Genomic DNA, 115,343 nt, shown 5'->3' with positions numbered 1-115,343 from the left:
GTAAAGTCATTGCCACCGATCAGCACACGTTTATCTGTGAGGTTGCGAACAAATAAGGCAACTTCCAGCTGATCTGTGATGGCGTGGCTGATACGTGCATTCACTAAGGCAAAACTCCCTTGTGCACCAAGTTCAGTATTAAACACGTCATTATATGTTTTGCTGCGAAAACCCCAGTTAAGTCCAATCCTGACTGGGTGTCGCATCACACCCTGCCAGTGATACCTAAGTCCCAATGCCGCGGTCCAGCGCGGCGAGCGCATTACTGTGCTGTCCCTTGTTACTTGTGTGGCTGTACCAACGGAATCAAACTGTGCATCGGTGTAAGACAGATTACCTGACAAATGCCAGTCGTGTACAGGCAGCGCTTCAAAGCTGGCCTCAACTCCTCGAATGCTGGTTTCTCCAACATTGTCGATAAAAATCTCGAGGCCGGCTTCAGTCGACTGGCCACCGCGTAATTGCATAGCCTTATGCTGCATATCAAAGGCCGCTAAGCTAAGCTGAAGGGTGTCTGCCAGTAATTTGGTTTTGTAGCCCAGTTCATAGGCAGTCAGATACTCAGGGTCAAAAGGCTGTGCTGAGGTTGGTGAATTAGGTATGCCGTTAAAGCCGCCGGATTTAAAGCCCCGAGAGGCACTCAGATAGATAAAGTGCTTGTCACTAAAGTGGTACTCTATTCCGCCTTGCGGAGAGAAAACCCGCCAACTGCGTTCAATAGGTCCACCATTTTTTTGTCCCTGTGTATTGTGTGTTCTGTCGATCAAAATCACACCGGCATTGTCGGCATCACTTTGCACCTGTTGCATTTTGTTTTCGAATGTCAGTCGCCCACCCAGGTGAAATGCCCAATGGTGTGTTAGCGCGTATTTGACATGGGTGAACACGGCAGTGCTTTGAATGTCCACCTGGTTATCAAAGCCACTATCAATATCCAGTCCAATATTCAGGGGGTTACCGGGCCCACCCACACTTGTTGGATCATCCAGTTGCGAGCCATCAAGAGGACCTGGGACACTTTCCAGTGCCCGGAACAGTCCACCAATAAAGACCAGATCGGTTAGATGTTTAATGTGTTCATCAAAGTGGAATAAGCCGACCAACCAACTGAGTTGATCGTCCAGGGCACTGCCGCTGATATTAAGCTCCTGACTGAACTGGAACTGGCGTTGAAAGTCCTGAGTGTCGCCAATGACGGCCGGGTTATTATCAAAGTCGCGTCCATAAGTTGCGTCAAATTCCCGGTAGGCGCTCAGTGATTTAAACAGCCATTGTTGGGGCGTTTGCCATTCGACTGAGAGCAAAATGCCGGATTGATCCAGCGTGTTAAAGTTAGTACCCAGCGAAGCACTCTGATGCGTGTCACCAAAGAATTGGAGCGGCGGGTAAGGGTCTGCAATACCACTTTGCGTGACCAGGTCATTGTAGAGTACCAGCAGATCAGCCTGATCGTTCTTTGCGGCAAGAATAGACGGCGCGGACCCAGAGTTGATCCGACGCTGGTCCAATGACAATTGCGCGGTTAGTTGTGGGCTGACCTGATACCGGAATTTGGCACTTGCCGCCCACTCATCCTGGCCACCTTCAAACTCGCCGTTGGCACGCCTGACAAAGCCATCGCGGTTGAGGTGCGTGAAGGTAAAGCGGCTGCTGAGCGAATCGCTGAGCGCAACGTTCGCACGCAATCGGGCATCCCGGCGCTCAAAAGCGCCCAGCGTGATTTCTCCATCTGCAAAAGTGTCAGAGACGGGGTCGTGTGTGTACACCGTCACAGCGCCACCTATGGTATTTTTACCAAAAATAGCCCCTTGCGGGCCCCGTAGTATTTCAACCTGGCGTATATCGTATAAATCAAAAATCCCCCCCGCTGAGCGGGCGTAGTAAACCCCATCCAGGTAGAGGCCCACACTCGGGTCGACGGTGGGCAGCGGATCAACCTGGCCGATACCACGAATGGTGATGTTCGCGCAGTGTGTACAACCAGAATTTTCACCGACTGTGGTGACATCAATATTAGGAATAAAATATGCGGCCTCAAGCAAAGTAGTGACGCTGCGCTCGCGCAGAAACTGTTCAGACATTACTGAAATTGAAACGGGAATGGCGAGTGCATCTTCTTTGACCTTACGTGCCTCAACGGTGACTTCCATTAACTCGTCGAGGGATAAAGCGAATACATCATTGTCACCGTCTGGCGTTGTGTGGGCATCGGACCCTGCATTAAACAATACACAACTTGCACATAAGCAGGCGATACAAGGGAGTCTTTTTTTCATTGAGTACCCTAACGATGGCGATTATTCCAACTCCCTGGAGGAACAAGCAGCTCAGGTGACCCAAGATGAGGGCCACTGACATTGAGTATAGCAGCAATATGACAGCTCGCAGGCTGGTTGGTCAAACTCAGTTGAGTAAGAACTTCTAATAGAAGTGCTCAGCAAATATCAAAGGCGCGATAGGTGTGTCGGCAGCATTATCTTGTAACAGTTGAGTGCTTTTTGTACTTGTTGCGGGTGGCAGATTTGTGATTTTATGTTTATGAAACAGTAACCAAGAAGGAAGCGAAGTCATGAAACTAGCGTTAAAAACCACTAAGCTAAAGCACCTCAATAAACAACATCAACAATTGGACAAAGCAAACACCCCACGGGTAGGAGGCGGATATACGACCATGCCATGGACGGCTTGGTGTGAAGAGTTAAGTAAGGGACCGGATTGCCGAGCTTAAAGCTGACGAGTAGATAAGTGGTGCAGTGCACCACTTTTTTATTGATTGGTTTTGCGAAACTCAACAATGGCCTGCTGCAAATAAGGCCGGGCAAACTGGATCTCAAGCGGCACGGTGAGCAGGGGATAAGCCAATCCGCATACGAGTAACACGGGTAGCAATATCCAGCCTTCGATAAATGCCAGCGCCATGAATAGCGGAGTTAACAGCATTAGCTTGGCGATATTAAGCATAATTTTTTGTGATGCAGGCAGCTGCGCCAACGCCTGCGCTTTAATACGTTGTTTATCACGCAGTGCAAAGTCATCCAGTTCGGCGAGTTTACTCAGTCTGAAAACCATTTACGTCTCATCTTTTAACAATAAATACGGCGGCAAAGGCGATAAAGCAGACGCTGTAAAGTGCGAAAATCACTTCCATCCAGCCTGGCATCGACAGACCCGCAAAATACCAGTCAATATTACCACAATCGCCGGTCGCCGCGAAGAAAGCCGGCAGCCATTCGTGTAAAGGCATAAAGCCTGGGAAGTTAGGCACAAAGTCGCAGGTAAAGGCAAATGGATCTGTGGTAGTTTGCATCGCAATATGCTCTTTTGCCAGCAACCAGCCCCAAATGGCAGCGACACCCCAGCAACCCATGGCAATGAGTCTTACAGGCAAACTGGTGGGTGAGGCCAGGCCAATCAAGCCAGCGGCCACAATACCCAGCACCGCAGTACGCTGATAAATACACATAATGCAGGGCTCAAGACCCATTGCATACTGGAAATATAGGGCGATGGCTTCCAGTGCGAAAGCAGAAAAAAACAATAACCCCCAGGCAAGTCGGGTACGAGAAAATTCAGCGAGTTTGTTCAACATAAGTGTTCCTTTTTTTGCCCGCTATTATGGCGTTGTCACTGCATCCGGGCAACTGGTTTCAGACTAGTCGTGCGGTTTGACTGCTGAATGTAATATTAGTTTCCGGAACAGACTTATTTCAGGTGGTAAATGTGTTATCTTCTGGGCAATTTAACAGTAAAGGAAAAATCAGCAATGCAGTCAGTTGTGCGTGTGGGCGTGGCCGTGGTCATAAAACGCCAGGGGAAACTTTTACTTGGCGAGCGAATTGGCGCACACGGGGCACATACCTGGGCAACGCCTGGTGGTCATCTTGAAGTGGGCGAAAGCATCGAGCAGTGTGCACGCCGGGAAGTGCGCGAAGAAACCGGGCTAGAACTGACACAACTAACCCGGCTTGAGTATACCAATGACATATTTGAGTCTGAAGGTAAGCATTACATCACCTTGTTTATGCTGGGGGAGTGCGAAAAAGGTGAGCCGCAGTTGCTGGAACCCAATAAATGTGTGCAGTGGCGCTGGTTTTCACCCAATGCCCTGCCGGCGCCGTTGTTTTTGTCGTTGCGCAATTTATTGGCGCAAAACCCCGCTGGACTTGACTGAAAAGCAGAGAGTATAAGTGCCATTTCACGATCTGATCCTGGTTAGCAGTGCGACAACCTGCTTGCTGTTCGTATTTTTATTGCTGTCTTTGTCACAGCAACAGCGCAAGAACAATCGCTATTTGCTGGGCTACTTATTGTTGATTGGTGTGGTGCAGCTGGTGGACATTACCAGTGCGCCTGATGACTCCTTACACCGGCTTATCGGGCCACTGGCAATGATGCTGGGTCCACTCTTTTATCTATATGTGACGTCACAGGCTCCCAGTCCAAAAGTCAGCCTGCGTCTGCGAATTTTACTGTTCTCTCCGGCCGCCCTGGTGATGCTGCATGTATTGCTGTTCAAAGGGCTGGGGCTTGCCACGCCAGTGTTCAGTCATCATATGGTCTTGCATTTTATTGCACCCGTGGAGCTGATATATGTGCTGGCTGCTTTGTCGCAATTACGGCAAACCACTCGTATGCTCAACCAGACAGCAGGTGGTTCAGCGCCTGCAAAACTGAGCTGGCTGAACTACTTATGCTATCTCAATCTGATCATATTGTTGCTGGAAATCAGCTACTATATTGCTCGCCAATTCGATGTGTTACCACCAATGAATAGCAGAGCATTGCTCAATACGGTATTGCAGCTGTTTTTACTCCTGCTGGCCTGGCATGTGATCCGCTCTCCAAAGGTTGTCTATACTGAACAGCAGCGTCAGGCCGTGCGTCAGAAATATCAAAAATCAGGCTTGACCCCCGCGCTGTCAGACTACTACGGGCGCAAACTGGAAGCCCTGATCCATGCCGAGCAACCTTATCTGGATAGTGAGCTGACCTTGTCGACATTGGCAGAGCAAGTCGGGCTCAACTCACATAACCTGTCGCAGCTACTCAATGAATACCTTGGGACTGGCTATCATGATTACATCAACCACTGGCGAGTTAAACATGCGACTGAGCTGCTGAAGAGTACGAGCCGCTCTGTCGAAGAGATTGCCTTTGACTCAGGGTTTGGCACCCGGGCCGCATTTTATACGGCATTTAAAAAAGAACACTTGTGCACTCCCGCAAAATGGCGGGCTGAATATCAGCGCCCCGACAGTCTTCGCCAGAGTAATTCAACGGGTCCGGATGGGTAGTGCATCAGCCACCGTTTTGAGAAGCCCAGCTGTATCATCCAGACTATGATGATCGTTAAAATTGCTTCCGCTGCTCCGGTCCTGGCGTAAAATCCCAGCCCGTAAAACCACACCGTGCATAACAGGCTTTGTAGCAAATAGTTGCTCAGCGCCATGCGCCCAGCCAGGCTCAGGTAGCCCCGCCAGTGACTCAGCCAGCCTCGCAGACTAATGTATGCCAGCAAAGCCATGTAACCACAGGCGCTGAGGACAGATCCCCAGTAGTTCCACAGTGAATGCTTAAAGAAGTAGTCCGGAAACAGCCACTGTTGCTGATAATTAACCCATAACCCTGCCAGCGACAAAGTTATTCCAGCCGGGGCAGCAAAGAGCGCAAAATAGCCATAACAGCGCCGTGAAAGATGGCCACTGATGAAGCCGAACCGATACAGAGCCAGGCCAATCAGCATCAGACCGGACACCCTGAATATGCCCCAGGCAGGAAAGGTTGACAGGTGAAACTCTCTTGCCAGTTGGGCTCGCATCGACAGTTGTGCAAACCAGCTGCCAGAAAAGGCATCCAGCTCTGCCTGGCTGATGCGGGCGGTATGGGCAAAATGCTGTGTTATCACGTCAAAAAGTATGGGCTCGGGCAGCTGTTTCAGGGCTGCAAATGTTGTCAGACTGTTATTGGATCCAACAGCCAATATCCCCAGCCCGCAAAGCAGCGTCAGCCCAGCCGGGGCGCGGACAAACAATAAAGGGATGACGCCACACACGGCGTAATACACCAGAATATCCCCATGCCAGATCAGGTACGCATGAACGAGGCCAAAAGCGAGCAGAATGAGTAATCGCCTGAAGTAGTAACCATAGGGAGATTGACCTGCCTGTAATCGCTTATCGCAGATCAGCGCGGTACTGGCACCAAACAGCATCGAAAAAATTGCCATAAATTTCTGATCGGCAAACAGGTATTGAATCTGCCACCAGATATGCCCCAGCGACGATTGAGTCGACAGCATCTGCGGCGAAAAATAAGCCGCATAAGGCTCAGAAAAGAGGCGGACATTCATCAGCAAAATGCCCAGTACGGCAGCGCCTCTGATGACGTCCAGCAAAGTATGTCGGGTTTGGTTCATATCAGGTTCCGGTTAAATATAAGAGAAGCCAGACGCTAACATACTGAGCCGGAGTATCTGGTTAATCTGACCGGAATTGACATGACTACACGCTCACAAGGCAAAGCTATAACAATCAAGTGATTGATAATAATGATTATAAATATTATCAGACTAGACTTTATGCTTAAGTGGCTTGAGGCGTTTTCCGGCCAGCTTCATCAGGCGCTGAAAAGTCGGGCAGGCGAGATGGTTGGGGGCCGGGCAGTGGGCGGCATGATGCAGACCATCGCGGATAGCCTGCATAGAGGCAATCTGCTTATCCAGCTCAGCAGTTTTTGCTATCAGCAATGCACGATCAATATCGATGCCCTGAGGTAGCAGCATCCGGCCAATCTCATCCAGAGACAGACCAACGTGACGGCCCAGGTTGATCAATGCCAGTTTCTCCAGCACTGAAGGGTCATAATAGCGGCGCAGGCCATGGCGTCCGGCACTGCGGATCAGCCCTTTTTGTTCATAGTATCTGAGGGTGGAAGGCTTGAGCCCGGAGGCCTTGGCGACATCAGCAATATCCATGTGTTTCTCTTTTATGTAAAAGTGAAGGCAAAGTGTGCCTGTCAGGGCTTGACCTAAAGTCGACTTTAAGTTGTAGCATGCTTTATATCACCTGACGAGAGGAGACTGTGATGAATTTTGATCCTATGTGGGATGTACGCTTTGCTGGGCCAGATTACGCGTATGGCACTGAACCAAATGATTTTTTAAAGGCTCAGGTTAAACAGCTGAAAGGTAAACGTGTGCTGAGTCTGGCAGAAGGAGAAGGGCGCAATGCCGTGTACCTGGCAAAGCTGGGCTTTGAGGTGACAGCGGTAGATGGCTCTGTCAAAGGGATAGAGAAGGCGCAAAAGCTGGCTCAGGCAGTCGGTGTAGAGGTGCAATTTATTCATGCAGATCTGGGCGAGTTTGAACTCGGCAGTCTATGTTGGGATAACATTATCGCTATTTTTGCGCCATTTCCCCGGCCTTTACGCGAAAAATTGCATCAAGGTGTAATCCAGGCCCTTAAGCCCGGTGGCATTTTTTTAACGGAAGCCTATGCGCCGGAGCAAATTCATTTTGGCACCGGGGGCGGCAGCGATGTGAGTACCATGCTGAGTGCGACTCAACTCGCCGAAGAGTTAAGTCCGCTGGAATGGAAACACTTGCAACAGCTGGAGCGTCAGGTGGTCGAGGGCCAGTATCATACAGGGCTTGCCGCCGTGGTTCAGGGGGTTGCGATCAAACCGCTCATCAAACCGTAAAAAAGTGACGATTTACTCTGTGGACAGTCCCTTTAATGGGGCTTTTCACGGCCTTTGTAGAATGCTGTTATAAGGTGGAACAGATATGCCTTGTTAGTTGCAAATCATCTGGTACAATCAGTGGATTATTGAGTTGCAGAAGCCTGTTGGTGTGCTACGCACTGAAGCACAGGCTTGTCGACGTACCTTATGTTGTCAAAAGTGGTGCTAAATGAGAATCTTTAAAGCCAAGAGCCCAGCAGGTTTTGCTGAGGAGTATATTGTTGAGTCGATTTGGAATGGCGAATTTCCTCCCGGCTCCATTTTACCAGCTGAGCGCGAGCTGTCAGAGCTTATTGGTGTGACTCGCACCACTTTGCGAGAAGTACTGCAGCGTCTTGCGCGTGATGGCTGGCTGACTATCCAGCATGGCAAACCGACCCGGGTAAACAATTTCTGGGAAACATCCGGTCTGAATATTCTGGAGACACTGGCCCGTCTGGATGAGGATAAGGTACCTGAGCTGACCGATCAGCTGCTGTCGGCACGCACCAATATCAGTGCGATTTACACCCGGGCTGCGATTAAGTTTAATCCTCAATCCGTGATTGATATTCTGTCTAAGCATGCAGAAGTGGCTGACACAGCGGAAGCCTTTGCCGAGTACGACTACCGTGTGCACCATCAACTGGCCAGTGCCGGTAACAATAAAATCTATGTGTTGATCCTCAACGGTTTTAAAGGCCTGTACTCCAAGATTGGTTGTCATTACTTCTCCGATCCGCGTACCCGTGAGCTGGCTCGCGAGTTTTACGCCGATCTGACAGCGCTGGCAGAAAAAGGTGATCATGACGGTGCCATTACACTGATGCGTCGCTACGGTCATCGTTCTGGTGAGATTTGGCAGCAGTTGCGTGGCGATATGCCGGACGACATTATGGACTAATCTGGATGATCCAGTGATGAAAAGCACCTCAGGGTGCTTTTTTTGTGTCTGTAAACACCTGTGATATTGGTTATTCACTGCGCCATCAATTTATTAGATGGCTGCTATCGGATAATTCGATTGTATCCTTTTGAAGGAACAGCATACACTGAGCGCCAAATAATACCATCTGGTATAGGGGTTGTTTTTTTATAAAACGCCTCAATAATAAGTGACAATTCGCAGTGATACAGAAAAGCGTTGTCTGAAATGGCATGTTGCTCTGTGTGATTGTGAGACTTTGGAACTCAAACTAACTATTTGGAGATAACAATGGGTGTATTAGTAGGCCGCAAGGCACCTGACTTTACAGCAGCTGCAGTTTTAGGTAACGGTGAAATCGTAGATGGTTACAATCTACATGAGCGTATCAAAGGTAAGAAAGCGGTTATTTTCTTCTACCCACTAGACTTCACTTTCGTTTGTCCTTCTGAGCTAATCGCATTTGACAAGCGTTACGAAGAATTCCAAAAGCGTGGTGTTGAAGTGATCGGTGTGTCTATCGATTCTCAGTTCTCTCACAACGCATGGCGTAACACGCCTGTAAACGAAGGCGGTATCGGTCCGGTTAAATATGACCTGGTTGCAGACGTGAAGCACGAAATCTGTCAGGCGTATGACGTTGAGCACCCAGAAGCAGGTGTTGCTTTCCGTGGTTCTTTCCTGATTGACTCTGAAGGTAACGTACGTCACCAGGTAGTAAACGATCTACCTCTTGGCCGCAACATCGACGAAATGCTGCGCATGGTTGACGCGCTGGCGTTCCACGAAGAGCACGGTGAAGTATGTCCAGCTGGTTGGACTGAAGGCAAAAAAGGTATGGACGCAAGCCCTGAAGGCGTTGCTAAGTTCCTGTCAGAAAACGAAGGCGACCTGTAAGCTCGGCTGAGTTGTTCTGACAAAAACCCGCCCTGTGCGGGTTTTTTTATACCCCGGTTTTGCCCTGTCATGATGTACGTCCCATTGACCATTTCTGATTGAGAAGTTTAATCAATTCAATTGAGCCATATGCCAGCATCAGGCTGATAACGGGTGTGGCCAGTAAGCTCAACAGTGTCATTTCATTCAGCATGTTATTGTCCTTTGTCCTGCGGTTGCCGGGCTACTTTTTGTTCCGGTGTTAAAGATTGGGTAAGCGCGGCTTTAGTGCTTCTTTTCAGCTCAATGAGGTTTGCTTTGATGGTCTGGCTGACGTGAGACTTAATCTCGCTGAGCACTTCTTGCGTTACAGAGCTGCTGGCACTGCTGGTAATACTGCTGGCATTGACACTGGCTGCGACACTGGTATTGCCCGCGGCGAGTGCGCTGGTGCTCAGGCCAAGTGTCAGGATAAGGATGCTAAGTTGAGTTGCCGTTTTCATTGTCTGGTTCCTTTTGGGTTAGTCACGATGACGTTAATGTGTTAGTCGTTCTAACTATTACAAAGGTTGTGCCAGCTTAAAGAAAATTTATACTGTATTGAAATATATAGACTTTTGTTTTTATTTTTAGACTGGTCAAAATTCACCTTGATGATTTTGACCAGTCTGAATAGCGGTTTTAGCCAACTATTGGCTAGTTTTGTTCAAGCAGTTGGTAGATCAACTGTTTTACGACCTGGGGCTCGAATGGTTTGTCGCACAAAGCATTCACACCAGACTGCGCGATATTAGCCAGATGTGTTTCATTGGCCTCAGAGGACACCATCAGGATAGGGACATGATTGTGCTCGTTAGAGTTACGAATGGCTTCGGCCAGCTCCTGACCGTTCACTTCTGGCATGTTGTAGTCGGTGATGATCAAATCAAACATGGTGTCTTGCAAAATAGACAGCGCTTGTGCACCATGTTCGGCTTCGCTGATTCGGGATGCGCCCAGGTTGTTGAGTACCCGGCGGATATGATTACGTGCCAGGCGTGAATCGTCTACGACCAGGATCCTGAGTTCCTGAATATCATACAAGTCCAGCTCTAACTCTTCCGGGGACAAAATATCCAGGGTTGCATTGAGGGCTTTGCCCAGGTGGGTTTTGTTAAAGGGCTTGGGCAGAATGGCTACGACGCCAGACTGTTTAAAGGCTTCCAGTTGTGGTCGGCGGGTTTCACTGGAGATCAGCATAAAGGGCAGCTGATGGTCCGCTAATGCCGTATGGATATGCTGCAATAACGTGAGTGCGTCACCATCAGGCAGATAGAGTGCACTGATCACTAAGTCGGGTTTGCTGCTATTTAGGCTCTCTATGGCGGCCGCAAGTGTGTCCACACACTCGATATTCTGGATCCCTTCTTCCTGAAGTTCGTTACTGATGATCCGTCTTTGGGTCTGGGACGGCTCCAGGAGTAAGATGCTCAAGTCTGAGCTTAAAAGTTCATTCATGGTTTGAGAGTAAATGTTGCAATAAAAATAGTCAGATTGACTGGCAATATAACGTATTTGTTACCATGTCGCTAGCTTGGTGATCTGAGTGTTAAATCAAGCTCACGGAGCGAGGTAATCAGGGGGGAGAGACTGTGGTAAGTAAAAGAAAAATCCTATCAGATTGTGTTGTTGGAAAATGTAACAGGACGATGCGCTTGAGCAATGGCCCTGTAATAAAACTAACGGCGAAATTCCATGCTCTGTGGTAGGTCTACCAGGATCAGTACGGCGCCTTTGCCACCATACTCCAGCGGTGCCTGGTGGATCGCCAGTATATCGGGATGCTGTACCAGGTACTGAGGCACTTTGTGCTTTAACACGCGCTCGCCAATGCCATGGACTACGCAGGCACAGGCCACGTGTTGCTTTTTACAGGCGTGGATCAAGGCCGCAAGTTCGTCTTTCGCGGTTTCCTTGTTCATACCGTGCATGTCAAGAATAAGCTCAGGCGCGTAATCACCGCGGCGAAGTTGTTTGGCCAGATATTTATCGGCACCCGGGCGAACATAATTGACGGTGCCATATGTGTCTATATCTGGTACGTATTCGTCCGAAAAATAGAACTCAGCCTGATGCTGTTTCTTTTGCTCGGCGATGACCTCACCCTTAAAGCGCGTCTGGCGTCTTACCTGTTGCACTGTGTCTTGCTTGAACTGGGTGGTGCCAGAAATCGCCTCACGAAACAGGGAGAAATCATCGGCTGGCAGTTGTGAGTTTGGTTTATCTGTGTTCATAGCAGTATTTTAAAGAAAAAAAGCGTAAAAACCTAGCGTAAAAACCGTTACAATGCCGCCATACAATTAGTAGTGAGAGCAACTCATGAGCGACTCTGTTATTTCTCAGGCGATGGCTGAAGAAGCCTATCGGGATTTAATCACCATCCAGGATTGGTTACGCTGGACTGCCAGCCAGTTTGCGGGTAATGGCGTGTTTTTTGGACACGGTACCGACAATCCGTGGGATGAGGCTGTCAGCCTGGTTTTGCCATTGCTTAACCTGCCTGTTGATGCGCCGAAGGAGCTAATTAGCGCACGCCTGACACACAGCGAAAAAGTCAGGCTGGTAGAATACCTTAGACTGCGTATCGACGAGCGCATTCCGGTTGCCTATCTGACCAACCAGGCTTGGTTCGCGGGACTGCCTTTTTATGTGGATGAGCGCGTACTCGTGCCACGCTCGCCCTTTGCTGAGCTGATTGAAACCCAGTTCAAGCCCTGGTTAAAGTCGCCGGAAAAAGTGACCCGGATCCTGGATATGTGTACGGGCTCTGGTTGTATTGCCATTGCGCTGGCCAAAGCGTTTGAACAGGCTCAGGTGGATGCGGTTGATATTTCGTTTGATGCGCTGGCGGTGGCCGAGATGAACATCCATGATCATCAGGTCCAGGAGCAGGTTTTTGCTATTCAGTCGGATGTGTTCAGCGGGGTGCCCGGACAGCAATATGATCTGATCGTGGCCAATCCACCTTATGTGGATGCAGAAGATATGGCGGATCTCCCTGAGGAGTTCCATCATGAACCTGAGCTGGGTCTGGCGTCGGGAGAAGATGGACTGGATGTTACACGCACTTTGCTACAGGAAGCCGCAGCGCACCTCACAGAAGAGGGGCTGCTATTTGTCGAGGTGGGTAATTCTATGGTACATATGGAAGCGCTTTATCCCGGTGCGCCATTTACCTGGCTGGAATTTGCACGCGGCGGGCTGGGCGTCTTTGTGATCAGTAAAAAACAATTGCTGGATTACTTTAACGACTAAGCGTTTTCCTGTGGTCAGGGAAGCGCAAAAGTGTTTTTTTGGAATGAGGAAAATCAATGGCAGGCAATAGCATAGGCCAGTTATTCAGGGTATCGACCTTTGGCGAAAGTCACGGCGTTGCGCTGGGTGGTGTGGTGGATGGTGTCCCGGCGGGACTGGAACTGGACGAAGCGGATCTCCAGGTCGACCTGGACAGGCGTAAACCCGGGCAAAGCCGTTATACAACTCAGCGTCGCGAGGGGGATGAAATTAAAATACTCTCTGGCGTGTTCGAGGGCAAAACCACCGGCACCAGTATTGGCTTATTAATCGAGAATACCGATCAGCGTTCTAAAGACTACAGTAAAATCCAGGACGTATTCCGTCCCGGCCACGGTGATTACAGCTACTGGCATAAATACGGACACCGCGACTATCGCGGCGGCGGACGCTCGTCAGCACGGGAAACCGCCATTCGTGTTGCTGCCGGTGGCATAGCGAAAAAATATCTCAAGCAAGTACATGGCATTGAGATCCATGCCTGCCTGTCGCAGTTGGGGCCAATTAAAGCCGAGCAGTTCGACTGGCAACAGGTCGAGCAGAACCCCTTTTTCTTTCCCGATGCCACTAAACTGGATGCGCTGGATGAGTATATGCGCGACCTGAAAAAGCAGGGAGATTCAGTCGGTGCAAAGGTAAAAGTGGTGGCTAAAGGCGTGCCTGTTGGTCTGGGCGAACCGGTATTTGACAGGCTGGACGCAGAGCTGGCGCACTCTTTAATGAGCATTAATGCGGTTAAAGGTGTTGAGATCGGTGACGGCTTTGAGGTGGTGGAGCAAAAAGGCTCAGAACACCGGGATGAACTGACACCCGAAGGCTTTACCAGCAATCATGCGGGTGGCGTGCTGGCCGGGATTTCGACTGGTCAGGATATCATTGCCTCGATAGCGCTTAAACCGACGTCGAGCATTACTATCCCGGGACAGAGCATCAACACCCAGAATGAATCGGTAGAGATGATCACCAAAGGTCGTCATGACCCATGTGTGGGGATCCGGGCTATCCCGATTGCCGAAGCGATGATGGCCATTACCCTGATGGATCATTTGCTCAGACAGCGTGGGCAGAACCCACATGTTAACTTGCAACATGGCCCAATTGCGGCGCAAAGACCTTAACTGCGCCGCCGGGAAAAAAGCCAGCGTTTTTTCGCTGGCTTTTTTGTTTATGCGGTTTATACCAATTTGCTTAATTAAGTGTTCTATTTTGAGACGAGAAAATAGGGTCGATAACCGGGCAAAAATTTTGATGTTTAGTCGTTCTAAATAAGAAATTTTTAACACAGTTAGCGTCCTATTTGATCCGTCAAATGGAACAAGTATTAAGTGAAATTGGTATTAATCAATGGCGGCGATAAAACGGCGTTCCACTTCCTGCCAGTTAATCACCTTGTAAAAGGCTTCAATGTACTCAGGCCTGCGATTTTGGTATTTCAGATAATAGGCGTGCTCCCATACATCAAGGCCCAAAATGGGCGTCAGGCCGTCCATCAATGGGCTGTCCTGATTCAGCGAGCTGGTAACCTGCAGACATTTTTGAGCATCAATGACCAGCCAGGCCCAGCCACTGCCAAAGCGACTGACTGCTGCCTGGGTAAACTGTGCTTTAAATGTATCAAAGTCGCCAAAATGTTTATCAATGGCATCAGACAGTGCTCCGTGGTGCAGCAGTCCGCCTTGTGGTGACATGATCTCCCAAAATAGGGAGTGGTTGTTGTGACCGCCGACGTGGTCGCGCACCGCACCACGTAAAGCGTCGGGTAAATTATGAATATTGGTCAGCAATTCTATACTGGATTGGTTTGCAAATTCGCTGCCCTCAAGCGCGGCATTGGCCTTATTTACGTAGGTCTGGTGGTGCAGGGTGTGGTGGATCTCCATGGTTTTACTGTCAATATGCGGCTCTAACGCATCATAGGCGTAAGGTAATTCGGGCAGTGTAAATGCCATACTTCTCTCCTTTGGATTAATGGTAATGGTGTGCTGAACGTGGGGTGTTGAGTACCGAGGTCGCCCAGCTCACCAGGTTTTTGTGTGCCTGGTGGTTAGCAATAAAGTGCATTAACTCTGTACGCGTTCTCATACCGTGGCGCATTGCAATGAATCCGACCTGGGGGTTCGCATGATCACCGAGCTGGACCAGCTGCTGGTGTACTGTTATGAGCTGCTCACAGGCTTTGTGTGGCAATGCCATGGCAAGGTAGCAGTCGGCCAGGTTATGGGCAGCTATGACGAGTGCTGGGCAGCAGTGCATCAGTGCCTCTTCCTGAAGTGGCTGGTCATACTGATGGGTAAAGTGGGCGATTAAATTGCTCACCAGATACAGGGCACATTGATAGTGATCTCTGGCGCGATAGAACGACTGACTTTCAAATGCACAGTTGCCCTCGGTCATTGCTTTTTGCCAGGGGGCGAGTGCATGTTCGTATTGTTCGGCTGTGCAATTTGGCGCGGCTTCGTATTGCAGCATAAATAGCTCCTCCTTTGATGGGCTGTGGATCTAAACCACATAATGGTCAATATGATTATAAGAACACAAATGCTAATAATTGTCATTTATATTTGATTTTTATATCTTGCAACTAATCGCTGAGCACCTGAAGTGCAGAAGGGGAAAGAAATAGAGTGGCTAAGTGTCTCTGAGAGTGAGAAAGTCAGCGCGTGTGGGACACGCGCTGTGTACTTAGGCCTTTAATGCCAGTACGGCGTCAATATCGGCTGCGCTGTGGCGTTCGCGCAGCTGCTCCCAGGGCTCACCAAAGGTGCGGTTTACTACCCGGCCACGTTGTACCGCGGGACGTGCGCTAACTTGCTCAGCCCAGCGCACCACGTGCTCATACTCGTGCACCTGTAAAAACTCGCCGGCATCGTATAGTTTGCCCAGTGCCAGGTTGCCATACCAGGGCCAGATGGCGATATCGGCAATAGTGTATTGTTCGCCTGCAACATAGGTGTTGTCTGCCAGGTGCTTGTTCAGCACATCCAGCTGACGTTTGGCTTCCATGGCAAAGCGATTGATAGGGTATTCCTGCTTTTCATCCGCATAAGCATAGAAGTGACCAAAACCACCACCAACAAATGGCGCTGAACCTTGTGCCCAGAACAACCAGTTAAAGGTGTTTGTTCTTGGTGAGCCGGATGAAGGTAATAAGTGACCAAACTTTTCGGCTAAATAAACCAGGATAGAAGCAGATTCGAAGACTTTGACCTCTGTTTCACCCGATTTATCGACCAGAGCGGGAATTTTTGAGTTTGGATTAACGTCAACAAAGCCAGAAGAAAACTGCTCGCCCTCACCAATATTGATCAGGTAAGCATCGTATTCAGCCTCGGTGACCCCAAGTGCCAGCAGCTCTTCCAGCATAATGGTGACCTTTTGCCCGTTTGGTGTCCCAAGCGAGTAAAGCTGCAAAGGGTGTGTGCCGACAGGGAGTGCCTGTTCATACCTGGCACCGGATTCCGGGCTATTAATATTGGCCCATTTGTTATCGCTACTGGGCTGATGTGTCCACACTTTGGGCGGCGTGTAGGGGGTGTTACTCATGTGATCTCCTTGAATATTATTGGCGCTAACCGGGTAAACCTCACCTTAGCGTTAATTATGCCGATCTGCCAGAGGCAAAATACCAAGAACAAAAACAAGCACGGGAGGAGGGTAACGGGCAGGAGGCCATCGTTACCCTGTAATCAGGTGCTTATCGACCCTGATTCATTTCAGTGAGCTTATTACCAATGGGTACGGAAAAGTTGTAGCCATCGAATTTATCCCAGTTGATTGACCAGGTCATTACACCGCCAAAAGCCGGATAAGGCTGGCTGGGTGCAATGGTGCCGCATTGTGTGCCTTTAGTCAGACAGTCCAGCGCCGCTATGATATTGGCAATCGGTGCCTGACCGGAATTAGCGGATTGCGGGCCGGATGGCAGGCCAATGGCGACCTGATCATCTCTGAGCGGCATAAAGCGGCTGCCATCGGCTAAGTCGAACCCTTCAATCAGCATTTTGGCGTGTGCCACCATCATATTGACAGAGCCTTCCGGTGCGCTGCCCGGTTCGTATGGGTTAGGCAGTCCGCCATTGTTATAGAGCTGGACATGCAGTAAATCCAGGGTGTCCCTGAGCTCGTTGATAAGCGGTATATACGCGCCCCAGATCCCGGAGTAGGCTATCATACCGCCATGTACATAAGGGTGTTCCGGCGCCATAGTGAGTACCATATCACCGCCCATATTCTGTTCAATTTGTTTGATTGCTCTGGGCAGGCGGGCTTGTATCTGAGAGCCGTGCAACAGGTTTGAGCCACTTTCAAGGTCGATATCCAGACCGTCAAATCCCCACTCCCGAATAATAGTAGTGAGGCTGCTGACAAAATTGGCTTCATCGGCATCGGTATTTAAGGTAATGGTGCCTTCGGCGCCACCCAGGCTGAGTACAAAAATTTTCCCCTGGGCCTGTAGTGCCTGCATATCGGTTTTGAATTTAGCGGGGTCAATGGGTGGGCAGTTAGAGCGAATGTCTTTCTCAAACGGTTTAAAGTGCACCGTACCGTTAGACGAACGATCGTTCTCAGCAAAGGCGATGTCGATGATGTCCCAGGCATCGGAGATCTGATCCAGTGGAATAGGGCAGCCAGCCGGATTAACAAAGTTATGCCAGTAGCCTATGAGTTTATGGGTCTTGCCAACCGGTGGGGCAATCACAGTGACAGTGGCGGCTGGGCTGTTTTCCGTATCTCCCGATGTGCTGGTCGCAGCTGCATAGATGCTGAGCTGCCCAACTGTTGCGGGTGCGTAATTAAACTCATAAGGCGCTTGTGTATCGCTAGCAACTTTTACCCCATTGGCATAAAAATCGACCATCGAGATCTGACCGCTGAGCGCCTGAGCATTGGCTTTGATAGTGATCGCACTACCCAGTACATATTGGGTACCCGAAGTTGGGGCGGTTAAATCAACCACCAAAGGCTGATCTGTCACTGTAACCTGGATTGATTGCTGGCTCTGGTTACTCTCGTTGTCAGTTGCAACGGCACTGAGTGTAACTGGCCCGGTGTTCGCCGGGATCCACTCAACAGTCAGTGCAGTTTGCGCGGTGCTGCCAAGTAAGGTTTGATCAGCATACAAGTCTAACTGCGAAATAGTCCCGTCAGCATCGGAAGCGCTGACCGCGATTTGTGTCGGCTGGTTAAGCAGCAAAGTGGCATTGTCGTTAGGCTGACTAAAGCTAACTTCGGGCGCGATCGCACAGATCCCTAAATCGCTCCAGGCGTCCTGCCAGTGCTGACCCTCACCGGGCTCATAGGCCCACGCAGCACTGGAGCTACACCAGCCCGCAATGTCGCAGCGGTATTTGCGATTATTATGCGCTACCAGTTCACCATTTTGATAGCTTTGCCCCGCGCGATAAGTGTTCAGGCCTGCACAGCCGCCTGAACTTGCAGCGTTTACCTGAATGATCACACTGGCTTCAGCGGTTGCGCCTTTGTCGTCTTGTGCAATGACTCTGAGCTGTTTACTGCCCGGGCTCACGGTGACAAAATCATGGCGAAAAGGCGGGGTGCTGAGCGTTGCCAGGCGTTGGGCATCACGCCATATTTCGACCTGCACAACCTGGCCATCAGTGTCAGTGGCCTGCACAGCAAGGCTAACGGTATCGCCAACTTTAAATGCCTGGTTGTTGGTTGGTGTATCTATGGTGAGAGCCGGGGGGACATTACCGCTGTCATCGCGCACTGTGATACTTGCCGTTGCGGGTGTACTCAGGTTCCCTTTGGCGTCTTTTGCAACTGCGCTCACCGTGTGCATGCCCAGCTGTGCGGACCAGGTAAGTTGATAGGGCGCCTGGCTGAGTATACCGACACTGATGTCATCGACAAAAAACTCAACCTGGGCAAGGTCGCCATCCTGATCGCTGGCGCTTGCCGAAAAAACAGCGTTGTCATTTTTGTTTACAATAGCGCCATCTGAGGGGCTTACCAAAGTAACCACAGGGGCATTGCCACTGGTGCATTGGCCAAGCTCTTGCCATACCTCATAGGTGCCCGAATTATTCGCAGGCAGGTCATTTTGACTATACCATTTGGCTTCATAGGCCACTGCCTGGGCGCGTACCTGATCCCCTTTGCGATAGACCGCAGAGCCAGACCACTCGGGCAGGGCGTGACAGTCATAACTGGACGAGCTGATTTGCGCCCAGCTGTGTGCTGCAGTGAGTTGCAGGCCGACGGCACAGCATAACTGCATTAATCTTCTTGTGTTCATAGATCACTCCGTTTTACATGTTGTATGTTTTGTAGACAAAACATTGACAGCATAGAGTGAAAAACGAACAGGATCAATCTGCTGAGGGTGGCTTCTCTTTGATAGTGATAACCCGTTGTGGAAACGGAATTTCAATGTTGGCTGTCTGGATAGCGGCATAAATAGCCCCGTTGATGGCCAGTTTATGTTCGATGATCTGAGTTGTAGGCACCCAGTATCGGTAGCTGATCACGACGGCGCTATCTGCAAAGGACTCTATCCCAACCTGTGCCTGTGGCGTGTCGGCCACTGCGTCATGGCGTGACAGGATATCATTAATAATTGCAATGGCCTGCTCGGCACTGGCACTATAGGCAATACCTATTTCGCCTTTAACCAGAGAGTGTGCAAAGGAGTTTTGCATAATTTCACCAATGATATGCTTGTTGGGAATGGTGATTTCGACTTTTTCTTCGTTAATCAAAATGGTGTGGCCCAGTTCAATACTCTTTACCTGACCGCAGACTCCTTTGACGGCTATGGTGTCGCCCACCACAAAAGGGCGAGTGGCAATAATGGCCAGCCCCGAGCCATAGTTAGATAACATGCCCTGAACCGCCAGGCCTGCACCCAGTGAGGCCGCACCAATTGCTGCCACAAAGGGGGTCACACTGATCCCTATTTTGCCGAGCGCTATGATGGTAAACATAATGATGATCAGGACTTTGACCACATTACTGATGAAGTTTGTCAGCGTGACGTCAATGTTGTGCTTGAGCATTAAGGTTTCGGTGGCTTTCGCGAGCCTTTTCGCCAGCCATAAGCCGAGGATCAGGATCACCAGCGCACCCAATAATTGCATGCTGTAAGTGACCAGGTAGTCCCGGATCAGCACGTAGTAATGCTCGATTTGTGCGATTTCTTGTTCTATCACAGTGTGCTCCTGCGTGGCTGTCACGGCAATTCGTGACAGCTTATCGGTTGATGATAAAGTGATTTCTCTCAGTCTAGCTGATTATGCCCTGTAACAGAGTAAAAAGCACCGGCACCCAGCTTGCGGTGATCACGGCACTGATTATCATCGCAGCGGAGGCAAAAGCACCCGCAGCAGGGTGATATTCCATGGCGGCGGCTGTGCCAATTGCATGACAGGCTACGCCCAGCGCAATCCCTTTGGCCTGGGGTTGAGTCACTCCGGCTAGACTGAGCAGTGACAAGCCAAAGACGCCGCCCAGCACGCCAATTAAAATCACCATGATGGCAGCGACCCCGGGCAAGCCATTTAGTGAATCAGTTACAATCAATGTGATCGGTGTGGTGACGGACAAAGCCATGAGTGATGCACTGAGTGCCGTAGATGCGCTAAACAGCTGACAGAGCAGAAAGGCCACCAGGGTTGCACTGGAGATCCCGACAAAGCTGCAGGCACAGATCAAGACAAGATAAGGTCTGATTGCATGGAGCTGCTGGTACAGCGGCAGGGCAAGGGCCACCACGGCAATCTCAAGGAAAAAGCTGACTGGTGTCGTTGCATTGCGATAGTCAATATAATCTATGCCACTTACTAGCAAAGTGGCGCTGATTATCACAATGCATAGCAATACGGGATTCAGCACAGGTGAGCGCCAGCGCTGATTCAGTCTTCTCATAACAAAAAATAACACCAGGGTGATTGAGCAGCCCAGCAACATATTAATCATAGTATCTGCCCTTGCTTGCCAGTTTTCCCGTGAGGAGCAGACCCAGTGCCGGTACCAGGATGAGCACACTCACCAGCAGCCAGGCGTTTTGACCAAGTATTTCCAGATAGCTAATCAACCCAACGCCGGCAGGGATAAAAAACACGGCCATATACTTTAAAATTGGCTTGCATGAGGGGAGTAAGTACTCGCTTTTTATGGTGCCGGTCTGGAGTAATATAAACAGCAGTACGAGTCCCAGTAACGGGGCTGGCAGACTCAGGGCAAAGGCAGCAGTGAACAACCTGGCCGCCCAGAGGCAGCCAATCAGAATCGCAAGAGATGCGATAAATCGCAGAGCAATCATCATAGTAGATACGTTTTCGATTAAGCCTGTGGTTATTCTGAGCACAATCTGTGTGCCTCACAATGCGACCTTATTACCATTTTCCGCGCGGACGATATGGCTTGGGCGTGTCAGACTGACGGCCATTGTACATTGCTGTGCGGGTATTTTTAGACAGCAGCAGCTTTATCTGAAACCAGGTTTCCTGCCATAACAACTTACGCTGTGACGGGTAGTAAGCGCTATTGTAAAGACACTTTATGGCTGCCAGCGCATCCGGTGAAACGCTCTCAAGTTGGGCAATTCGTTGCTGGATACTGACTAAGGGGTCGTCGCAGATCTCTGTAACCAGTCCCATTTCGTAGGCCTGTTCAGCAGTAATGCGTTGCGGATTCGAGGCGAGCCAGAGCGCCTGATCATGACGCATTATCCCAGGCAACATGATGCTGGTACTCATATCCGGACACAATCCCCAGCGGGCTTCCATGATGGCAAACTGAGCATCGGGTGACACAATGCGATAGTCAGCGCCCAGAGCAATATGCAAGCCACCACCCAGGCAATTGCCCCGCACCAGGGCAAAAACAGGCACTGGCAGGGCACGCCAGCCCAGTGAAACGCGTTGTACCAGGTTGGCTTTACCTGGTAGCCATTTGCCAAGCAGCGAGACGATATTGCGGGGTTTTTTCATAACGGCACTGACATCCAGACCCGCGCAAAAATGCGCCCCCTGACCCTGAAGTACCACAGCACGCAATTGTCGATCTCGCCTGAGTGTGTGGATGATGTTATCTAACTGCCTGAACATCTCGTAAGACAGTGCATTCTGCTTCTCTGGCCTGTTCAGGGTGACCCAGGCAATGCCATCAGTTGTCTCTAACTGGACCATGTCTTTTTCCTTTTCGCTCACTATTCTTATGCTTTTCTGTTTGCTGGGCTAGCATAGAGTATTTACTTTAATGGTGCCAGCAATGTCGATGGCACACTGAGCAGGTCAATTTACGGTTTTCATGCAATTGGGCGACAATTTTGTTAAAACTAACTAAAAGCCATAGCTTTGTAAATTTGCAATTTGCTACTATACCCCTCAATTTTGACAGACGAGGTGATGTAATGTCTGCACGTTTAAGTTCCATCGAAGAAGTATCTCAACAAGCCTATGATATTTTTCTTGAGCTCGCCGCTGATAACCTGACAGCCGAAGACGTTGAACTGTTCGACAGTCACAGTGAGGAGTTTGGATTTATCGAAGACAGTGTCCCCGATGACAGCTGGCAGTCAGTGGTCGCTTATGAACAAGAAGCAGAAGCGGAGCACTTCGTTCAGGTGATCGTAGGGCTGGAGCTCGCTCAGGGCGATACGGTTTTTGCCAAAATCCTGATAAGCCGCGACCTGGACGCGCCTTTTTGCCATATTATCTGGAAGCAGTAAGAGAAATCAGTGCAGTGAGACACGCCCTTTTTTTCCTTTACAGCACTGGACTGTTGCTCAGTGCTGAGGCCTTGGCCGTTGATCCATTCGAAGATTTTCATGAGTACGGTGAGTTGTCGGATGAAGAAATTCACGCTTTGCACGAGGGGGAGTTTTTATACGGTGACGTTGAATTTGGCGTTTTACTCAATCGGGGTAATACCAGCAATACCGCGTTTAAACTAAAAAGTAATCTCTATCAGGATTTTAAATATTGGCGCAATCAGTTTAAGCTCGATGGTGCGTATCGTCGGGAGGTGGATCCTGATACTAATATTGAAGATGAAACTGCTTCTCGTTACTTCATCTCGGCGCAGGGTAACTATAAAATAGGTCAGAAAAATACGTCCTTGTTTTTATATAGTGATTTTGAGCGAGATGAGTTCAATGGTCGTGAATACACTACCACGTTTGTTGTCGGCTATGGCAAGCGTGTTTTTGAAGGACGTAAGAACACCGTAGATTTAGATATTGGTCCCGGTTTGTCTCTATATCGGCGAGAGGATGAAATTGAACTAGAGCCGGGACAGGAAAGGGTTGAACGTGGTCACTTGCTGCGCGCAGCACTGCAGTGGGAGCGTACTGTATCAAAGCGTACCCGCTTCAATCAGGACATCAGCTATGAAAGATCTATGTCAGGTCTGGGTGCCCGGGTGTTTTCTGAAACGGCGCTGATTAGTCAGGTAATGGGTGGTGTTTCAATGAAAGTGGCTTACACCTACCGTTATCACTCTCAACCGGAAGAAGGCAAAGAGAAGGTGGATAGTGAGCTTGGTGTGACACTCGTATATAGTTTTAATTAAGGTGTGTAAGTGCATGTATAAAAAGACGCAATGGTCTTGGATAATTTGGGCGTTGCTGGGTTGGTTCGCCACGTTTGTTGCGATGGCAATCTATTTGTTAGGCCACAATGCGCTGTTATACGGATTTATTGGTATTCTGGCGTTGATAGGTTTCTTATTCTATGGGCTGACACTGGAAGTTGACCAGAAACGGCAGACTGTGAGCTGGTGGTTTGGTCCGGGTGTCCTGAAGAAAACGGTCAATGTAAATGAGTTGCAATCGTTCGCGGCAGTGACTAACTCATTTCGTCATGGTATTGGGGTGAAGATCACGCATGATGGCTGGGTGTACGCGGCACATGGTTTTAAAGCCATTGAGTTTGTGCTTGCAGATGGCACACAATATCGCATTGGTACGAACGATCAGGCGGGTGTACTTGCAGCCCTTGAGGACATAAAAAAAAGCGCCCAATAGGCGCTTTCTAGTGTTTATTTGTGGATTAGTGATGATGGCCACAGCCGCCTTCACTGTGCACATGACCATGCTCCAGCTCTTCGGATGTGGCTTCGCGCACTTCGAGAATTTCAACATCAAAATTTAACGTGATGCCGGCAAGCGGGTGGTTGCCATCAACGATAACATCATCACCTTCGATGCCGATCACAATCACGGTTTGCTCACCTTCGTCTGTGGTCGCACGAAACTGCATACCGACTTCCACTTCGATATCCTCGAACATGCTTTTAGGCACAGCCTGCATCAGATTATCATGACGTTCACCGTAGCCATTTTGTGGCTCTACAGAGACACTGAACTTGTCGCCAGCTTGTTTGCTCATCAAGGCTTCTTCCAGGCCCGAAATTAAATAACCCGTACCAACGATAAACTCAAGTGGCTCATCATCAAAAGTGTTGTCTATGCTGTTATCATCGTTGTCCAGTACAGCGTAGTGCATTTTTACAACGGTATTCGGGGCAATCTTCATAATATTTCCGCTTAATTGTCTTCTAAAGAATAGGGTAATGGCTGGATAGTCAGCTCAACGTCCGGGTGCATTTTGCCGCGCAACACGGATGTGTCAGTCAAATCATTGGCCATCACAGCCAACGCATAATAATCCTGATGTGTGCTGTCGTAGGCCTGATGGATCACTTTACCCGCCCGGCGCCAGTTGTCACCATCCAGTTGTATCTCAAGTTCAGATTCCTGCGGATGCGCTGCTGCCTGGCCCTTGAGAATATATAAGGCACGTTTATTTTTGCCCAAATAACGCATCCGGGCTACTGTTTCCTGACCAGTATAGCAGCCTTTTTTAAAGCTGATCGCGCCGAGTGCCTGCAGGTTAACCATTTGAGGAACATACTCGTCAATGCTGGATTCGCCGAGCTGTGGCTCGCCGGCCAGAATCGAAGCGGCCTCAAACGGGGTCGGATCTGTGTGCAAAGCCACGCCTTGTGGCAAGGTGTAGCCGTGCTCCACAATCAGCAGAAGTCGCTGGCTGTCCAGCAGCAGTGCCTTATTGTTGCCACCAAATGTACAAGCATTGGCCCCCTGAGCGAAGGTGAGCCCGATCTGCTCGCAGGTGCTCGTCATGTCATCGGTCAGAATACCAATCACCTGATGATGGGTGATCTCAATATCAACCTTGGCAAAGACGCCGTATTTTTTTAACTCACGGCAGGACGCGTCGGTTTCTGCCTGGGAGCCAAGTAGCAGATAGGAGTCGTTTAACTTACTCAGCCTGAGTGTTGCCCATAATTTGCCTTTGGGGCTGCAATGCCCGGCCCACAGGAAGCTATCATCCGTCAGCAGATTGAGATCCTGGGTGACCTGACCGTGCAGGTAACTCAACTTATCGGTGCCGCTTACAGAGATCAATTGTAAACTAAGAGGATATGCATTTGCTTGTGCCATCTTATTGATCCTTGTTGAAGAATTTTCCTAATATTACCGTAAATATCGCAGCTGAGATAGGCGCGAAAGCGAGGATTATTGTTTATTCACCCAGTTAACGCGCACCGCAGGATACGTTATAATCGCACTGACACAATAAAATTTAGGGGTATGTGGAAATTATGGCTGAGTTGTATTCGAAAGCCCGCACTAAATGGGCATGTCGCCGTGGCATGCTGGAGCTGGATATTTTACTGGAGCCGTTCGTTGACGACGCGTATGACCAGTTGTCTGATCAGGATAAACTCGTATTTCAACGTTTACTGGAAGTCGAAGATCCCGATTTATTTGCCTGGTTTATGGGCCATGAAGCCTGCCCTTATCCCGAGCTGGATGCAATGGTAAAATTCGTTCTTGACCGGGTCCGCGCTTAGTTTTTATTTCGAGCACAACACACCAGACCACAAAATCATCGTGGTCTTTTTTTGCTGCCTGGCTGTGACTCTGGTTGTTGCAGCCCCATCACTTTGGTGGTGGCATAGTGGCGCCTGCCTGTTGGCTTATTGCTTTGCCAGATACAAGGCCCGCAGATACTTTCTGCCGTCGGGGCAGCTCGGCGTCTTACCGGAGCAAGGCTTGGTGCTTGTATCGGCTTCGCAACAGCACTGGCAGGGGCAGTTGAAGGCAGCGAACCTGTATTTTCACAGCGCTTTACTAATGACGGTTAAGACAGATCAAGGCACCCGATATATCGGTGTGATGCGCCACGCGATGGCAGAACAATACTGGCGGCAACTGTGCCGCCAGGTATTGCAGATGACCTGAGGCAGGTCCATGTTGGTGTAACTGGGGCACCCGGCTCGAGTCACTTACCGCTTTATCTTGCTGGGCGTGAGCACCGTTGGCGCAGTGGTCTCAGCACTGTCTGGGTAGTCCAGCGTATAATGCAGTCCGCGACTCTCTTTTCTGGCCAGCGCGCTGCGAATGATCAGCTCTGCGACCTGCACCAGATTACGCAGTTCCAGCAGGTTATTGCTGACCCTAAAATGAGAATAATAATCCTGAATTTCCTGTTGCAATAATTCAACCCGACGCAGTGCCCGCTCTAGCCGTTTGGTTGAGCGTACTATGCCAACATAGTCCCACATAAACAGTCTGAGTTCATGCCAGTTGTGGGTGATCACCACCTCCTCATCTGAGTCACTGACCTGGCTTTCGTCCCATTCCGGCAGCTGTGGCGGCAATGGCTGAGTGTCAAGCTTGGCGAGAATGTCTCTGGCTGCGGCGTGAGCAAACACAATACACTCAAGTAATGAGTTACTGGCCATACGATTGGCACCATGAAGTCCGGTATACGCCACTTCGCCAATGGCGTACAAATTACTGATGTCAGTCAGACCATTAAAGTCCGTCATCACGCCGCCGCAAGTATAGTGGGCTGCCGGGACCACAGGGATCGGCTCTTTGGTGATATCCAGACCGACGCTCAGGCACTTGGCATAGATGGTCGGGAAGTGCTCGATAATGAAGTCTTTGTCCTTATGAGAAATGTCCAGATAGACACAATTGGCACCCAGACGTTTCATCTCGTAGTCGATGGCACGGGCAACCACATCACGCGGGGCTAACTCTTCCCTGTCATCAAAGTCCGGCATAAAGCGGGTGCCATCAGGGCGTCTCAACAAAGCGCCTTCGCCACGCATGGCTTCCGTGATCAAAAAGTTTTGCAGCTCCGGGTGGTACAGGCTGGTTGGATGAAATTGATTAAACTCCATGTTGGCCACGCGACAGCCGGCACGCCATGCCATCGCGATGCCATCACCACTGGATACATCCGGATTGGAGGTATAGAGGTACACTTTACTTGCGCCACCAGTTGCCAGTGCAACAAACTTAGCGGTCACGGTTTCCACCTGGTTGGCACGACGATTGTACACGTAAAGACCATGGACCACCTTTTGCCCTGAAGCGCCATGGGTGATCAGATCAATGGCGTTATACTGTTCCAGCAGTGAAATATTGGGGTGTTCCTGAACGCGGTCGATCAGTGTTGACTGGACTGCTTTACCTGTGGCATCGGCGGCATGGAGTATACGACGATGACTGTGTCCCCCTTCACGCGTCAGGTGAAAGCGTTCTCGTCCCTTACTATCGAATTCCATGTCGAATGGTACACCTTGCTCGATCAGCCATTTCAGGCACTGCTTGGCGTTGGAGGCGGTATAATGCACGGCTTCTCTGTCACACAGACCCGCACCCGCCGCCAGGGTGTCTTCAACGTGAGATTCTATACTGTCATTTTTCTTATCAAACACCGCAGCAATGCCGCCTTGTGCGTACAAGGTTGAGCCTTCACGCAGGTCGCCCTTACTGAGTACCGTGACGCGGCAGGTGTTTGCCAGTGACAGGGCCAGGCTTAGCCCGGCGGCGCCGCTGCCTACGATAATGACATCTGTTTGGTGTTGAACTTGTTCTTTCATGTTAGTGGGTCTTAGCTAATTAAACCTGATATTCTGCGTGTTGTGATAAATCTGCTATGCTTAGCGCAATGTTGCTGCCAGCAGTGCTATCCTACACCGAATACGTTTATGACGTGACAATACGGGGTATTTTAAAAAAAATATCAAAAAAACAGAACTTTTTATTCAGCACTTAGTCAGAGTAGCTGTAAAAGATGGCAACAATGCGCGACAATGTGTGTGAAAAATAAGTAATAACAAAGAGGAGTACCGGCTCGAATGAGCGAGCAGGATTTAGACTTAGAGATAGTTCGGCGTGTTCAGCAAGGAGATAAAAATGCGTTCAATTTGTTGGTTGCCAAATATCAGAACAAAGTTGCGGCGTTGATCTCGCGTTATGTGTCCAACTCGGGCGACGTGGCTGATGTAGCACAAGAGGCGTTTATCAAGGCTTATCGGGCTTTACCAAACTTTCGGGGGGACAGTGCATTTTATACCTGGCTGTACCGGATTGCTGTTAATTGCTCGAAGAATTATCTGGTGGCACAGGGGCGCAAGCCGCCAGCCAATGATGTTGATGCAGAGGAAGCCGAATTTTATGACGGAGCAGAGCAGCTCAGGTCAAACGCGTCTCCGGAGAGCTTATTACTCAGCGATGAGATCAAAGCGGTGATTTTCAGAACCATAGAATCGCTTCCGGATGATCTTAAAACGGCAATTACGTTGCGTGAGATCGAGGGTATGAGCTACGAGGAAATTGCCGTTGTGATGGACTGTCCGGTAGGTACAGTCAGATCACGGATTTTCAGGGCACGTGAAGCCATTGACAATAATATTAACCCACTCATAGGTAATAGTAGATGACGCAATCAAACTTTAATGTCAAAGACGGGCAAGTAACATCCAGTATTCTCGATGCCGAGCAGGTCCTGGATAACGCCAGTCAGGCACAGTTCGATGCAGAAAAATTTGCCCGTTATGCGCTGATTGGTGATGCGATGCGCAGCGAGCAAAATCAGGCCCCTTGCATAGATATTACTGCCAGCATGGCTGATGCGCTAGCAGATGAGGTTACTTATGGCGAACAGGCTCCGCAACAAGAGCCGCAGAAAGTACATCAGGAAGACAATGTCGTTACCTTGTCAAATTGGCGCAAGCCTTTGGCTCAGGTTGCGATTGCAGCCAGTGTGTCACTGATCGCTGTGCTGGGGGTCAGTAATTATAGTCCCCAGGAACAAGCCAATGGTGACTTTCCTGTGTTACAATCGACTCCGGTAACCGGATCTGTTGCACCAGTTAGCCTGTCGTCAGAGCCTGCGCTGGAAAGCGCTGAAAAGGGCCTCAGAGAGTTGCAACAGCAGCGCATTGGCGCTCTGGTACTTGAGCATCAGCGTCAGTCGAGAATGGCACATGCGCTGGCTCAACAAGCACAGGAAGAAAAAGAGGAACAAGAAAAGTAAATGAAGTGGCTTGCGTTACTACTGGGAGTGGGCCTGAGTGCCCAGGTTGTTGCCAGCGATATCATTAATGCAAAACAGCTGCTCACAGATATGTCTTCTGCCATTCAGGAGCGTAACTTTGATGCATCATTTGTGGTGGTGAAGGGTAAAGGTATGGAACCCTACCGCTGGATCCATGGCAAAGTGGATAACAGTGAACTGGAGATACTCAGCCGACAAAACGGCGCAGGTCTGGAAGTCGTGCGCATTGATAACAAAGTGACCTACTTCGAACCTCAAACCCAACCTTATTCTATTGAAACCGATGCTATTGCGGGTCCCATTCCGGAAATTTTGTTTGGCGAAGTAGGCAGTTTGGCCAGCAGCTATGATTTTGTGTTGGGTGGCAAAGAACGTATCGCCGATAGGGCTGCGCAGCTTGTTCGCTTGGTTTCTAAAGATGAGCATAAATACAACTATTGGTTGTGGATTGATATTCAGTCTGCTTTGCTGCTTAAAGCAGCGTATGTTACACAACAAGGTGAAGTACTGGAGCAATTGCAACTGACCCACATCAGTGTGACGGAACAGCCCGCTCCACCGCTGATAGAGTTGAGCAGCAAAGACTTCCCGATGCCATTAGCTTCCTTAGCGCAGACCGATAACGCCCAAAAACTACAAAACAACTGGCGCATTGGCTGGCTGCCCGAAGGGTTTAAACTGCTAAAGTCGGATCGTCACAAGCTTGATTTGAACAATGAACTGGCGGATTACTTTTTGTTTTCCGATGGTCTGGTGGAGTTTTCCGTGTTTGTACAAAGACCTTTGTCGGGGCAAAGAGCCAGTGGCGCGCTTAGCTCTGGGGCAACCACTGTGTATGTCCATAACTCTGGCGCATTTGATGTGTCTGTGGTTGGCAAGATCCCAACCATGACCGCCAAGGCAATTGCTGAGTCGGTGACGCGACCACTATGATAGAACAAACGCTTACCGTCTCACGAGTTGAACGCGATACTGTCTGGCTCGTTGCCGAGGACAAGCCGGCTTGTGCCGGCTGCAATGGCAAGTGCGGTTCACAGATTTTCAGCAAGTTGTTTGGCAGCAATAAAAAGGCCTTGCCCATAGTGTGTGAGGAATCCGTACAGGTTGGACAAAAAATGACGCTGGCGCTGGATGACAGTAAAGTGGTCGAAAACGCGCTATGGGTCTATTTGTTACCGCTGGCAATCGCGTTTTTGGCCATGTTTGTTGCTCACCTTATGCTGGGGGTATCTGAACCCTGGCAGATCCTGGCCGCTCTATTTGGTGGCCTTGCAGGCTTTCAAATTGCAAAACAACGCACAAAAGCGCTGCGTCATGACATCAAAGTGATAAAAATTTATCCAATTAGCCTTCCCCTAACGCAAATAGATGGTGATTGCGCCAAATAAATTGTAAAATCGGCGTTTAATCTCTATTTGTGAAAAACAGAAGTTTAGAATCCAGTATATGAAGCACATCCGTAACTTTTCAATTATTGCCCATATAGACCACGGGAAATCGACCCTTTCGGACCGCTTAATCCAGGTATGCGGCGGCTTAACAGATCGCGAGATGCAGCAGCAGGTGCTGGATTCGATGGACCTTGAGCGTGAGCGTGGGATCACCATCAAAGCGCAGAGCGTGACACTGAACTACAAGGCCAAAGACGGCGAAACGTATCAGCTTAACTTTATCGACACACCGGGACACGTTGACTTCAGCTACGAAGTATCACGTTCACTGGCTGCCTGTGAAGGCGCTTTGCTGGTTGTCGATGCCGGTCAGGGGGTAGAAGCTCAGACCCTGGCAAACTGCTACACCGCGATTGAAATGGACCTTGAAGTGCTGCCGGTGTTAAACAAAATCGACTTACCGCAGGCCGATCCTTTGCGCGTTGCAGAAGAGATTGAAGAAATCGTCGGCATCGAAGCGCTTGAAGCGGTGCAGTGTAGTGCCAAGACAGGTATCGGTATCGACGAGGTACTGGAAATGATCGTGCGCGACGTGCCGCCGCCAGTAGGTGAGCCGGAGCAACCATTGCAGGCCCTGATCATCGACTCCTGGTTTGACTCTTACCAGGGTGTTGTGTCTTTGGTGCGTATCAAGCACGGTGAGCTGCGTCGTGGTGACAAGATTAAGATTATGTCGACAGAACAGACGCACATTGCTGATAAAGTCGGTATTTTCACCCCGAAACAAACAGAAACCGGGGTACTGAAAACCGGTGAAGTAGGCTTCGTGATTGCCGGTATCAAAGACATTCATGGTGCGCCGGTGGGGGATACCATCACCCTGACCAAAGAGCCAGCGAAAGAGCGTCTGCCAGGCTTTAAGCGTGTTAAGCCTCAGGTGTATGCGGGTATGTTCCCCATTTCATCAGATGATTACGAGAACTTCCGTGATGCACTGAACAAGCTGAGCCTTAATGATGCGTCATTGTTCTTCGAGCCGGAAAACTCAACCGCACTAGGTTTTGGTTTCCGTTGTGGCTTCCTGGGTATGCTGCATATGGAGATCATTCAGGAACGTCTTGAGCGTGAATATGATATGGATCTTATCACGACGGCACCTACGGTAGTATACGAAGTGGAGACCAAAGATGGGGTGATCCAAATTGATAACCCATCTGATCTGCCACCGGTTAACGACATCATTGAGATTCGAGAACCGATTGTAGAAGCCAATATTCTGGTACCTCAGGAGTACCTGGGCAATGTCATTACGTTATGTGTCGAAAAGCGCGGTGTACAGACCAAGATGAGTTATCACGGTAAGCAGGTTGCGGTGACGTATGAGTTACCGATGGCTGAAGTGGTAATGGACTTCTTTGACAAGCTGAAGTCAACCAGCCGAGGTTTTGCTTCTCTGGATTATAACTTTAAGCGTTTCCAGACGTCTGATATGGTGCGTGTGGATATCCTGATCAACGGCGATCGCGTTGATGCGCTGGCAATCATCGCTCACCGCGAGAATTCTCAGGGACGCGGACGTCAGTTGGCTGACGCACTGCGTGAATTGATCCCTCGTCAGATGTTTGATATCGCAATTCAGGCAGCAATCGGTAACCATGTGATTGCGCGAACCACTGTGAAACAGTTACGTAAAAACGTCATCGCGAAGTGTTATGGTGGTGATGTCAGTCGTAAGAAGAAACTACTGCAAAAGCAAAAAGAAGGTAAGAAACGCATGAAGCAGCTGGGCAATGTAGAAGTGCCTCAGGATGCTTTCCTGGCGATTCTTAAAGTAGGTAAGTAACAGGAATTATTATGGCAGGTTATTTTTCAGTATTTTTGGTGTTATTGACGCTCGGTTCGGGCCTGATATGGCTAATCGATCACTTGCTTTATGCACCTAAGCGTAAAGAGCGTATCGCATTAGCACAAGGCGCCTCGGAACAGCCGCTCGATGAAGAAACAATTGAGCAGATAGCACCTGTGCCTGCCATCACTGAAAGCGCAAAATCAATCTTTCCGATGATTGCTGCGATCACAGTGTTCCGTTCATTTATTTTTGAACCTTTCCAGATACCCTCTGGTTCAATGATGCCAACGCTGCTGGACGGCGATTTTATATTAGTACAAAAGTACGCGTATGGTATCAAAGACCCAGTCTGGCGCAGCCAGTTGGTTGAGGTGAATGATCCGCAGCGAGGTGATATCGCGGTATTTAAGTTCCCGCTGGATGAGCGTATTGATTTCATCAAGCGCATTATTGGTCTGCCGGGTGATCGTATCGTGTATCGTGATCGTCAGCTATACATTAAACCGCATTGTAATGACGGTGAACAACAACGCGATGGCCTGGTGTGTGGCGAGTTTAATAAGATTAACCTCGACATCGTCAATCGCGATGAGTTTAAACAAGGTTCGATGCAAATGGTCCGCCTGACAGAGAGCTTGCCTGGTGTCACACATGATTTGCTGGTGACCCCTCAGTTACCTGAACTGACAGAGCGCTACTATCAGCAGCCTGGCACACGTCGTGATGAGTGGGTAGTTCCTGAGGACAGCTATTTTGCCATGGGTGACAACCGAAATAACAGCCAGGACAGCCGTGTATGGGGCTTTGTACCCAAAGAGAATCTGGTTGGTAAAGCCGTATTTATTTGGATGAGTTTTGATTTTGAAAATGGCCCGGGCAGCATTTTGCCTTCCTGGGTTCCAACAGGAGTTCGTTTTGAACGCCTAGGTAATATTCAGTAGCATGAAAAAAAACGTCACAGAATTATATAAGAAAATCGGTTACGAATTCTCAGAGCAAAGCCTGTTAGAGCAGGCCATGACTCATCGTAGCCATAAGGGGCAGCACAATGAACGCCTGGAGTTTTTAGGTGACTCGATCCTGAGTTTTGTCATTGCAAATGCCCTGTACAAGCAGTTTCCTAAAGCGCGTGAAGGCGATCTGAGCCGCATGCGTTCAACCTTGGTACGCGGCCAGACACTGGCAGAATTTGGGGTTGAGTTTGGTTTGGGTGACTACCTGAGATTAGGTCCGGGCGAGTTGAAAAGTGGCGGTTATCGTCGCGAGTCAACTCTGGCAGACGCAGTTGAAGCGATTATTGGCGCGGTGTTTTTAGATTCAGACATCGAGACCTGTAAGACGTTGGTTTTAAAATGGTATGACACGCGTTTGGCGGCAATCTCTCCAGGGCATAACCAGAAAGATCCCAAAACTCTGTTGCAGGAATACCTGCAAGCACGCAAGTTACCGCTACCCGGTTATACTGTAATTGATACTAAGGGACAGGCACACAATCAGACCTTCACGGTTGAGTGTATTGTGGAAGGGATGGAAAGTATTATCTCAGTAGGTAGCTCTCGCCGTAAGGCTGAGCAAAAAGCCGCTGAAAAAGCACTAAAGATTTTAAAGAATGACTCCTAATACCCATTGTGGCATGGTCGCGATTGTCGGGCGACCAAACGTTGGTAAATCAACGTTACTGAACAAGCTGGTTGAACAAAAAGTCAGTATTACTTCGCGGAAGCCGCAAACCACCCGACACCGTATCATGGGCATCCACACCGAGGATAACTACCAGGCGGTGTATGTGGATACGCCAGGACTGCATAGTGAAGAAAAGCGTGCCATTAATCGCTTGATGAACCGTGCGGCATCCAGCTCCATTGGTGACGTTGAGTTGGTCATTTTCGTTGTTGAGGGCACTTTGTGGACCAAAGACGATGAAATGGTACTGAACAAGGTCAAAGAGAGCGGTCGTCCTGTTTTGGTTGTGATCAACAAAAGCGATCAGGTTAAAGACAAAAGCGAAGCGCTGATGCCGCACCTGCAATGGTTGTCAGGGCAGGGCGATTTTGTCGGGATCATTCCTATTTCGGCCAAACAAAACCGTAATGTTGACATGGTCAAAGCGGAAGTTCACAAGCACTTGCCAGCGTGCGAGTTTTTCTTCCCGGATGACTATGTCACAGACCGTTCAATGCGCTTCCTTGCTGCTGAAATAGTACGCGAGAAACTGATGCGTTTTATGGGTGATGAGCTGCCGTACTCTGTGACCGTTGAAATCGAACAATTTAAGTGGCTTGATAACGGTGTGTGGCAGATCAATGCGTTGATCCTGGTAGAACGCGAGTCGCAAAAGCGCATGGTGATCGGCAATAAGGGTGAAAAGCTCAAAGTCATTGGCCGTGAAGCGCGCCGCGACCTGGAAGAGATGTTAGACAATAAAGTGTTTCTCGAATGCTGGGTAAAAGTGAAATCTGGTTGGGCAGACGATGAGAGGGCACTGCGTAGTCTTGGCTACGGGGAAGACTAATTGAACAATGACTTTCGACAAGCGTATTTGTTGCATCGCCGAGCGCACAGTGACTCTCAGGTGATGCTTAATATGCTGGTCGAAGGAGTGGGCCAGCTCATGATGTTGGCCCGCATCAAAGGGCGTCAGGCACTCAGGCACAATGCACACCTTCAACCCTTCAGCCTGCTCTTAGTACGCTATAATGGCCGTCACGATTTAAAATACCTGAACGACATCGAATTACAGACCCAGCCTTTGGCGTTAAAAGGACAAGTGCTTTACTGTGGCTTTTACCTCAATGAGCTTAGCGCGCGGGTGATACCAGTCAATGAGCCACTGGAGTCGATGTTCTCACTTTATCACCAGCATTTAATGCAGCTACACGGGCTTGCTGACAGTGTCACTAAGCAGCAGTTTGAGCTTACACTGCGCAGCTTTGAGTTTCAGCTGTTAGAGCAATTGGGGTTTGGTGTTGAGTTTGAGTGTGATGCTGATGGCGAGGTAATTATCGATACTGCCTATTACCAGTATACCCGAGAACTGGGCTTTGTTCGTACGGATGACAGGTATATTGGCTTTTCGGGCAAAGTGCTTCAGCAGATTGCCCGCCACGATTTTTCTGACGATCAGGTAAGGCGTCAGGCGAAGGGCTTAAGCAGATATTTACTCAGGCCATTACTTGGCCATAAACCGCTGAAAAGCAGAGAGCTATTTCAACCAAGGTAATAACAATGAAAGAGATATTATTGGGCGTAAACGTCGACCATATTGCCACACTGCGCCAGGCCAGAGGCACCAGCTATCCGGATCCGGCCCATGCTGCGGCAGTGGCTGAACATGCCGGAGCAGATGGTATTACCATTCATTTGCGCGAAGACCGCCGTCATATTCAGGACCGGGATGTGTATGTGATGGCCAAAACCATTCAGACACGCATGAACCTGGAAATTGCTGTCACAGATGAAATGCTGGATATCGCCTGTGAGGTTAAGCCTGAATATGTTTGCCTGGTACCGGAGAAGCGTGAAGAGCTGACCACAGAAGGCGGTCTGGACGTGATTGGTAATAAAGATAAGATCACACAGGCTGTGACGCGTCTGGCCGATGCGGGTATTAAGGTATCTTTGTTCATCGACGCGGACCCCAAGCAAATTGACGCTGCGAAAGACACGGGCGCGCCTTATATTGAGATCCATACCGGTGCCTATGCTGATGCCGAGTCAGACGCAGACATGCATGCAGAGCTGGAGCGGATCCGCAGCGGTGTTAAATATGCACATGGTCTGGGTATTGTTGTTAACGCAGGCCATGGTCTGCATTATCACAACGTCAAACCCATTGCTGAAATGCCGGAAATTTATGAACTGAACATTGGCCATGCGATCATTGCCAGAGCGGCCATTGATGGGCTTGAGAAAGCAGTAAGAGACATGAAACGTTTAATGCTGGATGCTCGCAGCTAAGCGCGAAGAATGTAAAAAAGGGGCTCAATACAGCCCCTTTTTTGTTACTGGGCTGCCAGATAGTCAATCACGACCTGGTGATGCTCTTTGGTCTTAAACTTATTGAATACGTGTTTAACCGTACCATCCTGGTCAATCAGAAAGCTGATGCGGTGGATCCCGTCATATTCTTTACCCATGAACTTTTTCAGTCCCCAGACTCCAAAGGCATCGGCAATGGCGTGATCTTCATCGGACAAGAGATCAAAGTTGAGCTCTTTTTTGGTTTCGAAGTTTTTTAGCTTTTTGACCGGATCCGGGCTTATCCCAACCGCCACAGTATTGTGCTGTGCCAGTTGTTCTTTGTGGTCTCTGAGTTGCTCTGCCTGTACCGTGCAGCCTGGTGTCAGTGCTTTCGGGTAGAAATATACCAGCACCTGATGTGATTCCAGTAGTGTGCTGAGTGAAATGCTTTCACCATCTTGATTTTGTAAGGTAAATTGCGGGGCCTGAGCGCCGGCTTGTAGCGTATTCATAGGATGCTCCTTAACGAATGCGTCGAAAAATATAATCCAGATTTAGTGAGTTTGAGAGATGCTCGAACTGTATTTTAAACGCGTCAGCATCGACCTCAATGGGAATATTGACTTCGATTTCACAGCGCATATGCAATGCGTCATTTTCTTCATAAGTATCAGACTTCAAAGAGCAAATACTGATGTTGTGTTCTGCAAAAAAGCGTGTCACTTTGCTCAGAGTACCAGGGGCATCGAGTCCTTTGTATTCCAGGGTATAACCGGCACTGAACTCGTTTTGTTGATGGCTGGCTGTGCGCTTCATCATGGTCAGTAAGCCCAGCTCCATTCCCTTCGTGGGTAAGGTGTGCTCAACACGGCTGATTGCCGCCATGTCGCCCGACAACAACATGATGAAAGTGAATTCGTTACCGAGAATCGCAATACGGCTATCAATGATGTTGCAATTACATTCACTGACCAGCATAGTCAGTTCACTGACGATCCCCGAGCGATCTTCCCCGATTGCAGTCAAAACCAATTGTTGGTTGGTAAATGTGGTCATTTAAGAGCACCCTATACGCTGAGAATATGGTAATGCCTGACGGCAAGTTTTAGATGTATAGCCGTAAATACTAACATAACTTAGTAACTTGGGATACCGGCAGTGCAAGGCTTTGCGGTTTTGCTATACCAGATACTGAGTCGGACAGGCTCACATCTTGTGTTTACAGGGCGAGGCAAGTAACATAGGGCAAATTTTGCAAGTTGTTTAGGCTCGCCGGACGAATATAAAAAGTTGTTCCGGCAGTGAACCAAATCGGCAATCCCCACTCATATAAAGACGATATTCGTTTACCGTAAATAAATATAACAGGGTTTGCTAAGGAGTTTTATTCGTGCAGTATTGGGTTCCAAAAGCACTGGCTTTAGGTGTTTTACTTGGTTTAACGGGATGTAGTGTATTTCAAAATGATGCACATCACAGCAAAAATTACCGCGTTAATGAAGGAATTAGCGTGCCTGCCGGGCTTGAGCAGCCGTATCAGGATCCGCAATACAAAATGACTGTTGCTGTTTATGACAACAACGCAGATGGTGAGAATAAGCTGTACCGGCCACCTCAGCAAGTGCTGACACTGGCACAGGGCAGCTGGGCGGAGAGTAAAGACAAAGTCGCCAGAGTCTATTTTGACAAAAATGATGGCATTGAAGACTTAGCAGCCTTTATCTGGGAGTCTTTAGATGGTGTGATCGTCAATCACAACACGCAAATCCTGAAAGATACTCGTCAGAAAGGGACGATAGAAACCGACTGGTACTCGTTGATCAGAAAAGATGAGGGCTGGCTGTGGGAAGACATCGTTGAGGTTTCGCGCCAACGCTTCGCTTTCACGGTAGAGCAAAAAGAACATCAACGCACGGCCTCTTTGAGTGCAAGGCTGCTTGATTATCAAAGTGACGAACAGCCACTTACTGACATGCTGAAGCAACAGTTAGAAGTACGTGCTCTGAACGAAGTGATCGCAGAATTTGACTATCGCTACAGACTACTGGCCGTTGAGCTGCGCAAGCAACAGGGGCTATTATCTTTGCAAGGCGGCTTTGATCAGAATGGTAATGCTGCCATGCTGACTTTGGTCGAAAAGAGCGCTGTGATGGATCGCCTGTCGAATTTCCTGGAGCGGGTAAACTTTACCGTTATTCGTTTAGACAGAGACAACGATCAGGTGAAAATACGTTATGAAGCACCAGATCAAAGTGTCTGGGATTCTATCTGGGGCGAGGAAGCCACAGTGTTGCCGGTAGCAGACGGTGATTATATCGTCAAAGTATCTACTACGGACGATGGTCAAACGGCATTGACCTGGTTGGATAGCGAGGAGCAGGTGCTGGATGCACAGACTATGGAACTGTTGTTGCAATCTCTGTTAGAGGTGCTTCGCAGTCGAGGTCTGCAAATATAATATTTTATATAAATCAAAATATTAAAATAAAAACAATGAGTTGAAGTAACATGAAAAAGAGCCTTACGCTCTTTTTCTTTTTAGTGGGTAATCATATGATGTCAGAATCTACGGGCTCAGCGTCGCCAAACTGGCGCACGTTATTTGCGTTTATCGTGCCTTCCCTGATCGGGGTGTTTTTATTTATGACACCTGTGGCAATAGGTGAGGCAATGACCATTCCTATCGCGGTTATGGCCAAGACACTACAGGGTTGGATAGCGCCCTTTGCTCACGCCATGATAGTGAGTATTGTGTGTATCACCGGGGTGATGAGTGCCTTTGTTGCGCTGGTGAAGCCCAGGCAGCTGCTGAAGAATCACCTGTTCCGGCACTTGTTTGCCGTGAGTCCTATCTGGCTGGTTACCCGGTTAGCGGGTATGGCGTTTATATTGATGACTTACTTTAAGGTCGGTCCTGAAGCCATTCATTCTTCACATACCGGTTCATTGGTGCTCAATGATCTGTTACCCGTATTGTTTTCTGTGTTTGTCCTGGCTGGCTTGCTGCTGCCGCTGTTGCTTAACTTTGGTTTGCTAGAGCTGGTAGGCACCTTGCTGACCAAAGTGATGCGGCCTTTGTTTGGGGTACCCGGCCGCAGTGCCGTGAATTGCGTCGCATCGTGGCTTGGAGACGGTAGTGTGGGGATTCTGATGACCTCTCGCCAGTATGAAGACAAACACTACACGCAAAGAGAAGCGGCCATTATTGGCACGACGTTCTCGGCGGTGTCGATCACTTTCTGTCTGGTGGTGATTGGTCAGGTGAAACTGGAGCATTTGTTTGCCCCGTTTTATCTGACCGTGTGTGCCGCGGGGATTGCTGCCGCCATTATTGTGCCGCGTTTGCCACCGCTTCGCTGGAAAAGAGACTGTTATGTCGATGGCAGTGATGCCAACCCGGGTGCCGAGCTGGTGCCAGAAGGAAAAACACTGTTTGGTCACGCAATGGATGTCGCACTGGCAAAAGCCGAGAAAGCACCAGGGGTAAAAGGGACACTGAAAGAAGGGGTGCATAATGCGCTGGATATGGTGTTTGCGGTTTTACCTGTGGTTATGGCGGTCGGTACGTTTGCACTGATCATTGCTGAACATACGCCGGTTTTCCAGATCCTGGGCAAGCCGTTTGTCCCTTACCTTGAGTTGCTGCAGGTGCCAGAAGCGGCCAAAGCGGCCGAAACCATTATGGTTGGGTTCGCGGATATGTTTATCCCGTCTATTCTGGCGGCGTCAAACATAGAAAGCGATGTTACGCGTTTTATCGTAGCGGCACTGAGTGTTACTCAGCTGATTTACATGTCGGAAGTCGGTGCGCTGCTACTGGGCAGTAAGATCCCGGTCAACCTGTTTGAGTTGTTCTGCATCTTTATTTTGCGCACGCTGGTGACATTACCTGTGATTGCACTGATGGCGCACTGGCTGGTAGGCTAATCAACTTAAGTAGGGTTGGAGCAACAGCCCTACTTGTCATTCTTTTTTGCAGGCCTGGTCTGTGAGTCAGGTTTGGTTTGTTTATCGAGTTTGCCTTTTAAATCAAAGCGGGTCATATATTTTAGCAGCATAATATTACTGATGATGAACCCGAGTACCATCACGATGATCAGTACTACGTGCCAGGTTGGTAAAGTATTTTCCATCTTGACTTGCTCCCTATCACAGGGCCTTCATTGGACGTTCACCTCCATTGTATATCTTAAGCCTTCATGACCTCAAGCATAGCGCGAAGTTAGTTGCAGTATGGACCCGATGAGCACACAGCAGACTCAGGCTTTGTTAACTGCCAGGACGCTGAGATCCTTACAGGCGTTTTTCAGTCCGCAGTAATACAGTTGTACGCCTGTTTGTAACTGTACTGGGTAACAAGGTCAGATTCTTGAGATCAGCAGCAGCTTTTTTATGATGCAATTGGTATCATTTCGCCAATGGCACTGCGACAATATCAATGACACTTGACGCGTGATATGACAAATAAGGTGGTTAATTCTTTAATGGAGCATGTTTTAATTTGGCCGGCTCAATATCCTCTGCTACTCAAAGGGTTGGTTGAAAATAATGGGGCGTTTATCCTGGATGCACTCGAGGCCTGGCCTGAGTGTGAAACGGTGACAGATCAGCAGGGTGTGCGCTCGTCAGTTTTGCCCCCCCTGATGTATATTTTATGGCTAAAACCTCTGGAGCCATTCGAATCTTGCCGTTATCAGCATATTGATGACTATGATCAGGCACACCAAAGTTACTGTGATGAGTTGTTAGCACATATTACAGACGCAGGAGTAAGCCAGGATGAGTTGATAGCAAAGTTGCTAGGTGTGTTTACACAGTATGCGGATATTAAAGCACAGCTGGCCTATCAAACAGAGATCTCGCCCGCCAACTTGTTGCTGAACAAGACTTATCTACGTGCGTTGCTGGTGTTATTGCAATCTGGATTAACGCTCACAGCGGAAGAGGCCTGTGATTTATGGTGTACGGCGGATGAAGAAAGTCGGCAACATCTGAGTAATATACTGAAAACGGCCTTGCAAGATAGCGTGGCAACTTTGCAACTGGCAGTAGAGCGGTTACAAAGTGACGAAGTCTATGTTGGGTTGTTGCAACATTTATGCGATGGTGATGCAGTGACGCGTTTGCTGGATCAGGCGCTGCTTGCCCATGTTATGTCTAAGAGTGCCAAGCAATCTGTCGCCCTCAAGCTCATTGAGCAAGGCGCAAGCGGACAAAGTAAAGATCAGGGTGGAAAATCGGCCATGATGTGGCTGGTAGAGCAGGGCTTTGTTAGCGCTGTGCAGGCATTAAAGGAGCAGCATGATCATCACGCTCTGGATGATTTAGGGCGTAACCTGATGCATTATGCGGTGCTATCTAATTCTACAGCTATGCTTGAACTGGTTGAATCTATGGAAGTTGATCCTAGACTGGCAGATGTGACCGGCATGACGCCCTATCGCATTGCAAATCAGGCGCAAGCGGTTGCAGCAAAGAAATTTCTCGAAGCAAGGGGGATCATTGAGCTATCGTTTGCAGCAAAGTACGAAAAAGTGGCGCGGGTGTATAGTTTATATGCTTTAGTGGCGATTTTGATGCCTGTACAACTGAGCTTCTTTTTCAATGACGCGCACAATAATAAGTTGTCAGCCACAATCATGATATCAAGTCTGACATTGCTGTTTTTCGCTTTGGCACGTTGGCAAAAGCGCAGCCCACTATATCCTCAGGATGCATCGCCCTGGAGTCTGGTCGGTGTGAATGTATTGGCCTGGTTAAGTATGTCACTGCAATTATTATTCAGTGTCGTTGTCTTAATCGCAGTGATGGGAAGTTAAAAGCAGAGCCGCAGCCCTGCTTTTACTATGGGAGCAGGGGCGATACTTACTCTGTCAGCGGCGTATTAAACTCTGCCGGTTTATCAAAGTCTCCGGAAATATCATTCAGATTATCACCCTTGAAGTAGACGACCAACTCCCGGCGTTGTTCTGAGTCTCGGCCCAGATTGAACACATATGAGTAATGCCAGATTTCGCTGTTAAACGCGTCTTTAGCGACAGGCGTGCCCAATACATATAAAACTTGCTCTTTTGTCATAGCAATTCTGAGCTTATCGACATCAGATTGCTCCAGGAAGTTACCCTGAGGCACATTTATCCGGTATACCCAACTGGAACAGGCAGACAGTAATGTCGTTGCAAGAATAATACTAAGCCAAACAAAAAGGCGCTTTTTTAACTGCATGTATGTGTATCCTTATTTTTGGTTGTATGAATGATACAGAATGGATAAAGAAGGTAAAGTAGAATTATTGGTAAGATTCGACAGTTCACCGTTAAAATAGTTCCATTCTTTGTAGTGAGTCGTCAAAGCTATGAGTAAAATTGAGCAACCCTGGCACCTGTATATAGTAGAAAACCGCTTTGGACATTGGTACACCGGGATCACCAATGATGTGACTCGTCGTTTTGCGGAGCATGTAGCAGGCAAAGGTGCAAAAAACTTACGAGGCAAAGGTCCACTCAGGCTTGTTTATACCCTTGCTGTTGGAGATAAGCGCACAGCAGCCCGATTAGAATGGCGCTTCAAGCGTTTATCTAAGTCACGTAAAGTCGCACTGGTTCAGGGCGCCGCTGCTACTGACAATGCGGATATAAAAGCATTAATATGCTCTGAAACCTGAGCGAGTTTAGGCAAGTCGATTTTATCAAATCGATCTTTGTGGGTGTGGTGATAAGGGTCAATACCCATACCGAAGTAGGCAAAGGGGATCCCGACTTTGTGAAATGCATAGTGATCGCTTGCTCTGAGCCAGTCTACTCTGGGTGTGTCTAAACGACGAGCCATACTGTTAGCAGATGTGTAGATCTGAGCACGGATCTGGCTGTTAAATGCTGGTTCAATGGCCTGGGTCAATGCACTTGCCTGCTTTGAGGCAAGTACATACAAACGATTTTTGTTGCTTACAGCGAGCATATCCAGATTGATGTTCAGCGCAATTTGATTTGGGTTCAGGGTCGCTGCGAAAAAGTGTGCGCCGTACAGGCCTTTTTCTTCCGCATCAGTGGCAACAAATATGATTTCGCGATGCCGCTGATGCGACACCAGCCGCTGCGCAATATCCAGCATGACCACCACACCTGAGGCATTGTCATTGGCGCCGGGGTAATAACGAGCTCCTCTGCTGCCAAGATGGTCGTAATGGGCACTGATCACCAGCGATTTGTCGCAGACTGGTACGTTACAGGGTAAAACGGCGACAACATTGTGACCATGCCCCAGCTTACCCAGGCCCTGACGAAAGCGGAAAGACTGGTAATACGCATCAAGCCCGGCCTCACTGAAACGTGTGTAAATATATTGCGCGCTCGCGCTAACCTCGAGATCACCAGAACCTCGGCCGCCATGGTCTGCGCTTGTCAGTACTTTAAGGTCGATCTCCAGTTGCGTGTTAGCTTGTGCGAGTGCAGCCATACTGCACAGCCACAAAAAACTAATTTTTAGCCACTGCACTGAGCCACTCCAGTTTGTTCCGGTAGCGTTTCTTATCATGGGTAAAGCTGGCATGATTCAGTGCCCGGTTGAGAAACGTTTTACTCAACTCAAGATCACCCTGCACATAATAGACTTTTGCCAAACCAAAGTAGCCCTCGTGGATGGATGCCGACAACTTATTCGCGGTACGATAGTGCTTCAGTGCTTTGTCGTAGTTTTCATTCGCAAAGGCTTCATCTCCAAGTGCAATCTGATAATAAGGGTTGTCTTTACGCAGGGTATGAAGTTGCGTCCTGATCGCTTTGGCCTTTTCAGGTCGGTCGGTTAGCTCATACAGCAGTGCCAGATTACCCAGTGCCGTTTTGTTTTCATCGTTGATCAAGAGTGCCTGCTGATACAATGACTCGGCCTGTTCAGTATGATTGTTGATACGATACAGCACAGCCAGATTGCCCCAGGCTGCGGAGTAGAGCGGATCAATGTCAATGGCTGCTCTAAAGTAACTGTAGGCCATATCCATTTCTTTATTGATCATGTGCATCGCACCTTTGTTACTGTAAAACATCGCGGTGATGCGCTCTTTGCTGATTTTCGAGGTAGTGAACTTTTGTTGTCGGCTGTTAGGGTCAAAATCAATCACAACCCGTGCCGGACGTGTATACAAGACCTCGCGATTATCGCTGTTTTTGCGAGCCCCGGAATTGGTCTGGGTTACCACCAAATTCACATGTCCGGTCAGCAAACTGTAGCCTTTGGTCTGTGCCCAATACTCAGGAATGTGTACACGCTGAAACTGACCTTTAAAACCTAGGTAGTCTGATAAGCTATATGCGAGGATCGACAGTGACAGGCAGTTGGCGTTGAGATCATAAAATGCCTCCGCAGCACTGAGATTGGCACCACGCATATAGGAGAGACTTGAATCCCCATTTTCGACTAAAAACTGGAGTAGCTGTTCAGCTACTTTAATGTTTGAACCATTGTTACGATCCAGATAACGATCAAGTGTGGCCCGAATATTGGCGTCTAACGCAAAAATTTCATTTTGTGTCTCTACAGCATGTTGACTGAATGGGACATTGTCCAACAGCAACATATTCACTTCTGGTTCTACCTTGGTTGATTCACAGCCGCTGAGCAACAAGGTGGAGATGGCCAGCAAAGGGCAGAGATAGCGGCGGGCAAAACGAGCATAGGGCAACATACGGACGTTCCTGAATTTTACAGCTTTCTTTCAGTGTAGCTATTTTGGCCAGTTAAGGAAGCAAAAATTGTTACAATCCGTTGCAGTAAAGGTGCGCTTAATGAAGGCTGGGGGCTGTGCAAGATAAGCTTGTAAAGAAACGTAATAGGATGATTTTAAGATTAAAGTAAGCGGCCACACACGAGTGACCGCTTGTCCACACTAGAAACTGGCAACCAGTTTATCGAGTGCTTTGGCCGAATTGGCCAGCTGTTGAATTGCCTGTTCGGTATCAAGTTGCTCGCTCATAACAGCGTCACTGATCACGCTGATTTGCTCGATGCTGCGTCCCACATCGGCCACCACGTTACTTTGCTGCTCCGTGGCTGTGGCAATCAAGGTCGTCATATCGTTGATTTGATCGGCGGTTTCTGTGATGGTATCCATTAACTCCACAGAGGTTTGCATGTTATTAACACTTTGTTGAGCCTGATCGGATGACTGTGCGATTTGTGTCACGATGGAATCCGATGCCGCTGTAAGCTCCTGAATGGTCGCCTGAATCTCGTCAGTTGACTGAGAAGTTCTGCTTGCCAGTGCTCTGACTTCGTCAGCAACTACAGCAAAACCTCGACCATGTTCACCAGCGCGAGCTGATTCAATTGCGGCGTTGAGCGCGAGCAGGTTGGTCTGCTCAGAAATCCCTCGGATCACATCTAAAATACTGGCGATGGACTGGGTTTTACTGGCCAAAGTGGCAACCTGATCAGCCATTTGCTGAATATCCAATGCCAGCTGATGCAGCGTTGATTGGCTTTGTTGCACGCAGCTGTGGCTGTGTTTAGTGTGCTCGCGGCTTTCATCGGTGAGCTTGGCGGTATTATTGGCACTGCCGGCGATTTCCTGTACCGTCGCGGCCATCTGATTTATCGCCGCCGCCACAGATAAAGTCTGAGATTTTTGCTCATCCAGTGACGAAGAGTTTTTCTTTGCCTGTGCAAAGACATGCTCACTGGCAATACGAATATCGCTGCTTTCTTTAGCGACATTACAGATTGCGGCTTCAATTTTTTCGATGAATTGATTAAACCCCTGTCCCAGCGCTTGTAGCTCAGGCTGCTCTGCATTGGGTACCCGATAATTCAACTTTGCATCACCACTACCAAGCTGGCGGAACACATCAGCCATTTTCAACAAAGGTGCGCTGAGGCTTCGTGCCATAACCATACTGGCGATACATACCACTGCGACCACTAGCAGTGACCAGATCACGATTTGCCACTGCAAAGAGGAAACCTGAGAGAATACTTCCGCTTTAGGGACCTGTGCAATCACCAGCAAATCAGTGCCTGCAATCGGGCTGGCGGCTACCAATGAAGGGATGCCGCCCGCTTCAAGGTCCAGTACAACAAAGTCGCGACTATTACGCAGCTGGCTAGCCGCTTGCGCACCATATAAATCAAGCAGTTTTGTTTTAGCCACTTTGCTGGCGTCGGGGTGAAGCTGAACAACCCCTTGTGTCTTTTCAACGACAAACACGAAGCCGCTTTGTTCAATGGTCATGTTGGCCAGCATGGTCTGCATGGCATCAATACTTTTCGCCAGGCCTGCTAAGCCAAGGCCATTCGTTTGCTGATGATTGACAAACATTTTCACGTCCCCAGGTGCTTCCTGGTAGATACTGATTGAGTACTCTTGTGCACTTTGCGTAAAGTGGAAAAACCAACCATCCTGTTGCTGGTTGAGCACGCGTAAAAAACCGTTTTGGTTCCAGTATTGTCGCGTTTCTCTGTTTGCCCATGAGGCGGTGACCAGGGCGTACTGATTTTGTACGCGGGCCAATTCTGCGAGCAGCACCTGTTCATTCAGCTGACCTTTGCTGACCGCATCGAGTAAAAACTGGTTACTCGAAAGCTGCTTTGCCGCACTCTTTAGCTGGCTGATTTGTTGGCTAATCGACTTGTTGATGCTCTCAACCTTGCTGGGCAACTCAGAGCCCAGCATGCGGGTTTCGATCATAGACTTGGCCTGATAGGTTGAAATAAAGCCGATCAGACAAGCGACCACAACAGCGATTAGACTACCCAGTAGAGTAATTCGTTGTGTAATTGTTAAACCAGTGTTATGCATTAAACTCACTACTTCTAAATCCCGTGTGTCATAATTTTAGCATGGTCAATAATTAACACCTATAGGTATAAAGCCACTGTCGTAATAGTGTCATGTTTTTAATAGCAAAAAAGCCCACTGCATTGCAGGTGGGCCTTGGTTTCTAACAAGCGAACTAAAATGGCAAAAGCGTGAGTATAACGAAAATTAATCTAGGTTATACTTATATTATTCAATTGGTTAGATGATTTTCTTCATGGCTGACATATAGCCACGTAAGGTATTGCCAATCACTTCAACCGGATGAGTACGGATAGCGGCATTGACGTTGATCAGTGCCTGGTTATCCACTTCATTAGAGCTGTGTGACAACCCTTTACCAATAACGTCTGTACCGATTTTTTCCATAAATGGTTTGAGTAATGGTAAACAGGCATGGTTGTACAAGTAACAGCCATATTCCGCAGTATCTGAAATCGTCCGGTTCATTTCGAACAGCTTTTTGCGTGCTATGGTATTGGCGATCAATGGCGTTTCATGCAAAGACTCATAGTAAGCGGACTCTTCGATGATACCCGCGGCGGTCATGGTTTCAAATGCCAGCTCTACGCCAGCTTTGACCATAGCAACCATCAAAATACCATTGTCAAAAAACTCCTGCTCTGCAATTTCTTGCTCACAGTTAGCCTGTTTTTCAAATGCTGTTTCAGCGGTTTCGGCGCGCCAGCTGAGTAACTTAGCATCGTCTTCATGCCAGTCGGCCATCATACCCTGTGAAAACTCGCCGCTGATGATATCGTCCATATGTTTGTTATACAGTGGGCGCATCAGGGTTTTGAGTTCTTCACTTAATTCAAACGCTTTGATTTTTGCAGGATTAGACAGGCGGTCCATCATATTGGTGATACCACCATGCTTCAGTGCTTCGGTGATCACTTCCCAGCCATATTGGATCAGTTTGGATGCATAACCAGGCTCTATGCCTTGTTCGACCATTTTATCAAAGCACAGCAGTGAACCGGTCTGTAACATGCCGCACAGTATGGTCTGCTCGCCCATGAGGTCGGATTTGACTTCGGCGATGAATGAAGAGTGAAGTACCCCCGCTCTGTGTCCGCCAGTACCAGCAGCATAAGCTTTTGCCTGTGCCAAACCGTGGCCTTGAGGATCATTTTCGGGGTGTACCGCAATGAGGGTTGGGACGCCAAAACCGCGCTTGTACTCTTCGCGTACCTCAGTACCCGGACACTTAGGGGCTACCATGATAACCGTGATGTCGTCGCGTACCTGCATGCCTTCTTCAACAATATTGAAGCCGTGTGAATAGGCCAGTGTCGCACCTTGTTTCATCAGCGGCATGACCGCGTCAACAACCGCCGAGTGCTGTTTATCTGGGGTCAGGTTCAGCACCAGATCAGCCTGCGGGATCAGGGTCTCGTAGGTGCCGACTGCAAATCCATTATCGTTGGCATTTTGAAATGACTGACGTTTTTCATCAATGGCAGACTGGCGCAGCGCATAGCTGACATCCAGGCCAGAATCACGTAAATTCAGACCCTGATTCAGCCCCTGAGCGCCACATCCGATGATCACCAGCTTTTTACCAAGCAGAGCATTAACACCGTCCGCAAATTCGTTAGGGTCCATAAAGTGGCACTGAGCCAGCTGGGCCAGTTGCTCGCGTAGTGGCAGTGAATTGAAATAGTTCGCCATGATTTGTCCTGTCTGATTGGTCCGAATAAGAGATAGGTTCTAGCCTAGTGGTAAGTTTAAGTTGCGTAAAATGATATATTTAAACTATTGTATTTCATATTATGAAATATGCTGAGTAACTATAAAATGGATCACAAACAACTGAAGTACTTTCTGGCTCTGGCGGACACGCTGCATTTTTCTCGCGCCAGTGAGCGCTGCTATATTAGCCCCCCAACACTCAGCCGTCAGATCAAACAGCTGGAAGAGGAGGTCGGGGCGCCGCTATTTATTCGTGACAATCGCAGTGTCGCGCTGACATCACAAGGGCAGGCTTTTATTCAGTATGCACAAGCGACGCTGGCAAGCTGGCGTCAGTTTAAAAGCGAATGCCTGGATGAAGACAAGCCCCTGAGCGGCGAGCTGAGCCTGTTTTGCTCTGTAACGGCTTCCTATAGTTTTATTTATGACCTGTTTGCACGCTACCGTCAGGACTTTCCCCAGGTTGAACTGAATTTACTGACCGGCGATCCGGCTAACTCTATTACACAGGTCCAGGGAGAGTTAGTTGATGTAGCCGTTGCGGTCCGGCCTCGTAATTTGCCGCAAGGTCTGGAATATCTCAGCATTGGCCGCTCACGGCTGCTGTTCATTGCCCCGACGATGAAATGCCCGTTAAGTGAGTTACTCGAACAGCATCGCGGAGAGTTACCCTGGCACCAGATACCATTTATCGTCCCTGAACATGGTGTACTGAAAGAGCGTCTGGATGTATTTTTTAAGAAAAAAGCGCTGCAACCAAAAATTTATGCACATGTTTCGGGTCATGAGGCGATGGTGGCACTGACCAGCCTGGGTTTTGGTATTGCCTATGTACCCGAAGTAGTATTGGAGCAAAGCCCATTTAGAAATCAGGTACAAACTTTGGGTTTACAAAGCGAAGAAATAGAGATTGGCCTGGTGTGCAAAAAGAAACGCCTGCAGGACCCTGTGGTGAGTGCTTTGTTCCGTGTGGCTGCTCGTTTGTTTGCTGCGTAAAGCGTTTGTTCAGCTAAGCCCACTAGACTAGCCAGCATAAATAGTTCGAACGAGGCTTTTTCGTGTCAACGGTATTAATTGCGCAAGATGAAAAGGGACACAGCATCGCACCTTTTGAGGCACTGCAGCAGCATGGTTTTACTATGCAGTTTATCAATATTCATGAGGCAACCAGCAAAGGGCGTACCGCTCAGCAGGTCGACAGTATTGTGATTGGTCAGGCGCTGGCAACCAGTGCACAGTGCGACACTATTAACCTGCTTAAAACGAGCTTCGATGCCCCCCTGATAGTGTCTTTGGATGAGGACAATGAAGACTTGCAAAGCCTGATGCTGGAGCTCGGGGCCGATGATGTTATTTCCTGCGGGGCCAAACCCCGATTATGGCGAGCCCGACTTGGTGCCCTGGCACGCAAGCGTCCCTGCATATCAATGGTCAAGTCTGATACACCTAGTGAACTGCACTTTGGACAGCTCTATCTGAATCTGAACGAGCGCAGCGTATCACTGGCGCAGCAGTCAATTAATTTGACCAGCCATGAGTTCGAGTTGTTGTGGTTACTGGCTTCGCGTGCGCCTGAGGTCGTTAGTCGGGAGGAAATCTACAAAAAGGTGGTCGGACAGTATTATCAGGCCAACAGTCGGACAGTGGATGTGCGCGTTTCCTGTCTGCGCAGAAAGCTCGGAGATACCGCCGTAGGTGCAGAAAAAATTAAAACAGTTTGGCGTAAAGGTTATCTGTTTGTAAAAGATGCCTGGTCAGCTCTTGAATAAAGTCATGCTTTGGTGAAATTTTCATATTGGATAGTTCCAATTATTCGAACTATCCATTCGTTCTCAATTGTACAAATCCTACCATCCGCCGTGTTAATACGCCTTTAGTTTTACTATTAATTTGATATAAATCAAATAGTTGCATGGCTATCTGGGCGCCCCTTTCTAATTCCTGTTAACACATAAAACAGATAAATCTGCGCATTCCTTGATCTAAATCGTGCATTTGGCAACGTAAATAGAATTGATTGCTATTTAAAGCGGTGTATACTTAACGCGACTAAGAATAATTTTTAACATTGCTTTATTAAGGAATGCTCAATGATTTTCAAAAAATCTCTGCTAGCTACTTCTATTTTAGTTGCCACTTTAGGTTTGACTGCGTGTGGCGGTTCAAGCTCAAATGACAACAACAATAACAACAACGGTCAGACACCAGACCAAACAACGAATGCGGCGCCTACCGCTGTTACACTGAAAGGTAAGGATGCAGACGCAACGGAAGTCACTGTGACTGAAAACATGGTTGCGGTTGAGATTGGTACTTTAGTGGTAACCGACAGCGACGATGATACGCATACTATATCTGTGTCTGATGAGCGTTTCGAAATTAAAGAAGGCGGTATTCTTGCGCTGAGAGCGGGCGAGCACCTTAACTACGAGCTAGAGCAGGAAGTGACCGTTACGGTTACCGTAAAAGACAGTGAAAACGAAAAAACCTTTGATGTGACTTTCAAAGTGCTGGATGAAATGGATTATGACTTCATCAGTCGTTTTGAGGCAGGCAAATCAAGCGTTGCTTACTCGGGTCAGATTGCGCGTCACGTGTTAATTAAAGAGTTGTTTAACTATATTAAAAGCGATGAGTTCGTTACTGTCTCGCAAAAAGGCAAAGACGCTATTTTGACAGAGCTCAATAAGATTTATGCGGTTTCTGAAGAAAATTATGAAAGTGTCTGGGAAAGCCGCCTACTGACGGTTACCACCTCAGAGCCAACTGCTTTGCAGACTACCTTGTATGCTATTTCTTCTTCGCATAAAAACCTGAGCGGTAAAGTTGCGGGTAACGATGCTAAAGGCCAGCACAAAGGTACTTGGTCTCAGGCAGAAGACTTTGCAGGGTGGGATGTTGAAGTACCTGAAGGCAATACCACGTCGGTACCTGAGTTGGTTGTTGAGCAATTGTTTGCAATGCTGGCTGAAAATGCGGCACTGGTGAATAGTGGCGGTGCAGCGGCTCCTGGTGGAGACGAAATTGATACAGTGTATGTAACGCCAACCGGTGTTGATTTGAATCAGATGATCCAAAAGTTCCTGTACGGTGCGCTGGCTTTCTCCCAGTCAGCCGATGATTACCTGGACTATGGTACTGAAGGAAAAGGTCTGGAGACTGATAACACCGAGGCTGTTGACGGTAAAGCTTACACGAACCTTGAGCACCAGTGGGATGAAGGCTTCGGTTACTTTGGTGCGGCGCGTAACTACATGAGCTACTCGGACGATGAGATTGCCGGTAAAGGCGGCCGTGATGGTTTCAGCGCGGGCTACAACGATGCCAATGTCGATGGCAAAATTGACTTCAACTCAGAGTACAACTTTGGCAACTCGACCAATGCCGCTAAGCGTGACCGTGGTACTGCAGGCAATTCTAAGCCAACTGACCTGACCAAAGAAGCATTTGAAGCATTCTACAACGGCCGTAAGTTGATTAACTCAACTGAGGGTGCACTGAGCGATGCGCAAATGGAGACGCTGAAAGGCCATGCGAAAGCTGCATTGCTGGCGTGGGAAAAAGCCATTGCTGCCACTGTGGTGCACTACATCAATGACACAACGAAAGATTTGCAAGCACTTAAGGCGGGTGTGACTGGTGGTGAATACACTGCAGCAGACTTCGCTACGCTGGCTAAGCACTGGTCAGAAATGAAAGGCTTTGCGCTGAATTTCCAGTTTAATCGCCACTCGCCTTTCTACGCTGAAGGTAACGTCGGCCAGTTTGAAAAGATGCATGACCTGATGGGTAATCAACCTGTGATCGAGCCAAATGACGTAGACGCTTACATTGAGAAGCTGGGTCAGGCACGTGACATCCTTCAAGAAGTGTACGGCTTTGACGCTGAGAATGTTGCTAACTGGTAAGTTATAAACGATTCACTGAACTGTCAAAAGGTTAGCAAGTTTTGCTAGCCTTTTGCGTATCTAGACTATTCATTTGAGGCAAATAATGAGAATACACTCCAGACCTTTTTTACTGGCAACGGCCATTGGTTTGGCATTAAGCGGATGTGGTGAGAGTACCTCCAGCTCAGCGGGCCCAGGGTATAATCAGGGTACTCCGGTGGTAGAGCCAACGACGTTCGATCAGAAAAAGCTGGTGGCTAATCTGACAGACAATGTGTTTACCCCCACGTTCCAGCAATTTGCAGATAAAGCCAGCGCACAGCCGGCGATAGTGAAAGCCTATTGCGATCTGGAAACTGCGTTTGATCCAACCCTGCAGGATGAAGCGGCCAGAGCGGCACGAGATGAAGCCAAGCTGGCTGCGCAAAACAGCTGGAAAGAAACGATGGTGAGCTGGCAACATGCTGAGCTGATGATTGTAGGCCCTTTGCTGGCAGATGACAAAGCATTGCGCAAAGACATCTATTCCTGGCCGGATACCAACTACTGTAATGTCGATCAGGATGTGGCTTATTTTGCTCAGGGTGACATCAATGGCGTGCCTTACGACATCAGTAAACGCAGCGATAAACGCCGTGGTTTGGATGCCCTTGAGTACTTGTTGTTCAACAATGATTTAAACCACAGCTGCTCAGCAGCGACCAGTGGCGATATTCTGGTACAATGGAACACACTTGGTGAGCAGCAACGACGCGCATTGCGCTGTCAGTATGCAGTTGAAGTATCGACAGACCTGAAAGCAACGTCAGAGCGACTGATGTTTGAATGGGCGGGTGAACAAGGCTATGCGGCCAAGCTAAAAAATGCGGGTGAAGCAGGCAGTGAATTTACCAATGTTACTCAGGCAGTTAATCTTATTTCTGATGCGTTGTTCTATATGACGGAAGAGCTCAAAGACTATAAACTTGCCACACCATTAGGTTTGTTTGCTAACCAGTGTGGTACAGAGGTCTGTCCGCAGGCGGTTGAGTCGCGCTTTGCCAAGCACTCCATAGAAAATATCCAGGCAAACATTGCTGCTTTTGAACAAATTTTCCTGGGTCAGGGAACCGACACTGAAGACACCACAGGGTTTGATGATTTCCTTGACGAACAGGATGCCAGCCAGACCAAAGACGTGATGTTGCAGGGTATCGCAGATGCCAAAGCCGCGACAGAAGCGCTCAATGGCAGCTTGCAGCAAGCATTGAGTGAAGACACAGCCGGGGTGATAAACACCCATGCTAAGGTCAAAGATGTGACTGATCAGCTTAAGAATGACTTTATCCAAAAATTGGCTCTGGAACTTCCAAAAACATCGGCAGGTGACAATGACTAAAGGGTTCATGATGAAACGATCTGTGTTGGCCATGGCGGTTGCGCTGGCTGCGCCTCAGGTACTGGCAAATGATGATGCAAAAAATGACGACATGGAACACATTCAGATCCTGAGTCATTACGATAAGCTTCGCACAGAAGCGGGCTCTGCAACTTTGCTCAGTGAAGAGCAACTGGCAGAGTTTGAGTACGATGACATCCACCGTATTTTGTCTTCAGTACCAGGCGTGAATATCCGTGAGGAAGATGGTTATGGCCTGCGTCCTAACATTGGCTTTCGTGGTGTAACCCCGGAGCGGAGCAAAAAAATCACCATTATGGAAGATGGTGTACTGATCGGCCCGGCACCTTATTCAGCGCCCGCAGCCTATTATTTTCCGGTAACAACGCGCATGACGGCCGTTGAAGTATTCAAAGGGCCAGCAGCCATTAAGCATGGTCCTCAGTCTGTTGCGGGTGCGCTGAATCTGGTTACGCGTGCCGTACCTGAGTTTTCTGAAGGCGCCATTGATCTGGCAACGGGCAGTGATGGTTATACCAAAGCGCATGCGTACTTCGGCTCGGTGGTTAACAACGTTGGATTCCTGCTTGAAGGCGTGAATCTGCAAGCAGATGGGTTTAAAGATCTCGATGGTGGTGCAGATACCGGATTTGAGAAAAATGACTTGCTGGCTAAGTTTAACTACAAGTTACAGCAAGGCGAGTTTGAGCACACGTTCGGACTCAAGCTCAGTTATGCAGATGAGCTGTCCAATGAGACTTATCTGGGTCTGACCGATGCGGACTTTGACGCCACACCCTATCGTCGTTATGCGGCGTCTCAGCCTGACAATATGGACACCAAGCACACCCAGGTGATGTTTTCTCACCATCTAAAGTATCAGGATGTGAGCTTGACTTCCCGTGTGTATCGAAACGATTATGAACGTGCCTGGCTAAAGCTCGATGGACTAACTAACACGGACGCAACGTTATCTGAAATCCTCGCAAATCCAGAAGATGAGCAGTATGAGCGCTTGTATCAAGTGATCAGCGGTACGGCGGACTCCATTGCCGAGAATGGACGTCCTAACTATCTGTCGATGGGCACCAATGACCGTGAATATTTCTCGCAAGGGGTCCAGCTAGATGGTACTGCTAAGTTTAAGCTGGCGGGGTTTGACAATACCTTATCGTTCGGTGTTCGCTTCCATGAAGATGAAATTGAGCGGAAGCACTTCAAAGAAACCTATGGGATGAGAGACGGCAGTGCCTTTAACCTTGGGTTGGATAAAGTGTACACCTCTCAAAATACTGAAAATACCCAGGCCTGGTCTGTGTACCTTGAGGACAAGGTAACGCTAGATGCCCTGACGCTCGGTTTGGGTGTGCGCGGTGAACTGATGGACATGGCTTATCAGAACACTGTCAATGCGGATGACTGGCAGGATAAGACGACACGCATCTGGCTACCCGGTATGAGTGGTTTTTATCAGTTATCGGAAGATTCAGGTATTCTATTCGGTGTTCATCAGGGGTTCTCTCCGGCATCACCTCAACAGTCAGTTGATATCGAAATCGAGAAGAGCACCAACTATGAATTTGGTGGGCGTTTCAATGATGGGGTAACTCAGCTTGAGGTTGTGAGCTTCTTCAATGACTATAGTAATCTGAAAGAAAGCTGTGGTCAGTCTAACTGTGGTGCTCTGGAAATTGGCAGGGAATTTAACGGTGGTGAAGCACATGTGTACGGATTAGAGGCTCAGTTTAGCCAGCGCTATCCTCTGAACCTGCAGATCGATATTCCTTACGGTTTCGTTTACACCTATACCAAAGGTGAATTTAAAAACGATCGATATACTAACTTTGCGCAATGGGGTCATGTAAAGAGCGGCGATGAGTTACCTTATCTGCCAGAGCATCAGGCCAGCTTTAACATCGGTGTTTCAGCGCCCGACTGGCGGGTATCACTGGCAGTAAAGTATGTGGGCTCTATGTCGGAAGCGGCGGGACGTAGCTGGGATAGCAGCACAGATCCAAATGCACCGAATGGTCGCTACGATCTGGCCCTGGAAGGCAAAGAAGTGTCGGCTGTCACAACCGTTGATCTCTCAGCGGTCTATGAGCTGGGTAAATACGGCCAGGTCTATGCTAAGGTTGATAACCTGCTGGATGAGACAAAGATAGTCAGTCGTCGTCCTTATGGTGCACGGCCAGGCAAACCTCGTCAGTTTACGTTGGGATATAAATACTCATTCTAACCCGGGTGAACCTGTGCCAGATGCATAATCAGCTGCGTATCTGGCATAATTGAGTATACTTACAGGGCCACTCATCAGTGGCCTTTTTTACAGGAGTCAGCCCATTTTATGATAGAAACGCTCTGGCAAAGCTTATCTTCTTTGCCCGGATATTTGCTGGATGCAAATAAACGAATCTATTGGCTGTATTTATTCAGTGCTGTAATAATGGCTGGCCTGGTCTACAGCAAGCTGCACGGCCCACGTTCACTCAAAGGGTTTTTGAGTTTTCTGTTTCCGCGTGATGTCTGGTTATCAGACAGCGCGAAACTGGATTATGGCTTGTTTGTCGTCAACAAGGTGATCAAAGCACTGACCTTTGCGCCTATCGTCCTGACCATGGTGCCAGTTGCCATTGCCATTTCAGATGCGCTGGAATGGTTGTTTGGCGCACCATTACACTTAGCCTGGGATGATTCTGTAGTAATTTTTTTGTTTACGCTGATGCTGTTTCTGGTCGATGACTTTACCCGTTATGTTTTACACTTGGCGCTGCACAAAGTCCCATTTTTATGGGAGTTTCACAAAGTACACCATTCCGCAAAAGTACTGACTCCGTTTACTATTTATCGTTCACACCCGGTTGAAAGCTACTTGTACGCGTGTCGTATGGCACTGACTCAGGGGATTGTGGTTGGACTGGGCTATTTTGTTTTTGGCACTGCGCTCAGTATGTTTGATATTCTGGGGGCGAATGCGTTTGTCTTTTTGTTTAATATCTGCGGCTCGAATCTGCGACATTCACATATTTGGCTCAGTTGGGGGGACAAGGTAGAAAACTGGTTTATCAGCCCGGCACAGCATCAGATCCACCATAGTGCGGATCCGGCACATTTTGACACTAACCTGGGATCGGCACTGGCCATTTGGGATCGGCTGGGACGATCACTGATCCGTGCATCAGAAGTCAGAGATATAAAGATTGGGGTGGGCCGTTACGATGCGGGCCATGACAGCTTAGGTGCGATATATCTGAAGCCTTTAAGAGAGGCGTGGTTTAGCTTGTTGCCTCACAAAACGCGCAGGGTAGTGAAAAGAGAGAAATAGGCTGACGACGGGCATTGCCAGCCTATAAGGGAGAGTAGGCTCCCATAAATTGAAACTTAGTGCACCTGGCCTGGTGAGGTGCGGTAGAAACCCAGCTCGTTTAATTGCTCAATGATGGCTGGGTCGTCTAATCTGTCAGGGGTCGCCTGATCGCGTAAAAAGTGTTCTTTAGGGACCGCATGCATGTCCAGCATTTTATGAAAAAGTATGTCCCTAATTGTCAACGCTGTCATTCCTGAATCTTGAATAGCATCCAGTTGTGCTTGCAATTTTGCGAGCGGGCCTGCATTTGCATCATCCACCGCTGCAGGAAAGTAAGAAGCCGATTTATTTTTTAACATGCATGCCCTCTCGAATAATATCGTTCCCGCTCAATGTTCCTGATTGAGGGGTATAAGTATCAGATTTAAATTGAGAAAATAGATTAGTGCATCTAACCTACTGGGCTCAGTGTACTTCGAATTGAGGGGCAATTACCAACGATGATGTAAAGCTTTGTAAATCGTAGAGTTACAAAATCGTCAGAGTTATGTGCCTGATTTTTAGACGTCTAGATGTAAGTATATGATGCGGAATTAGAAATAATTCTCAGTACCGCTATTGATACTGAGAATTATTTTTTGGATCATGAAAATAATTTTTCTTTGACGTGTTCTGCGAAGCCACTACCAGCTTCAAGATAGAAGTTGTAGGTAGAATGTACACCTAAATCTTCAAGCTCTTTTTGTTGATCCGGATAGTTTGCGATGGCGGTGACCTGGCCAGAGAAACCGGACGCTTTGAGCTGTTCAAGCGCGTAAATATTTTGCATGTGCTTGGGCATAGCGAGCATAACCATATCGACATTGGAGTGGTTTACTCGCTGCCAGAAATCGGGGTCAGTCGCATCAGCTAACAGTACACGGCGCTCCAGGCTGATGTGCTTTTCAACGACCTCAGGTTTGATGTCGACACCCGCGACGGAGCCGGGGTGGGTGGCGTGTATCGTCTCATACGCACCGGTACCAATGCGGCCCATGCCAAAGATCACGATCCGCGTGTCTGTCAGGTTAACCGGCAGCTCTTCTTCAAGTCGCTTATCGCTTTCGAACCTGATCAGTAGCGGTTCCAGTTTGACATAGATTTCATTCGCTTTTTTATTGAGCGGTGTGGCCAAAACAAATGTAACTGAGACCGCCAGTGCAACCACGGCAAGCCAGTCAGCAGTGATCATGCCACTGCTGGCGGCGACAGCACAGACAATCAGGCCAAACTCACTGTAATTTGACAGTGTGAACGCACTGAGCAGGGAGGTCCGGGCACGCAATCTGAACATGTTGGTATACAGATAATAAATAAACACTTTGACAGGCAACACGAGTGCAAGAAGTACAGCAATTAGTACAGCTTCGAGAGAGATGTTGGCATTGAGACCAATATTTAGGAAAAAACCAACCAATAGAATATCTTTGACGTTGAGCAAAGCCTTCGACAGCTCGCCAGCTTTTTTATGCGGCGCAAATAGCATTCCTATGATCAGGGCGCCCAGGTCGCCTTTCAGGCCCGCGAACTCGAACCCATGATAGCCGAGCACCAGTGCAAAGAAAAACCCGAACAGCGGCAGTAACTCGCCGTGTTTGGAGCGGTTCAATACCCAGAACAAAAGTGGTCGTAACAAAGGCAAGCCAACCAGCAGGGCAAGTGCCCACAGGTTTGGTGATTTCCCCGTGCTGATAGCCAGGAAAATAACCGCAAAAATATCCTGCATAACCAGGATCCCGATAGAAATTTTACCGTGCAGGCTGGCCATTTCTCCACGCTCTTCCAGTACTTTGACCGCAAAGACGGTGCTGGAAAAACTAAATGCAAAGCCAACCAGGCAGGCACTTTGCCACGACAGGTCGACAAATAAAGGCAAGCCAAATGCGCCTAACATCAGTAATAAAGAGGCGAAAAAGGCGATACTGGTGACCAAGTGCAGGCTCGCCGGCGCCCAAACCTGAGGCTTAATCAGATTGGATACTTTCAGTTTTAAACCAATACTGAATAACAGCAGCGTCACACCTAAGTCAGCCAGCTGAGTGAGCAAGTCGGTACTGCTGTGTCCCAATAGGTTGAGCACAAAGCCCGCCAACAAAAAGCCAATCAGAGGCGGGAGTTTGAGTTGATAAACAGAAAAGCCACAGGCAAAGGCAACGGCAAAGTACAGTAATTCCATAGTGATTCAGTCGAGTCGAAGGTGTTAGCAGTGTAACAAAACAAACTGATTTATAAATGAAAAATTAGCAGTCTGGGCGACTAACGAGCGCCATAAAAAGGGCGTTTTGCGTTTTATCGTCAACTATTTAGCTGATTGCTATAAATTTTCGCTGACAAAGCTGAAAAAATGTGGTTAAGATGCGGATAAGGGGACATCCTCGAGAGGAGATAAGATGTTTAAAAAGCTCTTGGCATCCGTAGGTATTGGTGCCGCGAAAGTAGATACAATTTTAGAAACAGAACACTTGCACCCGGGACAGAAGTTCCAGGCGCAGGTCGTGGTTCTGGGTGGCGATGTAGAGCAAGAAATCAGCGGGTTAGAATTAGCGTTGATGACAAAAGTGAAGGTCGAGGGTGAGAATGGTGAATATTACGCGAGCCAGGTAATTGAAAAGTGGCGCGTTGGTAGTCAGTTCACCATAGCCCCGGGTGAAAAAAAAGTGATTCCGTTTGAAGCCCGGCTGCACTCGGAAACACCGATCACTGAAATTAATGCGCCTTACAATCACAGCTATGTTTGGCTTGAAACCGGCTTAGATATCGATCTGGCATTAGATCCGAGTGATAAGGACTTGCTGCACATTTATCCGAATGAAGCGGTTAAAAACTGTTTACTGGCGATGGAAAAACTTGGTTTTAGAATGGTCAAAGCGGACGTTGAACGTGGTTATTTAAAAGCGTCAAACTTTCAGTCAGTATCTGGCTGCTACCAGGAAATTGAGTATCGTCCTTCCAGCACGTCTTTGTTCGGTCTGCAGGAAGTTGAACTGTCATTTGTCCCGGAAGCACACCGAACGCATGTACTGATTGAGCTCGACAGAGCGTTTCGTAGTGATGGTTATGTCGACCTGACGATTGAGCATGATCACGTCAATCTGTCTCAGTTGTGCGACCAACTGGAAAGGCTATTTGCCTGAATCAATATTGCGCCTCGCCAGAGGCGCACACACCCATAGTGATAGAATCCATGCAAGTTAAAACCTTTTATCAGTTGTCACACGACGAACTCTTTCAAATTTTTCAGACCCGAGTTGCGGTGTTTGTTGTTGAACAAGCTTGCGCGTATCAGGAAGTGGACGAAATTGACAAGGAGGCAGATACCCTTCATGTATTCTCACGTCAGCAAGGTCAGTTGCAGGCTTATGCAAGATGCTACAAGCCGGATTCAGCCTCCTGTGCAATTGGGCGCGTATTGGTATCAGCCGATTGTCGGGGGAAAGGGGTTGCACAAACTCTGATGAGCAGCGCCATAGAAACCTGTCGTAGCCATTACGGACAACTGCCAGTTAAGATAGCAGCGCAAACTTACCTCACCCAGTTTTATCAGTCTTTTGGGTTCGAGCCCAGTGGTGAAGCGTATCTTGAAGATGGGATTGAGCATATAGACATGATCTTGCCTTAGTGTGTTGGCGCAAAGCATCACGTATTGGCTTTGCTTTGCACCCATTATGCTCATTAAAGCTGTTTAAGTGCTTCTATAGCACCTTGGTAGTCCGGCTCGCTGGCCAGGTTGCTAACAAGTTGCTTATATACCACTTTGTGATCTTTATCTAAGATCAGAACTGCTCTGCTCAATAGCCCCATATCTTTGATATAGAGTCCATACTTAGCGCCAAAATCGCGCCACACTGAGTCTGATAAGGTATCAATCTGGTCAATGTTTTCTGTTTTACAAAAGCGCTTTTGCGCAAATGGCAAGTCGGCGCTGATCGTGAGCAGCGCAACACCGGTATACTCCTGGGCCACTTTTTCGTTGAAATACTTAGTTTGAAGACTGCAGATCCCGGTGTCCAGGCTGGGAACCACGCTGATTAGCACGGGCTTACCCTGATAGTTAGTCAAAGTCACAGGCACAAAATTGCCATCGACTACTTTAAAATCAGGGGCTGGATCACCAACCTTAACGCCTTGCCCCAGCAGAGTAACAGGTTTACCCTGGGCGCTGACTTTGCCTGCATCAACCTGGTTTTCCGGTAGCTCGCTGGCATGCACTGGATTGGCCAGCGCCAGTATAGACGCAGCCAGCAAGGATATGATTCGCATAACGTATTTCCTTTTTAATTTTTTGCAATTCTCGTCAGTGTATTATACTGGAATTATATAACCAACCTTTGCAGTAAATTGGATTGTAAATCGGCTAAGCTTTGATTACCATGTAGGTCCTAAAATGCTGCTATGTCATAACTATAACTAGAAATTTTTCGGCTTCTTACAATAAGTTAGCCGATAAGCGAAGAGAGCTTTTATGTCAACACCTGTCCTGATATGCGATGATTCTAAATTGGCTCGCCGGCAACTGGCGCGGTCATTGCCGGACGACTGGGATATTAAAGTAGAATTTGCTGAGCATGGCCTGGATTGCATTGAGAAGATAAAAGCGGTCTCACCCGAGATCCTATTTTTAGATCTAAATATGCCTCACATGGATGGATATGAGGTTTTACAAGCAATAAACGAACAAGGATTGAATGTTTTGACAGTCGTCGTCTCTGGAGATATCCAGCCAAATGCACACCAACGCGTGATGGAACTGGGTGCAATAGATTTTATTCGAAAGCCATGTGATGCGGCGAAACTCGAAGAGATAATCACGCACCATGGGATCAAAGACAAGGCCATTCGGGCTAATCTGGTACATAAACTCGGCGAACAGCTTGAGCCTGAGATCCGCGATATTTATCAGGAAATCACCAATGTAGCCATGGGGCAGGCGGGCGACTTGCTAGCCCGGTTGCTGAATGTCTTCGTAGAATTACCCATCCCCAACGTAAACGTTCTGGAAGTCAATGAGCTACATATGGCACTGCAAGCCATCGATGCTAGCGCAACCACATCGGGCGTATGCCAGGGCTTTATCGGTGGAGGGGTGTCGGGCGAAGCGCTGCTGCTGCTCAACGACTCAAGTTTTAAAGAAATTGCCTCTTTGATGAGCTATCAGGGCGAGCTGAACCAAAAAGTTGAGCTTGAGCTGCTGATGGACATTAGCAACATTTTGATAGGTGCCATATTGACTGGTCTATCAAAACAACTGGACATGCCATTCAGTCAAGGACACCCAGTAGTATTGGGTCAGCATTGCGAAGTTTCTGAGCTGGTGAAAGCAAACAAAGCCCGTTGGCAACGCACGCTGGCCATAGAAATTAGTTACGGAATCGAAAATCACGATATTAACTGCGATTTAATGTTGTTGTTTACCGAAGACTCACTTAAAACACTCAAATATAAAGTTGAGTACCTGCTAGAAGATTAGAATTATGCCTGCATCTGATTTTGACATGAATGAGATCCATTGGTTAATGGATATGTTTAACACAGTGGATGTTGGCCTGGTCGTGCTGGACAGGAACTATCGTGTGTGTGTTTGGAATGGATTTATGGAAAACCACTCGGGGCTATTGCCAAGCGCCGTGAAAGACAAAGATGTCTTTGATTTGTTTCCCAGCATTGATGAAGCCTGGTTCAAAAGTAAATCTGAGCCGGTTTTTGTGTTGAAAAACCGGTCGTTTACAATTTGGGAGCAGCAACCCTACATTTTTCGCTTCAAAAATTATCGGCCGATCACCGGAAAGGCTGATTATATGTACCAAAATGCGACCTTCATTCCATTGACCACCGTGACAGGAGAAGTGGCACACATTTGTGTGATCATATACGACGTCACCGATGAAGCGATGAACAAGCTGGAGCTTGAAAAGGTCAATAAAACGCTGGAAAAAATGAGCCGCACTGACAGCCTGACTAAGCTCGCAAATCGAGGCTATTGGGAACAGAGTTTACGAACAGAATTTAAACGCTTGCAACGTAGTCATGGGAGTAGCAGTTTACTGATGTTCGACATAGACTTCTTTAAGCGTATAAATGATGCCTATGGCCATAGTGGCGGTGATGAGGCCATTCGCCATATCTCCGACTTGTTGCAAAAAACACTTCGTGAAACAGACGTAGCAGGGCGTTATGGTGGTGAGGAGTTTGCTGTCACTTTGGTCGACACGGATGCCGAGGGCGCAAAAGTGTTTGCAGAAAGGCTACGCAGTTTGATCGAAAACTCGGTCATTTATTACGATGATAAAGAAATCAAGCTTACGGTAAGTCTGGGTATTGCCTGTTGCGACGATAATTTCGAAAAATACGAGCAGTGGATTGAGGCTGCGGACACCGCTTTGTACCATTCAAAAGAAAATGGCCGCAATGTTGTTACAGTCTATGATCCGTCTATGGCACATTAGCCTCGCCGTATTGACAACTTGTATATGATAAAAAGCCCTTGTATCAAGGGCTTTTTGCTATATTTAGTCTTCTTTGCTTTCCTGCGGACACTGTCCCAGAGTCGTTACCGTGCCGTCATCCTGAAGTTCTTCCAGCTTGACCGGGAAGCCCCACAATCGATACAAATGTTTAAGTACCTCTTTTTTCGAGTCAGCAAGCGGGACCTTGTTGTGTGGCACATACCTTAATGTGAGAGAACGATCTCCTCTGATATCTACGTTGTAGACCTGAATATTGGGTTCATGATTGCTGAGATTATAATGTGCTGACAAACTGTTTCTGACTTTCTGATAGCCCGACTCATTATGGATAGCACCTACTTCCAGGTGTGGAGATTTCTCCTTATCTATGATTGTAAAGAGTTTAAAATCACGCATGATCTTTGGCGATAAAAACTGGCTGACAAAGCTTTCATCTTTAAAATTTTCCATTGCAAAATGCAGGGTGTCCAGCCAGTCTTTACCTGCAAACTCGGGAAACCAGTATTTGTCTTCTTCGGTAGGGTTTTCACAGATACGCCGAATATCGACCATCATGTTAAAGCCCAGTGCATAGGGGTTAATGCCCGAGTAGAACTTACTGTTGTAGGGCGGTTGATAAACGACATTAGTGTGACTTTGCAAAAACTCCAACATAAATGCATCGCTTAGCTTACCTTCGTCATACAGATGATTAAGAATTGTGTAGTGCCAGAATGTTGCCCACCCTTCATTCATAACTTGTGTTTGTCTTTGAGGATAAAAGTATTGCGATACTTTGCGCACAATACGAATGATTTCGCGCTGCCAGGACTCAAGCAGCGGGGCATTTTTCTCAATGAAGTACAGAATATTTTCCTGAGGTTCAGAGGGGAACTTAATATCTTCGCGTTCATCCTGTTGCTTGCCTTTCGGAATGGTCCGCCAAAGTTCGTTGACTTGAGACTGCAAGTAGTCTTCACGTTCTTTCTGGCGCTTCTGCTCTTCATACATAGAAATCTGTTGGGGACGTTTGTAACGATCAACGCCATAGTTCATGAGTGCATGGCAAGAGTCTAGGAGGTTCTCGACCTCGTCAATTCCATACTTTTGTTCACATTTTGCGACATAGTTTTTAGCAAAAACCAGGTAATCGATAATAGAAGATGCATCCGTCCAGGCTTTGAACAGGTAATTACCTTTAAAAAAGGAGTTATGGCCATAGCATGCATGTGCCATGACCAGAGCCTGCATTGGCATGGTATTTTCTTCCATCAAATAGGCAATGCAGGGGTCTGAATTAATCACAATTTCATAAGCCAGTCCCATTTGTCCGCGTTTATAGGTTTGCTCGGTTTGGATGAACTTTTTTCCGTAAGACCAGTGTGCATAGCCAATGGGCATACCTACACTAGAATAGGCGTCCATCATTTGCTCTGCCGTGATTACTTCAATCTGATTCGGATAGGTATCCAGTCTGTAATGGGCCGCAACACGGGCAATCTCAGCCTGATATTCTTCAAGCAGGTCGAACGTCCAATCCGGGCCATCATTAAGCGGGTTATATGTCATAGGCACTCCCCCTGTTAGGCTGCATTTTGTTGTCGGTTTTTCTTAAACAACTCTCTGAATATCGGGTAGATATCTTCGACCGACCGAATATGCTGCATGGCAAAGTTATCAAAAGTATCTGCGATACCCTGGTATTCGCGCCACAGACTCTGATGAGCACGAGTGGTAATCTCGATATAGGCGTAGTAACGCACTACATTTAGTAACTTGTTCGTTAATATGTCCGTGCAATGTGGTGAATCATCCGCCCAATTGTCACCATCTGAAGCTTGTGCTGCATAGATATTCCAGTCTCCCTGAGCATAACGATCAGCAATAATTTCATCCATTAACTTCAGCGCGCTCGATACAATAGTGCCACCCGTTTCCTGGGAGTAGAAAAACTCCTGTTCGTCCACCTCTTTGGCCTGTGTGTGGTGACGAATATAAACAACTTCAATGTCTTTGTAGGTGCGTGTTAAGAACTGATATAGCAAAATATAAAAGCGTTTTGCCATATCTTTGGTAGCCTGGTCCATAGAGCCTGACACATCCATTAGACAAAACATCACTGCTTTACTGGTGGGGTGAGGACGCTTTTCGTAATTTCTGAAGCGCAAATCATAGTTATCTATGAAGGGCACTGCGTCTATCTTACGCTTGAGTTCAGCGATTTTCTGCTCAAGTTGCTGTATCTCAGTTTGCTTGGGTACGGGATCTTGTAAGAGCTGTACCAGTCGCTCCTCAAGCTCTCTAAGCTGCTTTCGTTTGCTGGCTGTCATGGCAATACGTCGTGCCACCGAGCCTTTTAATGATCGCACTATATCCAGATTACTGGGCATACCGTCATTACAAAACCCAGCTCGATGCGTCTTCATTTGCACCAGCTTATCGAGTTGGCTTTTTTGCAGGTTAGGCAGCTCTAAGTCTTCGAATAGCAGATCAAGATATTCGTCCTTAGAAATAGAGAAGACAAAATCATCCTGACCTTCCCCCTGATCACTTGCGTTACCTTCTCCTGCACCGCCACCCTGGCCAGAAGGAGGGCGTTGTATTTTGTCACCCGTCGTGAACTGATCGTTACCCGGATGAATATGCTCACGATTCCCGCCCTTGCCTTGGTGAAATACAGGCTCACTGATATCCCGTTGTGGTATAGATATACTCTCACCGCTGGAAATATCAGTAACACTCCTTTTATTGATGGCATCAGAAACGGCTTCCTTGATCTGTTTCTTGTAGCGTCTGATAAAGCGTTGACGATTCAGCGTACTTTTATTCTTGCCATTCAGTCTACGATCGATGAAATGTGCCATAGAACACCCTCCAACCGCTAATGTTATTGAGATTTTCTAACCCGCAAATACCACTCAGACAGTAAGCGGACTTGCTTTTGGGTGTAGCCTTTTTCCATCATTCGATTGACAAAGTCTTCGTGTTTCTTCTGATCCTCAGCGGAGGTCTTCGCATTGAAAGAAATAACGGGAAGTAACTCCTCGGTATTGGAGAACATTTTTTTCTCTATTACGGTTCTGAGTTTTTCATAGCTAGTCCAGACAGGATTTGCACCGTTATGATGAGCGCGCGCTCTCAATACAAAGTTAACAATTTCATTGCGAAAATCTTTGGGGTTTGAAATACCCGCTGGTTTTTCTATCTTTTCGAGTTCGGCGTTGAGCGCAGCTCTGTCGAATAGCTGACCCGTATCCGGGTCTCGATATTCCTGATCCTGGATCCAAAAATCGGCATAGGTGACATAGCGGTCGAAAATGTTTTGCCCGTACTCAGAGTATGATTCAAGATACGCTGTTTGCAGTTCCTTACCTATAAACTCAACATACTGCGGGATCAAGTAGCCTTTGAGATGACTCAAATACCGCTCCTGAACTTCTGCACTGAATTGCTCGCGCTCGATCTGTTGTTCAAGTACATAGAATAAATGTACCGGGTTTGCCGCGACTTCGGCATGATCAAAGTTGAACACACGCGACAGAATCTTAAAGGCAAATCGGGTCGACAGACCTGTCATACCTTCATCAACCCCAGCGTAGTCCCGATATTCCTGATAAGACTTCGCCTTCGGATCTGTGTCTTTGAGGCTCTCACCATCATATACACGCATTTTTGAATAAATGCTGGAGTTTTCCGGCTCCTTAATACGTGACAAGGTTGAAAATTTTGCCAGTGTTTCGAGCGTTCCGGGTGCACAAGGTGCGGATCGGAGCTCACTGTTCTCGATGAGCTTTTTGTAGATTTTAACTTCTTCCGATACGCGCAAACAATAGGGCACTTTAACAATAAAGACCCGATCAAGAAATGCCTCGTTGTTTTTGTTATTCTTAAAAGACTGCCATTCTGACTCGTTGGAGTGGGCAAGGATAATCCCATTGAAGGGCAGAGCAGAGATACCTTCTGTTCCGTTATAGTTCCCTTCCTGTGTGGCAGTAAGTAGCGGGTGTAATACTTTAATGGGTGCCTTGAACATCTCAACGAACTCCATTAACCCTTGATTAGCCAGACACAGAGCGCCCGAATAGGAGTATGCATCCGGGTCATTTTGGGCGTAGTGCTCGAGTTTCCTAATGTCTACTTTACCAACCAGTGCTGAGATATCCTGGTTGTTTTCATCACCAGGCTCCGTTTTAGCTATGGCCGTTTGGTCTAGAATAGAAGGGTAGCGCTTGACCACTCTAAACTTAGAAATGTCTCCATTGTACTCATGCAGGCGTTTGGTCGCCCAGGGTGACATCACCGTCCTCAAATAACGACTATTAATGCCATATTCCTTGCTCAGTAAGTCACCATCTTCGAGTGGGTTAAACAGACTAAGTGGATGATCGTTAACAGGCGAGTCCTTAATGGCATAAATAGGCACTTGCTGCATTAGGTATTTCAGTTTTTCTGCAATTGATGACTTACCACCACCGACAGGACCTAATAAGTAGAGCACTTGTTTATACTCTTCGAGGCCCTGCGCGGCATGTTTTAAATAAGAAACGATTTGCTCGATGGCATCTTCCATGCCATAAAACTCGTGAAATGCCGGATAACGCGCGATCACCCGGTTTGAAAAAAGACGGCTAAGCCGTGCATCTGTGGATGTATCGACCATTTCGGGTTCACCAATTGCCATTAGCAGGCGCTCAGGCGCACTCGCATAAGCAGCTTTGTCTTCTTTACATATTTCCAAATATTCCGCTATGGTGAACTCTTCTTCTTGGGACGCTTCGTATCTGGACTGGTAATGCTCAAATATACTCATAATGAACTCCAATAACCTGTTGATGATGCGGTCTCTTAATGCAAGGCTACTTAAAGCTTAGTCGGGTTAATCAAAATTTGCCTAAAAATTCCACTAATTCAATGTAAAATAAATACTCTTTGATTTTGTGGCATAATCGATGAGGCTGCGATCTGTCCAGATTATTGTTGAGCAAACTTGAATATAATTAGCATGACAGTGCCCCGATGATCAAATTCAGACGCCAGCAACATGTAAAGGCATACAAAACAAATTCTTTGTAATTTCCCTAGTAATTTCAGTATGTCATGATATATATCTTTAGGTCTTTTTGTTTTACCCATCTGTAAAATGTACAACATGGCAATCCACAGTAATACGAAAAAAGTCAAAATTAGCCAAGTGTAGTGATTTGGAGATCTTACGGGCATAACAGCCGCCGCTGCAGTGCTGACAGGCCACTCAGAAGTTGAGACTACCAATTATAGGTTTACTTAAAGATTAGGCGTGATATTCAAAAATTGCCTAAAAATTCCAGCTATTTAATGTCCGTTGAGCAAAGTGCACAGGTGTGGAAATTCGATGCTAAATGAGCATTACGGTGCTTTATCTTCATGTTTGCATGTAAATGGCTAAATTAGACTAATAAAGCAGTTAACTTTCTGCCAATTGGGCTGTTGAGAAGAGGGGTTTTAGATAGTGTCTGCTGCTCCAAGCAGCGAAGGGTAGTCGTAGGTTTATGCTGCGTAAGATGGCAGCTGATGGCGGCCTCTATATTAGTATCTGTTACATTGGCTGGGGAGACGGCATGGAACAAGTCAAAGTCGGATACTTTAATCGGAGTCAGTCAGGGTTAAATGGTAATAAAAAAGGCGCAATGATGAGCGCCTTTTTGGATTATCTGAAATTAAGCTAGGTTGTCGTTTGCGAAATCCCAGTTAACCAGTGCCCAGAAACCTTTCAGGTAATCTGGACGAACGTTACGGTAATCAATGTAGTAAGCGTGTTCCCACAGATCTACTGTGATAATTGGTGTTACGCCGTCTTCAGTCAGTGGAGTGGCAGCATTAGACGTGTTTACGATGTCCAAAGAACCATCTGCAAGCTGTACCAACCAAGTCCAGCTCGAGCCGAAGTTGTTAACCGCTTTGTCGTTGAATGCTTCCTGGAACGCAGCAAATGAGCCCCATTTCGCGTTGATCAGGTCAGCCACTTTGCCGGTAGGCTCGCCACCACCATTTGGTGCCAGGCTGTGCCAGTAGAAAGTGTGGTTCCAGATCTGTGCTGCGTTGTTGAATACGCCGCCTTCAGAGCTACATACGATTTCTTCTAAAGATTTGTTCTCAAGGTCTGTGCCCTGGATAAGGCCGTTTAGTTTTACAACGTATGTGTTGTGATGTTTACCGTGGTGAAACTCAAGAGTTTCTTGAGAAATATGCGGCTCAAGCGCGTTGATAGCATAAGGAAGTGACGGTAGTTCAAAAGCCATGTTAATCTCCATTTCGTTGTTAAATTGCCAAAACAAATAGAAGCAATTTTTATCTTAACTTACATTTCTATACGATTTGACGGCATATAGTGATACTATAATTCCTGAGTATTTTACTCAAGTTTTGGCAAACAGCAATGGCAATAGCCAAGACTTGTAGAATGAATGGCTCAGATTGCATTCATTTTGTACATGCTGACTGCCTATGACAGCGGTTGCGTGACAAAGAGAGTGATATGATGAGTTATGCTATCGTCATTTTGAGGTAAATAATGGAAACCATTGAAAAGATTAAACAGCAAATCGCAGAGAATCCGATCATCTTGTATATGAAAGGATCGCCCAAGTTACCGAACTGTGGTTTTTCTTCGCAGGCATCTCAGGCGCTAATGGCGTGTGGCGAGCAATTTGCTTATGTCGATATTTTGCTTAACCCGGACATTCGTGCTGAGTTGCCTCATTATGCCAACTGGCCGACTTTTCCACAGCTGTGGGTTGAAGGTGAGCTGATCGGTGGATGTGACATCATCATCGAGATGTTTCAAAAAGGCGAGTTGCAGCCACTGATTGCTGAAACTGCCGCGAAATACAAAGAAGATGACGCTGAAAAAGCAGAGTAAGTCTGATAGCGTTTATATCCGAGGCATGTAATCAACTGGTCACATGCCTTTTTTGTATCTCTCTTTCGTACTAGACAACTTTGTCTGTGCAGCCATCACTCAGCTTTCAGCCACTGATATTTCCCCTAGCTTCACCCAGCATTATTAGTTTTGCAACACCAGGTTTACGTGTGCGTCAAGCGCGCGCCCAGCTTAAAACAAGGGATTGCCAAATTCACAGGGTGAATAGTGAATATTTATTCATTACTATATTGATCGTTACGTTTACGTAAACTTACTCTTTGCTGCGCTTTTTACAGCGATATTTTGATTTGATACCGGTGTCATTTTGTGGTTTTCTACCTTCTAGTATTGTTTTTAGAAATGAGAAGAAGTAATTCAAGTACCTTTTTTATGAGAAATATTCATGTATGTGAATAACTATTCTTTATTGTATTGACTCGAATACTAATCAAGGCTAGCTTTGATTATCTGCCAGTAATTCGTCTGAAATTACCGGCTGGCAGTTGTAGCAAGGGGAGGAGTCCATGTTATATGACTCGGCATTAGAAAAAGAAAACTGTGGCTTTGGCCTGATAGCGCATACGCAAGGTTTGGCAAGTCACAAGCTGATCCGCACGGCAATTACTGGCCTGGACAGAATGCAGCACCGCGGGGGCATTGCTGCGGATGGAAAAACTGGAGATGGCTGTGGCTTGTTGCTGCAAAAACCTGACAGCTTTTTCAGGGCGGTGGCGGCTGAAAACGACTGGCACCTTGGTAAAAACTATGCGGTTGGTATGGTTTTTCTTAATCAGGACTCGGCATTTGCCAGGCAAGCCCGTGACATCATTAACGAAGAATTAGAAAAAGAAACACTAACCTTAGTTGGCTGGAGGGTGGTGCCTACCGATCCAGGTATGCTTGGCCCTATCGCAACAGAGCAGCTGCCTCAGTTTGAACAGGTCTTTGTGTCTGCACCCGAAGGGTGGCGGCCAAAAGATCTTGAACGTCGGTTGTATATTGCCCGTCGTCGTATTGAAAAGCGTTTGTGTAATGACCCTGATTTTTACATTGCCAGCTTATCGGGCCTGGTTACCATTTATAAGGGCCTAATGATGCCGGCCGATCTGCCAAATTTCTACCTGGATCTAGCAGATATCCGGATGACCAGTGCGATTTGCGTTTTTCATCAGCGATTTTCTACCAATACGCAACCTCGCTGGCCGTTGGCGCAACCATTTCGTTATCTGGCGCATAACGGTGAGATAAACACCATCACCGGCAACCGGCAATGGGCAAAGGCGCGGGCTTACAAGTTCGCCTCGCCTTTGCTACCCGACTTGCAAAGTGCTGCACCATTTGTAAATGAAAGCGGCTCGGATTCATCCAGCCTGGACAACATGCTGGAATTGTTTTTAGCTGGCGGTATGGATATCTTTAGAGCGATGCGCATGTTAGTACCGCCTGCGTGGCAGAAAAACCGTGCTATGGATGATGAACTCAAAGCATTTTATGATTTTAACTCAATGCACATGGAGCCCTGGGATGGCCCAGCAGGCATTGTGATGTCTGACGGTCGCTTTGCAGCTTGTAATCTAGACCGAAATGGCCTGCGTCCGGCGCGTTATGTGATAACGCAGGACGGTTTTATTACCCTGGCTTCCGAGGTGGGGATCTGGGACTATGAGCCGGATGAAGTCATTGAAAAGGGGCGTGTCGGACCTGGTGAATTGCTGGTGGTGGATACATTGCATGGCAAAATTTGGCAGTCTGACGAGATCGATGAAGATCTGAAAGCCCGACACCCCTACAAAACCTGGCTGGAACAAAATGTTAAGCGCTTAATACCCTTCGAGGCACTGGATGAAGCCGATGCCGGGCAACGCGATTTTGACAGCGACACTTTGCTGATTTATCAAAAGTTATTTGCATATAGCAACGAAGAAATTGAGCAAGTGATCCGAGTGATGGGCCAGAATGGTCAGGAGGCCACGGGCTCTATGGGTGATGACACCCCGTTTGCTGTGTTATCAGAGGGGATCCGTTCACTTTACGATTACTTTAGACAAAAATTTGCTCAGGTAACCAACCCGCCAATTGACCCATTGCGTGAGAACCACGTGATGTCACTTGCCACCTGCATCGGTCGCGAGCAGAACGTGTTTAATGAAACGACGGGTCATGCTAAACGCTTGCAGTTTGATTCGCCGGTCCTGACCTATTCAGATACTCAGCAGCTGTTAGCGGCAGATGATGATCACTACAGCGTGTGTCGTATTTCATTGAACTACGATCCGGTTACGGAAAGCCTCAAAGCGGCGATTGAGCGGATCTGCGATGAAGCACAGGAAAAAGCCGCATCTGGTTGTGTCATGTTACTGTTAAGTGACCGATATATCAGCCAGGACACCATGCCAGTTCCAGCTGCAATGGCGGTTGGTGCCGTGCAACAACGGCTGGTTAATACTAATTTACGCTGCGATTCTAATATCATAGTTGAAACCGGCAGTGCACGGGATCCACATCAGTTTGCCGTGCTACTTGGCTTTGGCGCTACCGCGATTTACCCCTATCTGGCCTATGAGACTTTGGTTGCGCTGTGCGACAGCAAAGTCATCGAAAAAACATATCGTGAGGTGACGCTGGCCTATCGCAATGCCATCAACAAAGGTCTTTACAAGATCATGTCTAAGATGGGGATCAGTACGGTTGCCTCTTATCGCTGCTCTATGTTGTTTGAGGCCGTGGGTCTGTCAGACGAAATTGTTGAACTGTGTTTTAAAGGCGTTAGCAGTCGTATTCAGGGGGCGGGATTTGCTGAATTTGAGGCTGATGGTGCGCAGCTACATAAGCTGGCGTACAGCAAGCGTAAATTACTGTCCCACGGTGGCTTACTGAAGTTTGTCCATGGCGGAGAGTATCATGCTTATAACCCGGATGTGGTGCAGTCCCTCCAGGTTGCGGTGCGCTCGGGCCAGTATAAGGACTACCAGAAATATGCCGCTCTGGTAAACAATCGTCCGGTTACCAATCTGCGAGATCTGTTGCAACTCAACACCCAAGGGCCCGCAATTGATCTGGATGAGGTGGAGCCTGCAACAGAGCTGTACAAGCGATTTGACTCTGCGGCGATGAGTATCGGTGCGTTATCGCCGGAGGCCCATGAAGCGCTGGCGATTGCTATGAACCGCCTTGGCGGCTGCTCCAACTCAGGCGAAGGTGGAGAGGACAAGCTACGTTTTGGGACAGAGAAAAACTCACGAATTAAGCAGGTGGCATCGGGTCGCTTTGGCGTGACACCCCATTATCTGCAAAGCGCCGATGTGATCCAGATAAAGGTCGCACAGGGTGCAAAGCCCGGCGAGGGCGGTCAGTTGCCAGGTGAAAAGGTGACCCCTTATATCGCCAAACTCAGATATTCGGTGCCGGGCGTAACGCTCATTTCACCCCCGCCACACCATGATATCTATTCCATTGAAGACCTGGCACAACTGATCTTTGACCTTAAGCAAGTCAATACTAAGGCAATGATCTCCGTTAAGCTGGTCTCTGAGCCGGGTGTCGGTACCATAGCTACGGGTGTGGCAAAGGCCTATGCAGACTTGATCACCATCGCAGGCTATGACGGTGGAACAGGCGCAAGCCCGCTCACATCCGTTAAGTATGCGGGCAGTCCCTGGGAGCTTGGTTTGGCCGAAACTCAGCAGGCGCTGGTTGAAAATGGCCTGCGTCATCGCATTCGCTTACAAACGGACGGCGGCCTGAAAACCGGTCTGGACATTATAAAAGCCGCTATTTTGGGTGCAGAGAGCTTTGGTTTTGGTACCGGTCCTATGGTTGCACTGGGTTGTAAATACCTGCGTATCTGTCACCTGAATAACTGTGCCACCGGTGTTGCAACGCAGGATGAGACCCTGCGACAGAAGCACTACCATGGTTTGCCGGAAATGGCGATGAACTATTTCCGTTTTATAGCTCAGGAAGCGCGTGAAATTATGGCGTCTATGGGGATCAGCAAACTGACGGATTTAATTGGCCGAACTGATTTGCTTGAGGTACTTGAAGGCAAAACGGCAAGACAGCAGAAACTTGATTTGCAACCTTTGCTAGCAAAGCCGACAAACCCATCTGGCGAAACGCTCTATTGCAGTGCGCCGAATACGTCTCACTACCAGGGACGGCTTAACGAGAGCCTGCTTGAAAAAGCGAAACAGGCAATAGACGATAAAACTGGGACTTCTTTGGTGAGCCGGATCAAAAATACCGATCGCTCAGTGGGTGCCATGCTGTCCGGGTATATTGCCTCACGCCATGGCAACCAGGGGATGGCAGCAGATCCAGTGGTGATTGAATTGCACGGTACTGCCGGGCAAGCGTTCGGGGTATGGAATGCAGGAGGCCTGGAGATGATCCTGGTCGGTGATGCCAACGATTATGTCGGTAAAGGTATGGCGGGCGGCAAGCTGGTGCTGCGTCCGCCGGTTGGTTCGAGCTTCCAGACACATTTGGCAACCATTGCAGGGAACACCTGTTTGTATGGTGCAACTGGCGGTAAGTTATATGCAGCTGGACGTGCCGGTGAACGCTTTGCAGTGCGTAACTCAGGCGTGCAGGCCACCGTTGAGGGGTTAGGTGATAACGGCTGTGAATATATGACAGGTGGTGTGGTTTGTGTGTTGGGTCAGGTAGGCGTTAACTTTGGCGCCGGTATGACAGGAGGTTTTGCCTACGTACTCGACGAAGCCGGTGATTTCGATAAACGGTATAACCCTGAGTTGGTTGAAGTACTGCCTCTGGATGGGCTTGATACCATGCAGGAGCATTTACGTGGTCTGATAGCTGAACACCTGGAGCATACTGCATCGTGCCGGGCAGAGCAGATCCTGGCTAATTTTGAGTTGTATGTCCCTATGTTCAGGCTGATCAAACCAAAATCAAGCGATGTAAAGAGCTTGCTGGGGCACCGCGCACGAAGCAGTGCTGAATTACGTGTACAGGCACAATAGGGGGCAGTATGAGCGAAAATGTTTATCAATTTATCGATGTTCAGCGCATCGACCCGAGAAAGAAGCCAATCACAACGCGCAAGCGCTCTTTCGTAGAAATTTATGAGCCCTTTTCAAAGCAGCAGGTAAATTCTCAGGCTGATCGATGTTTGGATTGTGGTAACCCCTATTGTGAGTGGAAGTGTCCGGTGCACAATTACATACCGCAGTGGCTGAAGTTGATCCGTACGGGCAGGATCCTGGAAGCTGCAGAGTTGTCGCACCGGACCAATAGTCTGCCTGAAGTGTGTGGGCGGGTTTGTCCGCAAGACCGGCTTTGTGAAGGGTCTTGTACACTCAATGACGAATTTGGTGCCGTGACTATCGGCAATATTGAGAAATACATTACAGATACGGCGTTTGCCCAGGGCTGGAAGCCCGATATGTCTTATGTGACCTGGACCGATAAAAAGGTGGCTATCATTGGTGCGGGCCCAGCCGGGCTGGGTTGTGCGGATATCTTAGTGCGCAATGGTGTGAAGCCCGTGGTGTTTGATCGCAATCCGGAGATCGGCGGTTTGCTGACGTTTGGTATTCCATCATTCAAGTTAGAAAAGTCAGTGATGGAAAAGCGTCGTGAGATCTTCACGGAAATGGGGGTGGAATTTCGCCTTAATACTGAGATAGGCACAGATATCAGCATGGACGACTTACTTTCTCAGTACGATGCGGTCTTTATCGGAGTGGGCACTTATCAGTATATGCGGGCCGGCCTGGAGAATGAGGACGCTGAACATGTCTATGATGCCTTGCCGTTTCTGATAGGTAACACCAACCGGGTAATGGGTTATGACGAGAGTAAGCAGGTGTATATCGATATGGCTGATAAACGCGTAGTGGTGCTCGGCGGCGGTGATACCGCAATGGACTGCGTGCGTACGTCAGTACGTCAGGGGGCGAAGTCAGTGACCTGTGCGTACCGAAGGGATGAAGCGAATATGCCAGGCTCGCGTCGAGAGGTTAAGAATGCCAAAGAAGAGGGCGTTAAGTTTAGTTTTAATGTTCAGCCTAAAGGCATTGAACTTGATCAAAAAGGTCAGGTTTCGGGTGTTCGAATGGTGCGGACTGAGCTCGGTGAACCTGATGAAAATGGCCGCAGACGCGCACAAGAAGTACCGGGCTCTGAGCATGTGATTGAGGCTGATGCAGTGATTATGGCGTTTGGCTTTAAGCCTCATAACCTCGACTGGCTGGCAGCTTATGATGTTGCTATTAACGAGTGGGGCGGTATTGTAGCGCCTGAAAAAGGCGCGTTCACACACCAAACCAGTAATGAAAAAATCTTTGCTGGTGGCGATGCTGTACGTGGCTCTGACTTAGTGGTGACCGCGATTTTTGAAGGTCGTAACGCCGCGGAAGGGATCATGGATTATCTGGGAGTGTAAAATCACTTTTCAACCCGGAGTTCAGCCTTAGTTTAAAACAAGCCTACCGTAACCCATTGAGGTTAACGGTAGGCTTTTTGTTTTTTGATAGCAATATTTGCACAGGACTTGGACTGCGTCTCTAAGTGGGGTACGCTCTGGTCAAGTGTGAACTGTTAGTGTTTACTCTGAGGCACTAGTACCCACAGTCATTAACGGCAAAATACTGAGGTCACAGTCAATGGAGCATCAGGAATTGAAGTGTTGTCTGTCTATAACAGTGATGCGCTGTGTGTTGTAAATGGTGCCGGAACAAAGGTTTATTGTGTGGAAGGGTTATCTGGTTGGCGTAAGTAGGTCGAATGAATAAATTGCTTGCATTAATCTCTTTTTTAACAGTTTTCAATATGTTTGACTTTACCTGGGAGCTTCGCTTTATAGATACAAGGCTAAATTATCTGTTTGTGATGAGCCTTGCTGCTTTGTTACCAATTACCTTGTTTTTGTGGTCAGCCTACAGGAAATCTACGCTTGCTGAAATGATAGGGCTCGGAGCAAGTTTATGCCTCGCTGTTCCTTGTTATCTAGTGTTTATTGTAGCTAAATCAAACGCGGCAGCCATAGGAAAAAACGGGGTAGATGCTTCCTTCGAAGCAATAAACCGTATATCAAACGGTGCTTACCAGTATGTCTTGTACAGAACAAATGGGGGTGCAACTACCTCATTTGGATTGATGTTACGAAAAGAAAGGGAATTGGGCCTGGGCTTAAAGGTTGTATCTGTGTTGTATAGCAAATATCCCGCTTCACAGAGCACATTGGAACTCACTGAGCAGAGCCAAATCAAGATGCTGATCCAGCCATACAGCAAGCATGATCAGCCTGAAGTTGTGAAGTTAGCTATCTGATAAAAGGCTCAGTGCCGCGCATGAGTTCTAAGAGCAAGGCCACGCATACTTGCGTCATACGTCTGAGCTGATAAGTGGCAAAGTTGTAAGCCGTTGAGATTAGATAAACACAAAATGAAAACGGCTATGCCTTGATTTGCAGAAGTGCTCTGTCGCAACTGCTTTACTCTTTTGTACTACGCTCCCTGCACGTCAAGCAATTCCTTCGCACTGGCACGCGTGGTGCTGCTGACTTTGTCGCCGCCAAGCAAACGGGCGATTTCGTCAATACGCTGTTCCTGAACTAGCGGGAGCATAGATGTAAAGGTTTCACCGCCTTCAACACGCTTGCAAACAAAGAACTGATGATGGCCGCTACAGGCAACCTGAGGCAAGTGAGTCACGCAGATCACCTGGGTTGAGTTCCCGAGCTGGCGTAACTGTTTGCCCACCTGAGAAGCCGTGGGGCCTGAGATACCAACATCCACCTCGTCGAAAATCAGGGTCGGCGTGGTGACCCGATTTGCAATAATCACCTGAATAGCCAGGCTGATCCGTGACAGTTCACCACCAGAGGCCACTTTGGCCAGGGCTTGCAGAGGCTGACCTGGATTGGTCGAAACCAGAAAATCAATTTGGTCCATGCCCAGCTCATTGGGGCGTCTGTCTTCATGCTGGTTAAGTTGGATAGCAAACTGACCATTTTCCATAGACAGCTCATGCATGCTTTCACTGATCAGTTCATTTAAGGTCAGCGCTGCTTGCGCACGGCTTTCGCTGAGCTGAGCCGCGGAGATTTGATAAGCGTGCAGGGCCTCTGCTATTTCATGCTGCAGATCTTCTATGCGTTCGTTGTTAGAGCAAATGGACGCCAGCTCTTCATGTAGTTGCTGGTGATGCTGATACAGCAATTCGGGGCTGATCTGGTGCTTACGCGACAACGCCATGGCCTGAGCCAGCCTGTCTTCGACGCTCTGCAGGCGTTCCGGATCTTGCTCAATATTTTCCCCATAGGCACGAAGTTCCCGGCAACCTTCTTCGAGTTGTACCGCGGCCTCGCCTAACAATTGACTGATCTCCTGCAACTTAGGATCATAATTGCTCAATTCAATAAAGGTTTGCACACTGTGCTGAAGCTGGCCTAATACGGTCTGATCATCTTGCTCAGACAAACACATCAGCTCGCGCTGGCAACTTTCGGCCAGCGTCTGGCTATGACTCAGTCGTGTATGCTCGGTTTCAATCTGCTCATATTCGCCTTCTTCCAGTGCAAACTCATCCAGCTCCTGAACCTGATATTCGAGCAGTTGTTTTTTGGCGGCCTGAGCTTGCTGCTGTTTGATAAGCTCGGCATGTTCCTTCTGTAAGGTATGATAGTGCTGATACTGGGCACGCACCGCGTGTAACAGATTATCATGCCCGGCGTAGGCATCTAGCAACCTGAGCTGATGGTCAGGCTTGAGCAGTAACTGGTGGGCATGCTGGCCATGAATGGCTATCAGGCGCTGGCCTAATTCCTTGAGCTGGGCTGCAGTCACGGAGTTACCGTTGATAAAACTCTTACTGCGGCCGTTTTGCATAACGACACGGCGTAAAATACAGTTTTGTTCTTCATCATCGAGCATCAGGTCGCTGAGAAATTGCTGCGCATAGGGGAGCTGCCTGATATCAAACTGAGCGGTAATCTCTGCTTTGGTCGCTCCCGGGCGAATGCTGGCAACATCCGCGCGCTCGCCCAGACACAAAGAAAGCGCATCGATTGCAATAGATTTACCCGCACCGGTTTCACCGGTAATGGCAGTCATACCTGAGCGCCAGTCAATGGTTAATTCGTTAACAATGGCAAAGTTTTTGATTTGCAGACTGATAAGCATGCTGTATATCCAAACAGTATAATTACTGTTAATTTATACAGCATTCTTGGGAAATGCAACTTGAAATTGCGTTTTGTTAAGTACGGCCAGTTAGAGTGCCGCGGCTTTTTGCTGTTGCACGGAAGGATCGTTATTCTCGGTCTGAGCTGTGGCGTCTTCCTCGCTCTGTTCTGCTTCATGCATATCGGTTTGTGCCGGCATATCTGGCGTCTGGATCCGTGAGATCAGCGCAGGCAGAATTTCACTGTAAAATGCTTTGTTGTAGGCTATCCCGGCAGAAGGCAACTCGCTGACAAACATAAACAGCTGGTCGGCTAGCAGCTCCATATTGCCATTTTCACGACACTTGTTTAGTTCATTACCAATTGTGGCAAGCAAGTGATCGGTGACACGCTCCAGTGCTTCCAGATTTTCGTCATTGTGGGCCTGAACAACAAAAAAATTGCCAACAATGGCGTTAAACTGGGGCGCATGCTTTGGACGGATCAGCTTGTAACTTACGAATTCGCTAATTTTACTTTTGAAGTGACTGCTGATCTCTTTTAGCCGTTCATTGAACACCCGCTTCTCGGCTTCGCGGGCTTTTTTACGGTTATTCTCAATCACCACATAGACCCCTAAAATGGTGATCAACAAGGTAATAGATACGAAAACAACGTAGCTCATGTTGGTTTACTTTTCCCTAAAATAGAAAACAAATTTTACTTATTCTGCTGAACTTCCAGCGCTTAGTAAAGCCTGCTGCCCCAATTTAATTTTTGTCTCAGAACATTGTAGTAGGAATAACTATCCGGATGGATTAAACGGAGCTTTTTTTCTGCTTTTTTTATGACCACCTCATCTCCGGGAAGCAGTGCGAGCACAACATGGCTGTCACAACTGACCTGTAAACTGGCGGTGTTCTCCGGGCTGAGTTTGAGTTTTACCTGTTTACTGGCATCGACCACGAGTGGTCTGCTAGACAGCGTGTGTGGAAACATAGGGACCAATGCCATGGCATTAAGCTCTGGTGTTAAAATAGGTCCTCCGCCGGACAAAGAGTAAGCAGTCGAGCCCGTCGGTGTAGTGACTATCAGGCCGTCTGAGCGTTGCGAAAACACAAATTGATCGTCAATAAAGGCTTCAAACTCAATCATGTGAGCTACTTTGTCAGCATGTAGTACGGCTTCATTGACAGCCAGATTGGCACTTTTTAATTCGGCATGGCGAAAGACTTCGACTTCCAGCAAGAAGCGTTGTTCTTCAACAAATTTACCACTCAACACCTGTTCCAGCTCGGCTTCAAAGTCGTCCGGATCGAGATCGGTCAGAAACCCCAGGTTACCGCGGTTTACACCGATTACGGCCACATCAAACCGGGCCAACACGCGGGCAGCACCCAGCATATTACCGTCTCCACCAACGACGACCGCCAGGTCGCAGCGTTCACCCAGTGCAACTACATCGAGAATGTGTGAGTCGGGCAGTTCAGTTATTTGTTTGCCAACCCGTTGCTCCACAAAAACTTCATAGCCAAGTGCTTGCAAAAAAGTGTACAGGCGTTGTAATGTCAGGGCTGCGCCATCATGGTTAGGTTTTCCAATCAGGCCGATGGTTTTAAATGGTGCGCTCATTCAGTGAGTTTCCTTGGCAAAGTATCTGTTGCCAAGATTATCTTAAAATGAATTCGCTTGAAACTCGCAAATTTAACCTTATTTATGATGTTATGAAACTTAGTGCACGTGATAAACAAGTCTTCTCTGCTGTGATGAGTCTTTACTGTAATGGTGAGGGCCACCCTGTGGCGTCGAGTAAGATTGCAAAATTAAAAGGGATGGCGGTGTGCTCTGCTACCGTCCGCAATGCCATGGCGCGCCTGGAAAACCAGGGGTTACTTTTTTCGCCTCATACATCGGCAGGACGCGTGCCTTCCGATCTGGGGATCAAGTACTGGCTACAAGAATATTTTGGGCTGGCAGATATTGCCCCTTACTGGGAGCCGGAGCGTGAGCAGCTCACAGGCTTTGCCCATACATTGAGCCAGAAGTACCAGGTGTGTTGTATTGTTGGATTGCCGCAAGTGAGTGAGCAGACCATATTTCGCGTTGAGGTGTTGGACTTTGATCGTAAGCACTGGCTGGTATTGCTGATTGACCGGTCAGGCCAGTCTAACAATATTCTTATTAACAAGCCCGAGTCTAACTCTGATCAAGTGCGCTATCAGTTTGCTGCCTGGATGAACACCGTGTTTAGTCAGCAAACACTGAAAGAAGGGTTACACCGAATGCGAGCCATGGCGAAAAGTGCGATGGCGGATTGTCGAGGTTCTCTGATGCAGTGGAGCCGGGAGTTAAGCCTACAGCTGGGTACCGACAACAGCATAGTGGTTGGAGAGCGTTATTTATATAACCGCCTGGAAGGTAACAATGAGCTCAATCTGGGCGTGAGCTTTTTGCACCAGGTGGAAGATCAACTGGCGTTGAAGAACGGCCTGTCGGTATTACTGGGCAGCGAGCTGAGTTATTTGAACCTGGAACGATTTATCGTCCTGAGCGTTCCATATTTCACATCGAGCGAATACCAGAGTCGCTTTTGCGTGATTTGTCCGGCTGATGCGCCGATCGAGGCAATAATCGGTGAATTTTCGCAAATCCCAAAAAAAGAAGCTTGAATAACGAATTTGAATCCCCATAATTACGGCAGTTGTAAAGAATCGGAGAGAATTTTTCATGTCTGAGCAGACAAAAGCCCAAGAGCAGGAACAAGAGTTAGTGCAAGAAGACGTACAGGAAAATGCGGCAGAACAAGCAGAGCAAGCGCAGGAGAGTGCACAAACTGAGCAAGCTGAGTTGAGCCCAGAAGAAGAGATTGCAGGCCTGTACGCAGAGCTGGAAATGGCGAAACAAACAATTGAAGGTCAGAAAGACAGTGTGATCCGTGCTGCTGCTGATGCTGAGAACGTGCGTCGTCGTGCCGCACAGGACGTTGAAAAAGCACAGAAGTTTGCGCTGGAAAAGTTTTCAAATGAGTTGTTACCTGTGGTTGACAACCTGGAGCGTGCAATTGAGTTTGCCGACAAAGAGAATGAAGCGACAAAATCCATTGTGGAAGGCATTGAAATGACATTGAAGTCATTCAACGATGCGCTGGCTAAGTTTGGTGTTGAAGCCGTAAGCCCTCAGGGTGAAGCATTCAACCCTGAATTGCACCAGGCAATGTCGATGCAGCCTAGCAACGATGTGTCTCCAAACACAGTGCTGGCCGTTATGCAAAAAGGGTATACACTGAATGGCCGATTGCTGCGCCCAGCGATGGTGATGGTATCTAAAGCAGCAGACTAAGACTGAATAATCATTCATTGTTTTAAAAGCCCGCAATAGCGGGCTTTTTTGATGGTGATTTGCATAGGCGCAGGTCTCCTTTTAAAATAACAGGTAACTTAGTTTCAGCAGGTACAGGGTGATGAATAAGAAAGTAATGGCAGCGGTTGCTATTGTCATGACGCTTGCAGGATGTAAAACGTCCCCAACCGGACGCACACAGATAGCGCTCTACTCAGAGCAACAAATGGATGAAATGGGCGTAGCCAGTTTTGAGCAAATGAAGCAGGAGCAGACGATTGAAAAAAATGCAAAAACCAATCGTTATGTACAGTGTATTGCTGATGCGCTGATAGCTCAGCTACCGGCGCAGTACGCGCAGCAGCAATGGGAAGTGGTGGTCTTCAACGAGCCCAGTGCCAATGCGTTTGCTTTGCCCGGAGGCAAGATTGGCGTACACACCGGACTTTTGAATGTTGCCAAAGATCAGCACCAACTGGCAGCCGTGATGGGACATGAAGTGGGCCATGTTATTGCTCAGCATGCCAATGAGCGTGTCTCACAAAACAGCTTATTGCAAATTGGTCTGCAGGCAGGCAATGTTGCACTGGAAATGGGCAATGTACAATACCGCAATGCCATTATGCAGGGCCTAGGATTGGGCGCACAGTATGGCATTACGCTGCCTTTTAGCCGCAGCCACGAAAGTGAAGCGGATGTCATTGGTCTGGAGCTGATGGCCAAAGCCGGGTTTAATCCTCAGGGGGCTGTTGAGCTTTGGCAGAATATGAACAAGGCGGGAGGAGAGCGCCCGGCGGAGTTTTTATCGACGCATCCTTCACCTGAAAACCGCATTGCTTTGTTGCAAAGTAAGATGGTACAAGCGAATTCACAGGCTGCCGATGCCAAGCGTCAGGGCCGTAGTCCAGCCTGCCAATAAGCTACTATTGCTGGGCGTCGCTGTAATAAAAGTTTGCGCCCAGATTATCGAGCACAATAAACAGCCGGAGATCCAGCTCCAGTTGGTGGTAGTCCGGCTCCATATGGCAACAAAGCTGATAAAACGCCTTGTTGTGATCCAGTTCTTTGAAGTGCGCTAGTTCATGTACAACCAGCGCCCTTAATATCGCTTCCGGTGCATATTTCAGCTGCTGAGATAATGCAATTTCATAGCGGGTTTTGACTTTTCCGCCGTGCTGTTTGCGTGTCTGACTGTGATGTCCCAGCGTGCCCGTCATCAGCTCCCGACCTTTTGCGTAGCTGACTTTATGCAAACGAGGCACGTTCTTCAGGTATTTATGCTTATATTCATGACAATAATCATAGACTGCTTGTGTGCTTTGTAGCTGATGGCCGAGTGGGTATTTGCCTCTGAAATACGCGGCAAGCTTGTCACCTTCCAAAAGGGTTTTGATTTGTGCTTGTAAGCTAGGCGGGTAGTGCGCAAAGTACTGCAAATAGTTCATGGTGATGGTAGTAATCCGGGAACAATCATTCTAAGCTAGTTATTTCGGGATCATAACAGGAATAAGAGTAAATGTATCAGGCCAGTTGTTTATGTGGTGTGGTTAAGCTGGAGTTGCACGGACCCATTTCGAGTATCATTCACTGTCACTGTTCTTTGTGCCGAAAATCTTCCGGTACAGCCTATGCGACGAATGGGTTTATCAACCGTGACGATCTGCAGATAGTTGCCGGAGAGACGCATATTCGGGACTATGCATTTAAACCGGGCAGATTGCGGCATTTTTGCGGTGTTTGCGCATCGCCTTTATTCAGTTCTAATCAGGACAACCCCGAAAAGTTGAGACTACGGCTGGGTATTCTGGATTGTGACATCACAGAGCGCCCAATATCTCATAACTACGTGACGTCCAAAGCGAACTGGGAAGAGCTGGATGCGAACTTACCTCGTTATGAAGGTAAAGAGCCGGGCAGACAATAAGAAACAGGACCACGTCCGGCCCTGCAGCTAAGTGCTTAATTGTCTGTCATCGTACAGCAGTCGGATGCGCGTGAATTACCACCGCTTTTCTGTAGTTCCGCTCTGCCTGCGCCGCCGACCGCGCGAGTTGCTTTGGCAGGTAGTGCCGACTGATCATCAGAAAGTTGTTTAACAGGCTTTTTAGTGAGTTTTAATTGCATAGTATTTTCCTTATTTTTGTTGTGCGTTTTCTAACATCCAGCAAAAAGTGTTCACTGTCAAGTGGTTAAATTAACGTCTGTTGTTGTGGCTGTTGCTCAGCTGGAAATGGCGTGAGGACCTGATGAGAGACTCCGAGGTCCTGAACAAACTGCCTGGCGAGCAGAGGCGCATCATAGTTGTCGGCAGTATGAAAGAACACATAAGGGGTACGTCCCTCGGCCAGCCAGTCACGAATTTTGTTGAGCCAGGGGGCATAAAAGGTGCGGTTTGCAGCCAAATCTGAACACCCGACAAAGCGCAGCATTGGCGCCTGAGCGGTGGCAATGACATTGACCGGCACGCGAGGTTTCTTTTGCTGTGCATCAATAATGGCGGGGGTGCTTGGTGGCTCACTAAAAAGGGGGCGTGTATCCATCATGATGCGATTCACTTTGGTTTGCATCAACAGTTGGTTAAAACGCTTTTCAGCGTCGCCTTTGGCAAAAAACTCCCTGTGTCTGACTTCAATACCTAGGGTCAACTCCTCAGGTAATTGCGCGATAAAATCGGCTATCCGGCCAAGATATTGCGGGCTACAGCTGGCTGGCAGTTGCAGCAAAACCATTCCCAGTCGAGAAAATAAAGGCGAAAACAGCTTAAGCCATTGCTTAAGTTCTTGCTGACACTGATTCAACGCCAGCTCGTGAGAAATCTGTTTGGGTATTTTAAAGGTAAAGCGAAAAGTGTCAGGCACTGCGTTTGACCAGGCAGTGATGGTTTCTGGTTTTGGGTTGGCATAGAAGCTGGTGTTGCCCTCAACACTGTTAAAGATCTGTGCATATTCGCTTAACATATATGCGGTTTTGCAATCACTGCTGAAAAACCGACCTTTCCAGTGTGCAGAGCTCCACTGAGGACATCCCAAATACAGCATGAAATTTGCTCCCTAATTGACTAGAAGATGAGTCTAACAAAGTCCAGATGGAGAAAAAATCGTAACAGCGAAAGAATCCCTGCTTTGTGGGATGACAAAGCGTGGCAATTTTATATAATTGGCGATTAAATTTATCATTCATTATGCCCTTTAGAGTTAGTAGGCAAATAGGATTATTATGCGCTCAATATACTGCGGAAAATTAAACAAGGACCATGTAGGTCAGGAAGTGGAGCTATGTGGTTGGATCAACAAACGTCGTGATCTGGGTGGTTTGATCTTCATTGATCTGCGAGATCGCGAAGGCTTGGTCCAGGTCGTGTTTGATCCTGAAGTAGAAGGCCTGATGGATGTTGCGAACACTTTACGCCAGGAGTTCTGCGTTCAAGTTACCGGTACTGTCCGTGCGCGCCCTGAGAGCCAAATCAACAAGGATATGGCAACTGGCGAAGTTGAGATCCTGGGCACTGGTCTGACTATCATCAACCGTGCAGAACCTTTGCCTCTGGACTTTAACCAGGAAAATTCAGAAGAGCGTCGCCTGACTTACCGTTACCTTGACCTGCGTCGTCTGGAAATGAGCGACCGCATTAAATTGCGCGCAAAAGCATCGAGCTTTGTACGTCGCTTCTTAGACAGTAATGACTTCCTGGATATCGAAACGCCGGTACTGACTAAAGCAACGCCAGAAGGCGCACGTGACTATCTGGTACCAAGTCGTGTACACAAAGGCAGCTTCTATGCATTGCCACAGTCGCCCCAGTTATTTAAACAGCTACTGATGATGTCTGGTTTTGACCGTTACTACCAGATTGTTAAATGTTTCCGCGATGAAGACTTACGTGCTGATCGCCAGCCTGAATTCACTCAAATCGATTTAGAAACTTCGTTCATGTCATCTGCACAGGTGCGCGATATCACTGAGCGTTTGATCCGTGAAATGTGGCAAGAGCTGCTTGATGTTGATCTGGGCCAGTTCCCGGTCATGAGCTACGAAGAAGCCATGCGTCGCTACGGTTCAGACAAGCCGGACTTACGTAACCCGCTAGAACTGATCGACGTTGCTGACTTGGTTAAGGACGTCGAATTCAAAGTACTGGCAGGTCCTGCAAACGATGAAAAAGGCCGCGTGGCGGTGTTGACTGTACCGGGTGGTGCATCACTATCTCGTAAGCAAATTGATGAGTACACCAAGTTTGTTGGCATCTATGGTGCAAAAGGTTTGGCCTGGATGAAGGTCAACGACCTGGACGCTGGCCTTGAAGGTATTCAGTCGCCAATTGCTAAGTTCCTGAACGAAGAAGTGATCAAAGGCATTCTTGAACGCACTAACGCACAGACCGGTGACATCATTTTGTTCGGTGCTGACAAGCGCAACGTGGTTAACGAAGCAATGGGGGCGCTGCGTCTGAAAGTAGGTCTGGACCTAGAGCTGACCAACCTTGGTCAGTGGGCGCCACTGTGGGTTGTTGACTTCCCAATGTTTGAGGAAGACGACGAAGGTAACCTGCATGCAGTTCACCACCCATTCACGGCACCTAAAGACATTTCAGCAGCAGAGCTGGAAGCTAATCCGGCAGGCGCTATTTCAGATGCGTACGACATGGTACTGAATGGCTATGAAGTCGGTGGTGGCTCGGTGCGGATCCACAACAACGATATGCAGCAGGCGGCTTTCCGTATCCTGGGTATTGATGAGCAAGAGCAACAAGATAAGTTCGGCTTCCTGCTGGACGCGCTAAAGTACGGTACGCCACCGCACGCGGGTCTGGCGTTTGGCCTTGACCGTCTGGTGATGTTGCTGTGTGGCACAGACAACATCCGTGATGTGATTGCGTTCCCGAAAACGACTCAGGCATCGTGTCTGATGACCAATGCGCCGAGCGTTGCTAATCCGGATGCATTAAAGGAGCTTGCAGTAACCGTCACTGCACAGCCAAAAGACGCTGAATAACGACAGCTAAAGGAATAAAAAAGCGGCGATGATGCCGCTTTTTTTTATTCTGCAAACCCAAGGTAACTGGAAATTCATACAGTATTTTGGCATGATAGCGAAAAAACAACGAGAGTATGCGCCTTGGCAGTAATTTTAGGCATAGATCCAGGCTCCAGGCTGACCGGGTATGGTGTAGTTCAGCGCCAGGGTAGTCAGTTTCAGTATCTGGGCAGTGGTTGTATCCGACTTGGTGATAAGCCATTTCCACAACGACTGCAGATGATTTATCAGGGCGTTAGCCAGATCATCGAGCAGTTTAACCCGCAGGGGTTTGCCATTGAGCAAGTCTTTATGGCACATAATCCAGATTCCGCTTTAAAGCTAGGTCAGGCACGGGGGGCAGCCATCGTTGCTGCCACAATGAAAGAGATTGAGGTATTTGAATATTCGGCCCGGCAGGTTAAGCAAGCCGTGGTTGGCACCGGCGGCGCGAATAAGTCGCAGGTTCAGGAAATGGTCAAACGGCTATTAAAGCTTCCTGGCACCCCCCAGGCCGATGCCGCTGATGCGCTGGCCATCGCCATCTGTCATGCACATTCAGAGCAAAACCTGATCAAGCTGGCTGGCAATGCGAAAAAAACCGTACGAGGAAGATTGAGGTAATTATGATAGGCAGACTCAAAGGTCTTTTAGTAGAAAAACAGCCACCAGAGATCCTGTTAGAAGTGAGTGGCGTCGGCTATGAAGTGCAAATGCCGATGACGTGTTTTTATGAATTGCCGCAGACGGGTAATGAGGCAACCATCTATACTCATTTTGTGGTGCGTGAGGATGCGCAGTTATTGTTTGGCTTTAACCACAAAACTGAGCGGGCGCTGTTTCGTGAGTTGATCAAGGCCAATGGTGTTGGCCCGAAGCTGGCGCTGGCGATTTTGTCGGGAATGTCGGCGGAGCAGTTTGTTCATTGTGTCAATCAGGGCGACGCATCTACTTTGGTGAAAATTCCCGGGGTAGGCAAGAAAACCGCTGAGCGTTTGGTGCTTGAGATGAAAGACAAACTGAAAAACTTTGGCCATGATCTGCTGACCCCGTTCAGTGACGACGCCGTCTTAGCGCCTCAGGAAGATCCCACGGTGGCGAATACGCCTGAAGATGATGCACTGGCAGCACTACTCGCGCTAGGCTATAAACCCGCACAAGCACAAAAAGCCTTGAAAGCGGTGAGCAAACCAGGCATGGATACTGAGGGGCTGATCAAAGAAGCCCTGAGATCTATGATGTAAGAAAGGCTGATTAAGTAATTATGATAGAAGCAGACAGACTCATTGAGCCAGAAGTGCAGGGCAGTGAAGAGGCCGTAGACAGAGCAATACGGCCTAAACTACTGTCAGACTATACCGGCCAGCAGCATGTAAAGCAGCAGATGGAAATCTTCATAGAAGCGGCGCGCAGCCGTGAAGAAGCACTGGACCACCTGCTGATATTCGGCCCACCGGGGTTAGGCAAAACGACACTGGCAAATATCGTGGCCAATGAGCTGGGTGTAAATATTAAAACCACCTCAGGTCCGGTGCTTGAAAAAGCCGGCGATCTGGCCGCTATGCTGACCAACCTGGAGCAGGGAGATGTGCTGTTTATTGATGAAATACACCGCCTGAGCCCCCAGGTTGAGGAGATCCTCTACCCTGCGATGGAAGACTACCAGCTCGATATCATGATAGGTGAAGGGCCGGCAGCCCGCTCAATAAAGCTGGACTTGCCACCTTTTACGCTGGTGGGTGCCACCACCCGTGCAGGTTCACTGACTTCGCCGCTAAGAGATCGCTTCGGCATTGTACAACGCCTGGAGTTTTATTCTGTGGCTGAGCTGGCATCGATTGTGTCGCGCTCTGCGCATTTTTTGAATCTCGAGATCAGTGACGCGGGTGCGGTTGAAGTGGCCAAACGGGCGCGAGGTACGCCGCGTATTGCTAACCGTTTGCTAAGACGCGTCCGGGACTTCGCTCAGGTAAAAGGAGATGGCAGTGTCGATGAAGTGATTGCCAGTCAGGCGTTGGATATGGTCGACGTTGACAAATGTGGTTTTGATTACATGGATCGTAAGTACTTACTTGCAATTATTGAAAAGTTCACAGGGGGACCGGTTGGCCTGGATAACCTGGCTGCCGCGATTGGTGAAGAGCGCGAGACCATAGAAGATGTGATAGAGCCTTATCTGATCCAGCAGGGCTTCATCCAGCGCACCCCCAGAGGACGAATTGTATCAGACCGGGCTTATCTGCATTTCGATTTGACAAAATCAAACGACTGATTGTCAGAGGTGCTTTGAGATCCACCTACCTGCCAAGAAGCACCTAATGTGCTTCTTGGGCCTTTCATCCCTAGAGCTATATTGTCAATAGAGACACAGAAATAGCGCTTCCTAAGTATTTTCAGCTATCCATTCATTCAATGCTCATTTCGCATCTTATATCTTGGCGAGTCACAAACTAACTTGTTTACTGGCAGCAAATTGCAGACAAAAAAAAGCCCGCACAGTGTGCGGGCGAAAACAACAAGTTGAAGGAAGTAATCCAGGGAACTGATGAGTCCGTTAAGGTTTTATCCAAAAGTTTCTCATCATGACTGCAGAATAAATCAGAATTCTGCTGCCTTAGTAACTGTGCATTTGCATTGAGAGATGCTGCTCGCTCAGTACGGGGAGTATAATAAGGCGACTGGTGCATTTTATCAAACTAGAAAAATTGCAACTTTGCTATAGAAAAAACTAATCCGAAGGTGTTTTTGTGCTTACTTAAGAGTAAAACATGTACAATTAAAGTTTTTTAAGTCATTGTAAAATAAAGAATTGGTTTTATTATACTCAAATTGTGAATATTAGATTATTTGTTGTTAATTGGTATTACCAATCGTGTTTTGAGGGTTTATTCTGAGATAGTGAATAAAACTTTACTTTTATGCAAGTTGCATAAATAAATAAACACTGTGGGGGCTGTGCTGCTCCGACCACATAAATTTTTTGTCACAACCACACGCTAGGCTGTGCAATTGAAGGAGAACTGGAACTTTAGAGTAGATATTTTTCGTTGTGGATGAGCGATGTATAGGTGGGTGTTAGCTTGAATCTGCTTCATCCCAGGAATGAGAAAGGCCTGCAATCGGGTTAACACCAATAGTCAAGGTCCTGAATGTGCGAATTATCGGCATTTAAGTGGATTTTGCGGCATTGAGATTGTAAGCCCTTATTAGTGTGGTTAAACTACCTGAACCTTTTTGCTGGCTTACAGTCAATACGGTGAAGGCTGCCTTGGCCGAGAACACAATTATTTTCTAGGAGTATAACAACGTGGAATCGGGACTTAATTTCATAGATCTCATTTTAGAAGCCAGTATCCTCGTGCAACTTGTTATGTTGACACTGGTCGGTATGTCAGTTGCATCATGGGCCATTATTTTTCAGCGCCGCAGCATATTGGCTCAGTCTCTGGCCGATGCGAAGAAATTTGAACAAAAGTTCTGGTCAGGGATGGATCTAGGCAAATTATATAATGAAATTACCGCCAGAGCTGGCAGCTCGAGCGGCCTGGAGGCTTTGTTTGTATCCGGGTTTAAGGAATTTGCCCGCCATAAAAAGCAAAACACCGGATCGGCCAGCATGATTATAGAAGGCACACACCGTTCTATGCGTGTTGCCCTGTCCCGCGAAGTTGAGAAAGTAGAGTCCGGACTTTCGTTCCTGGCAACTGTTGGGTCTATCAGCCCTTACATCGGACTATTCGGTACCGTCTGGGGGATCATGAACGCCTTTATTGCGCTGGGTGAAGTAAAGCAGGCAACCCTGCAAATGGTTGCACCTGGTATAGCAGAAGCCCTGATTGCCACGGCCATGGGTCTGTTTGCGGCTATCCCGGCGGTCATGGCTTACAACCGTTTTGCAAAGAATGTAGAAAAGCTCGAGTCAAACTACATTAACTTTATGGAAGAGTTTGCCAATATTCTGCATCGTCAGGCTGCCAGCTTAACTGAGGCTAAGCAAAATGTATCAGCATAAGAGGCGACGCCCGGTCGCAGAGATCAATGTGGTGCCATACATTGATGTTATGCTGGTGCTGCTGATTATCTTTATGGCAACGGCGCCACTGATCACACATGGTGTGAAAGTGGATTTACCACAGATGGAAGAGTCTGATCTGGTCGATACCAAAGACGCTCCGCCCATTATCGCCAGTATTGACGCTGAAGGTCGTTACTATGTTTCTGTAGGCACCGATCCTGAAGCGCCCATGGATGCAGTGGAAGTGGCTGCGGTTATCAAGCTGAAGTTACAGCAAAACCCGGATACCCCAGTGATGATCAAGGGCTCAGGTCGTGTGTCTTATCAGGAAGTCCTGCTGCTTATGGACTTTTTGAAAAATGCCGGTGTGCCGTCAGTTGGGTTAATGACAAAATCGTTTGAGGACAGTTAATGGATGCTTTAACCAGCGGAATAGTTAAGTCGTTTTTACTGCATTTCGCTATAGCCGGGTTACTCTTCGCAACGGCTAATTTTCAGTTTTCCAGCCCCAGTGTGATGGAAGTTCAGCTCAACCCAGCCGTTAACGAAATTGAAGACGTGAAGGCAGTTTCAGCCATCTCGGTTGATCAGCAGGCTGTGGAACAGAAAATTGCCCAGTTACGTGAAAAAGAAGCACAACAGAAGCGCTCTGAGGAGCAAAGGATCCGTGATTTAGAGCGTCGTGCGGCGCAGGCCCGTAAGGACCGTGAAGCCGAAGCCAGACGCATTAAGAAGCTGGAACAACAGCGTCTTGCTAAGCTGGAAGAAAAACGCAAGGCCGAAGCGCAAGCTAAACGTGCTCAGGAAATTCAAAACAAAGAACGCCAGCAGGCTGAAAAGGCTCGTCAGGAAGCATTGGCTGCCGAGCAGGCTGCCAAAGCCGCCGCCGAGAAGCGTAAAACGGAAGAAGACAGGCTGAGACAGGCGGAAGCAAAACGCAAGCAACAAGAAGAAGAGGCAAAACGCAAGGCGCAGGCAGCTGAAGAAGCACGTCAAAAAGCCCTTGAAGAGCAACTCCTTCAGGAACAACTGGCGCAGGAGCAAGCCGCACGAGCAAAAGTTCGCCAGCAACAGGTCCTGACAGAAGTCGACAAGTACAAAGCGCTGATCATGCAACGGATCCAGTCTAACCTGTTGATAGATGAAAAGATGAAAGGCAAACAGTGCCGTCTGAATATTCGTCTGGGCTTTAATGGACTGGTGACACAAGCCCAGTCGCTTGGTGGTGACAAGCTGGTATGTGAAGCCGCTTTACGTGCCGTAAGAATGGCAGATACCTTACCGGTTTCTGAAAATAAAGATGTTTTCGAACAGCTTAAGAATATTAACCTGACGATTAAACCAACTCTATAAAGGAAGACCATGTACAACCATTTAAGAAATATACTCTTGGTTCTGGCTTTCGCTGCACAAGGGGTCGCCTACGCAGCACTGGAGATCGTAATTACAGAAGGGGTCGACAGTGCCCGACCAATTGCGATTGCTCCGTTTAAATACATAGGTAATGGCGAGGCACCTGCTGAGCTGAGCGCTGTGATTGCAGCTGACTTGATCCGCAGTGGTAAGTTTAAACCGCTGACAGAGGAGAAAATGCCTCAGCTACCAACAACGGATGAAGAAGTGGACTACGACGCCTGGGTTGAGCTGGGCGTGGAAGCTGTTGTAGTAGGTACCATTACTCAACAACCCGCTAATCGTTATTTGGTAAAATATGAGCTAATTGATGTGATCCGTGCTCAAATTACCGGTGGTGAAACCCGCATGATGACCAATGGTAAATTGATGAAAAGCCAGGATCATGTTCTGGAAGCGCGCCAGAGTGTGATAGATGCACAGAGCTTCCGTTACTATGCGCATCAGATCAGTGACGTTATTTACGAAACCTTGACAGGTGAAAAAGGTGCATTTCGTACTAAGATTGCTTATGTAATCGTACGTGAAGAACAGGATAAACCCTATCAGTTGGTTGTAGCAGACTATGATGGCTACAATGAACAGGTGCTGCTGCGCTCTAAAGAGCCTTTGATGTCTCCGGCCTGGTCTCCTGATGGCAACAAGCTGGCATATGTCACGTTTGAGAATCGTCAGTCTCAGATCTATATTCAGGATATTTATACGGGTAAGCGTGAGATCTTAACCAGTCATCCCGGTATCAATGGGGCACCACAGTTTTCACCGGATGGTACACAGATGCTAATCGTATTGTCTAAGGACAAAGGCGGCGCAACGGAAGTGTATTTGATTGATCTGGCAACACGTAAAGAAAGGCGCCTGACGAAACACCGTAGTATAGATACTGAGCCAACCTGGCACCCAAATGGCAAAGAAATAGTCTATACCTCTGAAAGGGGTGGTAATGCCCAGATTTATAAGTTAAATTTAGATACAGGAAGATCACGGCGTGTAACGTTCGACGGCGATATGAATTTAGCCGGGTCAATCACGCCTGATGGCAAGCAACTGGTAATGGTAAATCGTACATTAGGCCGCTACCATATTGCCAAGAAAGAATTGGATTCTGGGCTGTTTCAGGTATTAACGCGCACCAGACTCGACGAATCACCGAGTATTGCGCCGAACGGCTCTATGATTATTTATAGTACCTTGCATAATAATAAGCAGGTACTGGCGTTGGTGTCGATGGATGGCCGTTTTAAGGCCCGCCTACCGGTGTTAGACGGACAGGTTAAGGCACCAGCTTGGTCGCCATTTTTACAGTAATTTTGCTGGTAAGACTTATAAAAGATATAGGAATATACTCGATGCAACTTAACAAAACTCTCAAGGCCCTTTTGATCGCGTTGCCTGTGATGACGCTGGCTGCATGTAGCTCTTCATCGGGCACTGATGCAGGCGCTGGCAGCGAAACAAACGCAGCAACTGCGGACAATGGCAGCAACGTTGATGTGAACACAGCTACACGTCAGAAAACAGCAGAAGAGCTACTGAAAGAAAAGTATGAAGCGTTGCGTCAAGAGCAAATCGTATACTTCGATTTCGACAAGTCTACTGTTCGCAGCGAGTTCGTAGAGCTTCTGCAAGCACACGCTGACTTCCTGGTTAAAAACCCAAGTGTGAAAGTACTGATTGAAGGTCACGCTGATGAGCGTGGTACACCTGAGTACAACATCGCACTGGGTGAAAGTCGTGGTAAAGCGGTTGCTAAGTATTTGCAGAGCCTGGGCGTATCTGACAGCCAAATGTCTGTTGTGAGCTATGGTGAAGAGAAGCCAATGGACAAAGCGCGCAACGAAGAAGCTTTTGCTAAGAACCGCCGCGCGGTACTGGTATATTAATTGTAAAGAGATGCTATGAAGCCGAATACTATTTTGGCAGCCATCATCTTAGTCAGCGGGAGCTCCCAATTGTGGGCAGCTCCCGCTGCTGTATCTGATGCTGCTGGTTCTACCCAAACTATTGAACAACGTTTATCTGTGCTTGAAAACCTGATGCGTAATCGCAATCTGATCCAGGCAGAACTGCAAACGCAACTTGATCTGCTTCAGGATGAAGTAAGCCAGATCCGTGGTGTAACGGAAGAGCAAAGTTATAAGCTCGAAAAAGTGTTGCAACGCCAGCGTGAGCTGTATCAGGAAATTGAAACACGTGTCACACAAGTCTACGAACAAAGTAAGCAGCTGCAACCCGCTGTGACGTCAGATAGTGCGACTGTGCAGGCTGTAAGTACAGACTTGTCAGAAAATGAAGCGTATGACAGAGCTGCCGCTTTGATCATGAAGGATAAGCGCTACGATGCCGCTATTCCTGAATTTGAAGGCTTCCTCAAACAGTTTCCAAATTCCGTCTATATTCCTAATGCGCACTACTGGCTGGGTCAGTTACAGTCGATAAAGAATCAGGATGCTCAGGCCATGGTGCACTTCCGTACCGTGGTGGAGCAGTTTGCTGATTCCAATAAGCGACCAGATGCGATGTTAAAGCTGGGAACCTTGCTCCAGAAGACAGGACAATCTGCACAAGCAAAAACCTTGTTCGAGAATCTAATCAAAGAATATCCCAGCACAACGGCTGCAAAATTGGCAACGGAGCGACTGAGCAAAATATAAATGGCTGATATTTTCTCAGAATGATTTAAAATTAGGCGCTTAGACGCGAAATTTGAAAAAAACAGGCAATTTCGGTTGCACAAGATTTTTAAATAAGTATTATAAGCGCCCGCAGCAGCCGATAGTGTTACACACATCTTGCAGCGAAACAATTTAGTGGGTCATTAGCTCAGTTGGTAGAGCAGTGGACTTTTAATCCATTGGTCGATGGTTCGAGTCCATCATGACCCACCATTCAAATTTGTTATTTTTACTTTAAGTAAAGCCAGAGCGGGTCATTAGCTCAGTTGGTAGAGCAGTGGACTTTTAATCCATTGGTCGATGGTTCGAGTCCATCATGACCCACCATTCAAATTTGGTGTATTATTTAAATAATCTCGAGCGGGTCATTAGCTCAGTTGGTAGAGCAGTGGACTTTTAATCCATTGGTCGATGGTTCGAGTCCATCATGACCCACCATTCACATTTGGTGTATTATTTAAGTAACTTCGAGCGGGTCATTAGCTCAGTTGGTAGAGCAGTGGACTTTTAATCCATTGGTCGATGGTTCGAGTCCATCATGACCCACCATTCAAATTTGGTGTATCACTTAAGTAACTTTCGAGCGGGTCATTAGCTCAGTTGGGTGAGAAAAACGAAGCACCGCTTCGCAGTTTTCGAACGCGAGTCAGGACGACGAGCCGGGCCCAGCCTTCAGGATGAATCAATGGCACTTTAACACCGAGCGGGTCATTAGCTCAGTTGGTAGAGCAGTGGACTTTTAATCCATTGGTCGATGGTTCGAGTCCATCATGACCCACCATTCAAATTTGGTGCATCACTTAAGTAACTTTCGAGCGGGTCATTAGCTCAGTTGGTAGAGCAGTGGACTTTTAATCCATTGGTCGATGGTTCGAGTCCATCATGACCCACCATTCATATTTGGTGTATTACTTAAGTAACTCTCGAGCGGGTCATTAGCTCAGTTGGGTGAGAAAAACGAAGCACCGCTTCGCAGTTTTCGAACGCGAGTCAGGACGACGACGCCGTATCCAATCGTCAGGACGACTTAATGGCACTTTAACACCGAGCGGGTCATTAGCTCAGTTGGTAGAGCAGTGGACTTTTAATCCATTGGTCGATGGTTCGAGTCCATCATGACCCACCATTCAAATTTGGTGTAAAACTTAAGTAACTTCGAGCGGGTCATTAGCTCAGTTGGGTGAGAAAAACGAAGCACCGCTTCGCAGTTTTCGAACGCGAGTCAGGACGACGACGCCGGAACCAATCGTCAGGACGACTTAATGGCACTTTAACACCGAGCGGGTCATTAGCTCAGTTGGTAGAGCAGTGGACTTTTAATCCATTGGTCGATGGTTCGAGTCCATCATGACCCACCATTCACATTTGGTGTAATACTTAAGTAATTTTCGAGCGGGTCATTAGCTCAGTTGGGTGAGAAAAACGAAGCACCGCTTCGCAGTTTTCGAACGCGAGTCAGGACGACGACGCCGGAACCAATCGTCAGGACGACTTAATGGCACTTTAACACCGAGCGGGTCATTAGCTCAGTTGGTAGAGCAGTGGACTTTTAATCCATTGGTCGATGGTTCGAGTCCATCATGACCCACCATTCTTGCTGTATCTCTTCCTTTTCATATTCTCTTAAATATTCCTTCAAAATACCGTCTTCAACTAGGATTATTGCCCCGATTTTCGTATAATTCGCGGATATTCCGTCATGTGGACTAGTGGTCGAGAGAATGAGTCTAGCAGAACAAATTATGCCGGAGGATTATATTTTTCCTCCAAAGCCTGCGCCGTTAACTAAGCAGGAACAAGCTGAATATAAAGCCAGAATTACAGCGTTGTTAAAAGAAAAGAACGCGGTTCTGGTTGCCCATTATTACACAGATCCAGAGATCCAAGCCCTGGCTGAGGAAACTGGTGGCTGTGTTGCAGATTCACTGGAAATGGCGCGGTTTGGTGCCAAGCAACAAGATGCAGATATGATCATTGTTGCCGGTGTGCGCTTTATGGGTGAAACCGCCAAGATCCTGACACCAGAAAAAACCGTGGTTATGCCCACTCTGGCAGCAACCTGTTCACTGGATGTGGGGTGTCCTATCGACGCGTTTTCTGCGTTTTGTGATCAACACCCGGACCGAAAAGTCGTTGTATACGCAAATACCTCAACCGCAGTGAAAGCACGCGCTGACTGGATTGTGACTTCGTCTTGTGCACTTGAGATTGTTGAGCATCTGGACTCAGAAGGCGAGAAGATCATCTGGGGACCAGATAAGCACCTGGGTTCTTACATTCAAAAGAAAACCGGTGCAGACATGATCATGTGGAATGGTGCCTGTATCGTTCACGATGAGTTTAAAACCAAAGCGCTGAAAGACATGAAAGCTCTGCACCCGGATGCAGCTGTATTGGTTCACCCGGAATCGCCGGCCGAGATCGTTGATCTGGCAGACGCTGTGGGTTCAACAAGCCAGTTGATTAAAGCGGCGCAGGAAATGCCTAATCAGAAGTTCATCGTTGCGACTGATCGCGGTATCTTTTACAAGATGCAGCAATTATGCCCTGAGAAAGAGTTCTTTGAAGCACCAACGGCGGGTGAAGGGGCAACGTGTAAAAGCTGTGCTCACTGCCCTTGGATGGCGATGAACGGGCTTAAAGCCATTGAAGAAGCTTTAATAGACCCACGTGGTAAAGAAGTCTTCGTTGATATGGACTTACGTGCAGGTGCACTGCGTTCATTGAATCGTATGCTGGACTTTTCATCAAGCTTGCAAAAATAAGCTAAGTTGCTTAGTAACTAAGCATTTGGCTGTGTTTTTACAAAAAATACTTGCTAAAGCGTTAAGCTTTTCATAGTATTAGCGCCGCACCCAAGCGGTGCTACAGCGCGGAGAGATGGCTGAGTGGCTTAAGGCGCACGACTGGAACTCGTGTATACGTTTATAGCGTATCGAGGGTTCGACTCCCTCTCTCTCCGCCATTCCAAATTTAAAAAAGGCGTCCATCGGACGCCTTTTTGCGTTTTATTCCTGTCATTGTGTCTTAGCTAGTTGTTGATGCAATACTTGGAGTACACACTTGGGTAAAAAGCCGTTACTATATTCGGCATTAATCGAGTCTGTGAATATCTAATGCAAGAAGAACTACTCAATTCAGTAATCAAAATAACAAAAACAAGAGACATAGATTCACTCGAATATAGTCTGCTATCGACCATTCAGGAACTGGTAGGCTGTCAGCATCTGTGTGTGTATAAGAACTTTAATACCCAGGAAGACCTTGCTGTCGAGCGGAGCATCGGGTTAACCATGCATGGTGAGCGAGAATTTGAGTGGCTCGACAGGCAAGTGATTGAGCGGCCGCAGTCAGAGCTGATCTCCTGTTTGCAGTCTTCTTGTATAATTACGGTGCAAAGTTCAGATGGTATAGAAAAGCGCTGGTTACCTATTAATATCCATGACACACCAGTTGGTGCAATAGAGGTGCACTCAGGTGGTCTGGACAGTAGTGAGCAAGTTCTCCTTAACGCCTTTGTGCGTATTTATGAAAATTACCTCACCATATTGCACGAAAATGAGCGGGATAAACTTACTGGTTTGTTGAATCGCCAGACCTTTGAAAAAAAGTTAAAGCAGTTGCTTGAGAAACAAGTGATTAAACAAAATCGCCATATTCGTGATGAGCAGGACTCGCGTACTTTTCATCAGGGTGCTACATCCTGGCTGGCGATGATAGACATAGATCATTTCAAGCAGGTCAATGACAACTATGGCCATGTTTGCGGGGATGAAGTACTGCTGCTGGTTGCGCAGAAAATGCAGCAGTTTTTCCGCTCAACAGATCTGTTATTCCGATTTGGTGGCGAAGAGTTTGTCCTGGTGTTCGAGCCAACAGATCAGATCTCTATTGAGGCAAAACTGGAGCAGTTTTTAACGCTGATCCGAAATACGCATTTTCCGTTTGTTAAAACCCTGACCGTCAGTGCCGGACTGGCGCGGATCAGCCCCTATGATTTTCCAATCAATGTGTTAGAGAATGCAGACAGGGCGTTGTATTATGCAAAGGAAAATGGTCGTGATCAGGTGGCATTTTTTGAAACTCTGTTAAATGACAATAAACTGGAACGCCACGACGAAGGCTCCGGGATCGACTTGTTCTAAGCAGATGGTACAATCAGCGGTAACGACCTTCAGTTATCGCACCCTTGACCCATACTTTCCTCAGATTACAGGCATTCAGCCACGTTGCTATTAGCCTGTGAAATCTCTTACACTGACCAAAGTTCAAAACCCGCTTAAAAAGCCCGAGACATCATTATGTTGAACATAATCCAATCAAATCGTATGGAAGCCCTCCAATCTCAGTTTACGACGTTATTGAAGCAGGCACCGCTAGAGGATCCCTTTGCTAACGAAATTGTGTTGGTACAGTCTCCGGGCATGTCTCAGTGGCTTAAAAATGGTTTGAGCCGGGATATCGGCTATGCGGCGCAAATTGAGTTTCCACTGCCACTCAGTTTTATCTGGCAGCTGTATCAACAGTTTTTGCCGGATGTGCCCAAAGAGTCACCTTTTAATAAGAACAACATGAGCTGGAAGCTGTTTACCTTGCTACCTCAGAAACTCAGCAATCCGCTTTACGAACCGCTGAGAGTGTATCTGGAAGAGGGCAGTGATCAACCACAGAGTGAACTTAAGCGCTTTGCCTTATGTGAGAAAATTGCCGATGTATACGACCAATATCTGATGTACCGGCCAAACTGGCTGGAGCAATGGGAGCTGGGCACAGATACGCTGGAAGATGTCGATGTGGGTATTGCGCCCTGGCAGCCGGACCTGTGGCGGGCACTGGTCGAACATACTCATAATTTAGGACAAAGCCCTTATAACCGGGCCAATATGCATCAGCAATTACTGGCAAAGCTGGCGGAAGCCGACCTCACCAGCTTGCCCCAGCGGATCAGCATATTTGGTCTTTCAGCCATGGCGACTAACCAGCTAGAGATATTCAATGCCCTTGCCCAGAAAATCGATGTATTGCTGTTTTTCTTTAATCCCAGTGAACACTACTGGGGCGACCTGGTTGATGAGAAAACCCAGGCAAAGATCCTGGCCAACTATCAGGTAAGACCGGCCCTGGATGCTCAGTTGCAAAAACACTCTGGTGAGGGCAGTTACTACAATACCGGTAACCCCTTGTTGTCCTCCTGGGGTAAGCTAGGTCGCGATTATCTTGAGCAGCTGCTGCAAACCGATGCGCGCTGGCTGGATGGCTTTGTCGATGAGTTTGATGACAGCCTGTTGGCCCAATTGCAGCAGGAAATCTATCAACTGGCGTTTAAAGGTGAGTCTCTGGTTGATGACCCAAACTGGTATGTCAGTCCTGAAGGGCAGCTGACCATCAAAGAGGATGACAGCTCCGTTTTACTATGCGACTGCCACACGCCATTGCGCGAAGTCGAGTTGCTGCACGATCATCTGCTGACGCTCTTTCATGAAGACCCAGCGCTGACGCCAAAAGACATCATAGTGATGATGCCGGATGTGGGCACCTACAGTCCATATATAGAAGCGGTGTTTGGCAGTGCATCAGGGGCGAGAAAAATCCCTTTTGCGCTGGCCGATATGAGCATAGAGCAAGAAAAGCCGGTGCTAAATTCCTTCGTTACACTGACGGGGCTGCCTTTTAGCCGTTTCAGTGTGTCCGATATACTCGATCTGCTGGGCGTTGAGCCCATTGGCAAGCGTTTTGGGGTAGAGCAGAGTGAGTTTGTACAGATCCAGACCTGGCTTCAGCAGGTGGCGGTCAAATGGGGCTTAGATGGCCAGCACAAACGCGACTACGGGTTGCCGGAAATCTCACTGAATACCTGGCGGCACGGGCTTCAACGTCTGCTGCTTGGCATTGCCAGTGCAGATGAACTGACAGCATACAATGAGATATACCCGGCCGATGCGGTAGAAGGCATGGCTGTGAACACGCTGAGCAAGTTGATTGCCTTCATCGAAGCGCTGGAGCGGGCGCGCGACCTGCTCTTAGCGGCAACGCCACTGGATGAGAAGTGTGCTGTGCTCAGACACATGCTGGCAGACTTTTACGATCAGGACACCGAACAGAGCTGGGATCTGATGCAGTTGCATAAAGTCATCGATGAGCTGGAAAAACACCATATTAATGGCGACTTTGGCGGTCCGGTTGATGCCAGGATCGTATTACATCAGGTTCGCCAGGGGATCAAAGACAAAGGGGTTGGCCAGCGCTTTTTGGCCGGAGCAGTAAACTTTTGTACTTTGATGCCAATGCGGGCTGTGCCGTTTAAAGTCGTCTGTTTGCTCGGTATGAATGACGCCGATTATCCGCGTCAGGTACAACCGATTGGTTTTGACCTGGTACCATATTCTCGGCGTCGTAAAGGGGATCGTTCTCGTAAGCTGGACGACCGTTATCTGTTTCTGGAGGCGCTGCTCAGTGCGCGTCAGCAGCTTTATATCAGTTATCTGGGTCGTTCTTGTTATAACAATGAGCCGCAGGTGCCGTCCATTTTGGTGAGCGAGTTATGTGAATACCTGGACCGGGCTTTTTGCTACCAGGATGACACACTCAAGCCTAGCCAACAGCTATACCGCCAGGCGCCTTTGCAACCATTTAGCAGCGTGCATTACCAAAGCGGCCCATTGCACAGCTTTAACCCCAACTGGTGCCCATCTCAGAGCGAGCCTCCGGCTGAATTAGCACAGCAATCCACTGAGCAAGCGATTGCGCTTGAGCTGCCAGACGAGCTGGAGTTACCCGACTTTTTGCGCGCCTGTCTGGCACCGCAGCGCTGGTTTTATCAGTATACGCTGGGCGTCAGGTTAGTGACGTTAGAGGAAGATACGCCCGACAGTGAGCCATTTGCCCTGGACCCGCTGACGCGTTATCAGTATCTGGACGAAATCTTACACAGTGAGCTGACCGACACACCGCTGCCCGAGGTGCAGCTGCTGCAACGCGCTCAGTTACCACAGGCCAATGTGGGTGTCGTCGAACTGCAAAAGTTAAAGGGGCGCGTCGCGGCTATGTCAGGACGCCTGAAAGACGTGATGGATGAGCCAATGGAGCCGCTGGAGGTGTGTGTGCAAATTGGCTCAACGCGTCTGCTTGGCTGGCTGGGAGACTTATACCAGGGCAAGCAAATATTTTATCGTACGGCCAGTATCAAAGGCAAAGACAGGGTCCGAGGCTACCTGATGCACCTGATAGCCAATTGCGTGACACCGAACACAGAAACACACATCTATGGCCTGGATGAACAAGTCGTTTTTCCGCCAGTCAGTCGTGATGACGCACAGGTTCAGTTAGCTAAGTGGCTGGCTTTTTATGCCCAGCTTATCACCCGCGCAGTGCCGTTTTTTCCGGCCACCAGTTATGAGTTTTGTAAGACTCAGGATATGAGCAAAGCACTGAACAAATTCCAGGGAGGCCAGTACATCGGCTTTGGCGACAGTGAAGACCCGTATGTGGCCCTGAGTTTCCCGTCATTGCAGGCCTGCGACGCGGAGTTTACACAGTGCAGCAATGAACTGCTAACCCCGCTTATCGACCTTGCACAGGAGTCCCGCTATGAAACGGCTTGATCCCCAAACCATGCCTTTGTCGGGTCATAACCTGATTGAGGCCAGCGCCGGCACGGGTAAAACCTATACCATCACGGGGCTGTATTTACGCTACCTGCTGGGCCTTGTCGATGCACCGAGTCAGACTACCCCGTTGAGTGTTGAGCAGATCCTGGTCGTTACCTTTACAGACGCCGCGACTCAGGAGATCAAAGACAGGGTCCGCAAACGCATAGTACAGGCTCGGGATGCTTTACTCGGTGGCGGCTGTGACGATGCGCTGATCAGTGCGCTACTGGCGCAAGTGGCGGATCAGGAAGCGGCTTATCACTTGCTCGATGCCGCAGCGAAATCCATGGATGAGGCTGCCATTTTTACCATTCATGGCTTTTGTCAGCGCATGCTTAAACAACATGCGTTTGAATCTAACCTGAGCTTTAATCTGGAGTTTATCCTCGATGACAGCGAGTTGTTTAATGCCGCTGTTGAGGATCACTGGCGACGCTTCGTCTATCCCCTGGATGCGGATAAAACCGAGCTGGTGTTGTCGCATTTCTCTCATCCACAGGCACTGGCAAAGCGCCTTTATCCTTTGCTTAAACGCGGTGATGCCCGTTTGGCACCCGAGCTGGACCTGGCTGTCGTGCTGGAGCAAAGAGCGGAGTATCAGCGCCGGGCGGCAGGATTTAAACAACAGCTGTTAAACTCTGATTTTTTCCAGTTATTGCGCGACAGTGGCATTTCAAAGAGCAAAGCGCCGGGACGCCCGGCCAATATCCAGGCGCTGATCGACTATTGTATGGGCGACGACTGGTACTTTGAATTTGGTAGCAGCAAGCATTCGTTTGCTTTATGGGGAGAGGCTCAGCTGAGCGACCCGAAAAACTATACCAAAACGGGTAAGCCGATTGTCCACCCGGCGCTGAGCTGGTTTGATGAGATGGCGCAGTTGCACCAAAATGTCTCCAAAGGATTACCCATTGCCTTGTTGCAGCATGCACTGAAAGAAGTGCGCGCGCTGATGAGTCAGGCAAAGCTTGAACACAGCCAGATCTCGCCAGACGATCTACTACAAAACTTGCATCAGGCATTACATGGTGCGCAGGGTGAGACGCTGGCTAAAAAAATTGCGCAGCTGTATCCGGTTGCGATGATAGACGAATTCCAGGACACAGATCCCATTCAGTTTGGCATCTTTTCTCGCATCTATGGCACTGAGGGCGCCCAAGGTCTGACCATGATAGGCGACCCCAAGCAGGCCATATACGGTTTTCGTGGTGCGGATATCTTCACTTACATCGGTGCGAAACATCAGGTGGATGAAACTCGCCAGTTTACTCTGGATAAGAATTATCGCTCGGCCCGGCGCGTGGTCAGTGCAGTGAATGCCATTTTTACCGCGCAGGCCGACAGTTTTATTTTTAACCGCGACATTCCATTTATTGAGGTCGAAGCCGCGGGTAAAGACGCCGACAATACCTTTACTCTGGATGGTACTGAACCACCGGCTTTGCAATTCAATGTGCTTGAAGATGATGACGCGCCGGTTACCAGCAAAGCCAGCGCCTATCCACAGCTTGCCGAGGGCTTTGCGGCGCAAATTGCACAGTTGCTTACCCTGGCGCAGGAGGGGCGTGCCCGCATTGGCAAGCGCCCGGTGCTGGCTGCGGATATTTGTGTGCTGGTTCGGGATCGCGTTGAAGCCAGTGTGATAAAACAGGCGTTACAAAGGGCCGGCGTAAGCAGTGTTTATCTGGCCCGTGACAGTGTGTTTTCGCAGCCTGTCGCGCTGGCTGTCTGGCAGTTACTGCATGTTGTACATGGCAGTTATGATGAAGCGGCATTACGCGGCGTGCTGGCCGGTCCCTTGTTCGCGCTAAACGAGCAACAGATCTTTGCATTACGCACTCAGGAAGGGCTGTGGCAGCGTTATCTGATGCAGTTTGCCCAGCTTAAACAGCTGTGGTATCAGCAAGGCGCAATGGCCACTCTGGAGTCTTTGCTGGTCGACAATCAACTGGTTATGCTGTGGCAGCAGGCAGGTCATGAAGTTGAGCGCTGGCTGACGGATTACCGGCACCTGGCCGAGTTGCTACAGCATAAACAGATAGAGCTGGAAGGCACACACAGGGTGATGCGCTGGTTGCAAGCTCAGTGTGCCAACCCCAGCTATGAAGGCACCCAGCTGCGCCTCGAAAGCGATGCCGATCTGGTCAAAATCGTCACTATGCACGCCTCCAAAGGGCTGGAATATCCGCTGGTCTACATGCCGTTTGCTACTGCATACCGCGAGGCCAGTGAAGTGATTTATCACGAAAATGGAGAGCTGGTGCTCAATCTGGATGCGGACGATAACGCACAGCATAATGCCGAGCGTGAGCGTCTTGCGGAGGATATTCGCCTGTTGTATGTGGCACTGACCCGGGCGGTTCATTTTTGCAGCCTGGGGCTGTATAACCTGCCTCTGGGGCGCAGTAAAAAGCCTGGGATCCAGCAGTGTGCTTTGGGGCATGTGTTGTTTGACAAGGATAAAATCACAGACGCAGCCCAATGGCATGACCAGCTTCGCGACCTGTGCTCACGCCATGAGGGGATGGCGTATGAGGTGTTGCGCATAACGCCTTGTGCGTATCAGGCGCAGCACAGCCAGGCAACACAGCTGTTGCAAAGCCGGCCTGTAGAAGTAGCCATTGAGCAAAACTGGCGAATGACCAGTTTCAGCCAGTTGAGTTATCATGAGACCAGCGCAGAGCGTCCGGTGGGGGCGCTGGATGAGAACCATAAAATTGACCTGCCCGAGCCGAGCGTGATCAAACACTTCAGCCCTTACACCTTTGTTAAAGGTGCGCGCGCTGGAAGTTGTTTACATGAGATCTTTGAGCAGATTGACTTCACAGTGCCCCATGCACCTACCCGGCCAGACAAACTGACCTTGGCTGAAGCAACTCAGGCTTGTCTGGAGAAGTATCATCTTGATACGGTGTGGCAGGAAACCGTGGAGCAGTGGATCCTGGCATGCCTGAATGCACCTCTAAATCCGCTTCCGGAGCTGACGCTGAGTCAGCTGAGCGTCTCGAATTGCCTGGTGGAGATGGAGTTTCAGTTACCACTTAAGCGCCTGTCGTATACCAGATTGAACAAATTAGTAGCGCAAATCACTGGTGCGCCGAGCCATTTACGTTTTGATGAGGTACAGGGGATGCTCAAAGGGTTTATAGACCTGATCTTTGTCTGGCAGGGGCGCTATTTTATTCTCGACTATAAATCAAACTATCTCGGGGACGCAGCGGCGGATTATCAGGCCGATAACCTGGCGCTGGCGATGAGCTCGCATCAATACCATCTTCAGTACCTAATTTATTCCGTGGCCCTGCACCGGTTATTAAAGCATCGTCTCGCGGATTATTGCCCGCAGCGGCATCTGGGGGGCGTATACTACTTGTTTTTACGTGCTTTACCGGATGGGGCCGGCTGCTTCTTCACCCAACTGGACGAAAAGACGTTGCTGCAACTGGATGCCTTATTTGAGGCGGGAGAACAAGAATGATGCAGGACATGTTTGAATTCCCGGCAGAGGAGCTGGATCATCAGGCCTATATTGCCCTGTTGATCCATACCCGGCGTGTGCGGGCCGCTGATGTTGCGCTGGCAAAGTTGTTGTGTCACGAGCAGTATGACGCGGTATTTTATCTTGTTTTACTGTTACAGCGCGCAGAACAAAGTCAGCACACTTGCTTGCTACTGGCTGAGATTGACTGGCAGAATCCATTTTCTTTAAGCGCGGACGATATGAGTGCCGGATCGGACACTGTGTCAGAGGCTCAGCGTTTGCCATATACCCCGTTTAATAACCCTGACACGGCGCTGGCAGCGTTGAATTCGCATCCGGCGGTGGGCGAAGGGCGGCCTTTGCGGCTATTTGCCGGGCGACTATATCTGGGGCGTCTGGCGGACTATGAAGCTTATCTGAGCAAGCGCTTTCGGCAGATGGCGGAGCAATCGATACAGCTAGATACAGGGCAGTTGAGCGCCTTGCTGGATCAGTATTTTCCGCTCGACAATGCTCAGGACTTAGATTGGCAAAAGGTTGCCTGTGCCTTGGCCGCATCCAGCGGGTTTTGTGTGATCACCGGAGGCCCAGGGACTGGCAAAACCACAACGGTTACCAAGTTACTGGCGATTTTGCAGTCCCTGTATACAGCTGCACCACTGAGCATTAAGCTGGTGGCTCCGACAGGCAAAGCAGCAGCCAGGCTCAGCGAGTCTATCATTGGTGCGAAAGGGCGGCTGTCGCTGGCCCCCGAGTTGGCAGCGCTTATTCCGGAGCAAGCCCAAACCATTCACCGTTTGCTTGGCGTGATCCCGAACACCAATCGCTTTATTCATCATCAGCAAAACCCTCTGCATATCGATTTATTGATAGTGGATGAAGCCTCTATGGTTGACCTGGCGCTGATGAATAAACTGGTCAGGGCGCTGCCGCCGCATGCCAGGCTGATCCTGTTGGGCGATAAAGATCAGTTGGCTTCGGTTGACACAGGCAGTATATTGAGCGACCTATGTGGCCATCTGAAACTCGGTACACAGCCGGTATATACCATCCATCGTGCAGCTTTATTAAATCAGGTCTGTTTTGGTGGGCGCACTGTGCTAAAGGGCAAAGCAACCCGTTACGCACTGGCCGACGCCATGGCATTTTTGCAGCAAAGTCATCGCTTTAAAAGTGATAGCGGCATTGGCCAGCTGGCCAGTGCTGTCAATAACAATGATCCGGATCGGCTGCAACAGGTGATCAATCAAGGATTCAGCGACCTGAGCTTTTACGGACTAGGTGTAGATCAATATAACGCTTTACTTGAGCGAGCAGCTGCTCACTACAGCAAATATCTTGTGGCTATCCACAATCACAGTGAGCCGGAAGAGGTGCACGCTTTATTCAGCCAATATCAGTTGCTTGCAGCGGTCAGAGAAGGGCCTTATGGCGTGGCAGAGCTTAATAAGCGTATCGAGCAGAAACTTGCTCAACGCAGACTGGTAGCGCCGTACAATCGCTTTTATGCCGGTATGCCGATTATGATCACACAAAACGATTACCAGCTTAAACTTTTTAATGGCGATATTGGTATTTTATTGCCTGATGCACAAGGCCAGCTCTATGCGACTTTTATCGATGAGCAAAACACAGTACGACACTTCTATCCAGCGAGGGTACCCAGCTTTGAACTGGTATATGCTATGACTATTCATAAGTCACAGGGCTCGGAATTTGATCACACTGCATTGATCTTGCCTCCAATCCAGCGTGCCGGAAAAGGTGTGAACCGTCAGCTGGTCTACACAGGCATCACACGTGCGAAGCAACATCTGGAGCTTAATTGCCAGCCGCAAGTGTTGCAACTATCCATGCAGACACAGGCCGGAAGACAGTCTGGCATGGCTGAGAGGTTATTTTTGGGTTAAATTTATGTTTTTATCTTGTTTGTTTTTTTCTTTGGGCTACAGTTGTAAATAACGGAGATGACAAACTGTGTTCATCACCGTTAATAACCCAGTGATTTATGCCGCCACTAGCCTGGCGGCATTTTTATTTCCAAAAAGTGCAGAGGTTGCGACCTTGTTAGCGTTACAGTGTTGACTTTTTCAACAGATTACGGCTTTATAAAATAAAGTAATTACTCAAAAGAATAAGAGCGATGAAATCACTTGAGCAACACCTGATCAAATACGCTTTGTATCACAGAGACAAACGCAATATTGCGACCCACTTTATTGGTGTTCCTTTGATTGTATTTGCAGTGGTCTGGTTGACATTCTTGCCATTAGGCGCATTCTTTCAGGCCCCGGTCAGCCTCTCTGCCTGTTTAATTTTATTGGTTAGCATTTATTACTTAGCATTATCACCAACGTTAGGCAGCTGGATGATTGCGTTTCTACTGCTGTGTCAGGTTGGTGCCGGCTATGCATTTGCTGCTGTGACCCAGGCGGGGGTCGATGTCGTGTGGTTTTATGTTATTGGGCTGGTATTGTTCGTGACTGGCTGGGTGATCCAGTTTGTTGGGCATTACTTTGAAGGAAAGAAACCCGCTTTTGCGGACGATCTGATGGGGCTGCTGATTGGGCCGCTTTTTGTCATGATGGAATTACTTAATAAAATTGGATGCTTTAAAGCACTTGAACAACAAGTCAATAAGCAGGCCGGCCCATACCGGCCCTGAGTTGCTCTTGTGTTCCTAAATTGAGATTCGGGTTTCCAGCTGGCAACCTTTTACGATGGTAATATTCTGACAATTGAGACGAATTTTTCCATTATTAGTTTCCAGCACATAAGCTAATTCAGGCGCTCTGTCGCCACCAGCCTCTGTGAGTTGCTTACGGGCGCGATGTACCATGATGTTCATATGATTGGTTTGCACACCGAGGGCCTTAGCTAAATCTTCTCGATACAGCCAGCCCTGAGACTCAGTGTCCATACCATTTTGCTTGTCTCCAATGCGGGTTCTAGCCAGCAACAGCATCAGGTAGTGGTGAGTACGGCAACCCAGATCAATTTCCTGACCCTCGAGTTCCATTGTTAAATCCGTTTTTTCCTCGTCCTGACTGACACTAAAATTAAGCGCGATGGGTTTGACAATCGGTTGGTTATCCAGATGTTTGGTCATGGTTGAAGTATTGGCACAGTAAAATAACCACTGTTGCCCAAATAATGAAACGACTCCCCCGTCAATCAGCGCCTGTCGATCTGACGTGTTTAAATCTTCCAGAAACCAGTAGTTTAATAAAGCATCGAAGTACACAATATGACTGGCTTCTTCGTCATTAGGCAGGAGGATTTGATTCTCGAGTTCAATGACCTCATTGGCATTAGTTTGTGAAACCAGATACTGACAATTAGCATTTAAGTTAGCTACAACATAAGAATTCTGGCCTGGGGCTGCAAAGTCAATTTTGTCGTTTTCGGAGAGCTGATATGGGAGGTTTTTATCAATCTTTTTATCATTGATCCAGATCCCATTGGTACTGACATCGCGAATTAGCCAGGTTTTATTGGCGTGCTCAATGATGGCATGGTGCCTGGATATACCGGGCTTATCGACGAACGTATCTACATTAAACTTGTAACGCCCAAAAGTGTGATAACTTTTCAGGTAAATTTTTTCCAGTTTTTGTTCATCGATTAAATAAGCCATAAAATTTTCCTAACTTTCCGTATAAGTGACGCACTCGAATTTGTATTTCGGTGGAGATTCTACCTTGTTGAAGACACTATTTCCTTAGTTACCTTCATCTTATAAAAAGAACCCGCCGCAGCGGGTACTGTTATTTCAGGAAGTATTCACAATAATAAAAGCTATAAAACAAGCGATTACTATGTCCGGGCAAAGACAATTGCGAACGCTATCATTGTAACCAGTCAACGAACATCTTGCCATTACAGTGGATTACAGCGTGTAATTCATTCCCTTGCATAAAGCGCAACGATGAACCATATTCTTAGTAGAGTTCGGCCATAGGGCCGACAGCGGAGGGGATATGAGTGAATATAAATCGCTACAAACACTTAAATTGGAAGGCGTTTATCAGTTTTGTGATTATTATGATGCTGAGCCTCTGAGTTTGTCGAGCCCGGCTATCAAAGTGATCACGGACTTTGCCAGGCGTCAACCACAAATGATTCAAAAGGATGTCGACATAGATCATGCGGTCTATATGATGCTAAACGGTCATGTACGTTCAAAACTAGTCGTTGATCATGATGATACGTTTTTAGGGGTCGTTAACTCAAAGGATCTGTCAGGCCGTCGGGTATTGTCTATAGCGCAGAAACGGCAGGTATCACGCAGTGATTTAACCGTTGAAGATGTCATGACCAAAAAACAAGACTTACATGCAATGCGTTTTACGACCGTTGCAAATGCAAAGATAGGCGACGTACTACAGACGCTCAAAGAGCTTGGTCAGCAACATGTGTTATTAATGGATGAAAAAGGAGGCCTGAGAGGGATGATTTCCTCGTCCGACATTGCAAAAGCTTTGCATGTGCCCGTGAATATCTTTCAAACAGCACATTCTTTCAAAGACATCTTTGAGATAATTCACGAGCACGGGGAGTTGATGGCCTGAGTTATACCAATTGGTATTACTTTTGGGCTGCCAGGTAAGCAATCGCCCCTTCGATTGCTGCAACCTGACCATCAATGCAATTTTGTGGTGTTGTGCTTGGGCTGTCCGGATAAACTTCAGTGGTCGTGACATAGGGCGCCTGTGTCATGCCCATACACAGGCCAAGCTCAGTGGCGTCGTAATTGATAACACCAAGTTGCTCGACTGGTACCCCAATTAATGCGTTATGCTCATCCGCTTCAGCGATATGTGTGACTTGTTGCACAGCATGGATGATTGCCTGCTGAAATGCTGCTTCAGGCTTTTGGGTGTGGCCAACCAGGTAAAACCCGTCCGGGATATTCCAGTTATGATTGACTTTGCCGTCACGTGCGGCCAGTGCCGGACGAAATTCGCTGTTGTCTGTATCTGTGGTTTCATGCAGATCGATATGTAGTGCAATGGATGCCTGGTACTGATTGACGTAGTCCATTGCAAGCTGCGACTCCTGGGCCGGACTATCCAAATAAAATGATCGGTTAGGGTCTACAGCTTCGGGATTCCAACGGTTAATTGTTTCGTAACCCCACGGACTGATACAGGGCAATATAAGCAGATTGAACTGACCCTCAAAGGTGTCTGCATGTTTTCTTGCAAACGCCAGAGCGCCCAATACGCCGCTGGTTTCATAGCCATGTACGCCGCCGGTTACCAGTACCACGGGTAAGTCTGTGTGCCATTTGGCAGATTTCAGTGCATATAAGGGGTACTGGTTTTCGTAATTTAACACGCCATATTGCGCTACCTGGTAATGGGCTTTAAGCGCATCAATTTTAGGCACAATGTCTTCGCAATAATCACGCTTTTTAGTTTGTCTGGCCAACCATTGCTGTTTTTCAGCCGCTTGCCATGGTTCGCCAGTTTGTCCGATTGGATACTGTTCAGTCATAACATGTCTCTTTTGTCTTGGTTTGTGCATGCTAATTTGATTGCGAGTCCTGAGCAAGAGCGTTACGCCAGGTAACCCATATTTTTCAGGCGCTGTTGTTGTTCTTTTCGCACTCTGAATGCTAACAGTTTAATCACGCCGTTACTTGTTTTAACCTGAGTCATAGTCAGGCCAATGTAATTAACAAACTCAATCGTTCGGATATTTTCAGCTGGCACGTAACGCTGGCGGCCTGTCAGGCTAAAAAATGATAGCCCCTGATTACACAGTGTTACGCGTTTATGGCCCGCCATACTCAGCACTAAGTGAATGGCGAATGCGACTGCAACTACGCTGGCAATCGTGATTTGCAGTGTGGCCAGAAAAGATAAATTGAGCTCAGTAAATAGTCCGGCCAAGGCCAATAGCGCAATAACGAAAACGCCAACTACACAATAAAAAGTTGTATTTACTTCCAGTTTTAATTCATTCATTACTTGTTCCTAATTTGACATATTCCCGAGAGGCAGAAAATTTAGGAGAAGAAAATGGAAGAATTATGAATACCCCAAATTAAAACAGACAATTGCGATTTTAGGGTTAAAGAGTGAGCCAGTCATCCACCAAAGGGGTGATAAATCCACACTGCCGATAAGCCTGGTGGATAAAGTTTTGTGTCTTTAACTTTGCCAGACCAAGCTGCAATGCGGTATATGCCTCTTTGCTAAGTGGATGATGCCTCGACACGACAAAGTGTCGGCTATCCTGCAGCGCGACCTTAATGCCTTCAATGGCTTCGATCCTGTATCCCTGTCCTTCGTAGTAAAACGGACGGGTATTGTTAAAAGAAACCAGCATAGCATCAACCCAGCCATTACTAACCAGTTTTGCCATAGTGATCCAGTCATCTTCGTGGTGTAACTGCTTGGGTTTCAGCGCTTTCAGGGTAATCCAGTCCACGAGCCATGCTCGACTACTTACGATACTGATATTGCTCAGATCGGTAGAAATTTTATCCCGTAGAGTTACTTTATTGGATCGCGATGTATAAATTCCCGCAAAGTACGCGCCTTTATTTATTATGGGTTCAGAGATATAAACATCGTCAGCAATAGTTTGTGCCTGAGATAACCAAATTGTGTCAAAGCTCATCAGGAGTAAACCTGACTCCAATAGTTTTAGATTCCTTGCATCATAATTTCCGAGTGTAAAGCTAAAGGTATGCTGAAAGCCTCCTTCCATCAACGCTCGTTGTGCAATAAGAAATTCGACGACATCGCGTTGGCATTTTGGGTGATTGAAGATTTCTGCTGAGAATTCAGAGATGGGCTGATCGGCTAGTATTTCTTGCGCGTATTTATATATGTCTTGCTCTATTGAAATTGAGATCTGCGCGTGCACAGAACAAGCAAAACTTAAAATAAGTAGTAGTTTCAAATATAAGAGGTTCAGCCAAGACATAGTGACTTCCTGTATGTACTAAGGCAAGTCTAGTTCAGAGCCAACTAGTTGACTATTTTTAAAGTGACAACCAGAGGTTTGTAGAATATGTTTGAATGCTATGGGGTGTGATGGTTTGTTGTAACTCAACCCCAAAGTATCAGGTACACCCGCAAGGGATCGGACAAACTGGCACTGACACCCGTGTGGCTGCTGGTCGGCGTCATCTCGGTTACAAGGAGCTAATATGAAATTTGAACAATTGTTAAACCACTTTGATATGGGAATATGCGTGGAGCAACTGCAAAAAGAATCCTTGTTGGATATTGCGTTGCTATTTGTTTGTATTGACGAAAAAATCGAAACCCAAGAGATGGAGATTGTTCGTGACTGGGCGAAAACTTTGCATTGGAATTCTGCTATTTGTCTACAGGATTATATGGATGATGCGTTGGGCAAGTGCCTAATCGCGATTAAGCAGGATGAAACAGAAAGTTATATTCAGCATAGATTGAGTCATATTGTGGATAAACCAATGCGCGAGCTGGCGGTGTCAATTGCACATAGGATCAGCGAAGCGAATGGTGAAGTCTGCGACAGTGAAAAGCGCGCACTGGCCATGCTGGAAAACGAGATATAGGGTAAAGTGCTCCCTACATCTCACTGCAAATAAGGCCCTATTTAAGCGCGTCGGCGACTTCGGCTATTTTTTGTCTTAGCCAGATGTGGCTGGCGTCGCGGTGTAGCAGTGGGCTCCAAATCATATCTAACTCAAATGGCGGGATAGGAAAGGGTGGTTCCAGAATCGCCAGGTTCGGGTCGTCACTGTAGATGTTGGCAGCTTTTGA

Annotated in this window: 110 protein-coding genes and 10 tRNA genes (2 of these 120 only partly in view); 74 read left to right on the top strand and 46 right to left on the bottom strand. The window is 48.1% G+C overall.

Annotation, left to right across the window (positions count from 1 at the left end):
- Positions 1–2,276, bottom strand: partial view of a TonB-dependent receptor gene (locus MHN33_RS02090; RefSeq protein WP_239394021.1) — the 5' portion only. It extends 76 nt beyond the left edge of the window; the window shows 2,276 of its 2,352 coding nt (coding positions 1–2,276); its start codon is at positions 2,274–2,276; its stop codon lies off the left edge, out of view.
- Between the two features lie 293 nt (positions 2,277–2,569).
- On the opposite strand from MHN33_RS02090, the gene MHN33_RS02085 reads away from it, so the two are divergent.
- Positions 2,570–2,728 (top strand): hypothetical protein, encoded by a 159-nt coding sequence (locus MHN33_RS02085; RefSeq protein ID WP_239394019.1) that lies wholly within the window; start codon positions 2,570–2,572, stop codon positions 2,726–2,728.
- A 38-nt stretch (positions 2,729–2,766) separates the two neighbouring features.
- On the opposite strand, the gene MHN33_RS02080 is transcribed toward MHN33_RS02085, so the two are convergent.
- On the bottom strand, positions 2,767–3,069 hold the full coding sequence (locus tag MHN33_RS02080; RefSeq protein ID WP_239394017.1) for a hypothetical protein: 303 nt from the start codon (positions 3,067–3,069) through the stop codon (positions 2,767–2,769).
- A gap of 7 nt (positions 3,070–3,076) precedes the next feature.
- The gene (dsbB, locus tag MHN33_RS02075; RefSeq protein ID WP_239394015.1) at positions 3,077–3,589 is read right to left on the bottom strand and encodes a disulfide bond formation protein DsbB; all 513 of its coding nucleotides are present in this window, start codon (positions 3,587–3,589) and stop codon (positions 3,077–3,079) included.
- 174 nt (positions 3,590–3,763) lie between these two features.
- Between dsbB and MHN33_RS02070 the strand changes: the two genes are divergently transcribed.
- On the top strand, positions 3,764–4,171 hold the full coding sequence (locus MHN33_RS02070; RefSeq protein WP_239394013.1) for an NUDIX hydrolase: 408 nt from the start codon (positions 3,764–3,766) through the stop codon (positions 4,169–4,171).
- Positions 4,172–4,187: 16 nt separating this feature from the next.
- Positions 4,188–5,294: an AraC family transcriptional regulator gene (locus tag MHN33_RS24000; protein WP_239394011.1), complete on the top strand. Its 1,107-nt coding sequence runs from the start codon at positions 4,188–4,190 to the stop codon at positions 5,292–5,294.
- Here MHN33_RS24000 and MHN33_RS02060 read toward each other — a convergent pair.
- Both MHN33_RS02060 and MHN33_RS02055 read right to left on the bottom strand, forming a co-directional pair.
- Positions 5,243–6,415, bottom strand: a complete 1,173-nt coding sequence (locus MHN33_RS02060) for a DUF418 domain-containing protein (protein WP_239394009.1) — start codon at positions 6,413–6,415, stop codon at positions 5,243–5,245. The genes MHN33_RS24000 and MHN33_RS02060 overlap by 52 nt on opposite strands.
- A 153-nt stretch (positions 6,416–6,568) precedes the next feature.
- Positions 6,569–6,973, bottom strand: coding sequence for a helix-turn-helix domain-containing protein (locus MHN33_RS02055; protein WP_239394007.1), 405 nt, complete (start codon positions 6,971–6,973; stop codon positions 6,569–6,571).
- A 110-nt stretch (positions 6,974–7,083) separates the two neighbouring features.
- On the opposite strand from MHN33_RS02055, the gene MHN33_RS02050 reads away from it, so the two are divergent.
- The 3 genes from MHN33_RS02050 (at position 7,084) to MHN33_RS02040 (ending at position 9,541) form a co-directional block, all read left to right on the top strand.
- Positions 7,084–7,698: a class I SAM-dependent methyltransferase gene (locus MHN33_RS02050; RefSeq protein ID WP_239394005.1), complete on the top strand. Its 615-nt coding sequence runs from the start codon at positions 7,084–7,086 to the stop codon at positions 7,696–7,698.
- A gap of 211 nt (positions 7,699–7,909) precedes the next feature.
- On the top strand, positions 7,910–8,623 hold the full coding sequence (gene fadR / locus MHN33_RS02045; protein ID WP_125779042.1) for a fatty acid metabolism transcriptional regulator FadR: 714 nt from the start codon (positions 7,910–7,912) through the stop codon (positions 8,621–8,623).
- Positions 8,624–8,935: 312 nt separating this feature from the next.
- Positions 8,936–9,541, top strand: a complete 606-nt coding sequence (locus MHN33_RS02040) for a peroxiredoxin C (protein WP_010382361.1) — start codon at positions 8,936–8,938, stop codon at positions 9,539–9,541.
- 67 nt (positions 9,542–9,608) lie between these two features.
- Here MHN33_RS02040 and MHN33_RS23810 read toward each other — a convergent pair whose 3' ends face one another.
- The 4 genes from MHN33_RS23810 to smrB all read right to left on the bottom strand — a co-directional run bounded on the left by MHN33_RS23810 (position 9,609) and on the right by smrB (position 11,793).
- On the bottom strand, positions 9,609–9,734 hold the full coding sequence (locus MHN33_RS23810) for a hypothetical protein (RefSeq protein WP_275442370.1): 126 nt from the start codon (positions 9,732–9,734) through the stop codon (positions 9,609–9,611).
- Position 9,735: 1 nt separating this feature from the next.
- Positions 9,736–10,023 (bottom strand): hypothetical protein, encoded by a 288-nt coding sequence (locus MHN33_RS02035; protein WP_239394003.1) that lies wholly within the window; start codon positions 10,021–10,023, stop codon positions 9,736–9,738.
- 193 nt (positions 10,024–10,216) lie between these two features.
- Positions 10,217–11,017, bottom strand: a complete 801-nt coding sequence (locus MHN33_RS02030) for a response regulator (RefSeq protein ID WP_239394001.1) — start codon at positions 11,015–11,017, stop codon at positions 10,217–10,219.
- 221 nt (positions 11,018–11,238) lie between these two features.
- Positions 11,239–11,793 carry an endonuclease SmrB gene (gene smrB, locus MHN33_RS02025; protein ID WP_239393999.1) on the bottom strand — a complete coding sequence of 185 codons (555 nt, stop codon included), beginning with the start codon at positions 11,791–11,793 and terminating at the stop codon, positions 11,239–11,241.
- Between the two features lie 85 nt (positions 11,794–11,878).
- Between smrB and prmB the strand changes: the two genes are divergently transcribed.
- Both prmB and aroC read left to right on the top strand, forming a co-directional pair.
- Positions 11,879–12,814: a 50S ribosomal protein L3 N(5)-glutamine methyltransferase gene (gene prmB, locus MHN33_RS02020; RefSeq protein WP_239393997.1), complete on the top strand. Its 936-nt coding sequence runs from the start codon at positions 11,879–11,881 to the stop codon at positions 12,812–12,814.
- Positions 12,815–12,870: 56 nt separating this feature from the next.
- Positions 12,871–13,971 carry a chorismate synthase gene (aroC, locus tag MHN33_RS02015; protein WP_239393987.1) on the top strand — a complete coding sequence of 367 codons (1,101 nt, stop codon included), beginning with the start codon at positions 12,871–12,873 and terminating at the stop codon, positions 13,969–13,971.
- A 219-nt stretch (positions 13,972–14,190) separates the two neighbouring features.
- Here the strand turns inward: aroC and MHN33_RS02010 are convergent, their stop codons facing one another.
- The 8 genes from MHN33_RS02010 to MHN33_RS01975 form a co-directional block, all read right to left on the bottom strand.
- Positions 14,191–14,802 carry a superoxide dismutase gene (locus tag MHN33_RS02010; RefSeq protein WP_239393977.1) on the bottom strand — a complete coding sequence of 204 codons (612 nt, stop codon included), beginning with the start codon at positions 14,800–14,802 and terminating at the stop codon, positions 14,191–14,193.
- Between the two features lie 16 nt (positions 14,803–14,818).
- A complete protein-coding gene (locus MHN33_RS02005) occupies positions 14,819–15,322 on the bottom strand; it encodes a hypothetical protein (RefSeq protein ID WP_239393975.1) in 504 nt (167 codons plus the stop codon).
- Between the two features lie 213 nt (positions 15,323–15,535).
- Complete coding sequence (gene yghU / locus MHN33_RS02000; RefSeq protein WP_239393973.1) at positions 15,536–16,396, bottom strand: glutathione-dependent disulfide-bond oxidoreductase; 861 nt, start codon at positions 16,394–16,396, stop codon at positions 15,536–15,538.
- A gap of 151 nt (positions 16,397–16,547) precedes the next feature.
- Entirely contained in the window at positions 16,548–19,112 is a 2,565-nt protein-coding gene (locus tag MHN33_RS01995; RefSeq protein ID WP_239393963.1) for an Ig-like domain-containing protein, read from the bottom strand.
- A gap of 73 nt (positions 19,113–19,185) precedes the next feature.
- A complete protein-coding gene (locus MHN33_RS01990) occupies positions 19,186–20,025 on the bottom strand; it encodes a mechanosensitive ion channel family protein (RefSeq protein WP_239393953.1) in 840 nt (279 codons plus the stop codon).
- Between the two features lie 73 nt (positions 20,026–20,098).
- Positions 20,099–20,791: an LrgB family protein gene (locus MHN33_RS01985; protein WP_239393951.1), complete on the bottom strand. Its 693-nt coding sequence runs from the start codon at positions 20,789–20,791 to the stop codon at positions 20,099–20,101.
- A complete protein-coding gene (locus MHN33_RS01980) occupies positions 20,784–21,140 on the bottom strand; it encodes a CidA/LrgA family protein (protein ID WP_239393949.1) in 357 nt (118 codons plus the stop codon). Before MHN33_RS01980 ends, MHN33_RS01985 begins: the two co-directional genes overlap by 8 nt.
- A 70-nt stretch (positions 21,141–21,210) precedes the next feature.
- Positions 21,211–22,005 carry a crotonase/enoyl-CoA hydratase family protein gene (locus MHN33_RS01975; protein ID WP_239393930.1) on the bottom strand — a complete coding sequence of 265 codons (795 nt, stop codon included), beginning with the start codon at positions 22,003–22,005 and terminating at the stop codon, positions 21,211–21,213.
- A gap of 224 nt (positions 22,006–22,229) precedes the next feature.
- Here MHN33_RS01975 and MHN33_RS01970 point away from each other — a divergent pair, with 224 nt between their 5' ends.
- The 3 genes from MHN33_RS01970 to MHN33_RS01960 are packed head-to-tail and all read left to right on the top strand — an operon-like array spanning position 22,230 to position 23,843.
- Positions 22,230–22,547 (top strand): DUF440 family protein, encoded by a 318-nt coding sequence (locus MHN33_RS01970; RefSeq protein ID WP_239393928.1) that lies wholly within the window; start codon positions 22,230–22,232, stop codon positions 22,545–22,547.
- Positions 22,548–22,561: 14 nt separating this feature from the next.
- Positions 22,562–23,389, top strand: a complete 828-nt coding sequence (locus tag MHN33_RS01965) for a DUF481 domain-containing protein (RefSeq protein WP_239393926.1) — start codon at positions 22,562–22,564, stop codon at positions 23,387–23,389.
- Between the two features lie 13 nt (positions 23,390–23,402).
- Positions 23,403–23,843: a hypothetical protein gene (locus tag MHN33_RS01960; RefSeq protein WP_239393924.1), complete on the top strand. Its 441-nt coding sequence runs from the start codon at positions 23,403–23,405 to the stop codon at positions 23,841–23,843.
- Positions 23,844–23,868: 25 nt separating this feature from the next.
- Here MHN33_RS01960 and MHN33_RS01955 read toward each other — a convergent pair whose 3' ends face one another.
- Together MHN33_RS01955 and MHN33_RS01950 are read right to left on the bottom strand one after the other, a co-directional pair.
- Positions 23,869–24,354: a peptidylprolyl isomerase gene (locus MHN33_RS01955; protein ID WP_239393923.1), complete on the bottom strand. Its 486-nt coding sequence runs from the start codon at positions 24,352–24,354 to the stop codon at positions 23,869–23,871.
- 11 nt (positions 24,355–24,365) lie between these two features.
- Positions 24,366–25,283: a transcriptional regulator gene (locus MHN33_RS01950; RefSeq protein WP_239393921.1), complete on the bottom strand. Its 918-nt coding sequence runs from the start codon at positions 25,281–25,283 to the stop codon at positions 24,366–24,368.
- 161 nt (positions 25,284–25,444) lie between these two features.
- Between MHN33_RS01950 and MHN33_RS01945 the strand changes: the two genes are divergently transcribed.
- Together MHN33_RS01945 and MHN33_RS01940 are read left to right on the top strand one after the other, a co-directional pair.
- Entirely contained in the window at positions 25,445–25,696 is a 252-nt protein-coding gene (locus tag MHN33_RS01945; protein WP_239393919.1) for a succinate dehydrogenase assembly factor 2, read from the top strand.
- Positions 25,697–25,736: 40 nt separating this feature from the next.
- Positions 25,737–26,087 carry a protein YgfX gene (locus MHN33_RS01940; protein WP_343224794.1) on the top strand — a complete coding sequence of 117 codons (351 nt, stop codon included), beginning with the start codon at positions 25,737–25,739 and terminating at the stop codon, positions 26,085–26,087.
- A 44-nt stretch (positions 26,088–26,131) separates the two neighbouring features.
- On the opposite strand, the gene nadB is transcribed toward MHN33_RS01940, so the two are convergent.
- On the bottom strand, positions 26,132–27,742 hold the full coding sequence (nadB, locus tag MHN33_RS01935) for an L-aspartate oxidase (RefSeq protein WP_239393915.1): 1,611 nt from the start codon (positions 27,740–27,742) through the stop codon (positions 26,132–26,134).
- Between the two features lie 258 nt (positions 27,743–28,000).
- Between nadB and rpoE the strand changes: the two genes are divergently transcribed.
- The 10 genes from rpoE to pdxJ are packed head-to-tail and all read left to right on the top strand — an operon-like array spanning position 28,001 to position 36,399.
- Positions 28,001–28,585 carry an RNA polymerase sigma factor RpoE gene (rpoE, locus tag MHN33_RS01930; RefSeq protein ID WP_046006775.1) on the top strand — a complete coding sequence of 195 codons (585 nt, stop codon included), beginning with the start codon at positions 28,001–28,003 and terminating at the stop codon, positions 28,583–28,585.
- Positions 28,582–29,181 (top strand): anti sigma-E factor RseA C-terminal domain-containing protein, encoded by a 600-nt coding sequence (locus MHN33_RS01925; protein ID WP_239393913.1) that lies wholly within the window; start codon positions 28,582–28,584, stop codon positions 29,179–29,181. The genes rpoE and MHN33_RS01925 overlap by 4 nt, the downstream gene beginning before the upstream one ends.
- A complete protein-coding gene (locus MHN33_RS01920) occupies positions 29,182–30,135 on the top strand; it encodes a MucB/RseB C-terminal domain-containing protein (RefSeq protein ID WP_239393903.1) in 954 nt (317 codons plus the stop codon).
- Positions 30,132–30,590 carry a SoxR reducing system RseC family protein gene (locus MHN33_RS01915; protein WP_239393893.1) on the top strand — a complete coding sequence of 153 codons (459 nt, stop codon included), beginning with the start codon at positions 30,132–30,134 and terminating at the stop codon, positions 30,588–30,590. Before MHN33_RS01920 ends, MHN33_RS01915 begins: the two co-directional genes overlap by 4 nt.
- Positions 30,591–30,648: 58 nt before the next feature.
- Entirely contained in the window at positions 30,649–32,436 is a 1,788-nt protein-coding gene (gene lepA, locus MHN33_RS01910) for a translation elongation factor 4 (protein ID WP_239393891.1), read from the top strand.
- A gap of 11 nt (positions 32,437–32,447) precedes the next feature.
- Positions 32,448–33,383 (top strand): signal peptidase I, encoded by a 936-nt coding sequence (gene lepB / locus MHN33_RS01905; protein WP_239393873.1) that lies wholly within the window; start codon positions 32,448–32,450, stop codon positions 33,381–33,383.
- 1 nt (position 33,384) lies between these two features.
- Positions 33,385–34,062 carry a ribonuclease III gene (rnc, locus tag MHN33_RS01900; protein WP_138544391.1) on the top strand — a complete coding sequence of 226 codons (678 nt, stop codon included), beginning with the start codon at positions 33,385–33,387 and terminating at the stop codon, positions 34,060–34,062.
- Positions 34,052–34,954, top strand: coding sequence for a GTPase Era (gene era / locus MHN33_RS01895; RefSeq protein WP_239393854.1), 903 nt, complete (start codon positions 34,052–34,054; stop codon positions 34,952–34,954). The genes rnc and era overlap by 11 nt, the downstream gene beginning before the upstream one ends.
- The gene (gene recO / locus MHN33_RS01890; protein ID WP_239393841.1) at positions 34,955–35,662 is read left to right on the top strand and encodes a DNA repair protein RecO; all 708 of its coding nucleotides are present in this window, start codon (positions 34,955–34,957) and stop codon (positions 35,660–35,662) included.
- 5 nt (positions 35,663–35,667) lie between these two features.
- On the top strand, positions 35,668–36,399 hold the full coding sequence (pdxJ, locus tag MHN33_RS01885) for a pyridoxine 5'-phosphate synthase (protein ID WP_239393831.1): 732 nt from the start codon (positions 35,668–35,670) through the stop codon (positions 36,397–36,399).
- Positions 36,400–36,443: 44 nt separating this feature from the next.
- On the opposite strand, the gene bcp is transcribed toward pdxJ, so the two are convergent.
- Together bcp and MHN33_RS01875 are read right to left on the bottom strand one after the other, a co-directional pair.
- Positions 36,444–36,914: a thioredoxin-dependent thiol peroxidase gene (bcp, locus tag MHN33_RS01880; protein WP_239393812.1), complete on the bottom strand. Its 471-nt coding sequence runs from the start codon at positions 36,912–36,914 to the stop codon at positions 36,444–36,446.
- Positions 36,915–36,924: 10 nt separating this feature from the next.
- Complete coding sequence (locus MHN33_RS01875) at positions 36,925–37,458, bottom strand: ACT domain-containing protein (protein WP_239393810.1); 534 nt, start codon at positions 37,456–37,458, stop codon at positions 36,925–36,927.
- 334 nt (positions 37,459–37,792) lie between these two features.
- Here MHN33_RS01875 and bamC point away from each other — a divergent pair, with 334 nt between their 5' ends.
- Both bamC and MHN33_RS01865 read left to right on the top strand, forming a co-directional pair.
- On the top strand, positions 37,793–38,860 hold the full coding sequence (gene bamC / locus MHN33_RS01870; protein ID WP_239393809.1) for an outer membrane protein assembly factor BamC: 1,068 nt from the start codon (positions 37,793–37,795) through the stop codon (positions 38,858–38,860).
- A 98-nt stretch (positions 38,861–38,958) separates the two neighbouring features.
- The gene (locus tag MHN33_RS01865) at positions 38,959–40,329 is read left to right on the top strand and encodes a YjiH family protein (protein WP_239394989.1); all 1,371 of its coding nucleotides are present in this window, start codon (positions 38,959–38,961) and stop codon (positions 40,327–40,329) included.
- Positions 40,330–40,358: 29 nt separating this feature from the next.
- Here MHN33_RS01865 and MHN33_RS01860 read toward each other — a convergent pair whose 3' ends face one another.
- Positions 40,359–40,535 (bottom strand): DUF2897 family protein, encoded by a 177-nt coding sequence (locus tag MHN33_RS01860; RefSeq protein ID WP_239393799.1) that lies wholly within the window; start codon positions 40,533–40,535, stop codon positions 40,359–40,361.
- Positions 40,536–40,886: 351 nt separating this feature from the next.
- Between MHN33_RS01860 and MHN33_RS01855 the strand changes: the two genes are divergently transcribed.
- Positions 40,887–42,221 (top strand): ankyrin repeat domain-containing protein, encoded by a 1,335-nt coding sequence (locus tag MHN33_RS01855; protein ID WP_239393797.1) that lies wholly within the window; start codon positions 40,887–40,889, stop codon positions 42,219–42,221.
- A 46-nt stretch (positions 42,222–42,267) separates the two neighbouring features.
- On the opposite strand, the gene bamE is transcribed toward MHN33_RS01855, so the two are convergent.
- Positions 42,268–42,627, bottom strand: coding sequence for an outer membrane protein assembly factor BamE (bamE, locus tag MHN33_RS01850; RefSeq protein WP_239393795.1), 360 nt, complete (start codon positions 42,625–42,627; stop codon positions 42,268–42,270).
- 130 nt (positions 42,628–42,757) lie between these two features.
- Between bamE and MHN33_RS01845 the strand changes: the two genes are divergently transcribed.
- The gene (locus MHN33_RS01845; protein WP_239393784.1) at positions 42,758–43,066 is read left to right on the top strand and encodes a GIY-YIG nuclease family protein; all 309 of its coding nucleotides are present in this window, start codon (positions 42,758–42,760) and stop codon (positions 43,064–43,066) included.
- Here the strand turns inward: MHN33_RS01845 and MHN33_RS01840 are convergent.
- The 4 genes from MHN33_RS01840 to ilvC form a co-directional block, all read right to left on the bottom strand.
- Positions 43,006–43,857, bottom strand: coding sequence for a M20/M25/M40 family metallo-hydrolase (locus MHN33_RS01840; RefSeq protein ID WP_239393774.1), 852 nt, complete (start codon positions 43,855–43,857; stop codon positions 43,006–43,008). The two genes, MHN33_RS01845 and MHN33_RS01840, sit on opposite strands and share 61 nt — an antisense overlap.
- A gap of 19 nt (positions 43,858–43,876) precedes the next feature.
- Positions 43,877–45,082: a tetratricopeptide repeat protein gene (locus tag MHN33_RS01835; protein WP_239393763.1), complete on the bottom strand. Its 1,206-nt coding sequence runs from the start codon at positions 45,080–45,082 to the stop codon at positions 43,877–43,879.
- 201 nt (positions 45,083–45,283) lie between these two features.
- On the bottom strand, positions 45,284–47,191 hold the full coding sequence (locus MHN33_RS01830; RefSeq protein WP_239393762.1) for a methyl-accepting chemotaxis protein: 1,908 nt from the start codon (positions 47,189–47,191) through the stop codon (positions 45,284–45,286).
- A 219-nt stretch (positions 47,192–47,410) separates the two neighbouring features.
- Positions 47,411–48,883, bottom strand: coding sequence for a ketol-acid reductoisomerase (ilvC, locus tag MHN33_RS01825; RefSeq protein WP_239393761.1), 1,473 nt, complete (start codon positions 48,881–48,883; stop codon positions 47,411–47,413).
- 126 nt (positions 48,884–49,009) lie between these two features.
- On the opposite strand from ilvC, the gene ilvY reads away from it, so the two are divergent.
- The 6 genes from ilvY (at position 49,010) to MHN33_RS01795 (ending at position 57,497) form a co-directional block, all read left to right on the top strand.
- Positions 49,010–49,900: an HTH-type transcriptional activator IlvY gene (ilvY, locus tag MHN33_RS01820; RefSeq protein ID WP_239393759.1), complete on the top strand. Its 891-nt coding sequence runs from the start codon at positions 49,010–49,012 to the stop codon at positions 49,898–49,900.
- A 62-nt stretch (positions 49,901–49,962) separates the two neighbouring features.
- Complete coding sequence (locus MHN33_RS23995; RefSeq protein ID WP_239393757.1) at positions 49,963–50,673, top strand: response regulator transcription factor; 711 nt, start codon at positions 49,963–49,965, stop codon at positions 50,671–50,673.
- A 321-nt stretch (positions 50,674–50,994) separates the two neighbouring features.
- Positions 50,995–52,812 carry a DUF4856 domain-containing protein gene (locus tag MHN33_RS01810; RefSeq protein ID WP_239393755.1) on the top strand — a complete coding sequence of 606 codons (1,818 nt, stop codon included), beginning with the start codon at positions 50,995–50,997 and terminating at the stop codon, positions 52,810–52,812.
- Between the two features lie 85 nt (positions 52,813–52,897).
- Complete coding sequence (locus MHN33_RS01805; RefSeq protein WP_239393753.1) at positions 52,898–54,172, top strand: imelysin family protein; 1,275 nt, start codon at positions 52,898–52,900, stop codon at positions 54,170–54,172.
- 10 nt (positions 54,173–54,182) lie between these two features.
- Positions 54,183–56,411, top strand: a complete 2,229-nt coding sequence (locus MHN33_RS01800; RefSeq protein WP_239394987.1) for a TonB-dependent receptor — start codon at positions 54,183–54,185, stop codon at positions 56,409–56,411.
- A 108-nt stretch (positions 56,412–56,519) separates the two neighbouring features.
- Complete coding sequence (locus tag MHN33_RS01795) at positions 56,520–57,497, top strand: sterol desaturase family protein (protein ID WP_239393751.1); 978 nt, start codon at positions 56,520–56,522, stop codon at positions 57,495–57,497.
- A 56-nt stretch (positions 57,498–57,553) separates the two neighbouring features.
- Here the strand turns inward: MHN33_RS01795 and MHN33_RS01790 are convergent, their stop codons facing one another.
- Together MHN33_RS01790 and MHN33_RS01785 are read right to left on the bottom strand one after the other, a co-directional pair.
- Entirely contained in the window at positions 57,554–57,838 is a 285-nt protein-coding gene (locus tag MHN33_RS01790; RefSeq protein ID WP_239393742.1) for a hypothetical protein, read from the bottom strand.
- 284 nt (positions 57,839–58,122) lie between these two features.
- Positions 58,123–59,694, bottom strand: a complete 1,572-nt coding sequence (locus MHN33_RS01785) for a cation:proton antiporter family protein (RefSeq protein ID WP_239393740.1) — start codon at positions 59,692–59,694, stop codon at positions 58,123–58,125.
- Between the two features lie 214 nt (positions 59,695–59,908).
- Here MHN33_RS01785 and MHN33_RS01780 point away from each other — a divergent pair, with 214 nt between their 5' ends.
- Positions 59,909–60,652, top strand: a complete 744-nt coding sequence (locus MHN33_RS01780; protein WP_239393738.1) for a sporulation protein — start codon at positions 59,909–59,911, stop codon at positions 60,650–60,652.
- A 50-nt stretch (positions 60,653–60,702) separates the two neighbouring features.
- Positions 60,703–61,137 (top strand): GNAT family N-acetyltransferase, encoded by a 435-nt coding sequence (locus tag MHN33_RS01775; protein ID WP_239393736.1) that lies wholly within the window; start codon positions 60,703–60,705, stop codon positions 61,135–61,137.
- Positions 61,138–61,190: 53 nt separating this feature from the next.
- Here the strand turns inward: MHN33_RS01775 and tpx are convergent, their stop codons facing one another.
- Positions 61,191–61,778, bottom strand: coding sequence for a thiol peroxidase (gene tpx, locus MHN33_RS01770; RefSeq protein WP_239393727.1), 588 nt, complete (start codon positions 61,776–61,778; stop codon positions 61,191–61,193).
- A 202-nt stretch (positions 61,779–61,980) separates the two neighbouring features.
- Here tpx and MHN33_RS01765 point away from each other — a divergent pair, with 202 nt between their 5' ends.
- Positions 61,981–62,985 carry a response regulator gene (locus MHN33_RS01765; protein ID WP_125716379.1) on the top strand — a complete coding sequence of 335 codons (1,005 nt, stop codon included), beginning with the start codon at positions 61,981–61,983 and terminating at the stop codon, positions 62,983–62,985.
- Positions 62,986–62,989: 4 nt separating this feature from the next.
- Positions 62,990–63,961: a diguanylate cyclase gene (locus tag MHN33_RS01760; RefSeq protein WP_125779006.1), complete on the top strand. Its 972-nt coding sequence runs from the start codon at positions 62,990–62,992 to the stop codon at positions 63,959–63,961.
- A gap of 63 nt (positions 63,962–64,024) precedes the next feature.
- Here MHN33_RS01760 and MHN33_RS01755 read toward each other — a convergent pair whose 3' ends face one another.
- Genes MHN33_RS01755 through MHN33_RS01745 form a run of 3 tightly spaced genes read right to left on the bottom strand, consistent with a single transcriptional unit; the run spans position 64,025 to position 68,771 of the window.
- Positions 64,025–65,530, bottom strand: coding sequence for a SpoVR family protein (locus MHN33_RS01755; protein WP_239393725.1), 1,506 nt, complete (start codon positions 65,528–65,530; stop codon positions 64,025–64,027).
- A 14-nt stretch (positions 65,531–65,544) separates the two neighbouring features.
- Positions 65,545–66,825 carry a YeaH/YhbH family protein gene (locus MHN33_RS01750; protein ID WP_239393723.1) on the bottom strand — a complete coding sequence of 427 codons (1,281 nt, stop codon included), beginning with the start codon at positions 66,823–66,825 and terminating at the stop codon, positions 65,545–65,547.
- Positions 66,826–66,848: 23 nt separating this feature from the next.
- Positions 66,849–68,771: a PrkA family serine protein kinase gene (locus MHN33_RS01745; protein WP_239393721.1), complete on the bottom strand. Its 1,923-nt coding sequence runs from the start codon at positions 68,769–68,771 to the stop codon at positions 66,849–66,851.
- Between the two features lie 718 nt (positions 68,772–69,489).
- On the opposite strand from MHN33_RS01745, the gene MHN33_RS01740 reads away from it, so the two are divergent.
- Positions 69,490–69,666 carry a hypothetical protein gene (locus MHN33_RS01740; RefSeq protein ID WP_239393719.1) on the top strand — a complete coding sequence of 59 codons (177 nt, stop codon included), beginning with the start codon at positions 69,490–69,492 and terminating at the stop codon, positions 69,664–69,666.
- On the opposite strand, the gene MHN33_RS01735 is transcribed toward MHN33_RS01740, so the two are convergent.
- Positions 69,658–70,239 carry a Fe-Mn family superoxide dismutase gene (locus MHN33_RS01735; protein ID WP_239393717.1) on the bottom strand — a complete coding sequence of 194 codons (582 nt, stop codon included), beginning with the start codon at positions 70,237–70,239 and terminating at the stop codon, positions 69,658–69,660. The two genes, MHN33_RS01740 and MHN33_RS01735, sit on opposite strands and share 9 nt — an antisense overlap.
- A 272-nt stretch (positions 70,240–70,511) precedes the next feature.
- Here MHN33_RS01735 and MHN33_RS01730 point away from each other — a divergent pair, with 272 nt between their 5' ends.
- The 4 genes from MHN33_RS01730 to MHN33_RS01715 all read left to right on the top strand — a co-directional run bounded on the left by MHN33_RS01730 (position 70,512) and on the right by MHN33_RS01715 (position 78,158).
- Positions 70,512–70,859, top strand: a complete 348-nt coding sequence (locus tag MHN33_RS01730; RefSeq protein WP_046006741.1) for a Grx4 family monothiol glutaredoxin — start codon at positions 70,512–70,514, stop codon at positions 70,857–70,859.
- A 527-nt stretch (positions 70,860–71,386) separates the two neighbouring features.
- Positions 71,387–75,847 (top strand): glutamate synthase large subunit, encoded by a 4,461-nt coding sequence (gltB, locus tag MHN33_RS01725; protein ID WP_239393715.1) that lies wholly within the window; start codon positions 71,387–71,389, stop codon positions 75,845–75,847.
- An 8-nt stretch (positions 75,848–75,855) separates the two neighbouring features.
- Positions 75,856–77,271 (top strand): FAD-dependent oxidoreductase, encoded by a 1,416-nt coding sequence (locus MHN33_RS01720; RefSeq protein WP_239393705.1) that lies wholly within the window; start codon positions 75,856–75,858, stop codon positions 77,269–77,271.
- A 341-nt stretch (positions 77,272–77,612) separates the two neighbouring features.
- Positions 77,613–78,158, top strand: a complete 546-nt coding sequence (locus tag MHN33_RS01715; RefSeq protein ID WP_239393696.1) for a hypothetical protein — start codon at positions 77,613–77,615, stop codon at positions 78,156–78,158.
- A 176-nt stretch (positions 78,159–78,334) separates the two neighbouring features.
- Here the strand turns inward: MHN33_RS01715 and recN are convergent, their stop codons facing one another.
- The 3 genes from recN to nadK form a co-directional block, all read right to left on the bottom strand.
- A complete protein-coding gene (gene recN, locus MHN33_RS01710; protein WP_239393694.1) occupies positions 78,335–80,011 on the bottom strand; it encodes a DNA repair protein RecN in 1,677 nt (558 codons plus the stop codon).
- A 90-nt stretch (positions 80,012–80,101) separates the two neighbouring features.
- Positions 80,102–80,677 carry a hypothetical protein gene (locus tag MHN33_RS01705; RefSeq protein WP_239393692.1) on the bottom strand — a complete coding sequence of 192 codons (576 nt, stop codon included), beginning with the start codon at positions 80,675–80,677 and terminating at the stop codon, positions 80,102–80,104.
- Between the two features lie 62 nt (positions 80,678–80,739).
- Positions 80,740–81,624: an NAD(+) kinase gene (nadK, locus tag MHN33_RS01700; RefSeq protein WP_239393690.1), complete on the bottom strand. Its 885-nt coding sequence runs from the start codon at positions 81,622–81,624 to the stop codon at positions 80,740–80,742.
- A gap of 92 nt (positions 81,625–81,716) precedes the next feature.
- On the opposite strand from nadK, the gene MHN33_RS01695 reads away from it, so the two are divergent.
- The 3 genes from MHN33_RS01695 to MHN33_RS01685 all read left to right on the top strand — a co-directional run bounded on the left by MHN33_RS01695 (position 81,717) and on the right by MHN33_RS01685 (position 84,250).
- Complete coding sequence (locus MHN33_RS01695; RefSeq protein WP_239393688.1) at positions 81,717–82,661, top strand: HrcA family transcriptional regulator; 945 nt, start codon at positions 81,717–81,719, stop codon at positions 82,659–82,661.
- Between the two features lie 58 nt (positions 82,662–82,719).
- Entirely contained in the window at positions 82,720–83,331 is a 612-nt protein-coding gene (gene grpE / locus MHN33_RS01690) for a nucleotide exchange factor GrpE (RefSeq protein WP_239393686.1), read from the top strand.
- Between the two features lie 121 nt (positions 83,332–83,452).
- The gene (locus MHN33_RS01685; protein WP_239393684.1) at positions 83,453–84,250 is read left to right on the top strand and encodes a M48 family metallopeptidase; all 798 of its coding nucleotides are present in this window, start codon (positions 83,453–83,455) and stop codon (positions 84,248–84,250) included.
- Between the two features lie 4 nt (positions 84,251–84,254).
- Here the strand turns inward: MHN33_RS01685 and MHN33_RS01680 are convergent, their stop codons facing one another.
- The gene (locus MHN33_RS01680; protein ID WP_239393682.1) at positions 84,255–84,776 is read right to left on the bottom strand and encodes a YgjP-like metallopeptidase domain-containing protein; all 522 of its coding nucleotides are present in this window, start codon (positions 84,774–84,776) and stop codon (positions 84,255–84,257) included.
- Between the two features lie 71 nt (positions 84,777–84,847).
- On the opposite strand from MHN33_RS01680, the gene MHN33_RS01675 reads away from it, so the two are divergent.
- Entirely contained in the window at positions 84,848–85,255 is a 408-nt protein-coding gene (locus tag MHN33_RS01675; RefSeq protein ID WP_239393680.1) for a GFA family protein, read from the top strand.
- A 35-nt stretch (positions 85,256–85,290) separates the two neighbouring features.
- Here the strand turns inward: MHN33_RS01675 and MHN33_RS01670 are convergent, their stop codons facing one another.
- Both MHN33_RS01670 and MHN33_RS01665 read right to left on the bottom strand, forming a co-directional pair.
- Positions 85,291–85,455: a hypothetical protein gene (locus MHN33_RS01670; RefSeq protein WP_239393678.1), complete on the bottom strand. Its 165-nt coding sequence runs from the start codon at positions 85,453–85,455 to the stop codon at positions 85,291–85,293.
- Positions 85,456–85,520: 65 nt separating this feature from the next.
- Positions 85,521–86,369 (bottom strand): DUF72 domain-containing protein, encoded by an 849-nt coding sequence (locus MHN33_RS01665; protein WP_239393676.1) that lies wholly within the window; start codon positions 86,367–86,369, stop codon positions 85,521–85,523.
- Positions 86,370–86,547: 178 nt separating this feature from the next.
- Between MHN33_RS01665 and aspS the strand changes: the two genes are divergently transcribed.
- The 26 genes from aspS to MHN33_RS01535 all read left to right on the top strand — a co-directional run bounded on the left by aspS (position 86,548) and on the right by MHN33_RS01535 (position 110,242).
- On the top strand, positions 86,548–88,323 hold the full coding sequence (gene aspS, locus MHN33_RS01660; RefSeq protein WP_239393674.1) for an aspartate--tRNA ligase: 1,776 nt from the start codon (positions 86,548–86,550) through the stop codon (positions 88,321–88,323).
- 123 nt (positions 88,324–88,446) lie between these two features.
- Positions 88,447–88,968 (top strand): crossover junction endodeoxyribonuclease RuvC, encoded by a 522-nt coding sequence (gene ruvC / locus MHN33_RS01655; protein ID WP_046006729.1) that lies wholly within the window; start codon positions 88,447–88,449, stop codon positions 88,966–88,968.
- A 2-nt stretch (positions 88,969–88,970) separates the two neighbouring features.
- Positions 88,971–89,588 (top strand): Holliday junction branch migration protein RuvA, encoded by a 618-nt coding sequence (ruvA, locus tag MHN33_RS01650; RefSeq protein ID WP_209052203.1) that lies wholly within the window; start codon positions 88,971–88,973, stop codon positions 89,586–89,588.
- A 20-nt stretch (positions 89,589–89,608) separates the two neighbouring features.
- On the top strand, positions 89,609–90,616 hold the full coding sequence (ruvB, locus tag MHN33_RS01645) for a Holliday junction branch migration DNA helicase RuvB (RefSeq protein WP_239393664.1): 1,008 nt from the start codon (positions 89,609–89,611) through the stop codon (positions 90,614–90,616).
- Positions 90,617–91,651: 1,035 nt separating this feature from the next.
- Complete coding sequence (tolQ, locus tag MHN33_RS01640) at positions 91,652–92,356, top strand: protein TolQ (RefSeq protein ID WP_046006726.1); 705 nt, start codon at positions 91,652–91,654, stop codon at positions 92,354–92,356.
- On the top strand, positions 92,343–92,771 hold the full coding sequence (gene tolR, locus MHN33_RS01635; RefSeq protein WP_046006725.1) for a protein TolR: 429 nt from the start codon (positions 92,343–92,345) through the stop codon (positions 92,769–92,771). Before tolQ ends, tolR begins: the two co-directional genes overlap by 14 nt.
- Positions 92,771–93,712, top strand: a complete 942-nt coding sequence (tolA, locus tag MHN33_RS01630) for a cell envelope integrity protein TolA (protein ID WP_239393653.1) — start codon at positions 92,771–92,773, stop codon at positions 93,710–93,712. Before tolR ends, tolA begins: the two co-directional genes overlap by 1 nt.
- Before the next feature lie 9 nt (positions 93,713–93,721).
- The gene (gene tolB / locus MHN33_RS01625; RefSeq protein WP_239393651.1) at positions 93,722–95,080 is read left to right on the top strand and encodes a Tol-Pal system beta propeller repeat protein TolB; all 1,359 of its coding nucleotides are present in this window, start codon (positions 93,722–93,724) and stop codon (positions 95,078–95,080) included.
- Positions 95,081–95,121: 41 nt separating this feature from the next.
- Positions 95,122–95,655 (top strand): peptidoglycan-associated lipoprotein Pal, encoded by a 534-nt coding sequence (gene pal, locus MHN33_RS01620; RefSeq protein ID WP_239393649.1) that lies wholly within the window; start codon positions 95,122–95,124, stop codon positions 95,653–95,655.
- A gap of 15 nt (positions 95,656–95,670) precedes the next feature.
- Positions 95,671–96,426 (top strand): tol-pal system protein YbgF, encoded by a 756-nt coding sequence (gene ybgF, locus MHN33_RS01615; protein ID WP_239393638.1) that lies wholly within the window; start codon positions 95,671–95,673, stop codon positions 96,424–96,426.
- A 158-nt stretch (positions 96,427–96,584) separates the two neighbouring features.
- Positions 96,585–96,660, top strand: a tRNA-Lys gene (locus MHN33_RS01610).
- 38 nt (positions 96,661–96,698) lie between these two features.
- Positions 96,699–96,774: transfer RNA gene (locus tag MHN33_RS01605), tRNA-Lys, on the top strand.
- Positions 96,775–96,809: 35 nt separating this feature from the next.
- Positions 96,810–96,885, top strand: a tRNA-Lys gene (locus MHN33_RS01600).
- A 35-nt stretch (positions 96,886–96,920) separates the two neighbouring features.
- A tRNA-Lys gene (locus MHN33_RS01595) sits at positions 96,921–96,996 on the top strand.
- Between the two features lie 156 nt (positions 96,997–97,152).
- Positions 97,153–97,228 (top strand) — tRNA-Lys (locus MHN33_RS01590).
- Between the two features lie 36 nt (positions 97,229–97,264).
- Positions 97,265–97,340 (top strand) — tRNA-Lys (locus tag MHN33_RS01585).
- 157 nt (positions 97,341–97,497) lie between these two features.
- A tRNA-Lys gene (locus MHN33_RS01580) sits at positions 97,498–97,573 on the top strand.
- A gap of 156 nt (positions 97,574–97,729) precedes the next feature.
- Positions 97,730–97,805 (top strand) — tRNA-Lys (locus tag MHN33_RS01575).
- A 157-nt stretch (positions 97,806–97,962) separates the two neighbouring features.
- Positions 97,963–98,038, top strand: a tRNA-Lys gene (locus tag MHN33_RS01570).
- A 130-nt stretch (positions 98,039–98,168) separates the two neighbouring features.
- The gene (gene nadA / locus MHN33_RS01565; RefSeq protein ID WP_239393630.1) at positions 98,169–99,212 is read left to right on the top strand and encodes a quinolinate synthase NadA; all 1,044 of its coding nucleotides are present in this window, start codon (positions 98,169–98,171) and stop codon (positions 99,210–99,212) included.
- 109 nt (positions 99,213–99,321) lie between these two features.
- Positions 99,322–99,412: transfer RNA gene (locus MHN33_RS01560), tRNA-Ser, on the top strand.
- A 151-nt stretch (positions 99,413–99,563) separates the two neighbouring features.
- On the top strand, positions 99,564–100,592 hold the full coding sequence (locus MHN33_RS01555) for a GGDEF domain-containing protein (RefSeq protein WP_239393628.1): 1,029 nt from the start codon (positions 99,564–99,566) through the stop codon (positions 100,590–100,592).
- A gap of 156 nt (positions 100,593–100,748) precedes the next feature.
- Positions 100,749–104,048 (top strand): exodeoxyribonuclease V subunit gamma, encoded by a 3,300-nt coding sequence (recC, locus tag MHN33_RS01550; protein ID WP_239393626.1) that lies wholly within the window; start codon positions 100,749–100,751, stop codon positions 104,046–104,048.
- Entirely contained in the window at positions 104,035–107,574 is a 3,540-nt protein-coding gene (gene recB / locus MHN33_RS01545) for an exodeoxyribonuclease V subunit beta (RefSeq protein ID WP_239393616.1), read from the top strand. Before recC ends, recB begins: the two co-directional genes overlap by 14 nt.
- Entirely contained in the window at positions 107,571–109,487 is a 1,917-nt protein-coding gene (gene recD, locus MHN33_RS01540) for an exodeoxyribonuclease V subunit alpha (protein WP_239393607.1), read from the top strand. Before recB ends, recD begins: the two co-directional genes overlap by 4 nt.
- Before the next feature lie 233 nt (positions 109,488–109,720).
- Positions 109,721–110,242: an Mpo1-like protein gene (locus MHN33_RS01535; protein ID WP_239393605.1), complete on the top strand. Its 522-nt coding sequence runs from the start codon at positions 109,721–109,723 to the stop codon at positions 110,240–110,242.
- 15 nt (positions 110,243–110,257) lie between these two features.
- Here MHN33_RS01535 and MHN33_RS01530 read toward each other — a convergent pair whose 3' ends face one another.
- The gene (locus tag MHN33_RS01530) at positions 110,258–111,214 is read right to left on the bottom strand and encodes an FHA domain-containing protein (RefSeq protein ID WP_239393603.1); all 957 of its coding nucleotides are present in this window, start codon (positions 111,212–111,214) and stop codon (positions 110,258–110,260) included.
- A gap of 343 nt (positions 111,215–111,557) precedes the next feature.
- Here MHN33_RS01530 and MHN33_RS01525 point away from each other — a divergent pair, with 343 nt between their 5' ends.
- Entirely contained in the window at positions 111,558–112,148 is a 591-nt protein-coding gene (locus MHN33_RS01525) for a CBS domain-containing protein (protein ID WP_239393601.1), read from the top strand.
- A gap of 16 nt (positions 112,149–112,164) precedes the next feature.
- On the opposite strand, the gene MHN33_RS01520 is transcribed toward MHN33_RS01525, so the two are convergent.
- The 3 genes from MHN33_RS01520 to MHN33_RS01510 all read right to left on the bottom strand — a co-directional run bounded on the left by MHN33_RS01520 (position 112,165) and on the right by MHN33_RS01510 (position 114,516).
- Complete coding sequence (locus MHN33_RS01520; protein WP_239393581.1) at positions 112,165–113,076, bottom strand: M14 family metallocarboxypeptidase; 912 nt, start codon at positions 113,074–113,076, stop codon at positions 112,165–112,167.
- Positions 113,077–113,138: 62 nt separating this feature from the next.
- Positions 113,139–113,549 carry a hypothetical protein gene (locus MHN33_RS01515; protein WP_239393579.1) on the bottom strand — a complete coding sequence of 137 codons (411 nt, stop codon included), beginning with the start codon at positions 113,547–113,549 and terminating at the stop codon, positions 113,139–113,141.
- A gap of 106 nt (positions 113,550–113,655) precedes the next feature.
- Entirely contained in the window at positions 113,656–114,516 is an 861-nt protein-coding gene (locus MHN33_RS01510) for a hypothetical protein (RefSeq protein WP_239393577.1), read from the bottom strand.
- Between the two features lie 226 nt (positions 114,517–114,742).
- Between MHN33_RS01510 and MHN33_RS01505 the strand changes: the two genes are divergently transcribed.
- Positions 114,743–115,135: a hypothetical protein gene (locus tag MHN33_RS01505; protein ID WP_239393575.1), complete on the top strand. Its 393-nt coding sequence runs from the start codon at positions 114,743–114,745 to the stop codon at positions 115,133–115,135.
- Between the two features lie 37 nt (positions 115,136–115,172).
- Here MHN33_RS01505 and MHN33_RS01500 read toward each other — a convergent pair whose 3' ends face one another.
- Positions 115,173–115,343 carry the 3' end of a LysR family transcriptional regulator gene (locus MHN33_RS01500; RefSeq protein ID WP_239393565.1) on the bottom strand. The gene runs 768 nt beyond the window's last position, so only the last 171 of its 939 coding nucleotides appear in the window; the start codon falls outside the window, past its right edge; it ends in the stop codon at positions 115,173–115,175.

Origin of the sequence: Pseudoalteromonas sp. OOF1S-7, from assembly GCF_022347765.1 — a bacterium.
Taxonomy (GTDB): domain Bacteria; phylum Pseudomonadota; class Gammaproteobacteria; order Enterobacterales; family Alteromonadaceae; genus Pseudoalteromonas.
The sequence above is the reverse complement of the archived record's forward strand: the minus strand, read 5'-3'. Positions and strand labels throughout refer to the sequence as shown.

Coding starts and splice junctions, on each gene's coding strand:
- MHN33_RS02085 (WP_239394019.1), top strand. CDS start 2,570: ATGAAACTAGCGTTAAAAACCACTAAGCTAAAGCACCTCAATAAACAA.
- MHN33_RS02080 (WP_239394017.1), bottom strand. CDS start 3,069: ATGGTTTTCAGACTGAGTAAACTCGCCGAACTGGATGACTTTGCACTG.
- dsbB (WP_239394015.1), bottom strand. CDS start 3,589: ATGTTGAACAAACTCGCTGAATTTTCTCGTACCCGACTTGCCTGGGGG.
- MHN33_RS02070 (WP_239394013.1), top strand. CDS start 3,764: ATGCAGTCAGTTGTGCGTGTGGGCGTGGCCGTGGTCATAAAACGCCAG.
- MHN33_RS02060 (WP_239394009.1), bottom strand. CDS start 6,415: ATGAACCAAACCCGACATACTTTGCTGGACGTCATCAGAGGCGCTGCC.
- MHN33_RS02055 (WP_239394007.1), bottom strand. CDS start 6,973: ATGGATATTGCTGATGTCGCCAAGGCCTCCGGGCTCAAGCCTTCCACC.
- MHN33_RS02050 (WP_239394005.1), top strand. CDS start 7,084: ATGAATTTTGATCCTATGTGGGATGTACGCTTTGCTGGGCCAGATTAC.
- fadR (WP_125779042.1), top strand. CDS start 7,910: ATGAGAATCTTTAAAGCCAAGAGCCCAGCAGGTTTTGCTGAGGAGTAT.
- MHN33_RS02040 (WP_010382361.1), top strand. CDS start 8,936: ATGGGTGTATTAGTAGGCCGCAAGGCACCTGACTTTACAGCAGCTGCA.
- MHN33_RS23810 (WP_275442370.1), bottom strand. CDS start 9,734: ATGCTGAATGAAATGACACTGTTGAGCTTACTGGCCACACCCGTTATC.
- MHN33_RS02035 (WP_239394003.1), bottom strand. CDS start 10,023: ATGAAAACGGCAACTCAACTTAGCATCCTTATCCTGACACTTGGCCTG.
- MHN33_RS02030 (WP_239394001.1), bottom strand. CDS start 11,017: ATGAATGAACTTTTAAGCTCAGACTTGAGCATCTTACTCCTGGAGCCG.
- smrB (WP_239393999.1), bottom strand. CDS start 11,793: ATGAACACAGATAAACCAAACTCACAACTGCCAGCCGATGATTTCTCC.
- prmB (WP_239393997.1), top strand. CDS start 11,879: ATGAGCGACTCTGTTATTTCTCAGGCGATGGCTGAAGAAGCCTATCGG.
- aroC (WP_239393987.1), top strand. CDS start 12,871: ATGGCAGGCAATAGCATAGGCCAGTTATTCAGGGTATCGACCTTTGGC.
- MHN33_RS02010 (WP_239393977.1), bottom strand. CDS start 14,802: ATGGCATTTACACTGCCCGAATTACCTTACGCCTATGATGCGTTAGAG.
- MHN33_RS02005 (WP_239393975.1), bottom strand. CDS start 15,322: ATGCTGCAATACGAAGCCGCGCCAAATTGCACAGCCGAACAATACGAA.
- yghU (WP_239393973.1), bottom strand. CDS start 16,396: ATGAGTAACACCCCCTACACGCCGCCCAAAGTGTGGACACATCAGCCC.
- MHN33_RS01995 (WP_239393963.1), bottom strand. CDS start 19,112: ATGAACACAAGAAGATTAATGCAGTTATGCTGTGCCGTCGGCCTGCAA.
- MHN33_RS01985 (WP_239393951.1), bottom strand. CDS start 20,791: ATGATTAATATGTTGCTGGGCTGCTCAATCACCCTGGTGTTATTTTTT.
- MHN33_RS01980 (WP_239393949.1), bottom strand. CDS start 21,140: ATGATGATTGCTCTGCGATTTATCGCATCTCTTGCGATTCTGATTGGC.
- MHN33_RS01975 (WP_239393930.1), bottom strand. CDS start 22,005: ATGGTCCAGTTAGAGACAACTGATGGCATTGCCTGGGTCACCCTGAAC.
- MHN33_RS01970 (WP_239393928.1), top strand. CDS start 22,230: ATGTCTGCACGTTTAAGTTCCATCGAAGAAGTATCTCAACAAGCCTAT.
- MHN33_RS01960 (WP_239393924.1), top strand. CDS start 23,403: ATGTATAAAAAGACGCAATGGTCTTGGATAATTTGGGCGTTGCTGGGT.
- MHN33_RS01955 (WP_239393923.1), bottom strand. CDS start 24,354: ATGAAGATTGCCCCGAATACCGTTGTAAAAATGCACTACGCTGTACTG.
- MHN33_RS01950 (WP_239393921.1), bottom strand. CDS start 25,283: ATGGCACAAGCAAATGCATATCCTCTTAGTTTACAATTGATCTCTGTA.
- MHN33_RS01945 (WP_239393919.1), top strand. CDS start 25,445: ATGGCTGAGTTGTATTCGAAAGCCCGCACTAAATGGGCATGTCGCCGT.
- nadB (WP_239393915.1), bottom strand. CDS start 27,742: ATGAAAGAACAAGTTCAACACCAAACAGATGTCATTATCGTAGGCAGC.
- rpoE (WP_046006775.1), top strand. CDS start 28,001: ATGAGCGAGCAGGATTTAGACTTAGAGATAGTTCGGCGTGTTCAGCAA.
- MHN33_RS01925 (WP_239393913.1), top strand. CDS start 28,582: ATGACGCAATCAAACTTTAATGTCAAAGACGGGCAAGTAACATCCAGT.
- MHN33_RS01920 (WP_239393903.1), top strand. CDS start 29,182: ATGAAGTGGCTTGCGTTACTACTGGGAGTGGGCCTGAGTGCCCAGGTT.
- MHN33_RS01915 (WP_239393893.1), top strand. CDS start 30,132: ATGATAGAACAAACGCTTACCGTCTCACGAGTTGAACGCGATACTGTC.
- lepA (WP_239393891.1), top strand. CDS start 30,649: ATGAAGCACATCCGTAACTTTTCAATTATTGCCCATATAGACCACGGG.
- lepB (WP_239393873.1), top strand. CDS start 32,448: ATGGCAGGTTATTTTTCAGTATTTTTGGTGTTATTGACGCTCGGTTCG.
- rnc (WP_138544391.1), top strand. CDS start 33,385: ATGAAAAAAAACGTCACAGAATTATATAAGAAAATCGGTTACGAATTC.
- era (WP_239393854.1), top strand. CDS start 34,052: ATGACTCCTAATACCCATTGTGGCATGGTCGCGATTGTCGGGCGACCA.
- pdxJ (WP_239393831.1), top strand. CDS start 35,668: ATGAAAGAGATATTATTGGGCGTAAACGTCGACCATATTGCCACACTG.
- bcp (WP_239393812.1), bottom strand. CDS start 36,914: ATGAATACGCTACAAGCCGGCGCTCAGGCCCCGCAATTTACCTTACAA.
- MHN33_RS01875 (WP_239393810.1), bottom strand. CDS start 37,458: ATGACCACATTTACCAACCAACAATTGGTTTTGACTGCAATCGGGGAA.
- MHN33_RS01865 (WP_239394989.1), top strand. CDS start 38,959: ATGTCAGAATCTACGGGCTCAGCGTCGCCAAACTGGCGCACGTTATTT.
- MHN33_RS01860 (WP_239393799.1), bottom strand. CDS start 40,535: ATGGAAAATACTTTACCAACCTGGCACGTAGTACTGATCATCGTGATG.
- MHN33_RS01855 (WP_239393797.1), top strand. CDS start 40,887: ATGGAGCATGTTTTAATTTGGCCGGCTCAATATCCTCTGCTACTCAAA.
- bamE (WP_239393795.1), bottom strand. CDS start 42,627: ATGCAGTTAAAAAAGCGCCTTTTTGTTTGGCTTAGTATTATTCTTGCA.
- MHN33_RS01845 (WP_239393784.1), top strand. CDS start 42,758: ATGAGTAAAATTGAGCAACCCTGGCACCTGTATATAGTAGAAAACCGC.
- MHN33_RS01840 (WP_239393774.1), bottom strand. CDS start 43,857: ATGGCTGCACTCGCACAAGCTAACACGCAACTGGAGATCGACCTTAAA.
- MHN33_RS01835 (WP_239393763.1), bottom strand. CDS start 45,082: ATGTTGCCCTATGCTCGTTTTGCCCGCCGCTATCTCTGCCCTTTGCTG.
- MHN33_RS01830 (WP_239393762.1), bottom strand. CDS start 47,191: ATGCATAACACTGGTTTAACAATTACACAACGAATTACTCTACTGGGT.
- ilvC (WP_239393761.1), bottom strand. CDS start 48,883: ATGGCGAACTATTTCAATTCACTGCCACTACGCGAGCAACTGGCCCAG.
- ilvY (WP_239393759.1), top strand. CDS start 49,010: ATGGATCACAAACAACTGAAGTACTTTCTGGCTCTGGCGGACACGCTG.
- MHN33_RS01810 (WP_239393755.1), top strand. CDS start 50,995: ATGATTTTCAAAAAATCTCTGCTAGCTACTTCTATTTTAGTTGCCACT.
- MHN33_RS01805 (WP_239393753.1), top strand. CDS start 52,898: ATGAGAATACACTCCAGACCTTTTTTACTGGCAACGGCCATTGGTTTG.
- MHN33_RS01800 (WP_239394987.1), top strand. CDS start 54,183: ATGAAACGATCTGTGTTGGCCATGGCGGTTGCGCTGGCTGCGCCTCAG.
- MHN33_RS01795 (WP_239393751.1), top strand. CDS start 56,520: ATGATAGAAACGCTCTGGCAAAGCTTATCTTCTTTGCCCGGATATTTG.
- MHN33_RS01790 (WP_239393742.1), bottom strand. CDS start 57,838: ATGTTAAAAAATAAATCGGCTTCTTACTTTCCTGCAGCGGTGGATGAT.
- MHN33_RS01785 (WP_239393740.1), bottom strand. CDS start 59,694: ATGGAATTACTGTACTTTGCCGTTGCCTTTGCCTGTGGCTTTTCTGTT.
- MHN33_RS01780 (WP_239393738.1), top strand. CDS start 59,909: ATGTTTAAAAAGCTCTTGGCATCCGTAGGTATTGGTGCCGCGAAAGTA.
- MHN33_RS01775 (WP_239393736.1), top strand. CDS start 60,703: ATGCAAGTTAAAACCTTTTATCAGTTGTCACACGACGAACTCTTTCAA.
- tpx (WP_239393727.1), bottom strand. CDS start 61,778: ATGCGAATCATATCCTTGCTGGCTGCGTCTATACTGGCGCTGGCCAAT.
- MHN33_RS01765 (WP_125716379.1), top strand. CDS start 61,981: ATGTCAACACCTGTCCTGATATGCGATGATTCTAAATTGGCTCGCCGG.
- MHN33_RS01760 (WP_125779006.1), top strand. CDS start 62,990: ATGCCTGCATCTGATTTTGACATGAATGAGATCCATTGGTTAATGGAT.
- MHN33_RS01755 (WP_239393725.1), bottom strand. CDS start 65,530: ATGACATATAACCCGCTTAATGATGGCCCGGATTGGACGTTCGACCTG.
- MHN33_RS01750 (WP_239393723.1), bottom strand. CDS start 66,825: ATGGCACATTTCATCGATCGTAGACTGAATGGCAAGAATAAAAGTACG.
- MHN33_RS01745 (WP_239393721.1), bottom strand. CDS start 68,771: ATGAGTATATTTGAGCATTACCAGTCCAGATACGAAGCGTCCCAAGAA.
- MHN33_RS01740 (WP_239393719.1), top strand. CDS start 69,490: ATGCTGCGTAAGATGGCAGCTGATGGCGGCCTCTATATTAGTATCTGT.
- MHN33_RS01735 (WP_239393717.1), bottom strand. CDS start 70,239: ATGGCTTTTGAACTACCGTCACTTCCTTATGCTATCAACGCGCTTGAG.
- MHN33_RS01730 (WP_046006741.1), top strand. CDS start 70,512: ATGGAAACCATTGAAAAGATTAAACAGCAAATCGCAGAGAATCCGATC.
- gltB (WP_239393715.1), top strand. CDS start 71,387: ATGTTATATGACTCGGCATTAGAAAAAGAAAACTGTGGCTTTGGCCTG.
- MHN33_RS01720 (WP_239393705.1), top strand. CDS start 75,856: ATGAGCGAAAATGTTTATCAATTTATCGATGTTCAGCGCATCGACCCG.
- MHN33_RS01715 (WP_239393696.1), top strand. CDS start 77,613: ATGAATAAATTGCTTGCATTAATCTCTTTTTTAACAGTTTTCAATATG.
- recN (WP_239393694.1), bottom strand. CDS start 80,011: ATGCTTATCAGTCTGCAAATCAAAAACTTTGCCATTGTTAACGAATTA.
- MHN33_RS01705 (WP_239393692.1), bottom strand. CDS start 80,677: ATGAGCTACGTTGTTTTCGTATCTATTACCTTGTTGATCACCATTTTA.
- nadK (WP_239393690.1), bottom strand. CDS start 81,624: ATGAGCGCACCATTTAAAACCATCGGCCTGATTGGAAAACCTAACCAT.
- MHN33_RS01695 (WP_239393688.1), top strand. CDS start 81,717: ATGAAACTTAGTGCACGTGATAAACAAGTCTTCTCTGCTGTGATGAGT.
- grpE (WP_239393686.1), top strand. CDS start 82,720: ATGTCTGAGCAGACAAAAGCCCAAGAGCAGGAACAAGAGTTAGTGCAA.
- MHN33_RS01685 (WP_239393684.1), top strand. CDS start 83,453: ATGAATAAGAAAGTAATGGCAGCGGTTGCTATTGTCATGACGCTTGCA.
- MHN33_RS01680 (WP_239393682.1), bottom strand. CDS start 84,776: ATGAACTATTTGCAGTACTTTGCGCACTACCCGCCTAGCTTACAAGCA.
- MHN33_RS01675 (WP_239393680.1), top strand. CDS start 84,848: ATGTATCAGGCCAGTTGTTTATGTGGTGTGGTTAAGCTGGAGTTGCAC.
- MHN33_RS01670 (WP_239393678.1), bottom strand. CDS start 85,455: ATGCAATTAAAACTCACTAAAAAGCCTGTTAAACAACTTTCTGATGAT.
- MHN33_RS01665 (WP_239393676.1), bottom strand. CDS start 86,369: ATGCTGTATTTGGGATGTCCTCAGTGGAGCTCTGCACACTGGAAAGGT.
- aspS (WP_239393674.1), top strand. CDS start 86,548: ATGCGCTCAATATACTGCGGAAAATTAAACAAGGACCATGTAGGTCAG.
- ruvA (WP_209052203.1), top strand. CDS start 88,971: ATGATAGGCAGACTCAAAGGTCTTTTAGTAGAAAAACAGCCACCAGAG.
- ruvB (WP_239393664.1), top strand. CDS start 89,609: ATGATAGAAGCAGACAGACTCATTGAGCCAGAAGTGCAGGGCAGTGAA.
- tolR (WP_046006725.1), top strand. CDS start 92,343: ATGTATCAGCATAAGAGGCGACGCCCGGTCGCAGAGATCAATGTGGTG.
- tolA (WP_239393653.1), top strand. CDS start 92,771: ATGGATGCTTTAACCAGCGGAATAGTTAAGTCGTTTTTACTGCATTTC.
- tolB (WP_239393651.1), top strand. CDS start 93,722: ATGTACAACCATTTAAGAAATATACTCTTGGTTCTGGCTTTCGCTGCA.
- pal (WP_239393649.1), top strand. CDS start 95,122: ATGCAACTTAACAAAACTCTCAAGGCCCTTTTGATCGCGTTGCCTGTG.
- ybgF (WP_239393638.1), top strand. CDS start 95,671: ATGAAGCCGAATACTATTTTGGCAGCCATCATCTTAGTCAGCGGGAGC.
- nadA (WP_239393630.1), top strand. CDS start 98,169: ATGAGTCTAGCAGAACAAATTATGCCGGAGGATTATATTTTTCCTCCA.
- MHN33_RS01555 (WP_239393628.1), top strand. CDS start 99,564: ATGCAAGAAGAACTACTCAATTCAGTAATCAAAATAACAAAAACAAGA.
- recC (WP_239393626.1), top strand. CDS start 100,749: ATGTTGAACATAATCCAATCAAATCGTATGGAAGCCCTCCAATCTCAG.
- recB (WP_239393616.1), top strand. CDS start 104,035: ATGAAACGGCTTGATCCCCAAACCATGCCTTTGTCGGGTCATAACCTG.
- recD (WP_239393607.1), top strand. CDS start 107,571: ATGATGCAGGACATGTTTGAATTCCCGGCAGAGGAGCTGGATCATCAG.
- MHN33_RS01535 (WP_239393605.1), top strand. CDS start 109,721: ATGAAATCACTTGAGCAACACCTGATCAAATACGCTTTGTATCACAGA.
- MHN33_RS01530 (WP_239393603.1), bottom strand. CDS start 111,214: ATGGCTTATTTAATCGATGAACAAAAACTGGAAAAAATTTACCTGAAA.
- MHN33_RS01525 (WP_239393601.1), top strand. CDS start 111,558: ATGAGTGAATATAAATCGCTACAAACACTTAAATTGGAAGGCGTTTAT.
- MHN33_RS01520 (WP_239393581.1), bottom strand. CDS start 113,076: ATGACTGAACAGTATCCAATCGGACAAACTGGCGAACCATGGCAAGCG.
- MHN33_RS01515 (WP_239393579.1), bottom strand. CDS start 113,549: ATGAATGAATTAAAACTGGAAGTAAATACAACTTTTTATTGTGTAGTT.
- MHN33_RS01510 (WP_239393577.1), bottom strand. CDS start 114,516: ATGTCTTGGCTGAACCTCTTATATTTGAAACTACTACTTATTTTAAGT.
- MHN33_RS01505 (WP_239393575.1), top strand. CDS start 114,743: ATGAAATTTGAACAATTGTTAAACCACTTTGATATGGGAATATGCGTG.